115 protein-coding genes, 1 tRNA gene and 1 pseudogene (1 of these 117 running past the window's edge) are annotated in these 106,101 nt (G+C 70.1%); 37 read left to right on the forward strand and 80 right to left on the reverse strand.

Going from position 1 to position 106,101, the window contains the following annotated elements:
* Positions 1-255, reverse strand: the start of a protein-coding gene (locus FM051_RS19195; RefSeq protein ID WP_238412486.1) for an NAD(P)-dependent oxidoreductase. 678 nt of this gene lie to the left of the window's left edge; only the first 255 of its 933 coding nucleotides appear in the window; its start codon is at positions 253-255; the stop codon falls past the left edge of the window.
* Positions 256-304: 49 nt separating this feature from the next.
* The gene (locus tag FM051_RS19200; protein ID WP_158844986.1) at positions 305-1,153 is read right to left on the reverse strand and encodes a GntR family transcriptional regulator; all 849 of its coding nucleotides are present in this window, start codon (positions 1,151-1,153) and stop codon (positions 305-307) included.
* 188 nt (positions 1,154-1,341) lie between these two features.
* On the opposite strand from FM051_RS19200, the gene FM051_RS19205 reads away from it, so the two are divergent.
* From FM051_RS19205 to FM051_RS19260, 12 genes are all read left to right on the forward strand, one after another.
* On the forward strand, positions 1,342-1,587 hold the full coding sequence (locus FM051_RS19205) for a hypothetical protein (protein WP_158844988.1): 246 nt from the start codon (positions 1,342-1,344) through the stop codon (positions 1,585-1,587).
* Complete coding sequence (locus FM051_RS19210; RefSeq protein WP_158844991.1) at positions 1,587-2,063, forward strand: Pycsar system effector family protein; 477 nt, start codon at positions 1,587-1,589, stop codon at positions 2,061-2,063. The genes FM051_RS19205 and FM051_RS19210 overlap by 1 nt, the downstream gene beginning before the upstream one ends.
* The gene (locus FM051_RS19215) at positions 2,063-2,353 is read left to right on the forward strand and encodes a hypothetical protein (protein ID WP_158844994.1); all 291 of its coding nucleotides are present in this window, start codon (positions 2,063-2,065) and stop codon (positions 2,351-2,353) included. Before FM051_RS19210 ends, FM051_RS19215 begins: the two co-directional genes overlap by 1 nt.
* An 18-nt stretch (positions 2,354-2,371) precedes the next feature.
* Positions 2,372-2,539: a hypothetical protein gene (locus FM051_RS19220; protein ID WP_158844997.1), complete on the forward strand. Its 168-nt coding sequence runs from the start codon at positions 2,372-2,374 to the stop codon at positions 2,537-2,539.
* A gap of 95 nt (positions 2,540-2,634) precedes the next feature.
* Positions 2,635-2,814, forward strand: coding sequence for a hypothetical protein (locus FM051_RS19225; RefSeq protein ID WP_158845000.1), 180 nt, complete (start codon positions 2,635-2,637; stop codon positions 2,812-2,814).
* Entirely contained in the window at positions 2,807-3,097 is a 291-nt protein-coding gene (locus tag FM051_RS19230; RefSeq protein ID WP_158845003.1) for a hypothetical protein, read from the forward strand. Before FM051_RS19225 ends, FM051_RS19230 begins: the two co-directional genes overlap by 8 nt.
* Positions 3,098-3,265: 168 nt before the next feature.
* Positions 3,266-4,168 carry a DUF2637 domain-containing protein gene (locus tag FM051_RS19235; RefSeq protein ID WP_158845006.1) on the forward strand — a complete coding sequence of 301 codons (903 nt, stop codon included), beginning with the start codon at positions 3,266-3,268 and terminating at the stop codon, positions 4,166-4,168.
* The gene (locus FM051_RS19240; protein WP_158845009.1) at positions 4,165-6,333 is read left to right on the forward strand and encodes an FtsK/SpoIIIE domain-containing protein; all 2,169 of its coding nucleotides are present in this window, start codon (positions 4,165-4,167) and stop codon (positions 6,331-6,333) included. The genes FM051_RS19235 and FM051_RS19240 overlap by 4 nt, the downstream gene beginning before the upstream one ends.
* 282 nt (positions 6,334-6,615) lie before the next feature.
* A complete protein-coding gene (locus FM051_RS19245; protein WP_158845012.1) occupies positions 6,616-7,200 on the forward strand; it encodes a DUF2742 domain-containing protein in 585 nt (194 codons plus the stop codon).
* Positions 7,197-8,480 (forward strand): DUF3631 domain-containing protein, encoded by a 1,284-nt coding sequence (locus tag FM051_RS19250; protein ID WP_238412487.1) that lies wholly within the window; start codon positions 7,197-7,199, stop codon positions 8,478-8,480. Before FM051_RS19245 ends, FM051_RS19250 begins: the two co-directional genes overlap by 4 nt.
* A gap of 2 nt (positions 8,481-8,482) precedes the next feature.
* The gene (locus FM051_RS19255) at positions 8,483-8,668 is read left to right on the forward strand and encodes a helix-turn-helix transcriptional regulator (RefSeq protein ID WP_158845015.1); all 186 of its coding nucleotides are present in this window, start codon (positions 8,483-8,485) and stop codon (positions 8,666-8,668) included.
* Positions 8,665-10,068 carry a tyrosine-type recombinase/integrase gene (locus FM051_RS19260; protein ID WP_158845017.1) on the forward strand — a complete coding sequence of 468 codons (1,404 nt, stop codon included), beginning with the start codon at positions 8,665-8,667 and terminating at the stop codon, positions 10,066-10,068. The genes FM051_RS19255 and FM051_RS19260 overlap by 4 nt, the downstream gene beginning before the upstream one ends.
* 132 nt (positions 10,069-10,200) lie before the next feature.
* Here the strand turns inward: FM051_RS19260 and FM051_RS19265 are convergent.
* Positions 10,201-10,281 (reverse strand) — tRNA-Tyr (locus FM051_RS19265).
* 123 nt (positions 10,282-10,404) lie between these two features.
* On the opposite strand from FM051_RS19265, the gene FM051_RS19270 reads away from it, so the two are divergent.
* The gene (locus tag FM051_RS19270) at positions 10,405-10,896 is read left to right on the forward strand and encodes a YajQ family cyclic di-GMP-binding protein (protein ID WP_158845020.1); all 492 of its coding nucleotides are present in this window, start codon (positions 10,405-10,407) and stop codon (positions 10,894-10,896) included.
* Positions 10,893-11,765 (forward strand): glucose-1-phosphate thymidylyltransferase RfbA, encoded by an 873-nt coding sequence (rfbA, locus tag FM051_RS19275; protein WP_158845023.1) that lies wholly within the window; start codon positions 10,893-10,895, stop codon positions 11,763-11,765. Before FM051_RS19270 ends, rfbA begins: the two co-directional genes overlap by 4 nt.
* Before the next feature lie 13 nt (positions 11,766-11,778).
* Here rfbA and htpX read toward each other — a convergent pair whose 3' ends face one another.
* Genes htpX through FM051_RS19295 form a run of 4 tightly spaced genes read right to left on the reverse strand, consistent with a single transcriptional unit; the run spans position 11,779 to position 14,171 of the window.
* On the reverse strand, positions 11,779-12,639 hold the full coding sequence (gene htpX / locus FM051_RS19280) for a zinc metalloprotease HtpX (RefSeq protein ID WP_158845026.1): 861 nt from the start codon (positions 12,637-12,639) through the stop codon (positions 11,779-11,781).
* 20 nt (positions 12,640-12,659) lie between these two features.
* Positions 12,660-13,136 carry a 4Fe-4S binding protein gene (locus FM051_RS19285; RefSeq protein WP_158845029.1) on the reverse strand — a complete coding sequence of 159 codons (477 nt, stop codon included), beginning with the start codon at positions 13,134-13,136 and terminating at the stop codon, positions 12,660-12,662.
* Positions 13,129-13,755 (reverse strand): NADH-quinone oxidoreductase subunit C, encoded by a 627-nt coding sequence (locus tag FM051_RS19290; protein WP_158845033.1) that lies wholly within the window; start codon positions 13,753-13,755, stop codon positions 13,129-13,131. The genes FM051_RS19285 and FM051_RS19290 overlap by 8 nt, the downstream gene beginning before the upstream one ends.
* On the reverse strand, positions 13,752-14,171 hold the full coding sequence (locus FM051_RS19295) for an NADH-quinone oxidoreductase subunit B (RefSeq protein ID WP_158845035.1): 420 nt from the start codon (positions 14,169-14,171) through the stop codon (positions 13,752-13,754). Before FM051_RS19295 ends, FM051_RS19290 begins: the two co-directional genes overlap by 4 nt.
* 243 nt (positions 14,172-14,414) lie before the next feature.
* Here FM051_RS19295 and FM051_RS19300 point away from each other — a divergent pair, with 243 nt between their 5' ends.
* The gene (locus tag FM051_RS19300) at positions 14,415-15,452 is read left to right on the forward strand and encodes a LysR family transcriptional regulator (protein ID WP_158845038.1); all 1,038 of its coding nucleotides are present in this window, start codon (positions 14,415-14,417) and stop codon (positions 15,450-15,452) included.
* A gap of 12 nt (positions 15,453-15,464) precedes the next feature.
* Here the strand turns inward: FM051_RS19300 and FM051_RS19305 are convergent, their stop codons facing one another.
* Positions 15,465-15,635 (reverse strand): hypothetical protein, encoded by a 171-nt coding sequence (locus FM051_RS19305; RefSeq protein WP_158845041.1) that lies wholly within the window; start codon positions 15,633-15,635, stop codon positions 15,465-15,467.
* A 98-nt stretch (positions 15,636-15,733) separates the two neighbouring features.
* A complete protein-coding gene (locus tag FM051_RS19310) occupies positions 15,734-16,495 on the reverse strand; it encodes a helix-turn-helix domain-containing protein (protein ID WP_158845044.1) in 762 nt (253 codons plus the stop codon).
* Between the two features lie 65 nt (positions 16,496-16,560).
* Between FM051_RS19310 and FM051_RS19315 the strand changes: the two genes are divergently transcribed.
* Complete coding sequence (locus tag FM051_RS19315; RefSeq protein ID WP_158845046.1) at positions 16,561-17,130, forward strand: TIGR03086 family metal-binding protein; 570 nt, start codon at positions 16,561-16,563, stop codon at positions 17,128-17,130.
* A 43-nt stretch (positions 17,131-17,173) separates the two neighbouring features.
* Here the strand turns inward: FM051_RS19315 and ddaH are convergent, their stop codons facing one another.
* Positions 17,174-18,052 carry a dimethylargininase gene (ddaH, locus tag FM051_RS19320; protein ID WP_158845049.1) on the reverse strand — a complete coding sequence of 293 codons (879 nt, stop codon included), beginning with the start codon at positions 18,050-18,052 and terminating at the stop codon, positions 17,174-17,176.
* A gap of 75 nt (positions 18,053-18,127) precedes the next feature.
* Here ddaH and FM051_RS19325 point away from each other — a divergent pair, with 75 nt between their 5' ends.
* The 4 genes from FM051_RS19325 to FM051_RS19340 all read left to right on the forward strand — a co-directional run bounded on the left by FM051_RS19325 (position 18,128) and on the right by FM051_RS19340 (position 22,526).
* Entirely contained in the window at positions 18,128-18,568 is a 441-nt protein-coding gene (locus FM051_RS19325; protein WP_202918908.1) for an Lrp/AsnC family transcriptional regulator, read from the forward strand.
* A 10-nt stretch (positions 18,569-18,578) separates the two neighbouring features.
* Positions 18,579-19,340, forward strand: coding sequence for an enoyl-CoA hydratase (locus tag FM051_RS19330; RefSeq protein ID WP_158845054.1), 762 nt, complete (start codon positions 18,579-18,581; stop codon positions 19,338-19,340).
* 217 nt (positions 19,341-19,557) lie between these two features.
* On the forward strand, positions 19,558-21,474 hold the full coding sequence (locus FM051_RS19335; protein WP_158845057.1) for a 2-oxoacid:acceptor oxidoreductase subunit alpha: 1,917 nt from the start codon (positions 19,558-19,560) through the stop codon (positions 21,472-21,474).
* On the forward strand, positions 21,471-22,526 hold the full coding sequence (locus tag FM051_RS19340; protein ID WP_158845060.1) for a 2-oxoacid:ferredoxin oxidoreductase subunit beta: 1,056 nt from the start codon (positions 21,471-21,473) through the stop codon (positions 22,524-22,526). Before FM051_RS19335 ends, FM051_RS19340 begins: the two co-directional genes overlap by 4 nt.
* A gap of 126 nt (positions 22,527-22,652) precedes the next feature.
* Here FM051_RS19340 and FM051_RS54470 read toward each other — a convergent pair whose 3' ends face one another.
* Entirely contained in the window at positions 22,653-24,824 is a 2,172-nt protein-coding gene (locus tag FM051_RS54470) for a sunset domain-containing protein (RefSeq protein WP_158845063.1), read from the reverse strand.
* Between the two features lie 139 nt (positions 24,825-24,963).
* Between FM051_RS54470 and rarD the strand changes: the two genes are divergently transcribed.
* Positions 24,964-25,947: an EamA family transporter RarD gene (gene rarD, locus FM051_RS19350; RefSeq protein WP_158845066.1), complete on the forward strand. Its 984-nt coding sequence runs from the start codon at positions 24,964-24,966 to the stop codon at positions 25,945-25,947.
* Positions 25,948-26,096: 149 nt separating this feature from the next.
* Here rarD and FM051_RS19355 read toward each other — a convergent pair whose 3' ends face one another.
* The 19 genes from FM051_RS19355 to FM051_RS19445 form a co-directional block, all read right to left on the reverse strand.
* Positions 26,097-27,098, reverse strand: a complete 1,002-nt coding sequence (locus tag FM051_RS19355; RefSeq protein WP_158845068.1) for a polyprenyl synthetase family protein — start codon at positions 27,096-27,098, stop codon at positions 26,097-26,099.
* A 21-nt stretch (positions 27,099-27,119) separates the two neighbouring features.
* Positions 27,120-28,703, reverse strand: coding sequence for an NADH-quinone oxidoreductase subunit NuoN (nuoN, locus tag FM051_RS19360; RefSeq protein ID WP_158845071.1), 1,584 nt, complete (start codon positions 28,701-28,703; stop codon positions 27,120-27,122).
* A 1-nt stretch (position 28,704) separates the two neighbouring features.
* The gene (locus FM051_RS19365; protein ID WP_158845074.1) at positions 28,705-30,267 is read right to left on the reverse strand and encodes an NADH-quinone oxidoreductase subunit M; all 1,563 of its coding nucleotides are present in this window, start codon (positions 30,265-30,267) and stop codon (positions 28,705-28,707) included.
* A complete protein-coding gene (nuoL, locus tag FM051_RS19370; protein ID WP_420803609.1) occupies positions 30,264-32,219 on the reverse strand; it encodes an NADH-quinone oxidoreductase subunit L in 1,956 nt (651 codons plus the stop codon). Before nuoL ends, FM051_RS19365 begins: the two co-directional genes overlap by 4 nt.
* 25 nt (positions 32,220-32,244) lie before the next feature.
* Entirely contained in the window at positions 32,245-32,544 is a 300-nt protein-coding gene (gene nuoK, locus FM051_RS19375) for an NADH-quinone oxidoreductase subunit NuoK (protein ID WP_077010978.1), read from the reverse strand.
* A complete protein-coding gene (locus FM051_RS19380) occupies positions 32,541-33,383 on the reverse strand; it encodes an NADH-quinone oxidoreductase subunit J (protein ID WP_158845076.1) in 843 nt (280 codons plus the stop codon). The genes nuoK and FM051_RS19380 overlap by 4 nt, the downstream gene beginning before the upstream one ends.
* Entirely contained in the window at positions 33,380-33,934 is a 555-nt protein-coding gene (gene nuoI, locus FM051_RS19385; protein ID WP_158845079.1) for an NADH-quinone oxidoreductase subunit NuoI, read from the reverse strand. The genes FM051_RS19380 and nuoI overlap by 4 nt, the downstream gene beginning before the upstream one ends.
* Positions 33,921-35,252, reverse strand: coding sequence for an NADH-quinone oxidoreductase subunit NuoH (nuoH, locus tag FM051_RS19390; protein WP_158845082.1), 1,332 nt, complete (start codon positions 35,250-35,252; stop codon positions 33,921-33,923). The genes nuoI and nuoH overlap by 14 nt, the downstream gene beginning before the upstream one ends.
* A gap of 73 nt (positions 35,253-35,325) precedes the next feature.
* A complete protein-coding gene (locus FM051_RS19395) occupies positions 35,326-37,815 on the reverse strand; it encodes an NADH-quinone oxidoreductase subunit G (protein ID WP_158845085.1) in 2,490 nt (829 codons plus the stop codon).
* Entirely contained in the window at positions 37,812-39,092 is a 1,281-nt protein-coding gene (gene nuoF, locus FM051_RS19400) for an NADH-quinone oxidoreductase subunit NuoF (RefSeq protein ID WP_158845088.1), read from the reverse strand. Before nuoF ends, FM051_RS19395 begins: the two co-directional genes overlap by 4 nt.
* A gap of 15 nt (positions 39,093-39,107) precedes the next feature.
* Positions 39,108-39,935 carry an NADH-quinone oxidoreductase subunit NuoE gene (gene nuoE / locus FM051_RS19405; RefSeq protein WP_162470726.1) on the reverse strand — a complete coding sequence of 276 codons (828 nt, stop codon included), beginning with the start codon at positions 39,933-39,935 and terminating at the stop codon, positions 39,108-39,110.
* Positions 39,932-41,302 (reverse strand): NADH-quinone oxidoreductase subunit D, encoded by a 1,371-nt coding sequence (locus FM051_RS19410; protein ID WP_158845091.1) that lies wholly within the window; start codon positions 41,300-41,302, stop codon positions 39,932-39,934. Before FM051_RS19410 ends, nuoE begins: the two co-directional genes overlap by 4 nt.
* Entirely contained in the window at positions 41,299-41,997 is a 699-nt protein-coding gene (locus FM051_RS19415; protein WP_158845386.1) for an NADH-quinone oxidoreductase subunit C, read from the reverse strand. The genes FM051_RS19410 and FM051_RS19415 overlap by 4 nt, the downstream gene beginning before the upstream one ends.
* 126 nt (positions 41,998-42,123) lie before the next feature.
* On the reverse strand, positions 42,124-42,672 hold the full coding sequence (locus FM051_RS19420) for an NADH-quinone oxidoreductase subunit NuoB (protein ID WP_158845094.1): 549 nt from the start codon (positions 42,670-42,672) through the stop codon (positions 42,124-42,126).
* Positions 42,673-42,684: 12 nt separating this feature from the next.
* Entirely contained in the window at positions 42,685-43,050 is a 366-nt protein-coding gene (locus FM051_RS19425; RefSeq protein ID WP_033428518.1) for an NADH-quinone oxidoreductase subunit A, read from the reverse strand.
* A gap of 345 nt (positions 43,051-43,395) precedes the next feature.
* Positions 43,396-44,673 carry a geranylgeranyl reductase family protein gene (locus FM051_RS19430; protein ID WP_158845097.1) on the reverse strand — a complete coding sequence of 426 codons (1,278 nt, stop codon included), beginning with the start codon at positions 44,671-44,673 and terminating at the stop codon, positions 43,396-43,398.
* Between the two features lie 102 nt (positions 44,674-44,775).
* Positions 44,776-45,465, reverse strand: coding sequence for a demethylmenaquinone methyltransferase (locus FM051_RS19435; RefSeq protein ID WP_158845100.1), 690 nt, complete (start codon positions 45,463-45,465; stop codon positions 44,776-44,778).
* Between the two features lie 228 nt (positions 45,466-45,693).
* Positions 45,694-46,803 carry a glycosyltransferase gene (locus tag FM051_RS19440; protein ID WP_158845102.1) on the reverse strand — a complete coding sequence of 370 codons (1,110 nt, stop codon included), beginning with the start codon at positions 46,801-46,803 and terminating at the stop codon, positions 45,694-45,696.
* Between the two features lie 30 nt (positions 46,804-46,833).
* A complete protein-coding gene (locus FM051_RS19445) occupies positions 46,834-47,937 on the reverse strand; it encodes a glycosyltransferase family 4 protein (RefSeq protein ID WP_202918910.1) in 1,104 nt (367 codons plus the stop codon).
* A 144-nt stretch (positions 47,938-48,081) separates the two neighbouring features.
* Here FM051_RS19445 and FM051_RS19450 point away from each other — a divergent pair, with 144 nt between their 5' ends.
* On the forward strand, positions 48,082-48,906 hold the full coding sequence (locus FM051_RS19450) for an inositol monophosphatase family protein (RefSeq protein WP_158845105.1): 825 nt from the start codon (positions 48,082-48,084) through the stop codon (positions 48,904-48,906).
* A gap of 49 nt (positions 48,907-48,955) precedes the next feature.
* On the opposite strand, the gene FM051_RS19455 is transcribed toward FM051_RS19450, so the two are convergent.
* From FM051_RS19455 to FM051_RS19485, 7 genes are read right to left on the reverse strand one after another with little or no spacing between them, the layout of a single operon-like run.
* Positions 48,956-49,573 (reverse strand): hypothetical protein, encoded by a 618-nt coding sequence (locus FM051_RS19455; protein ID WP_158845108.1) that lies wholly within the window; start codon positions 49,571-49,573, stop codon positions 48,956-48,958.
* Between the two features lie 17 nt (positions 49,574-49,590).
* Positions 49,591-50,625 (reverse strand): 1,2-phenylacetyl-CoA epoxidase subunit PaaE, encoded by a 1,035-nt coding sequence (gene paaE / locus FM051_RS19460; RefSeq protein ID WP_158845111.1) that lies wholly within the window; start codon positions 50,623-50,625, stop codon positions 49,591-49,593.
* A complete protein-coding gene (gene paaD, locus FM051_RS19465; protein ID WP_420803605.1) occupies positions 50,625-51,134 on the reverse strand; it encodes a 1,2-phenylacetyl-CoA epoxidase subunit PaaD in 510 nt (169 codons plus the stop codon). The genes paaE and paaD overlap by 1 nt, the downstream gene beginning before the upstream one ends.
* The gene (gene paaC, locus FM051_RS19470) at positions 51,128-52,015 is read right to left on the reverse strand and encodes a 1,2-phenylacetyl-CoA epoxidase subunit PaaC (RefSeq protein ID WP_158845117.1); all 888 of its coding nucleotides are present in this window, start codon (positions 52,013-52,015) and stop codon (positions 51,128-51,130) included. The genes paaD and paaC overlap by 7 nt, the downstream gene beginning before the upstream one ends.
* Positions 52,012-52,296 (reverse strand): 1,2-phenylacetyl-CoA epoxidase subunit PaaB, encoded by a 285-nt coding sequence (gene paaB / locus FM051_RS19475; RefSeq protein WP_158845120.1) that lies wholly within the window; start codon positions 52,294-52,296, stop codon positions 52,012-52,014. Before paaB ends, paaC begins: the two co-directional genes overlap by 4 nt.
* Positions 52,293-53,225 (reverse strand): 1,2-phenylacetyl-CoA epoxidase subunit PaaA, encoded by a 933-nt coding sequence (gene paaA / locus FM051_RS19480; protein WP_158845123.1) that lies wholly within the window; start codon positions 53,223-53,225, stop codon positions 52,293-52,295. The genes paaB and paaA overlap by 4 nt, the downstream gene beginning before the upstream one ends.
* A gap of 41 nt (positions 53,226-53,266) precedes the next feature.
* Positions 53,267-53,701 carry a DUF3592 domain-containing protein gene (locus FM051_RS19485; protein WP_338019480.1) on the reverse strand — a complete coding sequence of 145 codons (435 nt, stop codon included), beginning with the start codon at positions 53,699-53,701 and terminating at the stop codon, positions 53,267-53,269.
* A 63-nt stretch (positions 53,702-53,764) separates the two neighbouring features.
* Here FM051_RS19485 and FM051_RS19490 point away from each other — a divergent pair, with 63 nt between their 5' ends.
* Positions 53,765-54,994 carry an isochorismate synthase gene (locus tag FM051_RS19490; protein ID WP_158845125.1) on the forward strand — a complete coding sequence of 410 codons (1,230 nt, stop codon included), beginning with the start codon at positions 53,765-53,767 and terminating at the stop codon, positions 54,992-54,994.
* Between the two features lie 59 nt (positions 54,995-55,053).
* On the opposite strand, the gene FM051_RS19495 is transcribed toward FM051_RS19490, so the two are convergent.
* On the reverse strand, positions 55,054-56,550 hold the full coding sequence (locus tag FM051_RS19495; protein WP_158845128.1) for a M1 family metallopeptidase: 1,497 nt from the start codon (positions 56,548-56,550) through the stop codon (positions 55,054-55,056).
* Between the two features lie 56 nt (positions 56,551-56,606).
* Positions 56,607-58,229 (reverse strand): 2-succinyl-5-enolpyruvyl-6-hydroxy-3-cyclohexene-1-carboxylic-acid synthase, encoded by a 1,623-nt coding sequence (gene menD, locus FM051_RS19500; RefSeq protein WP_158845131.1) that lies wholly within the window; start codon positions 58,227-58,229, stop codon positions 56,607-56,609.
* 162 nt (positions 58,230-58,391) lie between these two features.
* Here menD and FM051_RS19505 point away from each other — a divergent pair, with 162 nt between their 5' ends.
* The 4 genes from FM051_RS19505 to FM051_RS19520 all read left to right on the forward strand — a co-directional run bounded on the left by FM051_RS19505 (position 58,392) and on the right by FM051_RS19520 (position 62,735).
* A complete protein-coding gene (locus FM051_RS19505) occupies positions 58,392-59,303 on the forward strand; it encodes a 1,4-dihydroxy-2-naphthoyl-CoA synthase (protein ID WP_158845134.1) in 912 nt (303 codons plus the stop codon).
* 9 nt (positions 59,304-59,312) lie between these two features.
* Positions 59,313-60,482, forward strand: a complete 1,170-nt coding sequence (gene menE, locus FM051_RS19510; protein ID WP_238412489.1) for an o-succinylbenzoate--CoA ligase — start codon at positions 59,313-59,315, stop codon at positions 60,480-60,482.
* Between the two features lie 127 nt (positions 60,483-60,609).
* Positions 60,610-61,809, forward strand: a complete 1,200-nt coding sequence (locus FM051_RS19515; RefSeq protein WP_158845137.1) for a hypothetical protein — start codon at positions 60,610-60,612, stop codon at positions 61,807-61,809.
* A gap of 53 nt (positions 61,810-61,862) precedes the next feature.
* A complete protein-coding gene (locus FM051_RS19520; protein WP_158845140.1) occupies positions 61,863-62,735 on the forward strand; it encodes a 1,4-dihydroxy-2-naphthoate polyprenyltransferase in 873 nt (290 codons plus the stop codon).
* A gap of 121 nt (positions 62,736-62,856) precedes the next feature.
* On the opposite strand, the gene FM051_RS19525 is transcribed toward FM051_RS19520, so the two are convergent.
* On the reverse strand, positions 62,857-63,255 hold the full coding sequence (locus tag FM051_RS19525; protein ID WP_158845143.1) for a hypothetical protein: 399 nt from the start codon (positions 63,253-63,255) through the stop codon (positions 62,857-62,859).
* A gap of 83 nt (positions 63,256-63,338) precedes the next feature.
* Positions 63,339-64,388 (reverse strand): L-cysteine desulfhydrase Cds1, encoded by a 1,050-nt coding sequence (gene cds1, locus FM051_RS19530; RefSeq protein WP_238412490.1) that lies wholly within the window; start codon positions 64,386-64,388, stop codon positions 63,339-63,341.
* Between the two features lie 68 nt (positions 64,389-64,456).
* On the opposite strand from cds1, the gene FM051_RS19535 reads away from it, so the two are divergent.
* The 3 genes from FM051_RS19535 to FM051_RS19545 all read left to right on the forward strand — a co-directional run bounded on the left by FM051_RS19535 (position 64,457) and on the right by FM051_RS19545 (position 66,122).
* Entirely contained in the window at positions 64,457-65,449 is a 993-nt protein-coding gene (locus FM051_RS19535; RefSeq protein WP_158845149.1) for an ADP-ribosylglycohydrolase family protein, read from the forward strand.
* Between the two features lie 68 nt (positions 65,450-65,517).
* Positions 65,518-65,826, forward strand: a complete 309-nt coding sequence (locus FM051_RS19540) for a PadR family transcriptional regulator (protein ID WP_158845152.1) — start codon at positions 65,518-65,520, stop codon at positions 65,824-65,826.
* Positions 65,823-66,122, forward strand: coding sequence for a hypothetical protein (locus tag FM051_RS19545; protein ID WP_158845155.1), 300 nt, complete (start codon positions 65,823-65,825; stop codon positions 66,120-66,122). The genes FM051_RS19540 and FM051_RS19545 overlap by 4 nt, the downstream gene beginning before the upstream one ends.
* Positions 66,123-66,188: 66 nt before the next feature.
* Here FM051_RS19545 and FM051_RS19550 read toward each other — a convergent pair whose 3' ends face one another.
* A complete protein-coding gene (locus tag FM051_RS19550; protein ID WP_274383635.1) occupies positions 66,189-66,449 on the reverse strand; it encodes a DUF4229 domain-containing protein in 261 nt (86 codons plus the stop codon).
* 11 nt (positions 66,450-66,460) lie between these two features.
* Positions 66,461-66,928 carry an Lrp/AsnC family transcriptional regulator gene (locus FM051_RS19555; RefSeq protein ID WP_158845157.1) on the reverse strand — a complete coding sequence of 156 codons (468 nt, stop codon included), beginning with the start codon at positions 66,926-66,928 and terminating at the stop codon, positions 66,461-66,463.
* Between the two features lie 167 nt (positions 66,929-67,095).
* On the opposite strand from FM051_RS19555, the gene FM051_RS19560 reads away from it, so the two are divergent.
* Together FM051_RS19560 and FM051_RS19565 are read left to right on the forward strand one after the other, a co-directional pair.
* Entirely contained in the window at positions 67,096-67,314 is a 219-nt protein-coding gene (locus FM051_RS19560) for a BldC family transcriptional regulator (protein WP_238412491.1), read from the forward strand.
* Positions 67,315-67,366: 52 nt separating this feature from the next.
* Positions 67,367-67,546, forward strand: a complete 180-nt coding sequence (locus tag FM051_RS19565) for a hypothetical protein (protein ID WP_158845160.1) — start codon at positions 67,367-67,369, stop codon at positions 67,544-67,546.
* Positions 67,547-67,592: 46 nt separating this feature from the next.
* On the opposite strand, the gene FM051_RS19570 is transcribed toward FM051_RS19565, so the two are convergent.
* From FM051_RS19570 to FM051_RS19585, 4 genes are all read right to left on the reverse strand, one after another.
* On the reverse strand, positions 67,593-69,038 hold the full coding sequence (locus tag FM051_RS19570) for a MinD/ParA family ATP-binding protein (protein ID WP_158845162.1): 1,446 nt from the start codon (positions 69,036-69,038) through the stop codon (positions 67,593-67,595).
* Between the two features lie 155 nt (positions 69,039-69,193).
* A complete protein-coding gene (gene ccsB, locus FM051_RS19575; protein WP_158845165.1) occupies positions 69,194-70,132 on the reverse strand; it encodes a c-type cytochrome biogenesis protein CcsB in 939 nt (312 codons plus the stop codon).
* A complete protein-coding gene (gene resB, locus FM051_RS19580; protein WP_158845401.1) occupies positions 70,132-71,625 on the reverse strand; it encodes a cytochrome c biogenesis protein ResB in 1,494 nt (497 codons plus the stop codon). The genes ccsB and resB overlap by 1 nt, the downstream gene beginning before the upstream one ends.
* 50 nt (positions 71,626-71,675) lie before the next feature.
* Complete coding sequence (locus FM051_RS19585; protein ID WP_158845168.1) at positions 71,676-72,452, reverse strand: cytochrome c biogenesis CcdA family protein; 777 nt, start codon at positions 72,450-72,452, stop codon at positions 71,676-71,678.
* Positions 72,453-72,765: 313 nt separating this feature from the next.
* Here FM051_RS19585 and FM051_RS19590 point away from each other — a divergent pair, with 313 nt between their 5' ends.
* Complete coding sequence (locus FM051_RS19590) at positions 72,766-73,731, forward strand: M64 family metallopeptidase (RefSeq protein WP_158845171.1); 966 nt, start codon at positions 72,766-72,768, stop codon at positions 73,729-73,731.
* Positions 73,732-73,734: 3 nt separating this feature from the next.
* Here the strand turns inward: FM051_RS19590 and FM051_RS19595 are convergent, their stop codons facing one another.
* From FM051_RS19595 to FM051_RS19680, 18 genes are all read right to left on the reverse strand, one after another.
* Positions 73,735-74,313: a TlpA disulfide reductase family protein gene (locus FM051_RS19595; RefSeq protein ID WP_158845174.1), complete on the reverse strand. Its 579-nt coding sequence runs from the start codon at positions 74,311-74,313 to the stop codon at positions 73,735-73,737.
* A complete protein-coding gene (locus FM051_RS19600) occupies positions 74,310-74,918 on the reverse strand; it encodes a histidine phosphatase family protein (protein WP_158845404.1) in 609 nt (202 codons plus the stop codon). Before FM051_RS19600 ends, FM051_RS19595 begins: the two co-directional genes overlap by 4 nt.
* Before the next feature lie 17 nt (positions 74,919-74,935).
* Positions 74,936-76,225 carry a glutamate-1-semialdehyde 2,1-aminomutase gene (gene hemL / locus FM051_RS19605; protein ID WP_158845177.1) on the reverse strand — a complete coding sequence of 430 codons (1,290 nt, stop codon included), beginning with the start codon at positions 76,223-76,225 and terminating at the stop codon, positions 74,936-74,938.
* 11 nt (positions 76,226-76,236) lie between these two features.
* Positions 76,237-76,572, reverse strand: a complete 336-nt coding sequence (locus tag FM051_RS19610) for a hypothetical protein (protein WP_158845180.1) — start codon at positions 76,570-76,572, stop codon at positions 76,237-76,239.
* Between the two features lie 13 nt (positions 76,573-76,585).
* Complete coding sequence (locus FM051_RS19615; RefSeq protein WP_158845183.1) at positions 76,586-77,047, reverse strand: hypothetical protein; 462 nt, start codon at positions 77,045-77,047, stop codon at positions 76,586-76,588.
* Entirely contained in the window at positions 77,047-77,634 is a 588-nt protein-coding gene (locus FM051_RS19620) for a hypothetical protein (protein WP_158845185.1), read from the reverse strand. The genes FM051_RS19615 and FM051_RS19620 overlap by 1 nt, the downstream gene beginning before the upstream one ends.
* Positions 77,631-78,275, reverse strand: a complete 645-nt coding sequence (locus FM051_RS19625) for a hypothetical protein (RefSeq protein WP_158845188.1) — start codon at positions 78,273-78,275, stop codon at positions 77,631-77,633. The genes FM051_RS19620 and FM051_RS19625 overlap by 4 nt, the downstream gene beginning before the upstream one ends.
* A gap of 16 nt (positions 78,276-78,291) precedes the next feature.
* On the reverse strand, positions 78,292-78,693 hold the full coding sequence (locus FM051_RS19630; protein ID WP_158845191.1) for a hypothetical protein: 402 nt from the start codon (positions 78,691-78,693) through the stop codon (positions 78,292-78,294).
* Entirely contained in the window at positions 78,690-79,262 is a 573-nt protein-coding gene (locus FM051_RS19635; RefSeq protein WP_158845194.1) for a hypothetical protein, read from the reverse strand. Before FM051_RS19635 ends, FM051_RS19630 begins: the two co-directional genes overlap by 4 nt.
* Positions 79,263-79,370: 108 nt before the next feature.
* Positions 79,371-79,916, reverse strand: coding sequence for a hypothetical protein (locus FM051_RS19640; protein ID WP_158845196.1), 546 nt, complete (start codon positions 79,914-79,916; stop codon positions 79,371-79,373).
* Between the two features lie 11 nt (positions 79,917-79,927).
* The gene (hemB, locus tag FM051_RS19645; RefSeq protein WP_158845200.1) at positions 79,928-80,905 is read right to left on the reverse strand and encodes a porphobilinogen synthase; all 978 of its coding nucleotides are present in this window, start codon (positions 80,903-80,905) and stop codon (positions 79,928-79,930) included.
* 390 nt (positions 80,906-81,295) lie between these two features.
* Positions 81,296-82,828: a bifunctional uroporphyrinogen-III C-methyltransferase/uroporphyrinogen-III synthase gene (locus tag FM051_RS19650; protein WP_158845205.1), complete on the reverse strand. Its 1,533-nt coding sequence runs from the start codon at positions 82,826-82,828 to the stop codon at positions 81,296-81,298.
* Positions 82,829-82,842: 14 nt separating this feature from the next.
* Positions 82,843-83,799 (reverse strand): hydroxymethylbilane synthase, encoded by a 957-nt coding sequence (gene hemC / locus FM051_RS19655; protein WP_158845209.1) that lies wholly within the window; start codon positions 83,797-83,799, stop codon positions 82,843-82,845.
* Positions 83,796-85,118: a glutamyl-tRNA reductase gene (locus FM051_RS19660; protein ID WP_158845212.1), complete on the reverse strand. Its 1,323-nt coding sequence runs from the start codon at positions 85,116-85,118 to the stop codon at positions 83,796-83,798. Before FM051_RS19660 ends, hemC begins: the two co-directional genes overlap by 4 nt.
* A 114-nt stretch (positions 85,119-85,232) precedes the next feature.
* Positions 85,233-85,988: a redox-sensing transcriptional repressor Rex gene (locus tag FM051_RS19665; RefSeq protein ID WP_158845215.1), complete on the reverse strand. Its 756-nt coding sequence runs from the start codon at positions 85,986-85,988 to the stop codon at positions 85,233-85,235.
* Between the two features lie 267 nt (positions 85,989-86,255).
* Complete coding sequence (locus FM051_RS19670) at positions 86,256-87,776, reverse strand: molybdopterin-dependent oxidoreductase (RefSeq protein ID WP_158845218.1); 1,521 nt, start codon at positions 87,774-87,776, stop codon at positions 86,256-86,258.
* A 57-nt stretch (positions 87,777-87,833) separates the two neighbouring features.
* The gene (locus tag FM051_RS19675; protein ID WP_202918911.1) at positions 87,834-88,070 is read right to left on the reverse strand and encodes a glutaredoxin family protein; all 237 of its coding nucleotides are present in this window, start codon (positions 88,068-88,070) and stop codon (positions 87,834-87,836) included.
* Positions 88,071-88,075: 5 nt separating this feature from the next.
* On the reverse strand, positions 88,076-89,545 hold the full coding sequence (locus FM051_RS19680) for an AMP-binding protein (protein ID WP_158845221.1): 1,470 nt from the start codon (positions 89,543-89,545) through the stop codon (positions 88,076-88,078).
* A gap of 170 nt (positions 89,546-89,715) precedes the next feature.
* On the opposite strand from FM051_RS19680, the gene FM051_RS19685 reads away from it, so the two are divergent.
* The 3 genes from FM051_RS19685 (at position 89,716) to FM051_RS19695 (ending at position 92,532) form a co-directional block, all read left to right on the forward strand.
* Positions 89,716-90,369, forward strand: coding sequence for a sigma-70 family RNA polymerase sigma factor (locus tag FM051_RS19685; protein WP_158845224.1), 654 nt, complete (start codon positions 89,716-89,718; stop codon positions 90,367-90,369).
* Between the two features lie 99 nt (positions 90,370-90,468).
* A complete protein-coding gene (locus tag FM051_RS19690) occupies positions 90,469-91,602 on the forward strand; it encodes a DUF5667 domain-containing protein (RefSeq protein WP_158845227.1) in 1,134 nt (377 codons plus the stop codon).
* Positions 91,603-91,641: 39 nt separating this feature from the next.
* Entirely contained in the window at positions 91,642-92,532 is an 891-nt protein-coding gene (locus FM051_RS19695; protein ID WP_158845230.1) for an HAD family hydrolase, read from the forward strand.
* Between the two features lie 190 nt (positions 92,533-92,722).
* Here FM051_RS19695 and FM051_RS19700 read toward each other — a convergent pair whose 3' ends face one another.
* From FM051_RS19700 to FM051_RS53695, 13 genes are all read right to left on the reverse strand, one after another.
* Positions 92,723-93,757: a lysophospholipid acyltransferase family protein gene (locus FM051_RS19700; RefSeq protein WP_158845233.1), complete on the reverse strand. Its 1,035-nt coding sequence runs from the start codon at positions 93,755-93,757 to the stop codon at positions 92,723-92,725.
* Positions 93,758-93,786: 29 nt separating this feature from the next.
* On the reverse strand, positions 93,787-94,824 hold the full coding sequence (locus FM051_RS19705; protein ID WP_158845236.1) for an NAD-dependent epimerase/dehydratase family protein: 1,038 nt from the start codon (positions 94,822-94,824) through the stop codon (positions 93,787-93,789).
* Between the two features lie 248 nt (positions 94,825-95,072).
* Complete coding sequence (locus FM051_RS19710; protein ID WP_015105422.1) at positions 95,073-95,174, reverse strand: 30S ribosomal protein bS22; 102 nt, start codon at positions 95,172-95,174, stop codon at positions 95,073-95,075.
* Between the two features lie 122 nt (positions 95,175-95,296).
* A complete protein-coding gene (locus FM051_RS19715) occupies positions 95,297-95,500 on the reverse strand; it encodes a helix-turn-helix domain-containing protein (RefSeq protein WP_158845239.1) in 204 nt (67 codons plus the stop codon).
* 120 nt (positions 95,501-95,620) lie between these two features.
* Positions 95,621-96,433 (reverse strand): pyrroline-5-carboxylate reductase, encoded by an 813-nt coding sequence (proC, locus tag FM051_RS19720; RefSeq protein ID WP_158845242.1) that lies wholly within the window; start codon positions 96,431-96,433, stop codon positions 95,621-95,623.
* A 204-nt stretch (positions 96,434-96,637) separates the two neighbouring features.
* Positions 96,638-97,444 carry a thioesterase family protein gene (locus FM051_RS19725; RefSeq protein ID WP_158845245.1) on the reverse strand — a complete coding sequence of 269 codons (807 nt, stop codon included), beginning with the start codon at positions 97,442-97,444 and terminating at the stop codon, positions 96,638-96,640.
* A gap of 8 nt (positions 97,445-97,452) precedes the next feature.
* The gene (locus FM051_RS19730) at positions 97,453-98,373 is read right to left on the reverse strand and encodes a proline dehydrogenase family protein (protein ID WP_158845248.1); all 921 of its coding nucleotides are present in this window, start codon (positions 98,371-98,373) and stop codon (positions 97,453-97,455) included.
* A gap of 251 nt (positions 98,374-98,624) precedes the next feature.
* On the reverse strand, positions 98,625-99,410 hold the full coding sequence (locus FM051_RS19735) for a sugar phosphate isomerase/epimerase family protein (protein WP_158845251.1): 786 nt from the start codon (positions 99,408-99,410) through the stop codon (positions 98,625-98,627).
* The gene (locus FM051_RS50565) at positions 99,407-100,648 is read right to left on the reverse strand and encodes a hypothetical protein (RefSeq protein WP_202918912.1); all 1,242 of its coding nucleotides are present in this window, start codon (positions 100,646-100,648) and stop codon (positions 99,407-99,409) included. The genes FM051_RS19735 and FM051_RS50565 overlap by 4 nt, the downstream gene beginning before the upstream one ends.
* On the reverse strand, positions 100,648-101,658 hold the full coding sequence (locus FM051_RS19745) for a Ppx/GppA phosphatase family protein (RefSeq protein ID WP_158845253.1): 1,011 nt from the start codon (positions 101,656-101,658) through the stop codon (positions 100,648-100,650). The genes FM051_RS50565 and FM051_RS19745 overlap by 1 nt, the downstream gene beginning before the upstream one ends.
* A 27-nt stretch (positions 101,659-101,685) precedes the next feature.
* Positions 101,686-102,366, reverse strand: coding sequence for a response regulator transcription factor (locus FM051_RS19750; protein ID WP_158845256.1), 681 nt, complete (start codon positions 102,364-102,366; stop codon positions 101,686-101,688).
* Positions 102,363-103,562 carry a sensor histidine kinase gene (locus FM051_RS19755; RefSeq protein WP_158845260.1) on the reverse strand — a complete coding sequence of 400 codons (1,200 nt, stop codon included), beginning with the start codon at positions 103,560-103,562 and terminating at the stop codon, positions 102,363-102,365. The genes FM051_RS19750 and FM051_RS19755 overlap by 4 nt, the downstream gene beginning before the upstream one ends.
* A gap of 108 nt (positions 103,563-103,670) precedes the next feature.
* Positions 103,671-104,111 (reverse strand): aldo/keto reductase, encoded by a 441-nt coding sequence (locus FM051_RS53695; protein ID WP_338019481.1) that lies wholly within the window; start codon positions 104,109-104,111, stop codon positions 103,671-103,673.
* Here FM051_RS53695 and FM051_RS19765 point away from each other — a divergent pair.
* A pseudogene (locus tag FM051_RS19765) lies at positions 104,083-104,331 on the forward strand (DNA-binding response regulator); the annotation flags it as partial. The gene FM051_RS53695 and the pseudogene FM051_RS19765 sit on opposite strands and share 29 nt — an antisense overlap.
* A 23-nt stretch (positions 104,332-104,354) precedes the next feature.
* Here the strand turns inward: FM051_RS19765 and FM051_RS19770 are convergent.
* Complete coding sequence (locus FM051_RS19770) at positions 104,355-105,101, reverse strand: phosphoglyceromutase (RefSeq protein ID WP_158845263.1); 747 nt, start codon at positions 105,099-105,101, stop codon at positions 104,355-104,357.
* 112 nt (positions 105,102-105,213) lie between these two features.
* Positions 105,214-105,522 carry a hypothetical protein gene (locus FM051_RS19775; protein WP_158845266.1) on the reverse strand — a complete coding sequence of 103 codons (309 nt, stop codon included), beginning with the start codon at positions 105,520-105,522 and terminating at the stop codon, positions 105,214-105,216.
* Between the last annotated feature and the right edge of the window lie 579 nt (positions 105,523-106,101).

Here is a 106,101-nt window from a genome sequence, read left to right on the forward strand (position 1 = left end):
AGCGGGTATACGCCCTGCCCATTCGTCTACGCCTGCCGATAGAAGCTGAACCATGCGGAGGTGGGGCAACTGTTCAAGCAGTGGAATTGGACGGTGACTGCTCCGGTACGGCGGAATCAGGATCTCGGACTTGCCCTGCTCATCCGTCAACTCAGAGACGTTCGGGTCATAGGTGCATACCTCGATGCCGTTCAGGCTGGACAACTTCTCCGCGCCTACTTCGTCGTCAGGCTCGCTGCTGACGAGTACCTGCATCGCTCCTCCTGCAACAGCGGTCAGTTCGTTCGGACCAGCGGTTTCGGGGTCAGCCGTTACCGGCCACAGTCTTGACTAGCTCCCGCGCTTGGTCCTGCAAAGGTGCTCCAGACGCGCTGTTGTCGATGACGGAGTGTTCCACCGGCGGACGGAAGTCGACGTCAATCGCGGACAGGTAGTCAGTCCAATTGCTGAGCTTGGCTGCGTCGCGTGCTGCTCCACGGTGCCGAATATAGGTGTGCATGGTGTCCGCGTCGCAATAGACCCAGACAAGCGACACTTTCGCGCCCATGTCCTTGCAGGTCGCCTCAATTCGGTTCAGCCAGGCAAGGTCTTTGAACTCCTTGATGAACGGCGCTGTGACGATCGCGCTGTTGCCGCATTGGACGTTCTCTGTCAACGCGTTGATGAGCGCTTCGTACTCGCGCGGACGAATGCGTGACAGGTACTCCGGCGACTCTCGATCGTGAGGCGAGCACCCGAGAATCTCCAGAGCAGCTTCGACAACCGGACGCGTAAGGGTGTCCTTGTCGAGCATCGACCACCCGGTTTCGCGCGCCAGCACTCGACCAAGTTCGGTCTTGCCGCTGCCCGCGTACCCACCGACCAGCAGCACGCGCGGTGTGTGCACCCGCACGTCGGTGTGGGCGGCCTGGTCGGGTGCGTTGACGACGCGTCCCGCCCGCGGCTTGCTGATGATCACGTTCTCGCTCGCGAGAAGCTTCATGGCTTCGTTGATCGTGAAGACGCTGACGTCCCACTGCTGGGCCAGCTCGCGCGTAGACGGCAAGGACTGCCCGTCGCGGAGTAGACCGGCCGCTATCTGGTTCCTGATGTTCCGCGCTACCTGGTGGTGCAAGGACTCGCCACGCGAGACGCGTGGGTTCTGGCCAGTCATGCCGCCTCCGGATCGCTTGACTCAGACCAGCAGCATATCAGCTACCTAACAGTGAGAGGTCTGACGTTTGCGCAGGTAGAAGCCCTGTCATCAGGTAAATTCGGCCTAACAGTTGACCTGCTAACCATTCAACTGTTAGCTTCCTCTCTGTCGCCACTGTGGCGGCCACCACACAGGAGGAAGCTCCGATGGACTTCGACCAGTTCAGCCCGGACGGGCTGACGGAAGACGCGATCGACGCACTGATCAGGGACGTTGCCGACGAGTTGGCCGACGAGTCAACGGAGTTGGCCGCGGCCATGTTGGAACTGTTGGACGGCCCGGCACGCAACCGGATGGAGCGGCGGACCACGGAGCGCAAGCTCGGCGGCATCGTGCGAGTCCTCCGCGTCCACAACCCGCTTACGGACACGACCTTGGCGGAGGCTGCGTGATGGCCGAGGTTGCCGAGCGTGTAGCCAAGCGGGTGGAGTCGGCACAGTCCGAGGTGGCCGACCAGATGCGACGGGCGGACACCAAGGCCGCAACGCTGCTGCCGTTGTTCGGTGGGTTCCTGGCCGGTGTGGTGGCGCTGACCACGCGCCCGCTGCCCTGGGCCGCCGAGTTGCTGTTGTGGGTTGCCACGGCCCCGGCCCTGGTCAGCGTGGTCGTGCTGCTGACCGTGGTGCGCCCGTGGTTGAGCAAGGACGACGGCTACGGGTTCGGCTACCTGGCCGGGTTCGCCGAGAAGCCTTCAGATCTGCTGGGCGAGTTCGACCGCCAGACCGGGGTGACGGCTCAGGCCGTGGACGTGGTGCGGCTCTCGGTGCGGGTGAAGACCAAGTACCGGCGGGTCCGCGCGGCGGTGGACGCCCTTGTGTGCAGTGCGGTGCTGTTGGCGGCTGCGCTGGCCGTGGTGGCGGTGTCGTGATGGCGGTGACTCAGAACGACCTGGGCAGCCAGGCACACCGGTTTCTCGTCATGGACGGCCGCCAGGTCGGCGTGGACTTCGCCGCGCTGACCGCCGTGGTCCGCGACATCGTCACCCGCGAGGTGAGCGCCGCCGTCCCGTCGCCGAGCGACCTGACCGCCGCACTGGCCGCCTCCGATCTGGCGTGGAGCGCCGAGACCGGCGACGAACTCTCCACCCCGGACTACCTGCGCCACCTGGCCACGACCGCGTGCCGCGTCCTGGACACGACCAACCTGCACACCGCCTGACCAAGGAGAACGACAGCCATGAGCTTCATCCACGACAAGGTCAACCAGGCCCTCAACGCCAGCAAGAACGGCGACGCCCAGGGCGTGAAGCAGGCGTTCAACGAACTGCTCGCCGAGAACGACACCAGCCCGCGCGAGACCTTGCTCAAGGTCTACGACCTGGTCATGCCCGACGACGCCAAGTGAGTTCGCCCGGACCAGCGGCCCGGAACCGCCAAGAACCAACCCGCTGGTCCGGCCTACCCCAACACCGCCCAGAGGGCGGGTCAGGAGATCCCAGCATGTCGAGCACGACGACAACGCACAACCCGGCGTCCGGGGCATCGGTGGTCGAACCCGCCGCCCGCGCCGCGTTCGTCCAGAAGTACCCCGGTCGGTCGTGGGACAACGCCCCGGCCTACCTCAAGGACTCGTTCCGGCTCACCGAGCGGCAGCGCGCGGGGGTGGCCGACGATGAGTGAGCTGATCGCCACCGTTCCGGCCCCGTTGCTGCTGTTGGCTGCACTGCTGGCTCTCGTCGCAGTGATCGCGATGTGGAAGCTCGTCGCGACCGCCGGACTGATCGGCGTGGGTCAGTGGGTGCTGATCACCCAGACCGACGACCCGGCCGCCGCGGTTCTCGCCCTCGGTCTTCCCGCGCTGGTCACCGCTCTGGCTGTGTCTCGGCTGTTCAGCCGCTCCCGGCACGCCGAGATGCGTTCGCTCCGTCCGTCCCGTCAGCCGCACGTGGGGGTGTCCCGATGAGCACGTGGGCCGAGAACCGCCGCGCTGACAAGGTGGTGGCCGCTGAGCAGCGCCGTGCGGATCAGGCGCTGTTGTTCGAGCAGCGTCGCGCCGATCAGGAGGCCGAGGCCAAGCTCGCAGGCTCGGAAGGATGCCGCCCGCGCCCGCCGGACCGCCCAGTGGACGGCGTTGACCGGGTGGCTGCGTACCCACACCCTCGACCTGCTGTTCGTGCCGGTGATCGTGGTTCCGGCGGTGCTGGCGTGGACCGCGATGGCCGACTACGGCCGTGAGGTGTTCGGGCCGGTCGGGACGTTGTTGCCGCTGTTCTCCGAGGGTGCGATGTGGACGTTTGCGTTCGCCGTGCCGATGGCGCAGCGTGCGGGCCGGTCGACCGGGTGGCTGCACCTCGGTACGTGGGTGTTCGCCGCAGTGGCCGCTGTCCTGAACTACGTGCACGGCTCGACCGTGGCGCACGGTGTGGTCATGGCGCTGGTGTCAGTCGGTGGCGTCATCGTCCACCAGCTCGTCACCGCGTCCCCGGCCGGAAAGCGTCGTACCCGTGCCGAGCGTGACGCCCGTCGGCTCGACCGGCAGGCCGCTCGTCGGGTGCTGGCAGTGCGCCGTGCCGCGCTGGACCAGGCGGTGGCGGAGCTGTCCGCAGACGGCACGGCCACGCTCGTGCACCGGCCCGGCCTGGTCGCCTACCGGCGCCGGTGGGGACGTGCCCGCCTGGTGCCGACCACCGTTCCCGGTCTTCCCGTCGCCGACTTCGAAGACGATTGGACCGACGAGATCAGCGAGTACCTGACCGCGCTTCCCGCGCCACGCTCGGGTGACGAGCGGAACGGCCGGAACGGGTCCGGTAGTGCGGAAACGCTCCCGGCGGAGATCACGGACAAGGTTGCGACGTACGCGGCGAAGGTGCGTGCCGCGATCGACGCCAAGCAGCTTCCCGCGCGTCCGTCGCAAACCCAGGTCCGCACGTTCCTGCGTATCCGGGCCGCAGTGGCTGTCGAGGTTCACCGCGCGCTGTTCCCGACCGACACCGACCCCGGTGACGACGACCCCCGTCAGGCGGTGACCGCATGAGCACGCCCGAACCGATGGATGACGACATGGGCAACGTGGTGCCGCTGCGCCGTGCCGAGTCCACCCGTACCACCCCGCCCGGTGCGGAGGTGGAAGCGGACACGGCGGTGGCCGGGGAGCTGCTGACGGCCGACCGTGAGGCCGAGCTGGCTCGCCAGCGGGCTGCCGACACGGACGCCCGTACGCGGACCGAGGTCGCGCGGGACGTGGCGGCGACGTTCGGGAAGTCCGTGATGCGTACCGGGTACCGGGTGTACCGGGGACACGAGCAGTGGCTGACCCACGCGGTACAGGCCGCGACTTATGCCCACTACCGCGAGCGGATCGCGGCGGCACGGGCGCAGGGTGATGCGGCCGGTATCGCCGAATGGCAGGACCGGTTGCGGCAGGCCAAAGCCGACCGGCGGGACCGGATCTCCGGCGCTCCCCGGACGGTTCTGGCGCTGGTGCGCACGGTGCTGCTGGCCGTGATCGTGCTGTTCGCGGTGCTGCTGATGATGGGCGTGTCGGTGCACCTGTGGGAAGGCGGCTGGACGTGGTCGGAGTGGTGGGGCTTCGTCACCGCCACCGGCGACATCATCGGCACCGTGATCATGCTCGGCGTACAGGCCGCGATCATCGGCGTTCCGGCCGTGTGGCTGCTGGCCGCACACCGCGCCGGAGCGTCCGCCACCGACGTGCCCGCGTGGGCCATGTCCCCGACTCAGCGGGAGGAGACGCACCGCGTCGTCACCCCCGGCGGTATCGGCGAAGCCCTTGTGCACCTGGGCATTCCGGCGCTGAACAAGGCCATCAAGGCAGGCTGGACGGTGGAGTTCGCCACCCCGCCGGTGCGGGTCAACCAGCGCGGCTACCAGGCCACGTTCTCCCTGCCGCTCGGCGTGACCCCGGACATGATCAGCGACAAGCGGGACGTGTTGGCGCGCAACCTGCACCGCGATCCGATGGAGGTCTGGCCCAACGCGGCTGAGCGCGCGGGGTTCGTGGACCTGTGGGTTGCCGACCCCGGTCTGTCCACCAAGCCCGCACCCGCGTATCCGCTGCTCAACGCCGGTACTGCCGATGTGTTCATCGGCGTGCCGCTGGGTGTGTCCCAGCGTGGTGACGTCGTCGCGCCGCCGCTGGTCTCCTCGAACGTGGTGTTCGGCGGGATGATGGGTCAGGGCAAGTCCAACGCGGCCCGCGTGCTCATGCTCGGCGCGGCCCTGGACCCGTTGGCCGAACTGTGGGTGTTCGTGTTCGCGGGCAACGGTGACTTCGACGCCTACCAGCCCCGTCTGGCTCGCTACGAGCGCGGCACTAACGCGTCCGTTGTGGACTCGGCGGTGGAGTCGTTGCGGGAGCTGTACGACGAGGTCGGACGCCGTGAGGCGCGGCTTGCCGAGTTGGGTGCGAAGAAGGTCACGCGCGGACTCGCCGAGAAGTACCCGGACCTACGGCCGATCGTGGCGCTGTTCAGCGAGTGCCACGAGCTGTTCGGCAGCGCCCAGGGCGAGGAAGCCGCGGAACTGGCGGTGCAGACCCTGCGCCGTGCCCGCAAGACCGGCATCATCCTCGGCTTCGATACCCAGTCGTCACGAGCGGACGCCATCCCGCCGAAGATCGTGGAGTTGGTCCAGCTCAACGCCTGCTTCGCGGTGAAGTCGTGGCGCAGCAATGACGGCTTCCTCGGCGACGGGTCGTTCCAGGCCGGTATCCGGGCGACCGAGCTGCGCGCGGGCAAGGACCGGGGGACGTCGATCCTCACCGGCGCGACCGCCGAGCGGTTCGAGGTACTGAAGTGGTTCTTCATCCAGGTCAACGACGACACCGGGTGGGACGCGGCGACCGAGGTCATCGAGCGTGCCATGACCAAGGTCCACCCCGCCGTGGTCGTCGGCACCCCGGAGCGCGCCGCGCCGCCGGCTCCCCGCGACATGTTGGAGGACGTGTCCGAGGTACTGGGACACGACGTGGTACCGGTGGCCGACGTGCCCGCGCTGCTGGCCAAGCTCGCACCCGACTGGGCTCCGTACCGCAAGCTCAACGGCAAGCACCTGCGCGAGCTGCTGGCCGCCGAGGGCGTCAAGGTGCCCTCGACCGGCAACCGCTACCCCGTCGATCCGGTCACCGTGCGTGAAGCGCTGGCCAAGCGCGCCACCCGCGACCTGGACGACGAGGACTAGCCGTCACGGCACCGGGTTAGGTCCCGCGACTCAGTCCGCGGACCTCGAAACCGCCTCTGAACAGGGCTTCCACGGCGGGACCTAACCCGGCTCATCGGCTAACTAACTCCAGCTCACGCACATGATCACGCCAGTGGGCACGGCGAGTTAGGAACCTAACTCGATCACGGCGACCTAACTCCCCGCCACTGCCTCAGCAACTTCTCGGCGAACCACCTCACGCGTCGTTCGCCTCCCCTCGCACGTCCACCTGTCGTTACTGACAGTCACCAAAGAGGTGTCATGAGCAACGTCTCTCCCGCTCGTGCTCGACGTCCATTCTGCGACCCGGACGCCGTCCGCCCGTGGAACCGCGCGCCGAGGTTCGACCTCGACGCCGTCCGCCGGTGGGCCGAACCGCTGTTGCGCCGTGCCCATGCCGCCGCACCGCGCCGACCGCTCACCGGCCCGCACAGCCTCATCCCGTTGGCCGGTAGCCCGGAGTGGATCGCGCTGGCCGACTCCGACCCGCGCAAGCCCGCAGCCGTGGTGCTGGCTGCGCTAGCTCGCCTGGAGGAGTCCACGGCGCACGCCATCGCTCAACGTGTGGCCGCGGACTGGGCCGACGCCCAGGTCGGTCACCGCGAGCGTGCACGGGCTGTCGCCACCGCGCCGGATCAACTCCCGCACATCGTCGGACACCAGCCGTTCTGCCTGTCCGCCAAGCGAAAGCTCGTCAGCGACCTCCCGTGCGGACACCTCGGTTGCACCACGCTCGTGCGGTTCGTCCACCCGTTGGCCGACGAGTTGGCCGCTCGCCTTCCCGACACGTCGTGGGTGCGCTGTGTCCGTCACGACGGCACCACGTCGTTGGCGGTGGCCGCGTGAACGGCCACGTACCGCACTCCACCGACCCAGGTTCGCCGCTCGTCACCTGGGAGACCGTCGAGCACCAGGCCCGGAAGGAAGACGGCATGAGCACCACCACCGGCACCACGGCGACGCACCACAGCGAGGCTGAACGGCCGGGGCTGCGACTGCTGACCCCCGACACCACCACGGGCACCGCTCGACAGCTCGACGGCGCACAGGTGCTGGACGACGTGCGGGAGTTCCTGTCTCGGTTCTCGGCGTTCCCACATGAGCACTGCGCGCCGATGCTGGCGCTCTGGTACGCCCACACATGGGCTGTGGAGCAGTTCTACGTCACGCCGCGGCTGGTGCTGTCATCCGCTGAACCCGGATCAGGTAAGACCCGCGTTCTGGAAGTTGCCCAGTACCTGGTCAAGTCGCCGGAAATGACGTTCTCGGCAAGCCCGGCCGCGCTGTTCCGCATGGTCAGCAGCGCGCCGATCACGATCCTGTTTGATGAGTTCGACGCCATCTTCAGCAAGGCTGGCAACGGGAACGAAGACCTCCGCGCACTGCTCAACGCTGGGTACAAGCGGTCCGCCACCGTCGCCCGGTGCAAGGGCGACGCCAACAACATGGTCGTGGAGCGGTTCGCCGTCTACGCACCGGCGGCACTCGCCGGGATCGCCGGCGGAATGCCCGCCACCATCACCACACGCGCCATCACGATCAACCTGCGTCGCCGACGCCGTGAAGAGCGTGTGGACGCGTTCCGCGAACGCCTGGTGGCCATCGAGTCGGCACCAATCCGGGAAGCGCTCGCTGAGTGGATGACCAGCGTCGGTGAACAGGTCGGGACGGCCACGCCGGTGATGCCCGAGGGCGTCACCGACCGACCGGCGGAAATCTGGGAACCGCTGTTGGCGATTGCCGACGCGGCCGGTGGGCACTGGCCGGAAACCGCGCGTGCCGCGTGCCGGTACTTCGTCGCAGAGGCCACCACCGTGCCCGTGTCGGACGGCGTCCGGTTGCTCTCCGACCTCCGGACGTTGTTCGGCGATCGGCACGCCGACCGGCTGAGCACGGTGGAAATCCTGTTGGCGCTCCACGAGCTGGACGAATCGCCGTGGGCGGACTTCCACGGCAAGCCGCTCAACGCCCGCGCGCTATCCGCCGAGCTGAGGGCGTACGGGGTGAGCGCGAAGGCGTTCAAGCACAACGGCGGCACGGTCAAGGGCTACGTGGTCAACGGGGAGAACGGGCTCGCCGACGCCTGGTCGCGCTACCTGCCCGCCGAACACAAGGGGGAGAACTAGCCATGGCTCGACGTGAGCTGTTGACCGTCGCCGAGTTCTGCGCCGAGTTCAAGGTGGCGCGCTCGACCTTCTACGACTGGCTGGCCAAGGGCACCGCACCGCGGGTCCGGAAGTTGCCGAACGGGCAATTGCGGCTCGACCGCCGGGACATCGACATGTGGTTCGACGGACAGGAAGTGGCCGCGTGACCGACACGAGCTATGACGTGCGGATTTACGTGATCGACGTCTACAAGGGCAAGCAGAAGACGACGCACTGGGTTCAGTGGTCGGTGGCACGGAAGCGGTTCAAGGAGCCGTTCCGGACGTCGGCGTTGGCTAATAGCTTCCGCTCGGAGCTGCTGAGCGCGGCCAACAAAGGTGAGGCGTTCGACCGAGATAGCGGGCTCCCGGTGTCGATGGTGCGCAAGACGAACACCACGTCGTCGTGGTTCGCGTTCGCGTGCTCGTTCGTGGACATGAAGTGGCGGGACTCGTCACCGGGGCAGCGCCGGACGATTGCCGACGCCTTGACGCCCATCACTTCAGCGCTGCTCACGGGGACGCGCGGCAGGCCGGATGGGGACGTGCTCCGCAAGGCAATGCGGGTGGCGTTCAACGCCAGCCGCCGCGACGCCCGACAGCCGGCGGACGTAGCCGCGGCACTGGTGTGGCTGTCGCAGAACACCCGACCGGTGGCCGACTTGGCGAAACCGGATGTGCTGCGTGCGCTGCTGGCGGATGTCGAACAGAAGTTGGACGGCACGCGTGCCGCGCCGGACACGATTCGGCTGCGTCGGATCACGCTCGGCAGCGCGCTGAACTACGCGGTGGAGAAGGAGCTGCTGAGCGCGAACCCGCTGAAAGAGGTGACGACGAAGAAGCGGAAGAACGTCGCCCACCAGGTCGACCGGCGTTCGGTGGCCAACCCCGTCCAGGCCCGGACGCTGCTCCAGGCCGTACCCGGCAGCGGGCGGACCGGTCGGAAGCTCGTGGCGTTCTTCGGCCTGATGTACTTCGCCGCTCTGCGTCCCGAGGAAGCCTCCGTGTTGCGTCGCAGCGACCTGGTCATGCCACCGCGGGAGTGGGACCAGGAGGTGGGCCGGTGGCGGGTCACTCAGTGGGGTGACATCCACCTGGCTAAGGCCGCACCCGAGATCGGGGCTGAGTGGACCGACAGCGGCCGACGCAGCGAGGAACGAGGGCTGAAGCACCGAGAGGACGGTGAAGGCCGCACGGTGCCGCTCTCGCCCGATCTGGCGGTGCTGCTGTACGAGCACTTCGACACCTTCGGCACCGAACCGAGCGGCTTGCTGTTCGTCGCTGAACGCGGCGGCCGGATCGGCAGCTCGACCTACGGGCGAGTGTGGGCTCTGGCGCGCGAAGCGGCGTTCACGCCCGACGTGGTGGCGTCACCGCTCGCCAAGCGGCCTTATGACCTCCGTCACGCCTGCGTCTCGACGTGGCTCAATGCGGGTGTGGAGGCACCGCGAGTAGCCGAATGGGCCGGACACAGCCTGAACGTCCTTATGCGGGTCTACGCGAAGTGCCTCGACGGAGGGGAGGAACGAGCGCGCCAGCTCGTTCAGGCCGGACTGGGTGCCGCGTAGGGATGGCGGAAACTTCGGTACGTCCTCGGTACAGCCACCCGTAGAACGCCGGTTCCGGCCGGACACAGCTGGACAACACGAGAAAGGCCCTGCGACCAGTTCTCGCTGGTCACAGGGCCTTTCTCGCTGGTGTGGCGGGTAGAGGATTCGAACCTCTGTAGCTTTCGCGACGGATTTACAGTCCGCTCCCATTGGCCGCTCGGGCAACCCGCCCCGCCCCCGGTGGTGCCGGGTGCGGTGGAGACAATACATAAGCCCGTGGGGGCCTGCGCAACCGGGATACCCCGGTAGGCTTCCTGGCGGTTCCAGACCCACCGACGCGGAGGTACCGGGCACGTGGCAGATCCGTCGTTCGACGTGGTGAGCAAGGTCGACCGCCAGGAGGTCGACAACGCGCTCAACCAGGCCGCCAAGGAGCTGAGCACGCGGTTCGACTTCCGCGGCACGGGGACTTCGGTGTCCTGGGCGGGCGAGGAGGCGATCACGTTCCAGTCCGAGACCGAGGAGCGCTGTCGCGCCGCGATCGACGTCTTCCAGGAGAAGCTGGTCAAGCGCGGCATCTCGATGAAGGCGTTCGAGATCGGCGACCCGGCTCTCTCGGGCAAGGTGTTCAAGGTGACCGGCAACGTGGTCCAGGGCATCTCGAGCGAGAAGGCCAAGGAGATCGCGAAGAAGGTTCGCGAGGAGGGCCCCAAGGGCGTGCAGGCGCAGATCCAGGGCGACCAGCTGCGCATCACGGGCAAGAAGAAGGACCACCTGCAGGACGTGATCGCGCTGCTCAAGAACTCCGACTTCGGTATCGCCCTCCAGTTCACCAACTACCGGTGAAGGGCATCGTCCTCGCGGGCGGTAGTGGTACGCGCCTGCACCCGATCACCCAAGCGGTGTCGAAGCAGTTGCTGCCCGTGTACGACAAGCCGATGGTGTACTACCCGCTTTCGGTGTTGATGCTCGCGGGTGTGCGCGAGGTGCTGCTCATCTCGACGCCGGTCGACCTGCCGCTGTTCCGCCGGCTCCTCGGTGACGGCTCGCAGTTCGGCTTGAGCATCGAGTACGCCGAGCAGGCCGAGCCGAACGGGCTGGCCGAGGCGTTCATCATCGGCGCGGACTTCATCGGCGACGACGACGTGTCGCTGGTGCTCGGCGACAACATCTTCTACGGCCAGGGCTTCTCCAAGCTCCTCCAGCACAACGTCGCCGCGCTCGACGGCTGCGTGCTGTTCGGCTACCCGGTGAAGGACCCGGAGCGCTACGGCGTCGGCGAGATCGACTCGGACGGCAAGCTGATCAGCATCGAGGAGAAGCCCGCTCAGCCGAAGTCGAACAAGGCCATCACCGGCCTGTACTTCTACGACAACGGGGTCGTGGACATCTCCAGGTCGCTCAAGCCGTCGGCGCGCGGCGAGTTGGAGATCACCGACGTCAACCTGGCCTACCTGCGTGAGGGCCGGGCGAACCTGGTGGACCTGGGCCGCGGTTTCGCGTGGCTGGACACCGGGACGCACGACTCGATGCTGGAGGCGGGCCAGTTCGTGCAGGTGCTGGAGCACCGGCAGGGCGTGCGCATCGCGTGCCTGGAGGAGATCGCGCTGCGGATGGGCTTCATCAGCGCCGACGAGTGCTACGCGCTGGGCGAGAAGCTGGCGAAGTCGGGCTACGGCCAGTACGTGATGAACGTCGCACTGGAAGCCCGCTGAGGCCGCCGGGACCTCAGTACTTGCGGGCCAGCTCTTCCAGTCGGCGGACGCGGTCCGCGATCGGCGGGTGGGTGGAGAACAGCCTGGCCAGGTTCTCCCCCGCCCGGAACGGGCTGGCGATCATCAGGTGCGACTGCGCGACCACGGCCGGTTCGGGCGCCAGCGGTGCGGCACGCGTGCCGTAGTCGATCTTGCGCAGCGCCGAGGCCAGCGCCAGCGGGTCGCCGGTCAGCTCCGCGCCCGACTCGTCGGCCTGGTACTCCCGGGACCGGCTGACGGCCATCTGCACGATGCCCGCGGCGATCGGGCCGAGCACGGCGATGAGCAGCAGCGCGAACGGGTTGGGCCGGTCGTCGTCGCCCTCGCCGAAGACGCTGGCGAAGATCGCCAGGTTCGCCAGGGTGCTGACCGCGCTGGCCAACGCGCCCGCGACGCACGAGATCAGGATGTCGCGGTTGTACACGTGCGACAGCTCGTGCCCGAGCACGGCGCGCAGCTCGCGTTCGTCCAGCAGTTCGAGGATGCCGGTGGTGCAGCACACGGCGGCGTTGCGCGGGTTGCGGCCGGTGGCGAACGCGTTCGGGGCGATCGTGGGGCTGATGTAGAGGCGCGGCATGGGCTGGCGCGCGGTCATGGCCAGCTCGCGGACTATCCGGTACAGCGCGGGCTGCTCCACCTCGGACACCGGCCGGGCCCGCATGGCGCGCAGCGCGAGCTTGTCCGAGTTGAAGTACGCGTAGGCGTTCAGGCCCAGCGCCAGCAGCAGGCCGATGACCAGGGCGGTACGCCCGAACAGCGAGCTGATCGCCACGATCAGGCCGCCCATGGCACCGAGCAGCAACGCGGTCTTCAACGCGTTGTAGTGCTTGTGCACGTCGCTTCGCCTCCGCCGGTCTACGTCCTCTCCCTCAACGTCCCCGGCCGGCGCGGGGTTCCAGAACCAGGGCGTGCGGGGCGTGTGGCGGTGGTCTCCGGTGCGGGTTCGGCGCCCGCGTCGAGCGGCGGCGGTGGCGGCACGTGCGCGACCCACGTGCCCAGCACGTCACGTTCGTGGACGAGTTCGGCGACCGCGCCGTCGCCGTCCTGGCTGCCCGTGCCGGGGTAGGAGAAGTCCGGCGCCCAGTGCAGGGCGTCGAACGGGCACGCCTCGACGCAGATGCCGCAGTACAGGCACTGGCCGTAGTCGATGGCGAACCGGTCGAGCACGTTGCGCGCACGCGGTCGGGCCGAGCCGGGCTGTTCCTCGACCTCGGTGTGCGAGTCGATGTGGATGCACCAGTCGGGGCACTCACGGGCGCAGATCATGCACACCGTGCAGTTGGCTTCCAGCAGCGCGATCACGCCGCGCGTGCGTGGGGGCAGGTCAGCCACGGGTGTCCTCCGTCTGATCGTCGGCGCCACTGACGGCGCCACTGACGGCACCACCGACGGCCTCGTAACGCGGTCCCCACGAGGGGTCGGGCACGCCGGGCGGCGCGGCGCGCCTGCGGCTGGGTGCGGACGTGCCGTCCTCGCCCGGTTCGAGCCGGCCGGGCCACGGGCGCACCACGCGCGAGGCCAGCACGAAGTCCTTGCGCAGCGGGTGGCCGCTGAAGCTGTCCGGGAGCAGCAGGTGGGCCGGTTCGCCGTCGGCGAGGGTGATGCCGAACATCTCCACGGCCTCGCGTTCGTGCCACGCCGCGCCCGCCCAGAGCGCGGCGACGCTCGGCAGCACGTCGTCCGGGCCGAGTTCGGTGCGCAGCAGCACGCCGTTCTTGGTGTCCGGGTCGAGCACGTGCAGCAGCACGGCGTGCCGCTGTCCGACGGCGCCCGGACGGCCGGCGTCCTCGACGCCCAGCCAGTCGAACTGCGTGCAGCCCAGCTCGTCGTGGGCGTGGCGGGCGGCCTCGGACCACGCGTGCAGCGGCACGTGCGCGGTGGTCTGGCCGAACGCGGTCTTGGCCTGCGCGTCGGGGATGCGGGCCGCCAGGTCGGCCGAGGCGGCGCTCACGACACCAGCCGGTGGAGTGCGGCGAGGCCGTCGAGCAGGGCCTCGGGACGGGGTGGGCAGCCGGGGACGGCGATGTGCACGGGCAGCACCTGGTCGATGCCCTTGGTGACGCTGTAGGAGTCCCAGTACGGGCCGCCGGTGTTGCTGCACGCCCCGACGGAGATCACGTAACGGGGTTCCGGCATCTCTTCGTACGTCTTGATCACCGCGGGCAACATGACGTCGGTGACGGTGCCGGAGACGACGAGCACGTGCGCCTCGCCCGCCGAGTGCACCGGATCGACCCCCAGGGCTTCGAGGTGTTCCGGGCGGTGGCCTTCGAGCGCGGCCATGACCTCGACGCCGCAGCAGGCCAGCCCGAGGTCGAGCACGGTGACCCGGTACGTCGTGCCCCAGTCCAAGGTGGAAACCGTCACTCGGGTGAGGTTAATACGTGGGGGCCCGCCGGGCTGCTCGCCCGGCGGGCCCCCAACCCCCCAATACCCCCCACGATTGCACCCATGTGAACAAGCACCTGGTTGCGACAGAAGTCTCTTACGGATCGCGTATACCTGTCCAGGGAAATCCGTCAAGATCTTCGGATAATTTGAGCACGAACTGTGGTCAAGTTCAGTACAACTAATCGGTAGAACATCACGCCACGACCCGAGAGGCCCTGCATGTCAACCTCGGCCCGACTGCTCCTGCCCGCGGGCAACCAGCTCAGCCGGCTGCTGCACACCTCGCCCCTGCTGATGGACACCACGTTGGACCAGCTCAGGACCTTGATCGCGGTGTACGAGACGCGGTCGGCGCTGCGTGCGGCACGAGTGCTCGGCCGTGAGCAGTCCAGTGTGCAGAAGCAGATCGACACGCTCAACCGCAACTTCAAGTCGCTGTGCGGTGAGCCGTTGGTCGTCAAGCAAGGCCGGGGAAAAGACGTGCTGATCACACAGACCGGCGAGGCGTTGGTCGAATTGGCGCGCACCACGTTGACCGAGTGGCTGGATTCGATTCACGAGTGCCGGCGCAAGCTCGGCACCACGCTCACCGTGGGCACGACGCGGTTCATGCTCGACTCGCTGGCCAAGGCGTGGCACCACGTGGCGGACGACTTCCGCCGGCGTGACGTCGAGCTGAAGGTCGTGCACATCCGGACGAAGGACATCTGGACGAGCCTGGAGTCCAAGGAGGTCGACATCGTGTGCGGGAGCGTCGTCACGCACGCGGGTCGCAACAGCGGGTTCGAGGACTTCGACGTGATCGAGTGGCGTCGTGGCGGGCTGGCGCTGCTGACGAACATGCCCGAGAGCCGGCTGGGCGCCAGCGTCGGCACCGGGGAGCTGCCGAAGCTGCCGCTGGTCGTGCCGGGTGACGGGCTGATCGCGGAATTCCTGCGCGGGTGGTTCGGCTCGGACTACCGCAACGAGCTGGACATCGCGGCGGAGATCGACGAGATCCAGTACGGGATGTCGCTGCTGCGGTCCGGGCTGGTGGAGGGCTGCATGATCGTCACGTCGGGCCTGGGGGTGGTGGCCGCGAGCAACGAGCTGCGCGAGGGGTCGGGCCTGCGGGTGGTCGAGCTGAAGAACGACGGGAAGCCGCAGCTGGAGCGCTTGGTCGGGGTCTTCGCCCGCAAGGAGGAGCGGGCGAAGTTCCCGGCCGACCACCCGTTGAACCTGCTGTGGGCGGCGTTCCAGCGCGAGGTGTCGGACTAGCGCGGTGTCCGACTAGCGCGCGGTATCCGACGGGCGGTCCTCGCGCCGCCGCCGTTGGGCTTGGCGGACCAGCCACTCCAGGCCGGTGAGCTGCTTCGGCTCCTCGGGCTTCTGCCGTTCCATGGGCTCCTCCTGCTCCTGCTGCGGTTGGGGCGACGGACGCTGGGCGTCGAGGTCGTTCATGGCGTCTCCCTACCTTGGTCGACAGCGAGTGCCGTCGATCGGAGCACCGACGGGGGTCCGCCCGCTAGAGCGATCAGCCCTATGGGTGACAGGGGTCGCTAGGCGGCGTCCGGTGGCACGGGCGGGTACCGCTCGGCGTACCGGGTGGGTGTCTCACCGAACATGGCGGTGAAATCGCGAACGAAGTGCGGTTGGTCGGCGTAGCCGAGGTCGGCGGCGAGGGCGGCCCAGTCGATCCGGCCGCCCGCCTCCATCCGTTCGGTCACCTCGCGCAGGCGGTAGCGGCGGATCACCCACTTCGGGCCGACGCCCACGTGTTCGGCGAACAGGCGCTGCAACTGCCGGACGCTGCTGCCGACCTTGTCGGCCAGGACGTCCACCCTGGTCATCCGGGGGTCGTTGACGATCAGGTCCACGACGTCCGCCGCGTGCCGTGCCCTCGGGTCGGGCTCCGGGAGGTTCCGGCGGAGCACGTCCTCGACTTCCTGCACGTCGGGGTGAGTGGGCAGGCCGTCGAAGACGGTGGTCGCGGGGATGGACCGGTCGGTGATCGACTGGACCGGTCGGCCGAGGAACGGCCGGAAGGCGCCGGGGTGGAAGGCGACGCCGAACACGCGTCCCGTGCCGTCGAGGTCCTTGAACACGTGGCCGCTGGACACGCCGTGCACCTCGGCGGCGCGGTCGTCGAGGAAGCTCAGGTGGACGTTCGGGTAGGGCACGACCAGCTGGCGGTACGGCCGGTCGTACCGCCACTCCACCACCCAGTAGCGGGCCACGACTCCGGCCAGGTCGGGCGACGGTCGGTGGAACTCGTGGCGCTGGTGCCGTGGCCAGGCCAGCTCGCGCTCGTCCCGCGTCACGTCGGTGAGGGTATGTGTCGCCTTTGTTCAATACACGTGCGGCGGACGTTCCTACGGTTGACGGCATGTCCCGTGAGCAGTTGATCAACGAAGCCGTGGCGACCGCGCTGGAGGTCGTCGAGAACGTCAAGCCCGACCAGTTGGACGCGCCGACCCCGTGCACCGAGTTCGACGTGCGCAAGCTGGTGAACCACCTGCTGTTCTGGGGCCCGTCCCTGGCCGCCGCCGCCCGGAAGCAGCCCGTGCCCCCGCCCGCGGAGTCGGAAGCCGACGTCGACCTGACCGCCGGCGACTGGTCCGCCGACCTGGCCGCCCGACTCCGGGCCACCGCCACCGCGTGGAGCGCGCCGGAGGCGTGGACCGGCATGACGTCGGTCGGGAGCCCGCAGGAGATGCCCGCCGAGCTGATCGGCGCGATGGTGCTGGGCGAGACGGTCGTGCACATCTGGGACCTGGCCCGCGCCACCGGTCAGGCGCCGACCTGGGACGCCGAGCTGCTGGAGTTCGTCCACGCCGACCTCCTCCAGACCGCGTCGATGGGGCGCGAGATGGGCCTCTACGGGCCGGAGGTGCGGGTTCCGGCGGACGCCCCGTTGATCGACCGGATCGTCGCCCTCACCGGCCGGACCCCGTAGGCCCCGTTCTTGTCGGTGGTGCACGCCGGCGGAACGGGCCGGGTCAGTCGCGCAGCTCCATCGTGCAGCACTTCGGGCCGCCGCCGGATTTGCGGAGTTCCGAGATGTCCACGAAGACCGGTTCGAAGCCGCGGTGGGCCACTTGGTCGGCCAGGGTCGTCGCCTCTACCGGCAGGACTACGTGGCGGCCGTCCGAGACGGCGTTCAGGCCCAGGCAGGCGGCGTCCTCCGCGGTCGCGATCACGGCGTCCGGGAAGAGGCGGCGGAGGACTCGGCGGGAGCCCGGGGAGAAGGCGTCCGGGTAGTAGGCGACCAGGTCGTCGGCCAGGACGAAGAGGGCCACGTCCAGGTGGTAGTAGCGGGGGTCGGTCAGTTGCAGGGAGATGACCGGGACGCCCAGGACCTCTTGGGCCTCGGAGTGCGCCATGGGGTCCGTGCGGAAGCCCGTGCCGGCCAGGAGGTACTTGCCGGTCCACGTGAAGTCGCCCTCGGCCTCGTTGGTGCACGAGGGCATCACGACCGACCGGTACCCGTTGCCGAGGAACCAGCGGCGGAAGTGGTCGGCTTCGGCGGCGCGTTGGGGCGCACGGAAGCGTGAGCCGAGGACCCGGCCGTCGATGACGGTGCCGGAGTTGGCCGCGAAGACCATGTCCGGCAGGTCGGGCTGGGGTTCGATGAGCGAGACCTGGTGGCCCAGGCGCTCGTAGGTCTCCTTCAGCGCCGTCCACTGCTCCATCGCCAGCGACGTGCTGATCGGCTGCGTGGGGTCCATCCACGGGTTGATCGCGTACTCCACCGTGAAGTACGCGGGCGGGCACATGAGGTACCGACGGGTGGTCGGCACGCGCACCTGCGCCGCGGGCGTGGTGACGTCGAGCACGATCGGCTCGTCGCCGGGGCCCGCGAAGGAAACCGAGGTCATGGATCGAAATGTAGATTGCCATCTGACCCTCGAACAACGCCGCGATATTGCGTCTCCTAGGGCAGAATGTTGCGTGTGGACTCGATCGACCAGCGAATCATTTCGCGCCTCATGGCCAACGCCCGCTCCAGTTACGCCGACATCGGCAAGGAGGTGGGTCTGTCCGCGCCCGCGGTGAAGCGGCGGGTGGACAAACTGCTGGACACGGGCGTCCTGCGCGGCTTCACCGCCGTCGTCGACCCGGAGCAGTTGGGGTGGGGCACCGAGGCCTTCGTCGAAGTGCACTGCCGCGGCAACGTCGCACCGCACGACATCCAGCAACGCCTGGAGACGATGGCCGAGGTGAGAGCCGCCTACACGGTCTCGGGCGCGGCGGACGCGATCGTGCACCTGCGTGCGGCGAACATCCACCACCTGGAGACCGCGCTGGAACGTCTGCGCGCCGTCGAGATCATCGACCGCACCGTCTCCACCGTGGTGTTGTCCCGTCTCTTGGACCGGCCACCGGCCCCCTAGAGTCGCGCGCATGGCCGAAGTGCTCCTCGAACGCTCCGACCGCGTGGCGGTCATCACCGTGCACGACCCCGAACGCCGCAACGCGCTCACGCTCGACCTCTCCGACCAGCTCGTCCAGGCCGTCAGGACCTGCGAAGACGACGAGGACGTGCACGCGGTCGTGGTCACGGGCGCTCCGCCGGCGTTCTGCGCGGGCGCGGACCTGACGGCGCTCGGCGAGGCCCGCGAGGAGGGTCTGCGGCGCATCTACGCCGGGTTCCTGGCGGTGGCGGGCTGCACGCTGCCCACGATCGCGGCCGTCGGTGGTGCGGCCGTCGGCGCCGGGCTCAACCTGGCCCTCGCGTGCGACGTGCGCATCGTCAACGCCAAGGCGCGGTTCGACGCGCGGTTCCTCCAGCTGGGCATCCACCCCGGCGGCGGCATGACGTGGATGCTGCAACGGCTCGTCGGCCCCCAGACGGCGACCGCGATGACGCTGTTCGGCCAGGTTTTGGGCGCCGACGCGGCGGTATCCCACGGCCTGGCCTGGGAACGGGTCGACGGCGGGCACGACGAACTGGTCGCCTCCGCGATCGAGTTCGCGCGCCCTTCGGCCGAAGCTTCGCGCGAACTGGTCCGCACCACCAAGGCGTCCATGCGCACGACCGCCAAGCTGGCCGATCACGCCCAAGCCGTGGACACCGAACTGCCGCCCCAGGTGGCCTCGATCGGAACACCGGAGTTCCAGGCCAGGCTCGCGGCCATGAAGTCGCGGATCAGCAGCCGGGACTGACCTGGACATATGCCGCCAGTATCTGCAACTTCCGGTAACAGTTACTATTCGGTACCACATGATTACCGCCCGGAGAACGGTCTGCGCACCAGGTGGGACGAACCGTCCCGCACAGTGGTACAGCGGAAACCGGCACCTCGACGGGCACGACTACCCTCGCGAAGGGGGAGGGGCATCAGCCCCTTAGCGGGTGTGAGGAAAGGGATCGGCGTAGGACATGACTACCGACGTTGGTAACGGCGCCGCGCCAGCCGGCTCGCCGGACAAGGCCGGCACCGACAAGGCCGGCACCGTCCGCAAACTCGACCGGGTGGTGATCCGGTTCGCCGGCGACTCCGGCGACGGCATGCAGCTCACAGGTGACCGGTTCACCTCGGAGGCGGCCGCGTTCGGCAACGACCTCGCCACCCAGCCGAACTTCCCGGCCGAGATCCGGGCGCCTCAGGGCACCCTGCCGGGCGTGTCCAGCTTCCAGCTGCACTTCGCGGACTACGACATCCTCACCCCCGGCGACCGCCCCGACGTGCTCGTGGCGATGAACCCGGCGGCGCTCAAGGCGAACATCGACGACCTGCCCAAGGGCGGGATCCTGATCGTCAACACCGACGAGTTCACCAAGCGCAACCTGGTGAAGGTCGGCTACGCGGCCGACCCCCTGGAGGACAACTCCCTCACGGAGACCTACCAGGTGCACAAGGTCGCGATGGCCACGCTGACCATCGGCGCCCTGGAGAACACCGGCCTGGGCAAGAAGGACGCGGAACGGGCGAAGAACATGTTCGCCCTCGGCCTGCTGTCCTGGATGTACCACCGGCCGACCGAGGGCACGGAACGGTTCCTGCGCGAGAAGTTCGCCAAGAAGCCGGACATCGCCGAGGCCAACGTGCTGGCGTTCCGGGCGGGCTGGAACTACGGCGAGACCACCGAGTCCTTCGCGGTCACCTACGAGGTCGCGCCGGCCAAGCTCAACCAGGGCACGTACCGCCAGATCACCGGCAACACGGCGCTCGCCTACGGCATCGTCGCGGCCGGTCAGCAGTCCGGCCTGCCCGTGGTGCTCGGCACGTACCCGATCACCCCGGCGTCGGACATCCTGCACGAGCTGTCCAAGCACAAGAACTTCGGCATCACCACGCTGCAGGCCGAGGACGAGATCGCGGGCATCGGCGCGGCGCTGGGCGCCTCGTACGGCGGCGCGCTCGGTGTGACGTCCACCTCGGGCCCCGGTGTGGCGCTGAAGTCCGAGACCATCGGCCTGGCCGTGATGACCGAGCTGCCGCTCATCGTCATCGACGTGCAGCGCGGTGGCCCGTCCACCGGTCTGCCGACCAAGACCGAGCAGGCCGACCTGCTGCAGGCGATGTTCGGCCGCAACGGCGAGTCGCCGGTGGCGATCGTCGCGCCGCAGTCGCCCGCGGACTGCTTCGACGCCGCGCTGGAGGCCGCGCGCATCGCGCTGGTCTACCGCACGCCGGTGCTGCTGCTGTCCGACGGCGCGATCGCGAACGGCTCCGAGCCGTGGCTGATCCCGGACGTCGAGGACCTGCCCGACCTGTCTGTGACGTTCGCCACCGAGCCGAACGCGCCGGACGGCACGTTCTGGCCGTACCTGCGGGACCCGGAGACGCTGGCCCGGCCGTGGGCGGTGCCCGGCACGGCGGGGCTCCAGCACCGCATCGGCGGTCTGGAGAAGGCCGACGGCACCGGCAACATCTCCTACGACCCGGCCAACCACGACCACATGGTGCGGCTGCGGCAGCGCAAGATCGACGGCATCGAGGTGCCGGACGTCGAGGTGGACGACCCGTCCGGTGAGGCGCGCGTCCTGGTCATCGGCTGGGGCTCGTCCTACGGCCCGATCGGCGCCGCCGCGCGCCGGGTGCGCAAGCTGGGGATGCCGGTGGCGCACGCGCACCTGCGTCACCTCAACCCGTTCCCGAAGAACCTGGGTGACGTCATCAGCCGGTACGACCGGGTCATCGTGCCGGAGATGAACCTCGGCCAGTTGGCGCTGCTGCTGCGCGCCAAGTACCTGGTCGACGCGATCAGCTACACGAAGGTGCAGGGCCTGCCGTTCAAGGCCGAGGAGCTTCAGGACGTGCTCGCCGATGTGATCAAGGGAGTGTCCGAATGACGGCGACGGAACTGGGTCTGCCAGCCCTGGGGGGACTTGTCGGCGTGCCCACCGCGGACGAGCCGCAGAAGGCCAAGGACTACAAGTCGGACCAAGAGGTCCGCTGGTGCCCCGGCTGCGGTGACTACGTGGTGCTCAACGCCGTGCAGTCCTTCCTGCCGACGCTGGGCCTGAAGCGCGAGAACATCGTGTTCGTCTCGGGGATCGGCTGCTCGTCGCGGTTCCCGTACTACATGAACACCTACGGCATGCACTCCATCCACGGGCGGGCGCCGGCCATCGCGACCGGCCTGGCGGTGGCCCGGCCGGACCTGTCGGTGTGGGTGGTGACCGGTGACGGCGACGCGCTGTCCATCGGCGGCAACCACCTGATCCACACGCTGCGCCGCAACGTGAACCTCAAGATCCTGCTGTTCAACAACCGGATCTACGGCCTGACCAAGGGCCAGTACTCGCCGACCTCCGAGGAAGGCAAGGTCACCAAGTCGACGCCGCTCGGGTCGCTCGACCACCCGTTCAACCCGGTGTCGCTGGCGCTGGGCGCGGAGGCCACGTTCGTCGGCCGTGCGGTCGACTCGGACCGGGCGGGGCTGACCGAGGTGCTGCGGCAGGCCGCCGAGCACCGCGGGTCGGCGCTGGTGGAGATCTACCAGAACTGCCCGATCTTCAACGACGGCGCGTTCGACGTGCTCAAGGACGCCGAGGAGGCGTCCCGGCGGATCATCAACGTGGTGCACGGGCAGCCGATCACGTTCGGCGGCGGTGACTACGCGGTGGTGCGGGAGGGCTTCGGCCTGGCCGTGGCCAAGACCGCCGACGTCGCGCCGGAGGACGTCGTCGTGCACGACGCGGAGGACCTGAACCTCGCGTTCGCGCTGTCGCGGCTGTCCACGCAGGACCTCCAGCACACCGTGACCGGCGTGTTCCGCAACACCGCGCGCACGACGTACGACGACGCGGCGCGCGAGCAGGTGGAGCAGGCGAAGGCGGCCAAGCCCGCCGACCTCGGCGCGCTGCTGCACGGCAAGGACACCTGGACCGTGGCCGGCTGACCCACGTCCCAGCACAACGGAGGACCCCCTGTTCCGCCTCCCGGAACAGGGGGTCCTCTCGCTTTCCCTCCCCGGGGAAGCTGTGTTCAATTGCCGTTCAATTGCCGCTGCTCCGCAGACGGCGGGCTACGGCGCCTGGCGGAAACCCGCCTTCTCCGCATCCGCCGTGGTGCGGAACCACACGTCGGCGCGGGTCTCGCGGAAGTTCGCCGACTCGTTGGTGAAGTACCGGCGGCCGGTGAGGGTCGCCTTGACCTGGAACTCCGGCGCGGGCGCCAGGCCGTCGGACTTCGGCAGCACCGAGCCGGGGCCGAACGGCGAGCGCGGGTTGAAGCCCTCCTGCTGCCCCTGGTAGCGGGGGCTGTTGCTGGGTGCGGCGGTGGGCCTGCCGCCGGTGCTCGGGCTGAACCCGACCGGACGCGGGCGCACCGGGCGCGGTGGCGGCGGCGTGATCGGCTTCGGTGAGAGCGGTGCGGGCGGAGGGGTGCGCGGTGCGCCCGCCGGGCGGGTGGGGCGCTGCGGCAGGCCGTTCGCGGTCAGCGGGGTGGGGTTGCCGGCCAGCAGTTCGGGCGAGAGCGTGGGGACGAACGGCTGGTCGTTGCCCGACGACGGCGGCGGGGTCGGGCGGGTCTGCTCGGGCTCCGGCTCCTCGTCGGTGTCCAGCAGCGGCTCGAACAGGCTGCGGGGACGGGTGGGCTCGTCCTTCTTCGGCTCGACCTTGGGTTCGGCGGGCTTGGGCTCGACGGGCTTCGGTGGAACCGGCTGCGGCTGGGCCTGGACCGGCGGCGGCTGAACCGGCTGCGGCTGGACGGGCTGGGCCTGGGGCTGGACAGACGGCGGCGGAACGAACGTGGGCTCGAACGGCGAGGGCTCCACCGGCTCCGGAGCCTTCACCTCGGGCTCGGCCACCAGTTCGGGCTCGGCGGCGGCGGGTTCGGGCGCACGCGGCGGCTCAGGTGCACGCGGCATCTCGGGCGCGGCGATTGCGGGCTCGGCAGGCGTGTGCGGCTCGACGACCTCGGGCTTGGACTCGACCGGCGGGGAATCGACCACGGCACTGATGACCTCGGTCTGAGGCCCCTCGTTCCGGGACCCTTCGTTCCAGGACCCCTCGCTCCGGGCTCCCTCGCTCCACGACCCCTCGGCCCGAGGCGTCTCACTCCGGGACGCCTCGTTCCTGAATGCGTCGCTCCGGAAACCCTCGTTCCGGGGTGCGTCACTCCGGGAGGCCTCGGTCCGGGACGCTTCGGCCGCGGGCGCGGACAGCTCACCGCGCGTCGACTCGACGTCCACGGGCGAGAAGTGGCCGGTCAGGTCGTGCTCGGGCCACACCTGCGGCTCGGGCTCTGCCGGACGCTGCTGCTCACCGTCGACCTCGGCGATCGCCTGCGCCAGCGCGGTGGCCGGGATGAGGGCCGTCTCCTCGTTGGACGCGGGCCGGCGCTCCGGCTCGTCCTCCTCCTCGGGGCCGCCCGCGACCTCGTCCTCGTCGTAGACCTCCTGGACGGGCTCCTCGCGCCACACCTCGCGCGGCTGGAAGACCGCGACCTCCGGCGGGGCGGTCGGCTCCTCCTGCGGCGGCGCGACCTCGGCGACCGGCTCCGCCGGCACGGCGGGCATCAGCTGCGTCGCCTCGGCGGGCAGCTCCGGCTCGTCCTCGGGCTCGTACTGCCGCGGCCGGGGGTGCGGCACCGGCGCCGGCTGCGGCTGCGGCTGGGACCTGGGGTACGGCTGCGGCCGGGGCTTCGGCTCCAGCGTCTCCCGGGTGTCGTGGCCGCCCTCCGGGGCCAGCCGCTCGAACAGGCTGCGCGGGGGCTCGGCGTCGAACTCGGGGAAGTCGTGCTGCTCCTCGAAGTCCGACAACGGCCGGTGCTCGTCGTCCAACTCCTCCAGCAGCGAATCGCGCTCGTCGAGCTTCATGTTCGACACGTCGTAGCGCGGCGCCTCGACGGAGGACTCGTAGCGCGGCGCCTCGACAGCCTCGTACCGCGTGCGCTCGGCGGCTTCGTAGCGCGTGGGCTCCGGGGTCAGGACGTCGTCAGCCAACGAACGGGACGACTCCACGTGCCAGCTGTCGAACTCGTCGCGGGATTCGGATTTCGGCCCGACCGAGCTGCCGACGGACACCCCGCTGCCGACGGACACGGTGGGCGCGGGGCGCGGAGAGGTCAGGAGGCGTTGCTCCAGGTCTTCCAGCTCGCGCTTGGCCGGACGCACCAGGACCAGCCAGGTGAGCGCGACGCCTGCCACGAAGGACAGCAGGCTCCACAGCCACACCTGCCCGAAGAGCGAACTCACGGGAGACCCTCCCACTGCTGCTTGTCACACCCCGACACGCTCCGCTTCCGAGCCTTCACCCGGTTGGGGAAGCGGTGCAAAACTACCCTGACCGCCGGGTCCGGCGCGTGGGGCCGGCCGGACCTGTGACCAGGGTTCGATGATAGGCCACTCGGAGCAACTGACCAGCCAAAATGGCTCGCGTACAGTACCCCTTGTGCCGCCGTTCACTAACTCCTCCGCTGTTTCGACGGATGTTAACCGCACGAACCGGGGAATCGCTTTCGGCGTCGGGGCCTACTTCCTCTGGGGCATCGTGCCCGCTTACTGGCCCCTGCTCCAGCCGGCCGCGTCGGTGGAGATCCTGGCCCACCGGGTCGCGTGGTCCCTGGTCGTGATGGCCGTGATCACCGCGGCGCTCGGCCGGTGGGCGGGTATCCGGCGGCTGTCGAAGCGCGGTTGGGCGATGGTGGCGGCGGCGTCCGTGCTGATCGCGATCAACTGGGGCGTCTACATCCACTCGGTCAACACCGGGCACGTCGTGGAAGCCGCGCTCGGGTACTTCATCAACCCCCTGGTGAGCGTGCTGCTCGGGGTGTTCGTCCTGCGCGAACGTTTGCGCTTGCTGCAGTACGCCGCCCTCGCGATCGCCGTCACCGCCGTCGTGGTGCTGGCCGTGGACTACGGCAGGCTGCCGTGGATCTCGCTGGCGCTGGCCTGCTCGTTCGGCCTCTACGGGCTGCTGAAGAAGACGGTGCCGCTGGAGGCGACGACCAGCCTCACCGCGGAGAGCCTGGTGCTCGCCCCGATCGCGGTGGGCTACCTGATCTGGCTCGGCCCGGCGGGGACGTTCCACTCGCACGGCTGGGGTCACGCGCTGATCCTGGTCTCGACGGGTCTGGTCACCGCGATCCCGCTGATCCTGTTCGGCGCGGGCGCCCGGCTCGTGCCGCTGGTGACCATGGGGATGCTCCAGTACCTCGCGCCGGTGCTCCAGTTCGCCTGGGGCGTGTTCGTGATGCACGAGCCGATGCCCGCGTCCCGCTGGTTCGGCTTCGCCCTGGTCTGGGTCGCCCTGGTGATCTTCACCGTCGACGCCGTCCGCGCCCGCCGCCGCCTCCCAGTAGTCACCGACCTCACCTAACCCGCGAGAGTCGAACACCCAGGACCCGAGAGTCGAACGTTCAGGTACCCCGAGTTCTACGTTCGGAACACGGAACCCGAATCCTGAACGTAGAACTCACCCCACGCGAGCGTTCGACTCTCGTGGTCTGAGCGTTCGACTCTCGCGGGTTAGTGGGAGCGGGTCACTACGTACTCGCTGACCGATTCCAGGGCGTCGCGGGCGGTGCCGGAGGGGAGTACGTGCAGGGTGGCGCGGGCGCGGGCGGCGTAGTCGTCCAGGGTGCTGCGGGCCCGTGCCAAGCCGGTCGACGCACGGAGGAGTTCCAGCGCCTCGTGCACCTCGGCGTCGTCGGTGATCGGGGCCGCCAGCAGCTTCGCCAGCCGCGAGTCCGGCTCGTCCTCCAGCGCGTACAGCATGGGCAGCGTCTTCACGCCCTCGCGCAGGTCCGTGCCGGGCGTCTTGCCGGACTCCTCCGACGGTGACGCGATGTCGATGACGTCGTCGGAGATCTGGAACGCCGCCCCGATGACCTCGCCGTACACCCGCAGCGCCTCCACCTGCTCGACCGTCACGTCGGAGAACATCGCGCCGAACCGGGCGGCGGTGGCGATCAGCGAACCGGTCTTCTCCGCGATCGTGGTCAGGTAGTGCGCGACCGGGTCCTCGCCCTCGCGCGGGCCCATCGTCTCGCGCATCTGGCCGGTCACCAGCTCGGAGAACGTCTCCGCGATGATCCGCGCCGCACCCGTGCCCAGGTCCGCGACCAGCGCCGACGCGTGCGCGAACAGGTAGTCGCCGGTCAGGATCGCGATGCTGTTGTCCCACTTGGCGTTGGCCGACTCCGCACCGCGGCGCATGGTGGCCTCGTCCATCACGTCATCGTGGTAGAGCGTGGCGAGGTGGGTCAGCTCGACGACCGCGGCCGCCTTGATCACGCTCGTCCGGTCCCACTCGCTGCCGAACTGGGCGGACAGGATGGTGAACAGCGGGCGGATGCGCTTGCCGCCCGCGGACACCAGGTGCAAGGACGTCTCCATCACCGGGTGGAACTCGCTCTGCACGACCTTGTGCAGCAGCTCTTCCACCTCGGCCAGACCGCCCTGAACCACCTCCGCGAGCACGGGGTCCGCAAACCGGAACCCCGTCCCCGCCCGCTCGCTACTGGTCACGGCTACAGAGCCTACGTACCACTAGAAGATGAACACGCCTGCCCCCGCCCATTCGAGGGCGAACGACGGGTAGACGCCGAGCACGAGCGTGATCGCCGCGCCCAGCGTGATGGCCACCGTGGTGAACGCGCCGGGCACGCTCACCGTCGGACCGTCCACCGCGGGCTCGCTGAAGTACATCAGCACGATCACCCGCAGGTAGAAGAACGCCGCCACCGCGCTCGCCACCAGGGCGATCACCACGAGCGGCACCATCTGGGCCTCCACGGCCGCCGCGAACACCACGAACTTGCCGACGAAACCGCTGGTCAGCGGCAGACCGGCCAACGCGAGCAGCAGGAACGTGAACACCGCGGCCACCACCGGCGACCGCTTGGCCAGACCCGCCCACTGGGACAGGTGGGTGGCCTCGCCGTCACTGTTGCGCACCAGGGTGACCACGCCGAACGCGGCGATCGTGGTGAAGCCGTAGGCCAGCAGGTAGAACATCGTGCCGGACAGGCCCTGGTCGTTCAGCGAGATCGCGCCGATCAGCAGGAAGCCCGCGTGCGCCACCGACGAGTACGCGATCATCCGCTTCACGTCGGTCTGGGTGAGGCCGAGGACCGCGCCGATCACCATGGACGCGATGGCCACGCCCCACAGGACGCCGCTCCACTCCCAGCTCGACCGCTCGAACGCGCCGTAGAGCACGCGCAGGATGCCGCCGAACGCGGCGACCTTCGTGCACGCCGCCATGAACGCCGTCACCGGCGTGGGCGAGCCCTGGTAGACGTCGGGCGTCCAGGCGTGGAACGGGCCGACCGAGGCCTTGAACAGCAGGCCGACGATCAGCAGGCCGAAGCCCGCGTAGAGCAGCGTGTCGGAGCGGTCCGTGGCGGTGGTGGCGCTGGCGATGTCGGACAGCTTCACCGAGCCGGCGAAGCCGTACAGCAGGGCCACGCCGTACAGGAAGAACGCCGACGCGAACGCGCCGAGCAGGAAGTACTTCACCGCGGCCTCCTGCGACAGCAGGCGGCGACGGCGGGCCAGGCCGCACATCAGGTACAGCGGCAGCGACAGCACTTCCAGCGCGATGAACATGGTGAGCAGGTCGTTCGACGCGACGAAGACCATCATCCCGCCGAGCGCGAACAGCGTCAGCGGGAACACCTCGGTCTGCATCTCGCGCCGGGTCGCCAACTCGCGGGTCTGCATCTTCACGCCGGCCTTCGTGCCGGGCAGGATCGAGGCGTCGGCCACGAACGCGCCGCCGGGCTCGACGGACCGGTCCGCGATGAGCAGCACCGCGCCCAGGCCGAGCAGCAGCAGCGTGGCCCACAGGAAGATCACCGGGCGGTCGACCGCGATGGTGCCGGACAGGGTCAGCTTGCCCTGTTCGAGGGTGCTCTCCGCGGACGCGTACACCGCCAGACCGACACCTGCGGCGGCCAGCGTGAGCAGGGTCAGCACGACCTGGCTCGCCCACCGCTGGGCCTTGGGCAGGAACGCCTCGAAGAGCACGCTGATGCAGGCCGCGCCGAGCACGATCAGCAACGGCGCGACGGCCCCGTAGTCGATCTCCGGGGCTGGCAGCCGCTCCACTTGCGAGAGGAACGTCGTCACGTCACTTGCCTTCCTGCGCGACCGGGTCGGCCACCCCGACCTCGCTGAGCGTCGCCCCGACGGACGGGGTGATCACGTCCAACACCGGCTTCGGGTAGAAGCCGAGCACCAGGATCAGTGCCACCAGCGGCGCGAGCACGGCCAGTTCGCGCTTGTTCAGGTCCGGCACCGACGCCCGTTCCGGGTCGACCGCCGCGCCGGGTCCACCGACCGCGTCGATCAGCGCGGTGCCGCGCACCGGGCCCTGGAACACGCGCTGGTACAGCCACAGGACGTACAGCGCGGCCAGCACCATGCCGACGGCGGCCAGGATCGTGTAGACCGGTTCGTTCGGGTAGGAGCCGATGAGCACCAGGAACTCGCTCACGAACGAGTTGGTGCCCGGCAGCGCCAGCGACGACAGACCGGCCACGAAGAACAGGCCGCCCAGCACCGGGGTCAGCTTGGCCATGCCGCCGTAGTCCTCGATCAGGCGCGACCCGCCGCGGGCCATCACCATGCCGACGACCAGGAACAACATGCCGGTCGAGATGCCGTGGTTGACCATGTACAGCACCGCGCCGGTGCCCGCCTGCGAGCTGAACGCGAAGATGCCCAGCGCGATGAAGCCGAAGTGCGCGATCGACGTGTAGGCCACGAACCGCTTCATGTCGGACTGGCCGACCGCGAGCAGCGAGCCGTACAGGATGCCGACCACGGCGAGGATCAGCACCAGCGGCGCGAGCTCCTTGCTGGCCGCCGGGAACAGCGGCAGGCAGTAGCGCAGGAAGCCGAACGTGCCGATCTTGTCCAGGATGCCGACCAGCAGCACGCCCGCGCCGACCGGCGCTTCCGCACCGGCGTCCGGCAGCCAGGTGTGCAGCGGCACCAGCGGCGCCTTGATCGCGAACGCGATGAAGAAGCCGAGGAACAGCCAGATCTGGGTGGACAGCGGCAGGTCCCGCGTCACCGTGACCAGCGTGGCCCAGTCGAACGTGCCGCTACCGAGCTTGTCCGCGCTGACCACGTACAGGCCGATCACCGAGGCCAGCATGATCAGGCCGCCGAGCAGCGAGTACAGGAAGAACTTCATCGCCGCGTACTGCCGGTTCGGCCCGCCGAAGCGGCCGATCAGGAAGTACATCGGGACCAGCACGGCCTCGAAGAACACGTAGAACACGAACACGTCGGTGGCCGCGAAGACACCGACCATGCCGGTCTGCATGGCCAGCAGCAGCGCGAAGAACCCGCCCGCGCTGCGGCCCTCGGGCAGCTTGTCCGCCCACGAGCCGCCGATGACGACCGGCACCAGGAACGCGATCAGCGCGATCATCACCAGCGCGATGCCGTCCACGCCGAACGACAGGTGCACGCCGAAGGCGGGGATCCAGTCGGCCGAGCTGGTCAGCTGCAACCGGTCGCCGCCCGGGTCGAACGCGGTCCACGCCAGCACCGCCAGCGCCAGCTCCACCAGGGAGAACGCCAGCGCGACCGTCTTGGCCAACCGGTCGTTGCCCCGCAGGAACGCCACCACCAGGCTGCCGACCAGCGGCAGCAGGAGCAGCGCGATCAGCGTCCAGCTCACGAGAACCTCACCATCAGCAGCGCGCCCAGGACGAAGACCGCACCCAGGAGCATGGAGAGCGCGTACGAGCGCACGAACCCGGTCTGCAACCTGCGCAGCCGGCCCGAGCTACCGCCCAGCAGCGCCGCCGACCCGTTGACCAGGCCGTCGACGCCCTTGTTGTCCACGAACACCAGCGCGCGGGTGAGCCAGGTGCCCGGCCGCGCGAACAGCGCCTCGTTCAGCGCGTTGCCGTACAGGTCGGCGCGCGCGGCGCGGACCGGGAACGACACCCGCACCGGGCGTTCCACCGGCTGGGGCCGGCGGCCGAAGATCAGGTAGGCGATCAGCACACCGAGCGCCGACAGGCCGAGCACCAGGTAGTTGACCACGCTGTGGTCCAGCACCCCGTGCTGCTCCTGCAACTCGCCCAGCGACGGCGCCAGCCAACCCGAGAGGTTGTGGTTCGACTCCAGGAACCAACCCGCACCGACCGACCCGACCGCCAGCAGGATCATCGGCACCGTCATCGACAGGCCGGACTCGTGCGGGTGGTACTCGCGGCCGTCGGCGGACTTGAGGTCCGTCCAGCGCGGCTTGCCCAGGAACACCAGGAACAGCAGGCGCGTCATGTAGAACGCGGTGATGCCCGCACCGAGCGCGGCCACACCGCCGAACACCCAACCGCGCCAGCCCGGCTCGCTGAACGCCGCCGCGATGATGGCGTCCTTGGAGAAGTAGCCGGACAGGAACGGGAAGCCGATCAGGGCCAGGTAGCCCAGGCCCCAGGTGACGAAGGTGATCGGCATCTTGCGGGCCAGGCCGCCCATCCGCCGGATGTCGCCCTCGTCGTTCATGCCGTGCATGACCGAACCGGCGCCGAGGAACAGTCCGGCCTTGAAGAAGCCGTGCGTGAGCAGGTGCATGATGCCCAGCGCGTAGCCGACCGGACCGAGGCCGACGGCCAGGATCATGTAGCCGATCTGGCTGACCGTCGAGTAGGCCAGCACCTTCTTGAAGTCGTCGTAGGCGCAGCCGATGATGCAGCCGATCAGCAGCGTCAGCCCACCGATGATCATCACGACCAGTCGGCCGTCAGCGCTGAGGTTGTAGATCGGGTTCGACCGGGCGATCAGGTAGACGCCCGCGGTGACCATCGTGGCCGCGTGGATCAGGGCCGAGACGGGCGTCGGGCCGGCCATCGCGTCCGGCAACCACGCCTGCAGCGGGAACTGGCCGGACTTGCCGCACGCGCCGAGCAGCAGCAGCAACGTGATGGCCAGGACCTCGGCCGACGAGAACTCGTCGACGCGGGCGAACACCTCGGTGAACTGGGTGGTGCCCAGCGTGTTGAACATCATGAAGATGGCGATCGCCAGACCCAGGTCACCGACCCGGTTCATCAGGAACGCCTTCTTCGCGGCCGACGCCGCCTCCGGCTTGTACTGGTACCAGCCGATGAGCAGGTAGGACGCGAGACCGACGCCCTCCCAGCCGAAGTACAGCGTCACGAAGCCGTTGCCGAGCACCAGCAGCAGCATCGCGGCGACGAAGAGGTTCAGGTAGGCGAAGAACTTCCGCCGCCCGGCCTCGTGCGCCATGTAGCCGATCGAGTAGATGTGGATCAGCGACCCGACACCGGTGATCAGCAGCACGAACGTCAGCGACAGCGGGTCCAGGCGCAGCCCGAACTCCACGTCCAGCGCGGCCACCGGCACCCAGTCGAACAGGTGCACCTCGCTGGTCCGCTCCTCCGGGCTCATGCCCAGGGTGGAGAAGAACAGCGCGACCCCGTACGCGAACGCGGCGATCACGGTGGCGCAGCCCAGCAGGTGGCCCCACTTGTCGGTGCGCTTGCCACCCACGAGCAGCACGAGCGCGCCGAAGGCCGGCAGGGCTAGCAACAACCAGGCGAGACTCCCGATCCCGCTGGCGGCAACAACGCCCGAAGACCCGCTTGCGGGGTCGAGCATCAGCACAGTCGTCACCGGTGACCCCTCAGTACTTCAGCAGGTTGGAATCGTCGACCGAGGCCGAGCGACGCGTCTTGAAGATCGCCATGATGATCGTCAGACCGACCACGACCTCGGCCGCGGCGACGACCATCACGAAGAACGCCATCACCTGGCCGTCCAGCCCGCCGTTGATGCGGGCGAACGTGACCAGGGTGAGGTTCACCGCGTTGAGCATCAGCTCCACGCACATGAACACCACGATGGCGTTGCGCCGCACCAGAACGCCGACCGCACCGAGGCTGAACAGCAGCGCGGACAGCAGCAGGTAGTACGTAGGGGTCACGACGACTCTCCCTTGAGCGCGTGCGCGTCCGGCTGGTGCCCGGTGCCGGACACCTCCGCGACGTCGTCCTCGAGAGTTTCCCTGGCGGTCGTCTCGATCAGCTCGGACAGGGACTCGGAGGCGACCGAGCCGTCCGGCAGCAGGGCGGGCGTGGCCACCGAGTTGGCGGTGGCGAACACGCCGGGGCCGGGCAGCGAGCCGGGGCGGTTGCCGCGGAAGCGCTCCTCGACCAGCTGCTTCTGGGTCTTCTTGGCGTCCTGGCCGGTGCGCGAGGTGAACGCGAGCACCATCGCGCCGACCGCCGCGGTGATCAGCAGCGCGGACGTCAGCTCGAACGGGAACAGGTAGTCGGTGAACAGCGCCTCGCCGATGTTGGCGACGTTGCCGCCGTTCTGCGTGTTCTGCGCGGCCAGGCCGACCGGCTCCACGTCGGTCAGCGCGCGGGCGACCGAGCCGACCACGATGCCGGCGAAGCCGACGCCGATGACCGCCGCGGCCAGCCGCTGGCCCCGCAACACCTCGACCACCGAGTCCGAGCTGTCCCGGCCGACCAGCATCAGCACGAACAGGAACAGCATCATGATCGCGCCGGTGTAGACGATGATCTGCACGAAGCCGAGGAACGGCGCCTGCTGGACCATGTAGAGCACACCGATGCTGAGCATGGTGAGCACCAGCCACAACGCGGAGTGCACGGCGTTGCGCGCGAAGAGCATGCCCAGCGCGCCGGCGAGGGCGAGCGGGCCGAGGATCCAGAACGCGACCGCCTCGCCGGTGGTGACGGTGTCCACCACGCGTTCGACGGCGTCGGGCTGCTGTGCCAGGAGGGAAGCGATCATTGCCCCGCTCCCGGTGCCTGCTTCGCCTGTGCCTGATTCCCTTGGGCGGCCAGCTGCGGCCCGTTCACGTAGTAGTCCTGCTCGTTCTCGCCGAGCCGCATCGGGTGCGGCGGCTGCTCCATGCCGGCGAGCAGGGGCGCGAGCAGGTCTTCCTTGGTGAAGATCAGCTTCTGCCGGTCGTCGTCGGCCAGCTCGTACTCGTTGGTCATGGTGAGCGAGCGGGTCGGGCACGCCTCGATGCACAGGCCGCAGCCGATGCAGCGCAGGTAGTTGATCTGGTAGTCGGCGCCGTAGCGCTCACCGGGCGAGTAGCGCTCCTCGTCGGTGTTGTCGCCACCCTCGACGAAGATCGCGTCCGCCGGGCAGGCCCACGCGCACAGCTCGCAGCCCACGCACTTCTCCAGCCCGTCCGGGTGCCGGTTGAGCTGGTGGCGGCCGTGGAACCGCGGCGCGGTGACCTTCTTGACCTCGGGGTATTCCTCGGTGACGACCTTCTTGAACATCGTGCCGAAGGTGACGCCGAAGCCCTTGACGGGATCAAACACGCCCATCGCTGGCCTCCTTTTGTGAAGCTGCGGTTACCGCTGCCGGTTCCTGCGTCTGGTTGCCGGCGGTCGGCAGTTCTGCGACCTGCACCTGGCGGCGCGGCGGCGCCTTGGGGACCTTCAGGTCCAGCGGCGGCACCGGGTAGCCGCCACCGGTGATCGGCACGGCGTCGGGGTCGTGCGGCTCCCGCTTGTCCGGCAGCAGGAACGCGATCAGCAGGACCGCCACGAGGAACGCGCCGATCACGATCAGCGCGGTGCCGGTGTCCAGGCCGCTGCCCGACTCGAACTCCTGGCGCAGGTAGCGGGCGAACGCCACCGCGACGAACCAGACCAGCGCGATCGGGACCAGGAACTTCCAGCCCAGCCGCATGAACTGGTCGTAGCGCAGGCGGGGCAGCGTGCCGCGCAGCCAGATGAACAGGAACAGGAAGGCGAGCGTCTTGACCACGAACCAGAGCAGGCCGAACCAGCCGCTGTTGAGGATGTGGTCGTCCCCGACGAACGGGAACCGCCAGCCGCCCAGGAACAACGTGGTCGCCAGCGCCGAGACGGTCACCATGTTGACGTACTCGGCGAGGAAGAACAGCGCGAACTTCAGCGAGCTGTACTCGGTGTGGAAACCGCCGACCAGCTCCGACTCGGCCTCGGGGAGGTCGAACGGCGCCCGGTTGGTCTCGCCGACCATCGAGGTGACGTAGATGAGGAAGCTGACCGGCAGCAGGTAGAAGTACCAGCCGCTGCTCTGCGCGTCGACGATGTCGGCGGTGGACAGCGAGTGCGAGTGCATGACGACCGCGACGATCGACAGGCCCATCGCGATCTCGTACGAGATCACCTGCGCGGCCGAGCGCAGCGCGCCCAGCAGCGGGTACGGCGAGCCGGAAGCCCAGCCGGACAGCACGATGCCGTAGACGCCGAGCGAGGAGCAGGCCAGCACGACCAGCACGCCGACCGGCAGGTCGACCAGCTGGAGCGCGGTGCGCTCGCCGAAGATGGAGACCTCGCCGCCCAGCGGGATCACCGAGAAGGCGACGAACGCGGGGATGCAGGAGATCACCGGGGCCAGGAAGAACACCCACTTGTCCGCCAGGACGGGGCGGATGTCCTCCTTGAACGCGAGCTTCAGGCCGTCGGCGAGCGACTGGAGCCAGCCGTTCGGGCCGACCCGGTTGGGTCCGGGACGCTGCTGCATCCGGGCCACGACCTTGCGCTCCCAGTTGATCATGAACAGCGTCATGACCACGAGGAACGCGAAGATCCCGACGACCTTGACCAGGCTCAGCCAGAGCGGATCGTCGGCGAGGAGTTCAGCGGTGCTCATGCGCACACCTCGCTAGCGCTCGGCGTGGCAAGAGCACAAAGCACTGTGTTGGATGATTCGCTCGCAAGCTCGCTCATGCCTTGCCTCCGGACGTGATCTTCTCCGCAGTACCCGTGACCACGGGCGCGACGGCCACCACGGAGCCGTGGCCGGCGACCAGGTTGCGCCGCACGGTCACCGTGCCCGAGTTGCCGGGCAGCCACACGACGCCGTCGGGCAGGTCGGCCGCTTCGACCGGCAGCACCACCTCGCCACGGTCGGTGGCGACGGTGATCTCACCGCCCAGTTCGACGCCGAGGTGCCGTGCGGTGGCCGCGGAGAGCTTCGCCACCACCGGCCGCGCGGTGCCCGCCAGGTTCGGCTCGTCGTCCTGCATCGAGCCGTTGTCCAGCAGTCGCCGCCAGGTCGCGAGGACCGCCTGGCCGTCCTTGGGCTGCGAGAGCAGCGGAGCCTGCACGGTCGGAGCGGCAGCGGCAGCGGCAACGGTCGCGACGCCCAGTCGGGCCAGGTCCGCCGCGGCGGCGGCCGGGGTCTGGGTGAACAGGTCCGCGTCCATCTCCACGGCCAGCGTGTCGAGCACCCGGCCGTCCGGCAGCGCGCCGGTGCCCTCCAGCGTGGTGCCGAACGGGCGGGAGCGACCTTCCCAGTTCAGGTAGGTGCCCGTCTTCTCCACCGCCGGGGCGATCGGGAGCACCACGTCGGCGTGCGCGGTGACCGCGCTGTGCCGCAGCTCCAGGCTGACCACGAAACCGGTGAAGTCCAGCGCGCGCTCGACCAGCGCCGGGTCCGGCAGGTCGAACGGGTCGACACCGCCGACCACCAGCGCGTCCAGCCCACCGCTCGCGGCGGCGAGCAGGATGCCCGTGGTGTCGCGGCCGGCCTTCGCGGGCAGCGTGCCGGGCTCCAGGCCCCACGCCTGCTCGACCTCGGCGCGCGCCGCCGCGTCGCTGACCAGGCGACCGCCCGGCAGCAACGTCGGCAGCAGGCCGGTCTCCAGCGCACCGCGCTCACCGGCGCGGCGCGGGATCCAGGCGACCTTCGCGCCGGTCCGCTCGGCCAGCGCGGCGACCGCCGAGAACAGGCCCGGCACCTCGGCGGCACGCTCGCCGACCAGGATCACCGAACCCGGCTTGGCCAGGTCTTCCACCACGTCGGCGGCGTGCTCGGGCAGCGCGTTCAACGCGGCGGGCTCGCCGCCGGGCACGCACGCCAGCAGCACGCCGTTCGTCTTCTCCACCGCGGGCGTCGTGAACTGCCCCAGGTGGAACACCTTGGTCCGGTTCTTGCGGGCCGCCTTGCGCAGCCGCAGGAACACGATCGGCGACTCCTCCTCCGGCTCGAACGCGACCAGCAGCGCGGCGGGCGCGGTCTCGATGCCGGCGTAGGTGACGCCGCCGTTGTCCGGGTTCGTGCCGAGGATCGTGCTGGTCAGGAACTCCAGCTCCTCGGCCGAGTGGGCGCGGGCGCGGAAGTCGACGTCGTTCGTGCGCAACGCGATCCGGGCGAACTTCGAGTACGCGTAGGCGTCCTCGACGGTGAGCCGACCGCCGGCCAGCACACCGGCGCCCTTGCCGTCACGGGCCTTCGCCAGGCCCTCGGCGGCGTACTGCAGCGCCTCGGTCCACGACGACTCGCGCAGCTCGCCGGTGGCCTTGTCGCGCACCAGCGGGCGGCGGACGCGGTCCTCGGCGGTGGCGTAGGTGAACGCGAAGCGGCCCTTGTCGCAGGTCCACTCCTCGTTGACCTGCGCGTCGTCGCCCGCCAGCCGGCGCTGCACCTTGCCGCGCCGCCAGTCGGTGCGGGTCGCGCAACCCGACGAGCAGTGCTCGCACACACCGGGCGTGGACACCAGGTCGAACGGCCGGGCGCGGAACCGGTACGCGGCGCTGGTCAGCGCGCCGACCGGGCAGATCTGGATGGTGTTGCCGGAGAAGTACGACTGGAACGGCTTGTCCTGCGCGACACCGATCTGCTGCTGCGACCCGCGCTCCAGCAGCTCGATGAACGGGTCGCCGGCGATCTGCGCGGAGAACCGGGTGCAGCGCTGGCACAGCACGCACCGCTCGCGGTCCAGCAGCACCTCGGTGCTGATCGGGATCGGCTTCGGGAACGTCCGCTTGTGCTCGTGGAACCGGGAGTCCGACCGGCCGTGCGCCAGCGCCTGGTTCTGCAGCGGGCACTCGCCGCCCTTGTCGCAGATCGGGCAGTCCAGCGGGTGGTTGATGAGCAGCAGCTCCATCACGCCCTGCTGCGCCTTGTCCGCCACCGGCGAGGTCAGCTGGGTCTTGACCACCATGCCGTCGGCGACCGTCATGGTGCAGGAGGCCTGCGGCTTCGGCATCGGCCGGCCGCCCATCTCCACCTCGACCAGGCACTGCCGACACGCGCCCGCGGGCTCCAGCAGCGGGTGGTCGCAGAAGCGCGGCACGACGATGCCGAGCCGCTCCGCGGTGCGGATCAGCAGCTCGCCCTTGGGCGCGACGACCTCCATGCCGTCGATGAGGAGCTTGACGTGGCCCTCGGGGACCACGACCTCGGTGCTCTTCTCCGGTGCCATCGTCATGCGCTTGCTCCCGCCAGGACCTGGGAATTCTGGTCGCACAGAGCCAGGAACTCGTGCTTGAAGTACTTGATGCCGCTGGTGATGGGGCTGACCGCGCCGTCGCCGAGGGCGCAGAACGAGCGGCCCAGGATGTTGTCGCAGACGTCCAGCAGCGTGTCGATGTCACTGGCCGTGCCCTCGCCGCGCACCATCCGCTGGAGGATCTGGACGAGCCAGTAGGTGCCCTCGCGGCACGGCGTGCACTTGCCGCACGACTCGTGCTTGTAGAACTCGGTCCACTTCATGACCGCCCACGGCACGGACACCGTCTCGTTGAAGATCTGCAACGCGGTGGTGCCGAGCATCGAGCCCGCCTCGGCCGCGCCCTCGAAGTCCAGCGGCACGTCCAGGTGGTCGGCGGTGAACAGCGGGGTGGACGAGCCGCCCGGCGTCCAGAACTTCAGCGGGATGCCGTCCTTCATGCCGCCCGCCATGTCCAGCAGCGTGCGCAGCGTGGTGCCCATCGGGGCCTCGTACTGGCCGGGGCGCTCCACGTGGCCGGACAGCGAGAAGATCTTCGGACCGGGCGAGCGCTCGCGGCCCATGGTGCGGAACCAGTCCGCGCCGCCGTTGACGATGTACGGCACGCTGGCGATCGTCTCGACGTTGTTCACCACGGTCGGCGAGGCGTACAGGCCCGCGGTGGCCGGGAACGGCGGCTTGAGCCGGGGCTGGCCGCGCTTGCCCTCCAGCGAGTCCAGCAGCGCCGTCTCCTCGCCGCAGATGTACGCGCCGGCGCCGGCGTGCACGACCACGTCGAGGTCGAAGCCCGAGCCGAGGATGTCCTTGCCCAGGTAACCGGCCTCGTACGCCTCGCGGACGGCCGCGTGCAGCCGGCGGATCACGTGCAGCACCTCGCCGCGCACGTAGATCGCGGCGAAGTTCGCCCGGATCGCGTACGAGGTGATGATGATGCCCTCGATCAGCGAGTGCGGGTCCGCCATCATCAGCGGGATGTCCTTGCAGGTGCCCGGCTCGCCCTCGTCGGCGTTGATGACGAGGTAGTGCGGCTTGCCGTCGCCCTGCGGGATGAAGCCCCACTTCATGCCGGTGGGGAAGCCCGCGCCGCCGCGGCCGCGCAGCCCGGAGTCCTTGCACTGCTGGATCAGCTGGTCCGGGTGGGCGGTGAGCGCCTTGCGCAGCGCCGTGTACCCCTCCAACTGCTCGTAGGTCTTCAGCGTCCACGAGCGCGGCGACAGCCAGCGCTTCGTCAGGACGGGAGTCAGGTTGTCGACCACGTCAGCTCCCCCTACCTACTTCTTCTCCGGCAGCGGCGGGAACTCCGCGTGCTCCGGCATGGCCGGTGCGGTCCACCCGCGCTCCGCGGCGATCTTGGCCCCGCGCACCGTCTCGGGGGCGGCCGACGGGCCGTCCAGGTCCGCGTCCCGACCCTCGAAGAACCCGGCCAGCTGCAACTCGGCCTGGCGGAAGTCGGTCAGCGGCGCGCCGCGCGTCGGCTGGGGCTTCTCCCCCGCCTGCAAGGACTTGACCAGGTCCAGCGCGCCGTCCGGCGTCTGGTTGTCGAAGTACTCGTAGTTGACCTGGAGCACCGGGCCGAGGTCGCACGCCGCCAGGCACTCGGCGTGCTCCAGCGTGATCGAGCCCGGCGTGCCCGGCTCGCCCGAGGTCTCCTCGTGGCCGAGCGGCTTGCCGTCGGTGCCCAGGTGATCGCGCAGCTTGGCGTAGATCTCGTCGCCGCCCAGGGCCGCGCACAGCGTGTTCGTGCAGACGCTCACCAGGTGCTCGCCGCACGGACGGCGCTTGTACATGGTGTAGAACGTCGCGACCGCGCTGACCTCGGCGTTGGTCAGGTCGAGCTGGTCGGCGCAGAACGTGATGCCCGCCTGGCTGACGTAGCCCTCGACCGACTGCACCAGGTGCAGCATCGGCAGCAGCGCCGACCGCGACTGCGGGTAGCGCGCGATGATCGCCTGCGCCCTGTCCACGATCGACTGGTCGAACACGCTGGTGTCGATCGTCTGATCACCGGCTCCGCCGGCGGCTGGGTTCTCGGTCACCAGCCGGTGCGTCTCGACGGGGTCCAGCGGAGAGGCCGCGTAGACCTCTTCGGAAGTGCTCATCGGTCACAACCACCCATCACCGGGTCGATAGAGGCCACCGACGCGATGACGTCGGCGACCATGCCGCCCTCGCACATCGCGGGCATCGACTGGAGGTTCACGAAGCTGGGTTCGCGCACGTGCACGCGCATCGGCCGGGTGCCGCCGTCGGACACGACGTGGTAGCCCAGCTCGCCGCGCGGCGACTCGATCGGCACGTACACCTGGCCCGCCGGCACCGCGAAACCCTCGGTCACCAGCTTGAAGTGGTGGATCAAGGACTCCATGGACTGGCCCATGATCTTGCGGACGTGCTCCAGCGAGTTGCCCATGCCGTCCGAGCCGATGGTCAGCTGCGCGGGCCACGCGATCTTGGCGTCCTGCACCATGACCGGACCCGGCGTCAGGTTGTCCACCGCCTGCTTGACGATCCGCAGCGACTGGTGGATCTCCTCCACGCGCAGCAGGTAGCGGGCGAAGGCGTCGGCGGCGTTCGACGTCGGCACGTCGAACTCGTAGTTCTCGTAACCGCTGTAGGGCTCGACCTTGCGCAGGTCCCACGGCAGGCCCGCGCCACGCAGGATCGGACCGGTGATGCCCAGCGCGAGGCAGGCGTCCACCGGCAGGTAGCCGATGCCCGCGAGCCGGTTGCGCCAGATCGGCTGGCCGGTCAGCAGCTTGTCGTAGTCCGGCAGCCGGGAGTCCATCACCTTGATGAAGTCCTTGATCTTCTGCTCGGAGCCCTCGGGCAGGTCCTGCGCCAGGCCGCCGGGCCGGATGAACGCGTGGTTCATCCGCAGACCGGTCAGGAACTCCAGCAGGTGCAGGACCTCTTCGCGCTCGCGGAAGCCCGCGGTCATGCCGGTCAGCGCGCCCAGCTCCATGCCGCCGGTGGCCAGCGCCACCAGGTGCGAGCTGATCCGGTTCAGCTCCATGAGCAGCACGCGGATCGTCTGCGCCCGCTGCGGGACGGTGACGCCCAGCAGCTTCTCCACGGACATGCAGTACGCGGCCTCGTTGTGCAGCGGGGCCAGGTAGTCCATGCGCGTCACGAACGTGACGCCCTGGGTCCAGTTGCGGTACTCGACGTTCTTCTCGATGCCGGTGTGCAGGTAGCCGATGACGCTGCGGGCCTGGGTGACGGTCTCGCCCTCCAGCTCCAGCACCAGGCGCAGCACACCGTGCGTGGACGGGTGCTGCGGGCCCAGGTTCATGACGATGCGCTCGTCACCCGCGGCCTCGGCCAGCACCTCGTCCCAGTCGCCGCCGGTCACCGTGTAGACGGTGCCCTCGGTCGTCTGGCGCGAGCTCGCGTCGTACGGGTCGCTGTCCCTGCCGGGCGCACTGGTGTCGGTGCCCGTGGTCACGTCGGAAATTCGCTCGGTCATGAGTAGGACCGCCTCTGGTCTGGCGGGGGGATCTCCGCGCCCTTGTACTCCACCGGGATGCCGCCGAGCGGGTAGTCCTTGCGCTGCGGGTGGCCGTCCCAGTCGTCCGGCATGAGGATCCGGGTCAGCCCTGGGTGGCCGTCGTAGACGATGCCGAACATGTCCCAGGCCTCGCGCTCCTGCCAGTCCGCGGTCGGGTAGACCGAGACCACGCTGGGGATGTGCGCGTCGTCCACGTCGACCGCGACCTCCAGCCGGATGCGCCGGCGGTAGGTCATCGACGTCAGGTGGTAGACCGAGTGGAGCCGCTGCGGCGCGTCCGCACCGTAGTCCACGCCGGACACCGAGCTGCACAGCTCGAAGCGCAGCGCCGGGTCGTCGCGCAGGATGCGCGCCACCTCGACCAGGTTCTCCCGGCGCAGGTAGAAGGTGATCTCGCCGCGGTCGATGGTGATCTGCTGGACCGTGTCGGCGGGCAGGCCCTGCTCCCGGATCGCGGCCAGCAGCTCGTCGGCGACCTCGTCGAACCAGCCGCCGTAGGGCCGCTCGGACGGCGCGGCGACGTGGGCGGGCAGCCGCAGGCCGCCGAAGCCGGACGTGTCACCGGAGCCGGAGATGCCGAACATGCCCTGCCGGGCCTTGCCCGCGACCATGCCGCCGCGCGCCAGGTACTCCTCGTGCTGGGCCTCGTTCATGCCGGCCGAGCTGAGCGCTTCCGGCTTGTCACCGCCCTGCGGGGTGTCCGCACCGGGGGTCTTCTCGACTTCGCCCTTACCGGCTTCGTGCTTGTCGTCAGCGTTGCGCTCGTTTGGCATTGCCGCTCACTTCTTCGCAAAGCGCTCGGAGGACGGGATCAGGTCCGTCGTGTGGCCGGACTCGGCCAGCAGCGCGGCCCGGTTCGCCCCGAGCGGTTCGTCCATGATCTTCGCGTGGATCTTGAGGATCGCGTCGATCAGCATCTCCGGCCGCGGCGGGCAGCCCGGCAGGTACATGTCGACCGGCACGACGTGGTCCACGCCCTGCACGACCGCGTAGTTGTTGAACATGCCGCCGGAGGAGGCGCACACGCCCATGGCCAGCACCCAGCGCGGCTCCGGCATCTGGTCGTAGATCTGCCGCAGCACCGGCGCCATCTTGTTGGTCACCCGGCCCGCGACGATCATCAGGTCGGCCTGGCGCGGCGACGCGCGGAAGACCTCCATGCCGAACCGCGCCAGGTCGTAGCGCGGGCCGCCGGTGGTCATCATCTCGATCGCGCAGCAGGCCAGGCCGAAGGTGGCCGGCCAGAGCGAGGACTTGCGGGTCCAGTTGACCAACTTCTCCACGCTGGCGAGCAGGATGCCGTTCGGGAGCTTTTCCTCGAGACCCATGGGTCTTCCCCCTCAGTTCCAGTCGAGGCCGCCGCGACGCCACACGTAGGCGTACGCGAAGCCGACCGTCGCGACGAACAGTGCGATCTCCACCAGGCCGAAGAGGCCGAGCCGGTCCGCGGAGACCGCGAAGGGGTAGAGGAACACCATTTCGATGTCGAACAGGATGAACAGCATCGCCGTGAGGTAGTAGGCGACCGGCATGCGGCCACCGCCCACCACGGGTTGCGGCGAAGGCTCGATGCCGCACTCGTAGGCGTCGAGCTTCGCGCGGTTGTAGCGGCGCGGTCCGATGTACGGCGCGGCCGTCACCGAGAACAGCGCGAAGGCCGCGGCGAGGGCGAACATCAATACGAGGGGGAGGTAAGGGTCCAGCACTCTCCGTCGTCCTTTCCTCGCTGTCGCGGTGGTGGTGCACCGCCGACCGTTGCGCACCCTAAAGGGTGTTCTAGCGGCCTCCGGAGGTTAGGCGTGCCTAACAATCCGCAGGTCGCTTGTGAAACACTTCACAAGGCATCTCAGCCGGTTGTGAACTGATTCACAAGACCTGAGGGTCAGTGTAGAACGTCACACACAGGCGTGACGGGCACCCCCGTCATAGGCCCTGACCTGGTCTTATTCGGTGCAGATCAACAGTTGGAAGACGTCCGAGTGAACGGGGGCACACCGAAAACGAAACAGCGCCGACCCACGGGGCGGCGCTGCATCGGTTAGGGGAGCTGTTTAGGCCGTTGGGGCGAGTTTTGTCGCGGCCGTGATGATGCGGTCGAACGAGTCGCCGTCCTTGGGGTCGTAAAGGCCCGCGAGCAGCTTCAGGACCAGCTTCATCAGGGTCTTGCGCGGCAGGCCGTACTTGGTCGCGGTGCGCATGATCGTCGGGTGGCCGATGAGCTTGCTGAAGACGTTCCCGAGCCGGTAGTAGCTGCCCAGGGCCTGTTCGATGCGCACCGGGTAGCCGTGCAGCGCCCGTTCCCGGCTCGCGCCCTGGCGGGCCAGTGCCTGCACCGCGGTCTCGGCGGCGATCCGCGCCGACTCCATGGCGTAGCCGATGCCCTCGCCGTTGAACGGGTTCACCATGCCGCCCGCGTCACCCACCAGGAGCAGGCCGGCGCGGTAGTGCGGCTTGCGGTTCAGGCCCATCGGCAGGGCCGCGCCGCCGATCTTGCCGGTGGCGTTCTCCTCGCGGAAACCCCACTCCTCGGGGGTGCCGTCGAGCCAGCTCTTGAGCAGCGCGCGGTAGTCCGTGGTGCCGTAGGCCTTCGAGGTGCTGAGGATGCCGAGGCCGACGTTCACAGTTCCGTCGCCCATGCCGAAGATCCAGCCGTAGCCGGGCAGCAGCACGTCGTTCGCCCGGTCCCACAGCTCCAGGTGCGACTCCAGGTAGTCGTCCTTGGTGCGCGGGCTGGCGTAGTAGCGGCGGACCGCGACGCCCATCGGCTTGGCGTCGTCCTTCTGGATGCCGACGCTGAGGGCCAACCGCGCACTCACCCCGTCGCAGGCGAGCACGAGCGGGGCGCGGTAGGTGACCGGGGTCTTGTCCGGGCCCTGCTTGGCGGTGACGCCGACGACCCGGCCGTTCTCCACGACCGCGCCGGTGACGGTGGTGTGCTCGTGCAGCCGGGCGCCCGCTCGGACGGCGGTCTGCGCCAGCATCTCGTCGAAGTCCTGCCGGGGCCGGACCACGCCGTAGGGCGGGAACGTCGCCAGCTCGGGCCAGTCGAGCTCGAGCGTGACGCCGCCGCCGACCACCCGCAGGCCGCGGTTGTGCAGCCAGCCGGCTTCCTCGCGGGTGTCGATGCCCAGGTCGATCAGCTGCTTGACCCCGCGCGGGGTCAGGCCGTCACCGCAGACCTTCTCGCGCGGGAAGGTGCTCTTCTCCAGCAGCACCACGTCCAGGCCCGCGCGTGCCAGGTAGGTGGCCGCGGTCGAGCCCGCCGGGCCCGCACCGACCACGATCACCTCGGCGTCCTCGCCTGCCTTGCGGCGGCTGGGAGTCGTCATCCCCGCTCCTTGTGCCTGTGTTCACAAAGTCCAGGGCGAGTCTACTTGCGGGCTGCTGAGGATCATCCCGTGATCAGGCTCGGGAGCTCGGGCTACGCGCGCTTACGCGGGCTTGGTGCCGCGGTGCAGGGCGACCATGCCGCCGGTGAGGTTCATCCAGGCGACGTCCTCCCAGCCGGCGCGGGCCACGATCTCACCGAGCGCGCGCTGGTCGGGCCAGGTGCGCATGGATTCCGCGAGGTACTGGTAGGCCTCCGGGTTGGAGGACACGAACCGGCCGATGAACGGCAGGATCCGCACCAGGTAGCGCATGTAGACGAACCGGAACGGCCGGAACGTCGGCGTGGAGACCTCGCACACCACCAGCCGGCCGCCGGGCCTGACCACACGGGCCATCTCACGCAACGCGGCCTCGGTGTCGTTGAAGTTCCGCAGGCCGAAGGACACCGTGACGGCGTCGAAGGAGTCGTCCTTGAACGGCAGGCGCAGGGCGTCGGCGGCGACCTTCGGCACCGGCCGGTGCGCGCCGCCGAGGAGCATGCCGAGCGAGAAGTCGGCCGCCACGCACCACGCGCCCGAGGCCGCGTACTCGACCGTCGACACGGCCGTGCCCGCGGCGAGGTCGAGCACCTTCTCACCGGGCTTGGCGTCCAACACCCGCCGGCTCCACTCCCGCCAGCGCCGGTCGAACCCCAGGGTCATGACCGAGTTCGTCCGGTCGTAGCCCTTGGCCACGCCGTCGAACATCTCGGCGACCTCGCGGGGGTTCTTGTCCAGACCTGCACGCGCCATGCGCGAAGCCTAATCCCCGCTCGGCCCGCCCTCCCAAACCCCGTGTGTCCTACGTTCAGGCCGGGTGTGTCCTACCTCCAGGACGCGAGAGTCCTACGTTCAGGTTCGTCGGCCGGTGTTCTGAGCGTTGAATTCAGGTGTTCTGAACGTAGGACACACGTGACGCGAACGTAGGACACACCGGCTCTGAACGTAGGACACACGTGGCGCGAACGTAGGACACACGGGTTAGTGGGCGCGTAGGGCGGTGAGCATGCCGGTGACGGCCGTTTGCCAGGGGTACTCCTCGGCTCGGGCACGGGCGGCTGAGCGGCGGGTCGGTTCGGGGTCGTCCAGGAGGGCGTTCACCGCTCCCGCGAACGCCGGGGCGTGGTCGGCCACGGCGGCGCCGCAGCCCGGGCGGACGATTTCCTTCAGGGCCGAGGAAGCCGAGACGATCACAGGTGTGCCGGACGCCAGGGCTTCCAGCGCCGCCAGACCGAACGTCTCGTGCGGGCCGGGGGCCAGGGACACGTCAGCCGTCGCGAGGAGGTCGGCGACGTCCGTCCGGTGGCCGATGAAGCCCAGGAACGTCACCGGCAACCCGGCCGCACGGCGTTCCAACGCCTCACGACGCGGACCGTCACCCGCGATCACCAGCCGCACGTTGTGCCCGGCCGCGTGCAGTTCGGCCGCCGTGTCGACGCTGCGCTCGACGTGCTTCTCCGGTGACAGCCGCCCGCAGTGCACGAGCAGCGCATCCGCCCCACGCGCCAGATCAGCCTTGAGCGACCGGTCGTGCCGGGTCGGCGTGAACGTGCTCAGGTCCACCCCCAACGGCACGCGGGCGACGTTGCGCGCCCCGATCCGGTCGAACTCCTCCCGCGCGAACTCCGTCGTGCACACCACCGTGTCGTAGGAGGCGGCCATCCGGGCGTTCGCCCAGTCCGCACCCCGCCGCGCCATCGCCTTCGGCAGCAGGAACTGCTCCAGCAGCCGGTCCAGCCGCTCGTGCGAGATGACCACGCTCGGCACCCCGCGCGCCGCCGCCCACCGGCCCATCCCCCGCAACGTGAGCCGGTCCGACACCTCCAGCCGATGAGGTGAAAGGTGGTCCAACAGCGTCCGCACCCGCCACGGGTCGACCGCCCGGTACCCGCCGGTGCCGGGGATGCGCGGCGCGGGCAACGTGATGCGCCGGACACCCGGCGACAGCTCCTCGTCGGCGTGCGCGGCACCGGGGACGACGAGCGTGACCTCGTGGCCGTGAGCCGCGTAACCGCTGCCGAGGTGGTGCAGTGCCGTGCGCAGGCCACCGGAACGCGGCCCGTAGAAATTGGCCAGCTGGACGATTCTCATGCGTGCCCGATTCTCATGCGTGCCCGATTCTCATGCGGCACGGCGCTCCGACACGCCCAGCACGGCCGCGTAGTGGCCGAGCAGTTCGTCGCACACGGCCGACCACGTGCGTCCGCGCACCCACCGCCGGGCCGCCTGGCCGAACTGGCGACGTCGCAGCGGGTCGCTCAGCTCCACCACGGCCTGCCGGAGCTGATCGTCGGAGGCGAACAGGTACCCGGTGTTGGGTTGCACCAGGTCACGCGGCCCGCCCGCGTCCGGCGCGACCACCGGAACACCGCTGGCCAACGCCTCCTGCACCGCCTGGCAGAACGTCTCGTGCGGCCCGGTGTGCACGAACACGTCCAGGCTCGCGTACGCGGTGGCCAGGTCCTTGCCGGTCTTGAAGCCGAGGAACGCGGCGTCGGGCAGGTCCTGGCGCAACTGCGCCTCCTCCGGCCCTTCACCGACGACGACCACCCGCACGCCCGGCAGGTCACCGAGCACGCCGAGCCGCTCCACCCGCTTCTCCGGGGACAGCCTGCCGACGTACCCGACGAGCAGTTCACCGGCCGGCGCGAGCCGAGCGCGCAACGCGTCGTCCCGCCGACCGGGCTTGAACAGCTCGACGTCCACACCGCGCCCCCACCGGTGCACACGCGGCACACCGTGCTCCTGGAGCGCTTCCACGGCCCACGTCGACGGCGCGAGCGTCCGATCCGCCTGGGCGTGCAGCCGACGCGTCCACCGCCAGGCCGCACGGGCGCCGAGGCCGAGCCCGTAGTGACCGGCGAACCCGGCGATGTCGGTCTGGTAGACCGCGACCGTCGGGATGCCCAACCGCCGTGCCGCCGACAGACCGCGCGCGCCCATCACGAACGGGCTCGCCAGGTGCACCACGTCCGGCCGGAAGTCGGCCAACGCGGTCAGCACCTTCCGCGTGGGCACCCCGACCGGCAGCGAGCTGAACCTCGGCAGGTCGACAGCCGGCACGCGGACGACCGGCGTGCCGTGGTGGTGGTCCGCACCCGCGCCGGGCGCCACGACCAACGCCTGGTGACCGTGCGCTCTCAGGTGCTCCAGGACCCGGAGAACGGAGTTGGTGACCCCGTTGACCTGGGGCAAGAAGCTCTCGGTGACGATCGCTACGCGCACGCCGATCACCATGCGGTGCCAAGGACACGGCGGCGTGACACCTCAGCGAACGCCCGCCGAACTCCTCGCGTCGCGGTTGACGTTGGCCCCCGGTTCACCTGGAGTACGTGGCGCGGTCACTCTGTGCGGTGACACTAGGTCGGCATGACCGTCTTGTCGTCCCGTCCCGCGCAGCCCGTCGATCCCGGCCTGGTGTCGATCGCGCTGGAGATAGCGGGTCGACTCGCCAACGACGCGTCCGACGTGATCATGGCGACGGCGGGACGCGGTGCGCGGCCCGATGACGAGGCGTCCCCGTTCGACTGGGTGACGGACACGGACCGGACGTTGGAGCGGCACACGCGGCGGGTGCTGACGGCCGAGTTCCCGGACATCCCGGTGTTCTGCGAGAACGTGGACGAGGACATCGCGAGCGACGCCGAGTTCCGCTGGGTCGTCGACCCGGTCGACGGGACGGCGAACTACGTGGCCGGTGTGCCGTGGTGCGCGTACAGCCTCGCCCTGGTCGACCGCTGGGGGCCGGTCGTGGGCGTGGTCGCGGACCCGTACCGGGCCCAGATCTACGCCGCCGCTCGGGGGCGCGGGATGCGGGCGAACGGCACGCCGGTGAAGCTGGGCGACCAGGCCGTGAGTTCGATCGTGTGCACGGAGATGACGCGGACGGGTCCGTGGCCCGGCATGGGCGAGTTCATCTCCAGGGCCGCGGTGGCCGGCACCGGCGTCCGCGTCCTGGGCTCCAAGGCCCTGGCAGTCGCCCAAGTGGCCCTGGGCCACGCCGCGGCCGCCGTCCTGCACAGCTACCACGAGTGGGACGTCGCCGGCGCGGTCGCCCTGGCCGTCGAATCAGGCGCCGCGGTACTGGACCGCAGGGGCGAAGACGACCCGCTGCCGCTGGACGGCCTGCTCGTGGCCATGCCGGAGGTGGCCGAGGAAGTCCTCGGCTGGTGGCAGTCCTCGACCACCCGTTAGGCCGTTTGCCGGGTTTCGCGCTGTCCAGAGGCGCAGGGCACCGACACCACTAACCGTTGCCCAGGTTCGGCAGTTGTTGTTCGAGGACTTCCAGGTGTGCGCGGACCGCGTCCAGGGATGTCTGGTTGAGCAGTTGGAGTGCCACGCGGCCCACCTCGTCCTCGAACGACGTGAAGTCGCGAACGGCCGCCGCCATTCTTCGGGCCACCGGGTGGTTCTGGTCCGCGCCCAACGCGCGACCGAGGTCCGCGATCCGCCGCACGTTCGGCAGCTCGCCGTCGAACTGCGCCGCGATCCGCTCCAACCACTCCCGGGCCGGTGACGGCGGCACGGTGTCCACCGCCGCGCGCACCCGCCGCACGGCCAGCTCGCACCGACCCACCATCGCGGCCCAGCGGTCGTTCACCGGGGGCGCAGGCGGCGGAGGTGGCGGAGGCGGAAGAGGCGGGAGTACCGGGCGACGGCGGCGGACGGCTCCGACCACCAGGCCGACGAGGGTGCCGGGAACGCCGCCCATGACCACACCGAACATCCCGGCGGCGACGAACGTCACCACCAGCGGGACGTCGTTCTCGTCCGACGACGACGGCAGCGCGAGACCGAACATGACGAGGATCGTCATCAGCACCGTGCCGATGAGCAGTCCCCACAGCGCCGCTCGTCCCATGCGCCCAATGTGCCAGATCAGGCGTCGTAATCCACGGTAACCGCCGACGTCACCGGCACCGACTGGCACGTCAGCACGAACCCGGCCTCCACCTCACGAGGCTCCAACGCGTAGTTCCGCCGCATCTCGACCTCACCGGACACGACCAGCGCCCGGCACGTCCCGCACACACCGCCCTTGCACGCGAACGGCAGGTCGGCGCGCACCCGCTGGGCCGCGTCGAGGATCGGCACGTCCGCCGGCACCGGCACGACGGTGGTCCGCCCGTCCAGGATCACGGTCGCCTCAGCGGCAGCCACGACCGACGAAGACTCACGGCGCGGTGGAGGCGGCGGCTCGTCCACGTAGAACAACTCGTGGTGCACAGACGACTCGGGAACACCGAGGGACGCCAACACGTCCTCCGCGTCCCGCACCAACCCGTACGGCCCGCACAACCACCACTCGTCCACATCGGCCCACGGCACCACGGAAGCGAACAGCGCCCGCAGCTTCGCCGCGTCCAGCCGCCCGGTGAACAGCTCGACGTCCCGCGGCTCCCGCGACAGCACGTGCACCAGCTGGAACCGCGCCGGGTACCGGTCCTTCAGGTCCGCCAGTTCCTCGGCGAACATCACCGTGTCCGCCCGCCGGTTCCCGTACAGCATCGTCACCCGCGCCCCGTCGGCCAGCACCGACGCGGCGATCGACAACGCGGGCGTGATCCCGGACCCGGCGACCACCAGCGCGTGGTGATCGCCACCGGACGGAGTGAAGTTGCCCAACGGCGGCAGCACCTCCAGCACGTCACCGCGCTGCACCCGGTCCACCAGCAAGGTCGAGAACAACCCGCCGTCCACCCGCCGGACCCCGATCCGCAACGGACCGCCGGCGGGCGCGCAGATCGAGTACGACCGCCGCTCGTCGCCGTTGCGCAGGGTCAGGTACTGCCCGGGCCGAAACGCGAAGACGTCCGCCAGCTCGGAAGGTACCTCGAAGGTCACCGCGACGGCGTCCGAGCACAGCTGCTCGACCGACGCGACGGTCAGCTTGTGGAACACCGGCCGCGCCATCAGATCTCCTTCACGTGCTCGAACGGCTCGGCGCAGTCCGCGCACCGCCGCAGCGACTTGCACACGGTCGACCCGAACCGCGACAGCTCCGAAGTCCGGAACGACCCGCACCGGGGGCACGGCACCCGACGTGACGGCGGCACCAGGTTCAGCGGCACCGGACCGGCCTCCCGCGGCCCCAGCCGGGACGGCGGCGCGATGCCCGCCTCCCGCAGCTTGCGCAACCCGTCCTCGCTGATCCAGTCCGTGGTCCACGCGGGCGACAGCGACATCCGCACGTCCACCGACGAGAACCCGGCCTCCAGCAACGACCGCCGCAGGTCAGCGCCCATCTCGTCCAGCGCCGGACACCCCGAGTAGGTGGGCGTGATCGTCACCGACACCCGCCCGTCCTCCTCGGTCACGTCCCGCAGCACCCCGAGATCGGCCAGCGTCAGCACGGGCAGCTCCGGGTCCCGGACCTGCGCGGCGACCTCCAGCGCGGTGCGCGTCCCGGTCTTGGTCACCACTTCGCCCCCGGCAGCGACCGGTGCAGGTGCTGCATCTCGGCCAGCAGGTAGCCGAACGCCTCGGTGTGCACGCCGTCGCGCCCGGCCAGCCCGTTGACCCGCGCCGCGGGCACGTCGACCGGCCGCTCCAGCCCGGCCGCCGACAGCACCGCGTCCAGCACACCGTCCACTTCGGACCGCAGCTCGGCCGGGTCCACCGCGACCCCGGCCAACCGCAGCTCCACCGGGTGCGGGGTGAACAGCTCGTCCAGGAACGGCCACACCCGCTCCAGCCCGGCCCGCATCCGCCGGTGCGATTCGTCGGTCCCGTCACCCAGCCGCACGACCCACTGGGCCGCGTGATCGCGGTGGTAGGCCAGTTCCTTCAACCCCTTGGCCGCGACCGCCGCCAACACCGGGTCGGCACTCGAACGCAACCGCGAGTACTGCGCGATCTTCCACGCCGAGAACACCAGCAACCGCGCGTTGGTCGTGGCGAAGTCACCGCCGGCGAACGGGCCGCACTCGATCTCCGCCAGGTGCACGTTGCGGAAGTCGCGCTCGTCGCGCAGGAACGCCAACGCGTCCTCGTCCCGCCCCTCGCCCTCGACCTCGCCGGCGCGGGTCAGCAGCAGCCGGGACTGCCCGAGCAGGTCCAGCGCGATGTTGGCCAGCGCGACGTCCTCCTCCAGCTCCGGCGCGCGGGAACACCACTCGGCCAGCCGGTGGGACAGGATCAGCGCGTCGTCACCGAGCATCAGGCAGTACGCGGCCAGGTCGGCGCGGTCGACGTCCGGCACCTCGCGGTCGACCCCGGCCAACGCCTCCGAGAACCCGGTCCCGAACGCCCAGTGCGTGTCCTCGTGGTCGATCAGGGATTCGTACGCGTTGTCGAAGCTCATAGGTGCGGCACGTCCTCGGGGATCTCGTAGAACGTCGGGTGCCGGTAGACCTTGTCCCCGCTGGGCTCGAAGAACGGGTCCTTCTCGTCCGGCGACGACGCGGTGATCGCCGTCGCCGGCACCACCCAGATCGACACGCCCTCGTTGCGCCGGGTGTAGACGTCACGCGCGTTGCGGAGGGCCATCTCGGCGTCCGGCGCGTGCAGCGACCCGACGTGCACGTGGTTCAACCCGCGCTTGCCGCGCACGAACACTTCCCACAGCGGCCACGACGAACTCATGCCACGTCCTCCTGAACCCGTCGCTTCGCGGCGTGCGCGGCAGCCGCGGCACGCACCCACTCGCCGTCCTCGTGCGCCTTGCGCCGGTGCGCGATCCGCTGCGCGTTCGTGGGCCCGTTGCCGCCGACGACCTGCCAGAACTCGTCCCAGTCCGGCTGGCCGAAGTCGTGGTGCCCGCGCTCTTCGTTCCACTTCAACGCCGGGTCGGGCAGCGTCACGCCCAGCTTCTCCGCCTGCGGCACGGTCATGTCGACGAACTTCTGCCGCAGCTCGTCGTTGGTGTTGCGCTTGATCCGCCACGCCATGGACTGCTCGGTGTTGGCCGATTCCGCGTCCGGCGGGCCGAACATCATCAGCGACGGCCACCACCAGCGGTTCACCGACTCCTGCACCATGGCGCGCTGCGCGTCGGTGCCGCCCATCATCGTCAGCAGCAGCTCGTAGCCCTGCCGCTGGTGGAAGGACTCCTCCTTGCAGATGCGGATCATGGCCCGCGCGTACGGCCCGTAGGACGTGCGGCACAGCGGCACCTGGTTGCAGATCGCGGCGCCGTCCACGAGCCAGCCGATCACGCCGACGTCGGCGTAGGACAGCGTCGGGTAGTTGAAGATCGAGGAGTACTTCTGCTTGCCCGAGATCAGCTTCTCGGTCAGGTCGGCCCGGTCCGCGCCCAGCGTCTCGGTCGCGGCGTACAGGTACAGGCCGTGCCCGGCCTCGTCCTGGACCTTGGCCAGCAGGATCGCCTTGCGGCGCAGCGACGGCGCGCGGCTGATCCAGTTGCCTTCGGGCTGCATCCCGATGATCTCGGAGTGCGCGTGCTGGGCGATCTGCCGTACCAACGTCCTGCGGTAGCCGTCCGGCATCCAGTCACGCGGCTCGACGCGTTGCTCGGCGGCAACGGTGCGCTCGAACTGAGCCTCCAGGTCCATACCTCGATGTTACACCTGGAGGCTGATTTTGAGGAGAACTGTCACAAACGCCGGCGCAGCCACCAGACCAGCGGCAACAGCACCGCCCACACGGCGAGGAGGAACGTGCCGATCGGCAGCAGCGCCAGCACGGCGGTGCGCCCGGCGACCCGCGCCACCTCGGGATCGGCCGTGTCGTACTCGATGCGCACCAACTGCCCCGGCTCCAGCCCTTCCGGGTACAGCACGCCCTGCGACGGGCTGTGCACGGCGCCGTCCGGCGTGGCGAACCGCACCACGGTGCGCTGGAACGAGACGGACACCACCTCGGCGGTCGCCTTGCCCAGCCGCTTCTCGATCATCAGGTCATCCCGCCAGCACGCCGCGAGCAGGATCACGCCGATCAGCGTCACGACCGCGCCGAGCACCAGCAACGACCGGCTGACCAGGCGCCGAGCCTTCGGGCGGGCACCCGTTCGCACTGCGTCGTCCACCACAACTGAGGAGTCTAGGGCGGCCTACGCTCTGGATCTCAGCGATGAGTCCATACCCTCGACGCCGTGACCTCTGCTCCTGCCTCGCGGACCCGACACCGGCTGCGCGTGCACACCAGGCACGTCGCGGGCGACGACCTGCTGGGCAGGCTGCCGGCACCGACCGGCGCACTGAGCTGGGTGCGTGACGGAACAGGCCTGGTCGGGTGGGGTGAGGCGGCCCGGTTCGAGGCGTCCGGACCGGACCGGTTCGCGGCGGCCGACCGGTGGTGGCGCGCGTTCACCGACGCCCTCGACGTGGACGACGAGATCGGCGTGCCGGGCACGGGCCCGGTGGCGTTCGTCAGCATGGCGTTCTCCGACCGGCCGGGGCACTCCGTGCTGGTGGTGCCGGAGGTCGTCATGGGGCGCCGCAACGGGCACAGCTGGCTGACCACGATCGGCCCCGCCGGCGGGCGGGCGGTCGAGCCGGTGCGCAAACCGTCCGAGGTGCGTTACGCCGACGGGCAGGTGTCCGTCACCGGCTACCGCGCGGCGGTGCGCGCCGCGGTGGAGCGGATGCGTGCCGGTGAGCTGGACAAAGTCGTGCTGGCCCACGACCTGCTTGCCGTGGCGGACATCGAGATCGACCACCGGTTCGTGCTCGAAGGCCTGGCCCGCCGGTACCCCGAGTGCTGGGTCTACGCCGTGGACGGGCTTATCGGCGCCACGCCCGAACTGCTGCTGCGGCGCAGCGGGTCCGTGGTCGACTCACGCGTCCTCGCGGGCACGACGTGGCCGCACGACGGGATGTCCGACGACGAGCTGGCCGCCGCGCTGCTGTCGTCCGGCAAGAACCGCGACGAGCACGAGTACGCGGTGACGTCGCTGGTGGAGACGCTGCGGCCGTTCTGCTCGACCATGTCGGTGGACGGGCCCTCGGTGCTGCGGCTGCCGAACGTCTCGCACCTGTCCAGCGACGTGATCGGCACGCTCAGCGACACGCCGTCGTTGCTCGCGCTGGGCGAGGCGCTGCACCCCACGGCCGCCGTCGGCGGCACCCCGCGTGCGGACGCCATCGCGGTCATCGAGGAGCTGGAAAGCATGGACCGGGGCCGCTACTCCGGTCCGGTCGGCTGGATCGACGGCAACGGTGACGGCGAGTTGGGCATCGCGTTGCGCTGCGCGCAGGTGGACGGCCGCACGGCCCGCCTGTACGCCGGCTGCGGCCTGGTCGCCGAATCCGATCCCGACTCCGAGGTGCACGAGGCGCACGCCAAGATGCTGCCGTTTCGCGAGGCCCTCGAAGGCATGTGACGGACGCGGGGCCGCCCTCGATCCAGGACGGCCCCGCGTTCGACTTCAGCGCTGGCGACTCAGTGCTGGTGACCCGCGAGCAGTTCGCGCGTCTCGTGGATCTTCTTGAACGACTTCGGCTCGCTCACCGTGGCGGCGCGCGCCGAGAACCCGGCGGCACCCGGCGCCACGGCCGGCTTGCCCGGCGTGAACAGCCACGTCTGGAACAGCTCGTCCAACTGCTGCCCCGACAGCCGCTCGGCGAACGCGATGAACTCCTCCGTCGTCGCGTTGCCGTTGCGCCTCTCGCTCGGCCACTGCTTGAGCAGCTGGAAGAACGCCTCGTCACCGATCGCACCGCGCAACGCGTGCACGGTCAGCGCACCCCGGTCGTACACGGCGCTGTGGAACTGGTTCGGCGCGCCCGGGTCGCCGGGCAGGACCTGCCAGAACGGGCTGTCCTCCGGGTACGACGCGTAGACGAAGTCCGAGTTCTCCTGGACCGTGCCCTCGCCGACGTGCTCCGACCACAGCCACTCCGCGTAGCTCGCGAAGCCCTCGTTCAGCCAGATGTCCTTCCAGCCCTGCACCGACACCGAGTCGCCGAACCACTGGTGCGCGACCTCGTGGGCCACCACGTAGGTGTTCGAGCCGCGGCGGAAGAACGCGGCGTCGTAGGTCGAGCGGGTCTGGTTCTCCAGCGCGAAGCCGATGCCCGGCGTCGCCACACCGCCCTGCGCCTCGAACGGGTAGGTGCCGAACTGCGTCTCCAGGAACTCCGTCACCTCAGGCGTGCGCTCGATGCTCGCCACCGACGCGCCGTAGTCCGCGCCGAGCCGCTCCGAGTAGGCGTTGAGCACCGGCTGGCCGTTGGGCGCGGTCGACTGGCGGATCTCGAACTGGCCGATCGCGATGAACGCCAGGTAGGTGGCCTGCGGCTGCAGGCTGCGGTAACGCCACCTGGTCCAGCCGTTGATCTGCTGGGTGGTGCCGCCGAACAGGCCGTTGGAGATCACCTCGACCCCGCTCGGCACGGCCACCGACACGTCGAACTTGGCCTTGTCGGTCGGGTGGTTGTTGCTCGGGAACCACCACGGCGCGATGTCCGGCTGGTCGATCGCCAGCGCGCCGTCCGGGGTGCGCTTCCACGACGTGTAGCCGTCCACGGCGTAGGTGGAGGGCACGTCGGAGTAGGTGACCACGATGGTCAGGTCGGCGCCCTTGCGGAGCGTGCCGCGCGGGTCGACCACGAGTTCGCCGCCCGCCTGCGAGAACTGGGCGACCTTGTTGTCGACCCGGACCGAGCTGACCTTCAGCAGGAAGTCGAGGTTGAACTGGCTCAGGTCCTGGGTGGTTTTGGCCAGGATCGTCGTCGTGCCGGAAAGGTTGTCGTTCGCCGGCTGGTAGTTGAGCCTGATGTCGTAATGGGAAACGTCGTACCCGCCGTTGCCCGCATTCGGGTAGTACGGGTCTCCGATGCCCGGTGCTCCTGGTTCGGCCGCCGTCGCCGTGCCGGCCAGCAGGAGCAGGGACGCCGCGGTGGCGGTACCGAGGGTCAGCTTCGCTCTCAGGGACATGCGGCGAAGCTAGTCGCGCCCTCCGGCCCGCTGTACCCCCGTCGGTGGGATTCCGGCTACCGGAATGCGGTTGACACAGCGGCCTTCAACCGGGCGTGCAGATCGCGCAATTCATCTCGCTTTGTGCGGATTTCGACCACCCGGATTCCGGACGGCCGGTCGAGCGCTCGCCTCAACTGGTCCGGTGTCCGGGCTTCGGTGTGCGGCACTCCATGGGCTTTGCACAGCGCTTCGAGATCGACGCCGTGCGGGGTGCCGAAGACGCGTTCGAAGGTCGTCTCGTACTCCTTCGCGCCCTGTTCCAGCAACGCGAAGATGCCGCCGCCGTCGTCGTTGAGGACGACGACCGTCAGGTCCGGGCGGGGTTCGTGCGGGCCGATGAGCAGGCCGTTCGCGTCGTGCAGGAACGTCAGGTCGCCGATCAGGGCGTACGTCGGGCCTTGAGTGAGCGCGATGCCGGCGGCGGTGGAGACGCTGCCGTCGATGCCCGCGACGCCCCGGTTGGCGTAGGTGCGGACGTCGCGGCGCGGCGCGGCGACCAGGTCGACGTCGCGAACCGGGTTGGACGAGCCGAGGAACAGGTTCGCGCCCGCGGGCAGGGCGGCGACCAGGTCGCGGGCCACGTGCAGGCCGGTCGGCCACGGCTCCTGCGCGAGCAGGTCGTGCACCACGTCGGCTATCGCCTTGTCCGCGTGCTGCCAGGCGGTGAGCCAGTCGTCGTCCACCTCGTGCTCGCCGAGGACCAGGTCGGTGGAGGTGTGCGTGGCGGCGAACTGGGGGTCCGGCCAGTCCGGTTCGTCGGAGAGGACGTGCACGACCGGGGTTTGCGCGATGAGCTTGAGCACGCCCCTGGAGAGGGTGGCGCGGCCCACTACTACTACCGCCTGCGGCTTCAGGTGTTCGGGGAGTTCGCCGGCGTTGAGCAGGAGGGTGCCGTGCCGCAGGCCGTGGCCGGTCGGTTCGGCGACCACCGGCCAGCCGGCGCGTTCGGCCAGGTCGGCGAGGTCGTGGTCGGTGTCGCCGACGACCACCAGGGTGCGCGGGCCGAGGTGGTCGGCCGGGTGCAGCGAGGTGGTGGTGCGGCGGGCGTTGCGCGTCCAGGGCATGTCGAACGGGCGGCCGTCCAGGCTCTCCGGCCAGTCGCCGTTCTTCTCGGGCACCAGGGGTTCGCGGAACGGGACGTTGACGTGCACCGGGCCGTGGTCGCGGGCGGTGGCGACGGCGCGGCAGACCAGGGAGCGCCACAGGCCGTTCTGGTTCTCGCGGCGTTCGGCGATGGGGAACTGGAGGGTGTCCGTGCCGAAGATGCGCTGCTGGTCGACGGTCTGGCTGGCGCCCGTGCGGTAGAGCTCGACCGGGCGGTCGGCGGTGAGGGCGATGACCGGGATGCCCGCGTGCCGGGCCTCCAGCATCGCGGGGTGCAGGTTCGCCACCGCCGTGCCGGAGGTGCAGGTGACGGCGGTGACCTGGTTGCCGCCCTTGGCCAGGCCCAGGGCGAGGAAGCCCGCGGTGCGCTCGTCGATGCGGACGTGGAGGGTGAGGCGTCCGGCCGCGGCGGCCTCGTGCAGGGCGAAGGACAGGGGGGCGTTGCGCGATCCAGGGCTCAGCACGACGTGCCTGACGTCGTTGCGGATCAGCTCGTCGACAAGCACCTTGGCCTGCGCGGTGGACGGGTTCACCGGCACATTGTCGCTCAGTGCACGATCAGGTGATTCCCCTTGCCGAGCCGAACACCCGTTCGAACAATGGAATCATGATCCCCCACCAGCACCGACCCGTCACCCCGACCCGCCGGGAACCGGCGCCGCTCTCAGCTCCGCCGCAGGCATATTGTCCGTGCCGTGGCAGATCAGGACGTTTCCGAGCTGTTCGACCCCACCCGCTGGAAGCAGGTCGAGGGCTTCGACTTCACCGACATCACCTACCACCGCGCGGTCGACCAGGGCACGGTGCGCATCGCGTTCAACCGGCCCGAGGTGCGCAACGCGTTCCGCCCGCACACGGTCGACGAGCTGTACCGCGCGCTGGACCACGCCCGGATGAGCTCGGACGTCGGGTGCGTCCTGCTGACCGGCAACGGCCCGTCGCCGCGTGACGGCGGCTGGGCGTTCTGCTCTGGCGGCGACCAGCGCATCCGCGGCCGCAGCGGGTACCAGTACGCGGCGGGCGAGACGGCGGACACCATCGACCCGGCCAGGGCGGGCAGGCTGCACATCCTGGAGTGCCAACGCCTGATCCGCTTCATGCCGAAGGTCGTGATCGCGGTCGTTCCGGGCTGGGCGGCCGGCGGTGGCCACAGCCTGCACGTCGTGTGCGACCTGACGTTGGCGAGCGCGGAGCACGCCAGGTTCAAGCAGACCGATGCCGACGTCGGCAGCTTCGACGGCGGCTACGGCTCGGCGTACCTGGCGAGGCAGGTGGGCCAGAAGTTCGCCCGCGAGATCTTCTTCCTCGGCCGGGCTTACACGGCCGAGGACATGCAGAAGATGGGCGCCGTCAACGCGGTGGTGCCGCACGCCGAGCTGGAGTCGACCGCACTGGAATGGGCAAAGGAGATCAACGGCAAATCCCCGACCGCGCAGCGGATGCTGAAGTACGCGTTCAACCTGATCGACGACGGCCTGGTGGGGCAGCAGATCTTCGCCGGCGAAACCACCCGCCTCGCCTACATGACCGACGAGGCGGTGGAGGGCCGGGACGCCTTCCTGGAAAAGCGCCCGCCGAACTGGTCCGACTACCCCTACTACTACTAACCCGCCGCCATGATCACCCTCGACCGACTACGCGCAGCCCTGACCGAGCACCAGGCCCTCCCCACCCCGACAACGCCAATCGCAGCCACCTCTCCCACGCCCGCACCCGCCGCCTCCGCGACCGCAGGCCCGGCCCGCAGGCCATCCGTGTTGGTGGCCCAGGCGACCGACCCATCGCTCCCACCCCGCCCACCCCTCCGGGGCTGGGAGACCGAAGCCGTCCTCGCGGTCGGCACGTCGGGTTCCACCGGCGAGCCGAAAACCGTCCTCCTCAGCGCCGAAGCCCTCACCACCTCCGCCGAGCTGACCCACGCCCGCCTCGGCGGGCCCGGCACGTGGCTGCTCGCCCTCCCGACCACGCACATCGCGGGCATCCAGGTGCTCGTCCGCTCGATCGTGGCGGGCACCGAGCCCGGCGTCATGGACCTCACCACCGGTTTCCGCGCGTCCGGCTTCGCCACCGCCGCCCGCACCGTCCTGGCCAAGCCCGGCCGCCACTACACCGCCCTCGTGCCGACCCAGCTCGCCCGCCTGGTCGCCATCGAAGGCCCCGGTCTGGCCGCGATCCGGCAGTTCGACGCCGTCCTGATCGGCGGCGCCGCCACACCGCCCGCCCTCCTCGAACGGTCACGGCAGCTCGGCGTCCGGGTCGTCACCACGTACGGCATGAGCGAGACGTCCGGCGGCTGCGTCTACGACGGGCTGCCGCTCGACGGCGTCCGCGTCCGGCTGGTCGACGACCGCATCGAGATCGGCGGTCCCGTGCTGGCCCTCGGCTACCAGGGCGGCGAGCGGTTCGGGGAGTGGTTCCGGACCGGTGACCTGGGGCGGATCCGGTCCGACGGCACGTTGGAGGTCTTGGGACGCGCCGACGACGTGATCATCAGCGGCGGGGAGAACATCGCTCCCACGCAGGTCGAACGGGCCCTCGTCGCTCAAACGGGTGTACGCGAGGCCTGCGTCGTGGGGCTGGCCGATCCCGAATGGGGTCAAGTGGTGGCCGCGGCCGTGGTGCCGGCCGATCCTGGAGCTCCGCCCGACGTGGACGAACTGTGTGCGGCGGTCGGGGAGGCGGTCGGGCGGTTCGCCATGCCGAAGCGGGTCGTTTTCGTGTCCGAGCTGCCACAACGCGGGCCGGGCAAGGTCGATCGGAGGGCGGTCGCTAGCTCGTTTGGGTGAGTTTCTGTCTTGTTAGCATCATTGTTGGTTGACAGGTAACCACTCCGGGCGATTGGCTCGTCACGCCGTGACACGCGGCCCTGCCGCGGTCTTCTCCGCACCGCGTGTCCGGACGAGGAGTGCTGCGATGACCAGGCGCTACCTGTTACCGCTCGCCGTAGCCACCGTCCTGACCGCGGGACTGGCGGCACCCGCCGCAGCCGCGGGTGACGTCGAGTGGCAGGCCGACCTGTCCACCGTGAACGCCGACGACAACGGCGTCACCTCGGACAACGGCACCGTGCGGCTCGACCGCGCCGCACCGACGCCCGCCAGCGCGCGGGTCGCCGTGCGCACCGGGTTCCTGCAACTCGACCCGCACGTGCTCGACACCCCGGTCAACGCCGTCGCCGCGACCGTGAAGAGCAACGTCCCCGCCGGCGCCGAAGTCGCCGTGGACGTGCGCGGCGCGCTCGGCGACGACCAGTGGACCGAGTGGGTCGAGGCACGCCCCGAAGCCCCGGCCGTGCTGCCGACCGCCGTCACGACCGTGCAGGTCCGGCTGGCGCTGACGGCCGAGAAGACGACACCCGAGGTCAGCCAGGTCGACCTCAGGGCGTTCACGGCGGCGGCCAAGACCTCCGACGTCGTCGCGCAGGCCGCGGGCCTGTCGTACCGGATCTTCGCGACCCGCGAGGGCCTGGTCGGCGGCACCACCGCGAACGGGCACGTGATCACGAGCCGCGACCACTTCGTCGCCCTGCCGTCGCGCCGCGGCCTGTCGGCCAAGGCCACCGGCACGTACAGCGTGCGGGTGTGCGCCTCGAACGGCCGCTGCGAGTGGGCGCCGGTCTGGGACGTCGGCCCGTGGAACACCAAGGACGACTACTGGAACCCGTCGTCCACCCGTGAGATGTGGAAGAACCTGCCGCAGGGCAAGCCGGAGGCGCAGGCCGCGTACGAGGACGGCTACAACGGCGGCAAGGACCAGTTCGGCCGCACGGTCGCCAACCCGGCGGGCATCGACCTGGCCGACGGCACGTTCTGGGACGGCCTGAAGCTGACCAACAACGCGTGGGTCACCGTCACCTATTCGTGGACCGGTTCGGGCCCGGCCGGGTTCGTCCGGACCGCGGGCGACCCGCTGAACGTCCGCAGCGGCACCACGTCGACGGCCTCCCAGGTCGGCCTGGCCGCGAACTACGCGCAGGTGCGGGTCGAGTGCCAGCTCACCGGCCAGTCGGTGACCGGCTCGCAGGGCACGTCGAACATCTGGTTCCGGATCGCGCCGGGCAAGTACATCGCCCGTGCGTACGTGTCGGGCGTTTCGGGCGCCACTGCCTGCTGATCTCGAAGCACCCGGAAGCGGGTCCCCGTTCACCATGTCGGAGGATGTCCGACATGGCCACAGTCGCCCAGTGGGTATCGGGGACCCGCCCCCGCACGCTGCCGAACTCGATCGCGCCGGTGCTGGTCGGCGCGGGCGCCGCGCACCACATCGACGGGTTCAACCTGACCTGGTCGCTGCTGGCGCTCGCGGTGTCGGTCGCGCTCCAGATCGGCGTCAACTACGCCAACGACTACTCCGACGGCATCCGCGGCACCGACGCCAACCGCGTCGGCCCGTTCCGCCTGGTCGGCTCCGGTGCGGCGAACCCGAAGGCGGTGCGCGCGGCGGCGTTCGCCGCGCTGGGTGTGGCCGCGTTGGCGGGCTTGGTCCTGATCGTGCTGTCCGGCCGGTACTGGATGGTGCTGTTCGGCGCGGTCTGCATCGCGGCGGCGTGGTTCTACACCGGCGGCCGCAAGCCGTACGGGTACTCGGGGCTGGGCGAGCTGGCCGTGTTCGTGTTCTTCGGGCCTGCCGCCGTGCTCGGCACGCTGTACGTGCTGACCGGGGAGATCACCGGGATCGGCATCGGCGGCGCGATCGCCATGGGCTCGTTCTCCACCGGCGTGATGATCGCCAACAGCCTGCGCGACATCCCGACCGACGTCCAGGCGGGCAAGCGCACCCTGGCAACCACCTTGGGCGACAAGGACTCCCGCCGCCTCTACCTGGCCCTGGTAGCGATCCCGTTCCTGATCACCCTGGCGATCGGCCTGCGCGTCCCCCTGGCCCTGATCGGCTTCCTGGCCCTACCGCTGGCCATCCTCGGCGCCCGCCGCGTGGCGAAGGGCAGCAAGGGCCGCGACCTGATCCCAGTCCTCCGCGACACCGGCCTGGCCATGCTCATCTGGGGCATCACCGTCCCCGCCGCCCTGGTCCTGGGCTGACCAGCCGGCCGCTCAGGGCAGTTGTCCACAGGCAGCGCGCGAACACCGCGGATTGTCGGTCCCTTGTGGCAGGGTAAAAGCAGGGGTCCCCTTGGCGGGGACCCCTGCGGAGCAAGCTGGGTTACCAGGCGTCCTCGGTGAAGGTCATCGGCTCGTCGTCGTCGCGGGGCTTGGGTTTGGGGGTTTCCACGGGTCGTTCCTCGCCCCGGCAGAGCGCCGCCAGCGCTTCGCGGTCCGCCTCCAGCGCTGCCTTCACGCCGCGGTCGTCCGCGGCCTCGCCCATGAGCACTTGCCGCCAGCTCAGGTAGCCGCCCGCGATCCTCCGCTGCAACGCCCGCAGTTCCGGCGACGCCTCGTTCGACTTCGCGAACTGCATCACCCGCCGCACGTCCTCCGCCGAGGGCTCGCGCTGCGGGTACCGCAGCTTCGCCGCCTCGCGCATCGCCTTGTCGGCATCGGCGACCGACCTGGCCAGCACTTCCTCGGCTGTGAGCACCTCCGCCGTCCGCCACGCGCTCACCGCAGACCCCTTCCGACGCGCCGATCCACGCTGCGACGCACGGCACCCGCCGCGCGTTCCCAATCACGCAATCAAAGCAAGAATCAGCCGGTCCAAGTGCCGTTCGCGCGGAACCGGGCCAACGTCGCCAGGTGCGGCTCGAGGTCCATGCCCTGCGCGGCCACCCACTCGTCGTCGTAGTAGGTGTGCCCGTACCGCTCACCGCCGTCGCACAGCAACGTCACGACGCTCCCGCGCAGCCGTGACGCCCGCATCTCCGCGATCAACTGGAACGCACCCCACAGGTTCGTGCCGGTCGACCCACCCACACGCCGCCCCAGCACCTCCTCGACGTGCCGGATCGTCGCGATCGACGCCGCGTCCGGCACCTTGATCATCCGGTCGATGACGTCACCGATGAACGACGGCTCCACCCGCGGCCGGCCGATGCCCTCGATCCGCGAACCGCGGGTGCCGGTCAGGGCGGGGTTCCCGTCCCGCCACGCGTCGAAGAACACCGAGTGCTCCGGGTCCACGACGGCCAGCCGCGAATGCAGCTTCCGGTAGTGGATGTACCGGCCGATGGTCGCGCTCGTGCCGCCGGTTCCCGCACCGACCACGACCCACTCGGGCTCGGGCGCGGCCTCCAACGCCATCTGCTGGAACACCGATTCGGCGATGTTGTTGTTGCCACGCCAGTCGGTCGCCCGCTCGGCGTGCGTGAACTGGTCCATGAAGTGCCCGCCCAGCTCGCCCGCCAGCCGCCGCGACTCGTCGTAGATCGCGCCCGGCTCGTCCACGAAGTGGCACCGCCCGCCCTGGCGCTCGATCAACGCCACCTTCTCCTGGCTGGTCGACCGGGGCATCACCGCGATGAACGGCAACCCGAGCAGCCGCGCGAAGTACGCCTCCGACACCGCCGTGGACCCCGACGACGCCTCGATCACCGGCGTGCCGCCGACCACCCAGCCGTTGCATATCGCATACAAGAACAACGACCGGGCGAGGCGGTGCTTGAGCGAGCCGGTGGGGTGGGTCGACTCGTCCTTCAAGTACAAGTCGATGCCCCACTCGAGCGGGAGGGGGAAGTGCAGCAGGTGCGTGTCGGCGCTGCGGTTGGCGTCCGCTTCGATGATGCGGACGGCCTCGCACACCCATTCCCTGGTCCGGGTGCTACATCGATCTACCGAAGAGGTCACGCCGGCACGATAACTTCTGCGACGTGACCTCACTTCTGAGCGGCTCAATCCGCGGCAGCCTCCTCGCCGGCGCCGTCGGCGACGCGCTCGGCGGTTCGATCGAGTTCGACCGGATCGACCGCATCCGGGGCCGTTTCGGCCCGTCGGGTCTCACCGACTACGCACCGGCCTACGGCAGGCTCGGCGCGATCACCGACGACACCCAGATGACCCTGTTCACCCTGGAAGGCCTGCTGCTGGCCAAGAAACGCGGCAGCGACCCGGTGCACGAGGTGCGCGTGGCGTACGGGCGGTGGCTGCGCACGCAGGGCGGACCGGAGGTCAGCCCGGACGGCTGGCTGCTGGACGTGCCCGAACTGCACGAACGGCGCGCACCCGGCAACACGTGCCTGACCGCGCTGCGCTCCGGCGTGCTCGGCACGGTGGACACCCCGATCAACGACTCCAAGGGCTGCGGCGCGGTGATGCGGGCGGCGCCCGTGGCGTTGTGGTCGGACGACGTGCACGAGGTGTTCGACCTGGCCGCCGCCACCGGCGCGCTGACCCACGGCCACCCGAGCGGCTACCTGTCGGCGGGCGTGCTGGCGGTGCTGGTGCAGCAGGTGCTGGCGGGCGCACCGCTGCCGGCCGCGATCGACGTGGCCCGCGCCGAGCTGATCACGTGGGACGGTCACGAGGAGCAGTTGGGCCTGCTGGACCTGGCCGTGGAGCTGAGCGAACGCGGTGTCCGGCCGACGCCCGAGGTGATCGAGACGGCGTTGGGCGGCGGCTGGGTCGGCGAGGAGGCCTTGGCGATCGCGGTGCTCACCGCGTTGACCGCACGGGACCTCGCCGACGGGCTGCTGCTCGCGGTCAACCACTCGGGCGACAGCGATTCGACCGGCGCGCTGTGCGGGAACCTGCTCGGCGCGCGGGACGGTGTCGACGCCATCCCCGAGCACTGGCTGGCGGAGCTGGAACTGCGGGACGTGGTGGAACGCCTGGCCGACGACGCGGTGGAAGCGCTCACACGCTGACCGGGCCCCGACACAGGGTGGACGACAAAGGGTGGACGAACCTTAATCTACATAGGTAGGCTAGAACCGTGGAACCGCTCGGACGCATCGGAGGGGCCACGGTCGACGTGCTGGAAGTGCTGCTCAAGAGCGACCAGCCGCGCTGGGGCCTGGAGATCATCAAGCTGACCGGACGCCCGTCCGGCAGCGTCTACCCGCTGCTCGACCGCCTGGAACGGGCCGGGTGGGTCACGTCGTCCTGGGACGACGACAGCGAACGCCGCGGCCCGCGCCGCCGGATGTACGTGCTCACGCCCGGAGGTGCCCAGGAGGCCCTCAAGGTGTGCGCGAAGAAGGCCAGGCCCGTGCCCGTCACCCGACCGGAGGTCGCCCGATGACCAGACTCGTCCTGGCCGTGGTGCGAGCAGCCGCCGCGCTGCTCCCCCGCGGACAAAGAGACCGTTACCTGGAGCAGTGGCGTGCCGACGTGGAAGGCGCGCGCGAACTCGGCCTGAACCCGTTGGGCGTGGCGTTCGGCGCGATCCGCATCGCGAACCGGGAGCGCAAGCCGGTGCCGCTGGCCGTCGGCCCGTTGGCGCTGGCGCTGCGGCTGCGCGAGAGCACGAACATCGGCGCGGTGCTGGCCGTGATGGTGCTCGCGAACCTCGGCGGGGCGATCCTGCTGGTGATCTAGGCGGCCAGGTCTAAGCGCCCAGAACTAGGCGGCCAGAGCTAGGCGGCCAGAGCTAGGCGGCCAGAGCTAGGCGGCGCCGTCGCCGCGCAACTGGGCGCGCAGCTTCTCGCGTTCGGCGCGGCGCACGGCCTGCTTCTCCTCGAGCCCCTGCGCGACCCGCGTCCGCAGCCCGCGGAACACGAACAGCGACAGCGGCAACGCCACCACCACGCCGACGGCGAGGGCGACCAGCAGCGGCACGTTGACGAGCACGAGCAGCGCGGTGACCGCGGCGACCATGCCCAGGCGCGCGCAGATGTAGAGCGTCACATCACGACCCAGGTGCACGGTTGACCAGGTTACGCGTCCTCCGAGGGGCCCGCCGCCGCGGTGTTGGGACGGCCCTCGAACCGGGTGGACAGCACGACCGTGGTGCGCGTGCGCGCGACGCCCTGGATGCGCCGCAACCGGCCCAGCGAGCGCTCCAGGTCGTCCACCGTGGCGACCCGCACCTTCACGATGAACGACTCGTCGCCCGCCACCCGGTAGCACGACTCGACCTCGACCAGCTCGGCCAGCGAGACGGCCAGCTCGTCGTCGTCCGCGGTGTCCGTGGGGTGGATGCTGACCAGCGCGGTCACACCGAGGCCGACGGCGCTCGGGTCCACCACGGCGTGGTAGCCGACGATCACGCCGGTGGCTTCCAGCTTGCCGACCCGTTCGTGCACGGCGGAGGCGGAGAGGCCGACTTTGCGGCCCAGGTCGGCGTAAGTGGCCCGGCCGTTCTCCCGCAGGGCGGCGATGATCTGTCGATCAAGAGCGTCCACCGGTCACAGCGTAGGCCCACCGACCTGCCCGGGCGTCATGGCACTGATGTCCGAACCGCACGCTTCGTCCCTTACTACCTCTTTACCATCACCCAAGCGTTCGAGTACCCATAGGGTTCGATGCCACGATGCGTCCGGTACGTCTGTTCGCCATCGGGAGGAAGACCGTGACCATCACGCAGGAACACCAAGGGGAACGGCTGCTCACACCGGGTGAGGTCGCCAACCTGTTCCGGGTCGACCCGAAGACGGTCACCCGTTGGGCGACCGCGGGCCGCATCGGCTCGATCCGCACGCCCGGCGGCCACCGCAGGTTCCGCGAGTCCGAGGTCCAGCAGCTGTTGTCGCAGCTGACCACCGAGGCGACCGAACCCGTCAGGCACTGAGGACGTACACCTCCTAGACACGAGTAATCTCGTGGCAAAGGAGGTGGCGACCATGCTCTATCTGCTCGCGGTGATCGGTGCCCTCACCGTCGCCGTGCTGCTGTGGCGTGCGTTCGGACCGGACCGGGTCGATACCGCCCCCAGTCGTCGTTTCGTGGCACCGGACGACGACCCCGACTTCCTGCGCAAGCTCGGTGAGCAGCGCAAGAAGAAGCCGGACGACGAGGAGTGACGACGAAGGGGCCTCGGCGGTTGAGGCCCCCTCGTCACGACACGGGCTAGTTGTTCGGGAAGTCGTCCGCCACGGTGGCGGCGAGTTCCAGCAGCGCGAGCCGGGTGTCGGGACCGAGCTTGTCCAGCTCGATCTCCGCACCCTCTTCCAGGTGCGTGTCGAACGGGATGCGCACCACCGCGCGGCAGCGCTGCGCGAAGTGCGCGGCCAGCTTGTCCAGGTCGACCTTGCCCGAACCGGGCCGCACCGAGTTGATCACCGCGACGGACTTGGCGACCAGGTCGCGGTAGCCGTGCGCGTCGAGCCAGTCCAGCGTCGCCGCCGACGTCTGCGCGCCGTCCACCGAGCCGGACGACACCAGCACCAGCGAGTCGGCCTGGTCCAGCACGCCCTTCATGGCCGAGTGCATCAAGCCGGTGCCGCAGTCGGTGAGCACGATGTTGTAGAACAGCTCCAGCAACGCGACCGTGCGCAGGTAGTCCTGGTCGCTGAACGCCTCCGACACGGCCGGGTCCTGTTCGGACGCCAGCACTTCGAGGCGGCTGGGCGACTGCGAGGTGTACGCGCGCACGTCGCTGTACCGGGTGATCTTCGACGCGTCGCGCAGCAGGTGCCGCACGGTCGCCGTGGTCTCCCTCGGCACCTTCAGCGCCAACGTGCCGCGGTCGGGGTTGGCGTCCACCGCGATCACGCGGTCGCCGCGCAGCGAGGAGAACGTCGAGCCGAGCGTGGTCGTCGTCGTGGTCTTGCCGACACCGCCCTTGAGGCTCAGCATCGCGATCTTGTAGCAGCCGCGCAGGGGCTGGTTGATCCGGGCGATCAGCTCACGCCGGCGGATGTCCGCCGGGCTCTCGCCGAGGTTGACCAGACCACCGGTGACCGAGTGCACGGTCTTGCGCCAGCCGGACTGCGGCTTGCGCTTCGCGCGCTTGATCAGCTGCTGCGAGGACATGTCGCTGGCGTTGGCCCGCTGGGGCTGCTGCTGCTGCTGCTGCGGTGCCTGGGGCTGCACGGTCTGCGGGAAGTTGTTGGGGAACCCGCCCTGGTACTGGTGCGGTCCCGACTGTCCCGGCGAGGGGTACGGGCCGGACGGACCGCCCGAGACCTGGTACGCGCCGGACTGCTGACCGGAAACCTGGTACGCGCCCGACTGCTGGCCCGGCTGCTGGCCGGACACCTGGTAAGGACCGGACTGCTGGCCCGAGACCTGGTACGGCCCCGACTGCTGACCGGAAACCTGGTAGGGACCCGATTGCTGCCCCTGGACCTGGTACGCCCCGGACTGCGACGGGAACCCGCCGGACGGCGGACCGGTCACCGGGCCGGACGTCGACGGGTCGAGGTAGACGGTCTGGGGGTCGACGTAGTGGGCTCCCGATCCCGGATCGACCTGGTAGCCGCCCGACTGGTTCGGGTTGGGCTGTTGCTGCTGCCCTTCCCCTCCGGTCGACTGCTGCCACGACGGCTCAGGATTCTCGTAGCGACCGGTCACCGCTGGGGTCCTCCCTGAGCGAAGCGGATCGAGACCTCCCCGACCCCACGCGTCCGACGGTAGTCGGCGACCAGTGGTTCCTCGACACTGGGTGTTCGTCGGCACGAGCCCGTGACTCGGACCGACGACCACGGCGTACCTGGTGGTCTACGGGATCAGCTGACGCCCGCGTACGAGTGCAACCCAGTCGTTACGAGGTTGATGAAGAACAGGTTGAACACGGTCAGCGCGAAGGCGAACGAGTTGATCCAAGCGGCGGGACGGCCGCGCCAACCGGCCGTCGCCCGCGCGTGCAGGTACCCGGCGTAGACGACCCACGACACGAACGCCACCGTCTCCTTGGGGTCCCAGCCCCAGAACCGGCCCCACGCCGACTCGGCCCAGATCGCGCCGCAGATGATGCCGATGGTGAACAGCGGGAACGCGAACACCGTGCTGCGGTAGGCGAGCCGGTCCAGCACGTCGGCGTCGGGCAGCTTGCGGAACCGCGCGCGGCCCGAGGACTTCAGCAGGTACAGCACGCTGGCCACACCGGGCACCAGCAGCACGCCGCTGGAGATCGAGATCACCGACACGTGCACCACGAGCCAGTACGACTGCAGCGGAGGCGTCACGGGAGCGGCGTCGGCGTAGAGCACGGTGCCGCCGAGGAACATCAGGATCACGATCGGCACGAGCACGAACCCGCCGAGCCTGCGCACCGGGAACTTGCGGGCCAGCACCAGCCACGTCACCACGCCCGCGAGCGTCAGCAGCGAGCCGTACTCGTACATGTTGCCCCACGGCGCGCGCTCGGTCGCGAACCCGCGCAGCACCAGCGAAGCGAAGTGCAGCACCGCGCCCAGGACGTTCAGCGCCAAGCCCATCCGGCCCAGGCGTTCGGCGCGGGACCGTTCCGGCTTCGTCACCCGACCCGGTGTCCACGTGCCGTCGGCCTGCGTGCCACCGGCCGCGACCAGCTCACGTTCCTTGGCCTTCTCGGGCCGGGCGAACGCCGCCTCGCACAGGTACAGCACCGCGGCGAAGAAGTAGATCGCCACGGCGGCGCCGTAAGTCCAGTCGCTGTAGGTCGCCAGGGTCGCGTTGACCGGCATCAGCTCTCCTCCTTGTGGGCGAGCAGGTCCCTGGACAGGGCGGTGAACTCCTCGCCGTACCCGGCCTGATCAGTGCGCGCGAGGCCGCCGACCTCGACAACGGTACGCCCGTCCGACTGCGGGGTCGCCCGCACCCACACGCGGCGGCGTTTGATGCTCAGCGAGACGCCAAGACCCAGGATGACCAGCACCGAGAACACCAGCACCCAGATCTGCGTCGGGTCGTGCGACACCTGCAGCGACACCCAGTCGCGGACGCCGTCGAAGCGGATCACGGTGCCGTCGTCGAGCTTGAGTTCCTCGCCCTGCTTGAGGTTCTGCCGGGCAACCTTGGCGAGTTTGCCGTCCTGCACCATCTTCTGGTCGATGGAGAAGATCGACTGGCCGCGGCCGGAGTCGGTGCCGAGGTCGCCGCGGTAGACGTCGATCGCGACCGCCGGGTCGTTCGCGGCGGGGAACGCCGAGTCCAGCAGCTGCCCCTGGAAGACGGCGGTCGGCGCGAGCAGGCCGGTGATCGCGAGCTGGCTCTTGCGGCGCTGCTCGGCGTCCGGCACGTCCGGCGGGTCGAACTTCGTCGCGCCCTCGGACGCCAGCGTGACCTGGTTGACCGGCCGCCACTGGGTGGCGCCGGTGCGGGTCTGGCCGTTGGGGAAGGTGACCGTGAACAGCGGCGTGTAGCCGTGGCCGAGGAGGTAGAGCCGGTCGCCCGCGGTGCGCAGCGGGCTGTTGACCTCCAGCGGGTACGGCCGCCACGTGCCGGTCTCCAGGTCCGCGCCGGACTGGTACTGGATGTCCGCGTGGAAGCTCTCCGCCTGGCCGTTGTGCAGGAACTTGGCCTCGAAGTCGTCGACCTTGACGCAGAACTGGTTGAGCTGCGTGCCGTCGACCCGCAGGCCGGGCCGGAACGTGTCGTAGTTGTAGACGCCCGAGTTGCAGAACTGGCCGCCGTTGGCCTGCACGATGACCTGGCCCTCGTAGCCGAACATCTTGCCCAGCGCGAACGCGATCAGCAGGCCCAGCAGGGAGAAGTGGAACACCAGGTTGCCGGTCTCGCGCAGGAACCCGCGTTCGGCGCTGATCGTGCGGGCGCCGTCCTGCTCCTCGCGGGTGATCGTGCGCCAGCCCTTGAGCCGCCGTTCGGCGTGCTCGACGACGTCCTGCGGGCTCGCCGTCGTGTCGGCCGTCGCGTGGTGCGGCATGCGGGCCAGGTTGCGCGGGGTGAGCACCGGCTTGACCCGCATCTGCTTGAAGTACTCCCAGGTGCGCGGCAGCAGGCAGCCGACCAGGGAGACGAACAGCAGCACGTAGATCGCGGAGAACCAGAAGCTGGCGTAGACGTCGTAGAACTGGAGCTCGTCGAGGAGCCGGCCCCACCAGCCGTTGTCCGCGATGTACTCGTCGACCTTCTGCGCGTTGAGCGACCGCTGCGGGAGCAGCGCGCCCGGCATCGCGCCGAGGGCGAGCAGGAACAGCAGGGTCAACGCGGTGCGCATGGCCGTGAGACCGCGCCACGTGTTGCGCAGGAAGGCGAGGAGAGCGCTCACTACAACGGCAGTTCTAGGTCGTTGACGACGGAGTCGCGCAGCCAGTTGACGAACTCGCCCCACAGGCCGGTGACCAGGGCGACGCCGACCGCGATCAGCAGCACGCCGCCGAACACCTGGACTTGGCGGACGTGCGTGCGCAGCCAGCCGGTCATCCGGACCGCCCAGCGCGCGCCGACCGCGATGAGGATGAACGGCAGGCCGAGGCCGAGGCAGTAGGCGAGCACCAGCACGGCGCCGCGGGCGGTGGTCGAGCCGACCTCGGTGGCGCGGGTCAACGCCAGCACACCCATCAACGTCGGGCCGAGGCACGGGGTCCAGCCGAGCGCGAACACGCCGCCCAGCAGCGGTGCGCCGATCAGACCGACGCTCGGCGTGCGGTGCACGCGGACGTCGCGTTGGAGGGCGGGGACGAGGCCGATGAACACCAGGCCCATGGCGATCGTGATGACGCCGCCGATGCGCTGGAGCAGGTCACCCTGGGTCCAGAAGAGGTCGGTCAGGCCGAGCACCACGAACGACGTCAGGGAGAACACGATCGTGAAGCCGAGCACGAAGAGCAACGCCGCGCCGGCAACCCGCCAACGCCCGGCCTTCCGCTGTTCGTCGTCCTCGACCGCCGGCGCTTCCGCACCGACCAGACCAGCGAGGTACGCGAGGTAGCCGGGGACCAACGGGACCACGCACGGCGAGGCGAACGAGATCGCCCCCGCCAGCACCGCTACCCCGGTCGCGAGCAGGATCGGGCCGGAGGTGGCCAGATCGGTCGGGTTCACGCGTTCAGGGTAGGTAGGCACCACTTGACGTCGTGCACCGGCATCCCTTATGGGCGACCCACGTCACAGTGTTGAATTGCCGCTGCTCCGCAGACGGCGGGCTCGGTCGCCCCGGGCTGTAGTCGATCCGCCGCTCCGCGGGGGCAGACCGCTCGCGCCTGATTTCCCGACGATCGAAAAGCGTGATCGCCGGGAAATGAGTCGCGAACGATCGACGGCGACCTCGCGGCGGTTGGCATTACCCGATTGGGTGAAGGTTTAAACCCGACTTTCAACCCTTGTAGGTGAGTGACCCACTTCATAGCGTGACGTCATGCGTGCACACCGGCTCACCCTGCCCGTGCTGGCCGTGGCCTTCGCAGTCGTCGCCGCTCCCCTGCCCGGCGGCGCCGCGGAGTCCACGGCGGCCGAGGTGGAGTTGGTGGAGGTGTTCTCCCCGGATGGCACGATCACGCGGACCCCCGTCCCGCGCGCCGTCGAGACCCGAGCCGCGCCGTCCGAAGTTGCCGCCGACGTGGTGCCCATCCAGGAGACCGGCGCACCCGACCAGCGGTTCGACCTGGTGTTCGTCGGCGACGGCTACACAGCCGCCGAAATCGAGCTCTTCCACACCCACGTGGTGAGCAAGTGGAGCGAGCTGTCCGCCGTGGAGCCGTTCAAGTCCTACCGCCAGTACTTCAACGTCTGGCAGGTCAGCGTCGTGTCGACCGAGTCCGGAGTGGACAACGACCCGACCCTCGGCACCGCCCGCGACACCGCCCTCGACATGGGTTTCTGGTGCCAGGGCCGGGACACCCAGACCGAACGCCTGCTGTGCGTGAACCAGACCAAGGCCACCCAGTTCGGCGCGCTCGCACCGCAGGCCGACCAGGTCATCGCGCTCGGCAACACCGCCAAGTACGGCGGCGCGGGCGGTGGCGTGGCGACCGCGGCGGGCGCGAACGACCAGGCCGGGCAGATCGCGGTGCACGAGTTGGGGCACTCGATCGGCAAGCTGGCCGACGAGTACGACTACCCGTACGACCGGTACACCGGCGCCGAGCCGACCGAGGTCAACGTGACCGCGGACGCCACCGGCTCGAAGTGGTCGGCCTACCTCGGCCAGGCGTCACCGGACGGCGGTGTGGTCGGCGCGTTCGAGGGCGCCCGGTACTACACGTCCGGCCTGTACCGGCCCACCGAGAACTCGATCATGCGCACGCTCGGCCGCGAGTTCAACCTCATCGGCCGGGACGCGATGATCAACGCGTTCAAGGCGAAGGTGCCCGAGCTGCGGTAGTCCCTACGATTCGGCGGCCAGGTCCTTCACCAGCGGCACCAGGTCCGAGGCGATCACGCCGCCCAGGAACGCCGCCGCCACCCGGTGCTGCTTGTCCAGCACGAACGTGGACGGCACGGTGTTCGGCGGCAGCCCGCGGAACGACAGCATCGCCCGCCCGGACTCGTCGTAGATCGACGGGTAGCTCAGCCCGCGGTTGGTGATGAAGTCCCGTGGCGACTCGGTCGAGTTCTCCTTGACGTCGATGCCCAGCACCTGCACGCCCAGCGGCCCCGTCTCGTCCTGCACCTTCTGCAGCTCGGGCGCCTCGGTGCGGCACGGCGGGCACCACGCGCCCCAGATGTTGACGACCACGACCTTGCCCGCGTAGTCGTCCAGGGAGATCGTCTTGCCGTCCTCCATCAGGCTCGGCCCGGTCAGGCCCTTGACGGTCTTGCGCTCGTCGCCCTCATAGCGGAGCTTGGTCTCGCCGTTGGGCGCGACCAGCTGGAACTCGGAGCCGGCCACCACCGCGTCGTCCCCGGTCGAACAGCCCGTGACCAGCAGCAACGCCGCGACCAGGACGGATGTCAACGCCCTCATGCCCCGGTCACCCTCGGGTTCGTCGCGCCGACCGGTTCGGTGTAGACCACCCGCACCAACTGCTCCCCCTCGAACACCAGGCTGGTCAACGACGCCAGCGAGCACTCGCGGCGACGCGGGTCGTGCCACATCCGCTTGCCCTCCAGGAACCGCCGCAGCGTCCAGATCGGCAGCTGGTGCGACACGCACACCGCCTCGTGGCCCTCGGCCGCCGACCGGGCCCGCTGCACCGCGCCGAGCATCCGGTGCGCGATCTCCAGGTACGGCTCGCCCCACGACGGGCGGAACGGGTTGACCAGCTTCGGCCAGTGCTTCGGCGAGCGCAGCGCGCCGTCGCCGACGGCCACCTTCAGGCCCTCGAACTGGTTGTCCGCCTCGATCAGCCGCGCGTCGGTGGCCAGTTCCAGCCGGTGCGAGTCGGCGATCGGCGACGCGGTCTGCTGCGCCCGGTCCAGCGGCGACGCCACGACGTGCGCGATGTCGTGGTCGGCCAGGTGCTCGGCCACGGTCAACGCCTGCCGCTGGCCGCGTTCGGACAGCTTGAACCCCGGCAGGCGGCCGTAGAGGATGCCCGTCGGGTTGTGCACCTCGCCGTGCCGGAGCATGTGGACGACTGTTCTGCTCACTTCGTCGCCTCCGCGGCGGCACGTGCGGCGTGCGGCAGGGCGTCCGCGATGACCTCGAAGTCCTCGTCGGTCATGGCGGCGTTGACGAACCACGCCTCGTAGGCGCTCGGCGGCGCGTACACGCCGCGTTCCAGCAGGGCGTGGAAGAACGGCGGGAAGCGCCACGTCTCGGCGGCCTGCGCGCCCGCGTAGTCGGTGACCTCTTCGTCGGCGAAGAACACGCTGACAAGGTTGCCGGCGAACTGCACCCGGTGCTTGACGTCCGCCTCGGTGAGCGCGGCGGTGAACAGCGCGCCCAGGCGCGTGGCGTTGGCGTCGAGGGTGCGGTAGACGTCGTCCGTCGCGGCGCGCAGCGTGGCCAGGCCCGCCGCCACCGCGACCGGGTTACCGGACAGCGTGCCCGCCTGGTAGACGGGGCCGGACGGGGCGAGCCTCGACATCACGTCGGTCCGGCCGCCGAACGCCGCCGCGGGCAGGCCGCCGGACATGACCTTGCCGAACGTGTAGAGGTCGCCTCCGACGTTCTCCAGGCCGTACCAGCCGGCGCGGGACACCCGGAAGCCGGTCATGACCTCGTCCATGATCAGCAGCGCGCCGTCGGCCTGGCAGAGCTGCTTGAGCTCGGCGTTGTACCGGGGTGCGATCGCGCCCATGTTGCCCGCCGCGGCCTCGGTGATCACGCAGGCGATCTCGCCCTCGTTCTCGGCGAACGCCCGCCGGACCGCCTCGATGTCGTTGTACGGCAGCACCAGCGTGTCCGCGGCCTGCGCGCCGGTGACGCCCGGTGACGTCGGCAGGCCCAGCGTGGCCACCCCGGAGCCCGCCTGGGCGAGCAGCGCGTCCACGTGGCCGTGGTAGCAGCCCGCGAACTTGACGATCTTGCGCCGGCCGGTGAAACCGCGGGCGAGGCGGATCGCACTCATCGTGGCCTCGGTGCCGGAGTTGACCAGGCGGACCTGGTGCACCGGCGCGACCCGGTCGATGATCTCCTCGGCGAGTTCGATCTCGCCCTCGGTGGGCGTGCCGAAGGACAGGCCGTGCACGGCCGCCTCCTGGACCGCTCGGACGACGTCCGGGTGGGCGTGCCCGAGGATCATCGGCCCCCACGACGACACCAGGTCGACGTACCGGTTGCCGTCGGCGTCCCACAGGTGCGGACCCTCGCCGCGGACCATGAACCTGGGCGTGCCGCCGACCGAGTGAAAGGCCCGGACCGGGGAGTTCACGCCACCGGGGGTCACCGCCGCCGCGCGCTCGAACAGTTCCTGGGATCGCGTCGCTGTCACGGGGTCCAGTCTCACACGTCGGGTTCTTCGACCTGCTTCCGACCACGGGTGCGCACCGCGAGCAGGGTCTGGCGCACCGCGTCGAGCAGCAGCACCCCGGCGACGGTGACCAGGCCGACGGACGCGCCGATCCAGTTGCCCTTGAACCGGGTCGACTCCAGCGGCGGGTGGTCGGGCACTGGGTAGCTGTAGTGGATGACACCCCGGTTCCAGCACCAGACGGCGGCCGGCACGAGCAGCGCCACGAGCACCACTTCGCCTGCTGCGATGAGCGCGCGTTTCGGCTGGTGCAGCGTGGGCTCCCCGGGTTCCGGCTCGGTCTCGGTCTCGACGGTGGCCGCAGTCACGTAGGTCAGCTTCTCACGCCTCGGTCGCACCCTGCTCGCCACCACGGGTGATCAGCAGCTTCGCCATCTCGGTGCGCAACGCGTCCGCGTCCCGTGCCCAGCCCATCACCACCGTGCCGTCGGTGAGCCTGATCGGCACCGCCTCCGTGCCGCGCGGCAGGGTCCAGCCGCCGCCCAGCACCTTGGCGCCGGACCGCGGCTCCACGCCCTCGACCGACTCGACGTCCCGGATCGACAGCTCCTCCCGGCCCTGGTGCAGGGCGACCGGCGTGAGGCGCACCGCGTAGATGCGGCGTCTGCCCTGCACCCACAACGTGGTGGGCAGGAACAGGAGGAGAGCGACGAAGAACCACAGCAGCGGCCGGGTCGAGCCGGTCAACGCCTCGACGCCCAACCCGAGCGCGGCGAACACCGGGCCCCAAAGCAGGGGCCACCAGGACGTGCCGGGTTCGGCGTACAACGTGGGCTGCTCCACTACCCCATGTTCCCCGCGAAGTAGTGCCGCGTGCCGGGCAGGAAGCTGAACACCGCCGCCACCACCGGCAGCGCCAGCCTCAGCAGGATCACCACCCACGACACCGGCTCGGTGTCGCCGTCCCGTGCCGCGACGATCGCGGCGGCCAGCGCGAGGACGCCGATCACCATCCACCCGCCGCACAGGCCGAGCCGCGCCTGGTAGTTGCCGCCCAGGAACAGCACCGCGCCCCACACTCCGGCGACGCCGAGGCACCCGGTGGCGAACAGCGTCATCACCGGCCCGATCCCGGCGATCGCCACGTCGTCCTCCACCAGCGTCCGCACCACCGTGCCCAGCGGCCACGACAGTGCCGCCAGCAGCCAGAACACGAACGCCACCACGACCGCGCCGGGCCGGACGAGCGCGGTGGTGAGCTGGTCGATGTTGCGCATCTGCCCGGGGTACGGGGGCTGCGGGCCGGCCTGCGGGTAGTTCACCGGCCGCATGGATTGGCCGTACGGGTCGAACGGCTGCTGCCCGAACGGTGGCTGGTGTTCGGGCGGCTGGTGTTCGGGCGGCTGGTGCCCGGACGGCGGCTGCGTCATCTCCTCACCGACCTCATGTAGGCGTTGGACGCGGGCAGGAACATCGCCACGACACCCAACGCGCAGACCGCGAGGAACACCAGCGACCACGCCGTGCCCAGACCCCAGTGCAGGAAGGGCATCTCACCGGACATGAACCCGAGCAGCATCCCCAGCGCGAACAGCCCGCCGAGCACACCGAGCACGGTCAACAGGATTCGCGCCCAGTCCCGCCCGGATCGCAGCTTGAACGCGGCGATCACGTACGGCACGGACAGCACCGCGAACGCCGCCATGAACATGATCGGCATGAGCCGCGCCGTGATCTCGGCTTCGCCGGTGCTCAGCGAGTCGCTCCGCAGGTCGCCGACCATGGCGTCCAGCCCGGTGTAGTACAGCCCCGGCAGCACCAGCACGACCAGGATCGCGCCGCCGATCCAGCACCAGAACGCGGTCGTCACGGTGACCGGTCGGGGCGGCGGCAGCTCGCGCGCGTCGACCGACGGCATCGGCATCGGCACGCCGTAGGCGGCCGGCCGGCCGTAGGCGGCCGGCCGGCCGTAGCCGGGCGGCACGCCGTAGCCGGGAGGCAGGGGTGTGTTCGGCTGACCGGGGAGGTTGACCTGGTGGTAGGGCGAGGCGAACGGATCCGGTTCGGACATGGGCTCTCCGCAGGGGTTAGTGCTGCTTCACCCACTGTGCCGTACCGCGGAGCCACGTGAGTGCCAAACCGACGGCGATCAACAGCAACGTCACCAGGTTCACCGCACTGGCCCCCGGCAGCACGATCCACAGCACGTGCACCACGGCCACCGCCGTGAGCACACCGCGCGCCCACCGCCTGCCCAGCCGCAGCAGCCAGCCGAACAGTCCGTAGCCGAGCGCGAACCCCACCGCGACGACGGTCAGCTGCGTCAACAACCCGGTGACGGTCGCCGGGTCGTGGCCGGCGCGGATCGCGGACTCCTCCAGCGCGCCGCGCCGCAACCACAGGTAGACGTTGGTGAGCAGCACGAACGCCCCGAGGGCGAACCACACACCGACCGCGCCGCGCACCACCGCGGGCGGCTGCTCGGTCACCCGACCCGCTTGGCCGCGTCGAAGTAGGCCTTCGAGGCGGGCAGGTACAGGGTCACCACCGCCGCGCCGACGACCAGCACGATGAGCAGACCCACCAGCGAGAACCCGAGCAGGTGGTACAGGAACACCACCACGCCCAGCACGGTCAACGCGACCCGAGCCCACCCGCGGCCGGCCTTCGCCTTGAACGCGAAGAACGCCATCAGAGCGCCCAGGATCAAGCCCACGACCAGCACGAACACCAGCGAGACGGTCACCGCGGCCTGGAACTGCTCCTCGGTGAGCCCCTGGGTGCCGGCCCGGCGGGCGGCTTCGACCGCCTCGTCGCGCTGGACCAGCACCAGCGCGGAGGACAGCACGAGCAGCACGGCGCCGGCGATCCACAGCCAGAACGACAGCCGGACTTCCCGGGGCTGGACCGTCTCGGGACGCGCGAACGAGGGGGCGCCGCTCAGGTCGGATTCGCTCAACGGGGGCGGTGGCGGGAGGTACGGCTGCTGCGGCTGTTGCGGCGGCTCCTGCCGAGGTTGCTGCTGAGGCCTGTTCTCGGGGTCCTCTGGGGTTGTCACGTTTGAAAACGCTAGGGCCGGTCGATGTCTGCTGTCCACCATGACAGGCAGTGGACAGCAGATCTGTGACCTCGGGGGCTGGGGTGCGGCCGGCCGTTGACCCGAGGGTCAGAAGCCGTTGGCGGGCTGCGGCGGGTGCACGCCGACCGGACGTGCCGATCTGAAGTACCCGGAAACCGACGGCAGGTACATCAGCACCACGGCCACCCCGTCGATGATCATCGTGATCCCGCCGAAGACCAGGTCGACCGGGCTGACCACGAGTCCGAACGCCTCGGTGAACCCCGAGCCGACGGCGATCAGCCGCAGCAAGCCGAAGAAGATCCCGGCGCCGGCGAGCACGGTCAGCACTATCCGCGCCCAGTTCCGGGCGGACGCCATCCGGTTCGCCAGCAACGTGTAGACCAGCAGCAATGCGACCGCCATCAGCAACCCGAACACGATGCCGCCGGTCGCGGCGGCGTCCAGTTCGTCCTGCCCCAGGGTGGGCTGCTGGGCGCGCAGTTCGCCGATCAGCATCTCGCGGTCGGACAGCTGCACCATGAACCGGCCCATGCCGACCACGGCGCTGAGGATGAACAGCCACCGGGCGAGGTCGATCAGCTTGGGCGGGGTGGGCTTGGGCGGGGTCTGCTTGGCTCGGGGTCCCGGCATTCCTGGTCCGGTCATTCCCGGTCCAGCCAGCCGGCGGCTTCCACCGCCCAGTAGGTGAGCACGATGTCCGCGCCGGCCCGGCGGATCGACGTCAGCATCTCCAGCACGGTCCGATCGCGGTCGATCCAGCCGTTGCGGGAGGCGGCCTCGACCATCGCGTACTCGCCGGAGATCTGGTACGCGGCCACCGGCACGTCGGAGATCTCGGCGACGGCCTTGACGATGTCGAGGTACGGGAGGGCGGGCTTGACCATCACCATGTCCGCGCCCTCGGCGAGGTCCAGGGTCACCTCGCGCAGCGCTTCGCGGGCGTTCGCCGGGTCCTGCTGGTAGGTCTTGCGGTCGCCCTGGAGCTGCGACTCGACCGCCTCGCGGAACGGGCCGTAGAGCGCGGACGCGTACTTGGCGCTGTAGGCGAGGATGCCGGTGTCGGTGAGACCGGCCTCGTCCAGCGCGTTGCGGATGAACCCGATCTGGCCGTCCATCATGCCGCTGGGACCGACGACGTGGGCGCCTGCTTCGGCCTGGGCCACGGCCATCTCGCCGTAGACCTCGAGGGTGGCGTCGTTGTCCACGGCGCCGTCCGGGGTCAGCACGCCGCAGTGCCCGTGGTCGGTGAACTCGTCCAGGCAGCAGTCGGACATGAGCACGGTGGCGTCGCCGAGTTCGGAGCGCAGGTCGCGCAGCGCGGCGTTGAGGATGCCGTCCGGGTCGGTCGCACCGGAGCCGACCGCGTCCCGCTCGGCGGGCACGCCGAACACCATGATCCCGCCGACGCCCGCCTGGACCGCTTCGACGGCGGCTTTGCGCAGCGACTCGCGGGTGTGCTGGTAGACGCCCGGCATGCTCTTGATCTCGACCGGCGCGTCGGCGCCTTCCTTGACGAACATCGGCAGCACGAGCTGGCGCGGGCGCACGGTGGTCTCGCCGACCAGGCGGCGCATGGCCGGCGTGGTGCGCAGGCGGCGGGGGCGGTGGGCTGGGAACACGGCGGCACTCCCTGGTCTTGTCCGGTGTGGTCCGGGTTCGTCCGGTGTGGTCCGGGTTTTGTCCGGCCTGGTCTTGTCGGTGCCCTGTGGTTTGGTGTGCGTCGGGGGTGCTTCGCGCGGGGGGTACGCCTGTTCTGGGCTTCGTGAAGTCTGTGGTTGAGGCCGGCTCGATTTGACATGGGGCCCTTACGAGCACCGGAGGCAGGCCGCAACCGGCAGGCATGGCGGGGAAAAGCGTCCCGCCAAGCCTGCCGGCTACGACCAGCCTATGGCACTCGAACCCATGTCAAATCGGGCCTCGTCGGCCGCCGGCGGTTTGGCCGGGGGCCTGTTTCTCGCGTTACGAGTGGTGTTGCGGTTACTGCCGGTGTTGCGGTGCGACTTCGGGTGTCAGGAGCGTCGGAGTCGCTTGGTCTTGCGCGGGGGCGGGAGGGCGCCTTCCGCGCGGAGTCGTGCTGCGTGTTGGGCCAGGGCGTCCACCAGGGCGGGGACGTTGGCGTCCTCCGGCTGCACGTCGACCCTGAGGCCGAACTCGCGTGCCGTCTCCGCCGTCTGCGGGCCGATGCAGGCGACCAGCGTTCGGGCGTGTGGCTTGCCCGCGATGCCGACCAGGTTCCGGACCGTGGACGACGAGGTGAAGCACACCGCGTCGAAACCGCCGGACTTGATCATCTCGCGGGTGTCCGCGGGCGGCGGGGCGGCGCGGACCGTGCGGTACGCCGTGACGTCGTCGATCTCCCAGCCGCGTTCACGCAGGCCGGCCGCCAGGGTTTCGGTGGCGATGTCCGCTCGCGGGAGCAGGACACGATCCACCGGGTCCAGTATGTCGTCGTACGGCGGGAAGTCCGCGAGGAGACCCTCGGAGGACTGCTCGCCGCTCGGGACCAGTTCGGGGATGATGCCGAAGCTGCGGACCTTGGCGGCCGTGCTCTCGCCGACGCAGGCGATCTTCACGCCGGAGAACGCGCGGGCGTCCAGGCCGAACTCGCGGAACTTCTCCCAGACGGCGCGGACGGCGTTGGTCGAGGTGAACACGACCCACTGGTAGCGGCCGTCCACCAGGCCCTTCACCGAGCGCTCCATCTGCGCCGGGCTGCGCGGCGGTTCGACCGAGATGGTCGGGACCTCCACCGGGATCGCACCGTGGGAGTGCAGCCGGTCGCTCATCGCGCCCGCCTGCTCCTTGGTGCGGGGTACGAGGACTCGCCAGCCGTAGAGGGCTCGCGATTCCCACCAGGAGAGCCTGGTGCGGCCTGCGACGGCTGGGCCGACCGTGACGACCAGGGGGCCGCCCAGGTCACCGGCGTCGGCGGCCAGCGAGGCCAGGGTGGTGTCGACGGTGCGTTGGCCGAAGCCGGTGCCGTCGCAGGTCACCGCTACCGGTGTCTGCGGGGCGACGCCGTTCTCGACGAGCGAGGACGCGGCTTCGGCCAGGTGGCCGCCGGTGGCGTGGAGCACGAGGGTTCCGGGTGCGGCGGCGAGGCCGTTCCAGTCCACGACGCCGCGGACGTCGGCCTCGGTGTGCACGGCGCCCAGTGCGACGCCTGCGTAGGCGGGCACGGCGGTGCCGGCGGGGACGCCTGGCACCACGTCGAAGGCGATCGTGGTCCGGGAGACGGCTTGCGCCTCCTTCACCACCGAGTCCTGCGTGAGCGGGTCTCCGGCCACCAGGCGGACCACGGCGTGGCCGTTCTTCGCCTCGGTGACCAGGTCCTTCGCGACGTCGGCGGGGTCGCCCACGGCGGGTCGGACCTCGACGCCGTCGGGTACCAGCGCCACCACCTCGGCCGGTACGTCCGGGTCCGTGACCACGAGCTCCGCCTTGTGGAGCAGGTCGCGGGCCCGGACCGTGAGCAGCCCGGTGTCGCCCGGACCGGAGCCGACGAACGCGACTCGGCCGGGGGTCTTGCGTGCGCGGGTCATCAGGGCACTCCCCATCAACTACGCCCCGCCGGCGACGCGGTGGCGTGGCCGGAGAGGTCGAGCAACTCGGCGGCCAGCGCGCGGCCGAGTTCCTCTGCTGCGGTCAAGTCACCGGTGGCGGACGCACGGAGGAGGTCGCCGTCCTCCGTCGCCATGACCCCGCGCAAGGACAGGCGGAGCACGACTCGCGTCGACCCGTCGGCTGCGTCTTCGGCGAGGTCTTCCACCACATCGGCCAGTGCGCCGACCGGCGCGCTGCAACCCGCCTCGAGCGCGGCCAACATGGCGCGCTCGGCGGCGACAGCGGCCCTGCTGGCCGAATCGTCCAAAGTGGACTGGAGGAGGTGTTCGGTGTCGACGTCGTCGACCCGGCACTCCACTGCGAGGGCGCCCTGTGCGGGCGCGGGGAGCATTTGGATGGGCTCCAAGGTTTCGGTGATCTCGGCGGTGCGGCCGAGGCGGGCGATGCCGGCGCGGGCCAGCACGACGGCGTCCAGCTCACCGTCGGCGACCTTGCGGATGCGGGTGTCGACGTTGCCGCGCAACGCGACCACCTCGATACCCAGGCCGAGCGCGTTGAGCTGCGCGGCGCGGCGCGGCGAGCCGGTGCCCACCTTCGCGCCGGTGGGCAGTTCGCCCAGGGTCAGGCCGTCACGGGCGACCAGCGCGTCGCGCGGGTCCTCGCGCGGCGGGACGGCGGCCAGCGACAGGCGTGGGTCGCGGGCCGTTGGCAGGTCCTTGTAGGAGTGCACGGCGATGTCGATCTCACCGTTGGCGAGCGCGTCGCGCAGCGCCGAGGTGAACACCCCGATGCCGATCTCGGCGATGGGGGCGGACGAGCGGTCTCCGGGTGTGGAGATCGTGACGATCTCCACGTCCGCGCCGGCCTCGCGCAGCGCATCGGCCACGTGGCCGGTCTGCGCGAGCGCGAGGGCGCTGCCGCGGGTGCCGATCCTCAGGGTGCGGTTCACCGCTTCTCACCTTTGGGTTGCGTCGAATGGGGAGTGCTGACGGCGGACGGCGCCTGCGGGTCGAGCCCGAACAGCTCGCGCAGCGCCTCGGCGTAACCGGCGCCACCGGGTGCCGCGGCCAGCTCCTTCACCCGCACGGTCGGGGTGTGCAGGAGCTTGTCCACCACCCGGCGCACGGTCTTGGCCAACTCGTCGCGCACCGCGCCGTCGAGTTCGGGCAGCCGCGAGTCGAGCCGCAGCAACTCGGCGTCCACGACCTCGGCGGCGCGCTTGCGCAGTGCCGTCACAGTGGGCGTGACCCCGGCCGAGCGCTGCCCGGCCAGGTAGGCGCGGACCTCCTCGGCCACGATCTCCGCCGCGCGCAGCGTGCCCTGCCCGGTCGGGGCGTCGGACAGCCTGCGCTGAAGGGTCTCCAGGTCGACCACGCGGACGCCGCTGAGCAGCGTCGCGGCCTGGTCGACGTCTTTGGGCAGGCCGAGGTCGCACACGACCAGCGGCCGGTCCGGCTCGCGTTCGCCGATGAGCTCCGCGCCGATGACCGTGCCGACCGAGCCGGTGCAGGCGAACAGCACGTCGGCCTCGGCGATCGCGTCGGCCAGGTTGTCCAGGCCGGTCGAGGTGGCGGGCACGCCGTCCGCGCGCAGCGCCGTGGCCAGGCGCGCGCCGTTGGCGGCGGTCCGGTTGGCGATGACGACCTCGCCGATGCCCGCGCGGCGCAGGTGGGCGGCGGCCAGGCCGCCCATCGAGCCCGCGCCGACGATCAGGGCCTTGCGGCCTTCGAGACCATCCAGGGCTTCGGCCGCGTCGGCCAGCGCTTCGGAGACGACGGACGCGCCGGCGTGGTCGATGTCGGTCTCGGTGTGCACGCGCTTGCCGACCCGCAGGGCCTGCTGGATCAGCTCGTGCAGCGTGCGGCCGACCACGCCCGCCTCGTCGGCGGCGTTGTACGAGTTGCGCAGCTGGCCCAGGATCTGGGCCTCGCCGACGACCATCGAGTCGAGGCCGCCGGCCACGGAGAACAGGTGTTCGACCGCGGCGGCGGAGTAGTGCACGTAGAAGTGCTCGAACAGCTCGCTCGGCTCCACGCCCGCCTGGCGGGCCAGCACCTCGACGACCTCGTTCATGCCGCCGTGGAAGGTCTCGACGACCGCGTACACCTCGACCCGGTTGCAGGTCGACAGCAGCACGGCCTCGGACACGCTCGGGGCCTTCAGCAGCTGGTCGAGGACCTTGCCGCGGTCGGCGTCGGCCACCGCGACGCGCTCGAGCACGGGAACCGGGGTGGTCCGGTGGGACAGCCCGACGACCAGCACGCTCATGCACACACCTCGCCGGCGCTCGGCGTGACAAGACCGTGGCACGCTGCGTTGAATGACTCGCTCGCAAGCTCGCTCATGCTGCCGCCACCACCGATCGGCTCACTACCCGCACGATCACGGGCGAATCACCACCCCGTCCACACCGATGCCGTTGACCACGTCACTGGCGGCCTCGTCAGCCCGCCGCGCCACGTGGAACGACAGGATCTGCATTTCGACCGCCAGGTCGACCTTGCGCACTTCGACGTAGTCCGGCACTTGGAGCACGACGGGTGCGAAGTTCAGGATGCACTGGACTCCGGCGGATACCAAACGGTCGCAGACGGCCTGAGCTGCCTGCGGCGGCGTCGCGATGACCCCGATCGACACTTCGCGTTCCGAGCAGACCGACGTGATGTCGTCGATGTGGTTGACAGGTATGCCACCTACCGGCACTCCCGTCAGGTCGGGATCGATGTCGAACAGGGCGGCGACCGGGAAACCGCGGCTGGGAAAGCCGCCGTAATTCGCCAGCGCGTGACCAAGATTACCGATCCCGACGACCGCCACCGAGTGCTTGCGGGTGAGGCCGAGGATCCGCTCGATGTGGCTCACCAGCACCTCGACGTCGTACCCGACGCCGCGCGTGCCGTAGGAGCCGATGTAGGAGAGGTCCTTGCGGAGCTTCGCCGAGTTGACGCCCGCCGCACCCGCCAGTTCCTCGCTGGAGATGGTCGTCACGCCCTGCTCGACCATGCCGGAGAGCACCCGGAGGTACACCGCGAGCCGCGCCACCGCCGCCTCGGGGATCGCGCGTGCCCGCTCCCGGACGTCGGCGGGCGCTTCCGGGCTGGTCACGACACCGTCACCCTCGCCCCGCTGAGCCGCCACGCTGGTACTCCTCGACATCCGTCGCACTGACCCGCCGGGCACCGTCACCAGCGGAGTGATGGACCCACCGTACCGCTTGTGAACGCATGCACAAAGTTGATGGACCGGAGCCGGTTCGGCTCCGTCAGCTCTGGGAACAGCGCGGTACTCCCTCATGAACATCCCCCCAACGACAAGGTGAGCCGCGCCCGCCCGCGGATACGGGGTGCCGCTCACCATGGGGTGAATCCGCCGCGACTGCCGATGGATTCACACCTTTTCGGGTGATCATCCGACGGTGAAGGAGATCGAGTGCCAGCCCGTGGCGCCGTCCGGGACCGGGGCGACGCGCTCCTGCGGCTGGGTGTTGCCGGACTTGTCCGTCGCCCGTGACTCGATGGTGTGACCTCCCGGCGCGAGGTCCAGTTCGACCCGCCACATGCGCCACGCCGAGTCGTCGACGTCGGCGGACAGCGTCGCGGTCTGCCACGGCCCGTTGTCGACCCGCACCTCGACCTCGGCCACACCGGTGGGCTGGGCCCAGGCCACACCGGTGGCCACGACCCGGCCGGGCACCGTCGACCGGTGCTCGGGGCGGTCGATCCGGGACATCAGCTTGACCGGCGCCTTCGCCGCCCAGCCGCGCTCGAGCCAGTACGCCCGCCGGTCGGCGAACGTGGTCACCTCCAGGTCGACGACCCACTTGGTGGCCGAGACGTAGCCGTACAGGCCCGGGACGACCAAGCGGGCCGGGAACCCGTGCTCCAGCGGCAGCGGCTCGCCGTTCATGGCCAGGGCGATCAGCGCGCCCCGGTCCTCCTCCAGCACCACGTCCAGCGGCGTGCCGGCGGTCCAGCCGTCCACGCTCCTGGAGAACAGCTGGTCCGCGCCTTCGCGGACACCCGCCTCCACCAGCACGTCGCGCAGCGGCACGCCGACGAAGTTCGCGGTGGAGATGTACGGCCCGCCGACCTCGTTGGACACGCACACCAGGGTGATCGTGCGTTCCACCAGCTCACGGCCCCGCAGGTCGTCATAGCCGAGGTTCAGCTCGCGGTCGACCATGCCGTGCACGCGGAGCGCCCACTCCTGGGCGCGGATGCGCGGCACGCTGAGCGCGGTGTCGATCCGGTAGAAGTCCTTGTTGGGTGTGATGAAGGTGGGTGAGCCCTCGGCGGCGAAATCCGCGCCCGCCGGGATGGCCGGTGCGGGCGAGGTGGGCTTGAGGTCGCCGACCGCCTGCCGTGACGCCTCCACGTCCACCCTGGTGCCCGCGAACTGCCCGATCAGACCCGCGAGGCCCGCACCGGCCGCCGTGGCGGCCGAAGCCCTGAGGAAACTGCGGCGGCCCTCGTAGTCGAAGGTGGGCGACTCGGTCGGCTCGGCGGCTGACGCCTTGGCGTGCAGCAGGCGGAAGACCACGACGCCCGCGACCAGGCTCGCCGTCGGGGCGAGGATGCCGAGTTGACCCAGGTCCGGCCGGTACAGCACGGCACCGACGCCGAGCAGCCCGAGCACGACGGCCAGCACCGTGCCGGGCATCGGCGAACGGCGGGACAGCAGCCCGGCGACCGCCGCCACGGCCAGCAGCACCACCGCCATGCCGAGCAGCAGCACGAGCTTGTCGTAGGTGCCGAACGCCCGGACCGCGAAATCCTTCACCGGGCTCGGCGTGAAGTCGATCGCGGTGTTGCCCACCGCGAGGAACGGGGACGCCGAGGGCTCGACCACGCCCGCGACCAGGTGTCCGGCGGCGAGTGCGGCGGCCACGCCGAGGAGTCCGACGAGGGCGGCGGTCCAACGGTTCATGCCTTCAATTCGACACCCGCCGGACGCCGGTTCACCGAATTCGTAAGCGCCCGGTAATCAGGCGAGGGCGGCCCTCAACCGGTCCTCCTCGACCGACCAGTAGCCGTGCTCCTCGCCGTCGACGAGGATCACCGGCACCCGGTCGCCGTACTCGGCGCGCAGCTCGCGGTCGGCGTCGACGTCCTGGACGTCCCACGGCACGCCCAGCTCGCCGCAGATCCGCTCCAGATCGGCTTTGGCCTGCTCGCAGGCGTGGCAGTCGACCCGGCTCATCAAGGTGACGTGGTGGCTCACGCCGTTCAGGCTAGGGGCAGCCGCAGGCGGGCTCGCGCGAGCTTCCCGGTCGGCGAGTGCGGCAGCGTGGCGGCGAACTCGACCACGGTCGGCACCTTGAACTTCGCCAGCCGTCCGGCGCAGTGGTCCTTCACCGCGTCCTCGGTCAACTCGGCGCCCTCGACCGGCACCACGACGGCCTTCACCGACTCGCCGGTCCGCTCGTCCGGCACGCCGACCGCCGCCGCCTCGGCCACGCCGTCCAGCTCGCACAGCACCTGCTCGACCTCGTGCGGGTAGACGTTGAAGCCGTTGACGATGATCAGGTCGCCCGCCCGGTCGACCAGGTGCAGGTCGCCGTCCTCGTCGAGGTAGCCGACGTCACCGGTGCGGAACCAGCCCTCGGCGTCCGGGCCGTGCGCGCCGTCCGGCCAGTACCCGCTGAACAGGTTGTCGCCCTTGGCCGCGACCAGGCCGGTGCCGGGCTCGTCCTCGTCCTGGTCGAGCGGTCGGCCGTCGGTGTCGACCAGCCGCACCTGCACACCGGGCAGCGCGCGCCCGACGGAACCCGCCTTGGGCACGCCGCCGGCCAGCGTCGTGGTCAGCACCGGGCCCGTCTCGGTCAGGCCGTAGCCCTCGTAGACGGGCAGGCCGACGGCCTCGCGCATGGTGTCCAGCAGGCCGGGGGCCAGCGGTGCGGCGCCCGACGTGAAGAGGCGGACCGTGGCGAGGTCCTCGCGGAGCCGTTCGACCGGCTGGGCCAGGATCGCCGAGTACATCGGCGGCACCCCGACCAGCGTGGTCACCCGGTGCTCGCGGATCGCGGTCAACGCCTGGTCCGGGTCGAACCGCTCCAGCAGCACGGCCGTCGCGCCCGCGCCCGCCACCTGCAGCAGACCGGGGCCGAGCCCGTAGACGTGGAACAGCGGCAACGCCAGCAGCACCCGGTCGCCCGCGGTCACCGGGGCGGGCCGCAGGGACGCGCACTGCTCGACGTTGGCCAGCAGCGCCCGGTGCGACAGCATCGCGCCGCGCGGCGAGCCGGACGTGCCGGAGGTGTAGCCGAGCACGGCCAGGTCCTCGCCGCCGCCGATCGCGGTGAACTCCTCGCCCGGCTCCATGGTCGGTGCGGGCAGCGCCTCGACGTCCGCGCCCCCGCCGTCGCCGATGAGCAGCTTCGCGCCGCTGTCCGCGACCAGCCGCTGCAGCTCGCGGGTCGGCTGGCCCGGTCCGGCGGGCACCAGGACACCGCCGGCGCGCAGCACGCCGAACACCGCGACGCAGAACGCCGGGCCGGTGGGCAGCCGCACGACCACCCGGTCGCCCGGTTCCACACCCGCTTGGACCAACCTGTGCGCCTCACCGTCCACGGCGGCGTCGAACTCGGCCCAGGTGTAGCTGTTCGCAGTCGTGACATCGACCACCGCGACGTGCTTGGGTCCACGGTGCGCGGAGGCGCGAACCAGGTCGGCGATGTTGCTTGCTGAAGCGGTCAACGTGACCTCCTGGTAACCACAGCGGACCTCAGCGCAGTCTGTCACGTGGACGAGGAGTCACGAAGTGCCTCCGTCCGCGTCGCGGATTCGAGACCACTTGCCGCTACCTACTACGGAGTAACAACACGTATGCTGCCGGCACGTCGACTCTGTGGAGGTGCCGCGAGCCGATGACCGCAAGGGCACGCGAAAACTCCGTCCGAACTATCCGGACGCTCCGCTCCAGGTGGAGTGCGGGAGGGCAGTCCAGCACGATCGAGAGCGTGGAGAGCGACGCGGCCGACGAGCCGTGGAACCTGGTCCGCGCCGCTCAGAGCGGCGACACGGACGCGTTCGGCGCGCTCTACGACCGGTACGTCGACGTGGTGTACCGCTACGTGCTCTTCCGGGTCGGCGACCGCACGCTGGCTGAGGACGTCACCAGCGAGACGTTCCTCCGCGCGCTGCGCAGCATCGGTTCGATCAGCTACCAGGGCCGCGACGTCGGCGCTTGGTTTGTCACGATCGCGCGAAACATCGTTTTCGACTACGTGAAGTCCAGCCGGTACCGGTTGGAGATCACGACCGCCGAACTGGCGGACAACCGCGAGGTCACGGACGGTCCCGAGCAGGAAGTGCTGACCGACGCGACCAACGCCGAACTGCTCCGCTGTGTCGCCCAATTGGGTGAAGACCAGCGTGAATGCATCACCCTCCGTTTCATCCAGGGCTTGTCCGTGGCCGAGACGGCAGCGAGGATGGGGCGCAACGAGGGCGCCATCAAGGCCCTGCAGCACCGAGCGGTACGCCGGCTGGCCCAACTGCTGCCCACCTGGCTGCGGTGATCACCGTCGCACCGCTCGTGCTCGCGTAACCCCGGGACCTCCCGGTTCGTTACTCGGGGCAGGATCGCTCGAGACGGTTCGGGATGGTTGGCCTGCGGGATGGTACGAAGAGGGATCACGCCACTGTGGCGTCACAGACAGCGCGAGCAGTTCGCCCGCGCGGTCGACGCCCGTCCCGGTTCGACACCGCCCGGACCGGTGCCACCCGACTCGGCTGACTCACCTGACTCGCCCGACTCGGCCGTCGGGGATTTCGCCGACGAGCTGGCCGTCGTGGCGCTGCTGCGGAAAGCCGCCGTCACCAGCGGTCCGGACGAGGACGCCAAGGCGCGGATGCGGGCCAGGGTGCTGGGTGCCACCGCGCCGCCGCCCACCAAGCTCGACCTGCTCGAACAGGAGCGCCACAGACGGCGCGGCGGAGCCAGGGGTCGGTTGGCGGTAGCCCTCGCCGCGGCGCTGTGCCTGCTGTTCTCGCTGGCCGGGATGAGCCTGCTGCTGAGCCAGGACGCGCTGCCCGGTGACGCGCTGTACGGCGTCAAGCGCACCGCCGAGTCGGCCTCGCTCGGCCTCACCTTCGGCGAGGAGTCGAAGGGCTACAAGCGCCTGGAGTTCGCCGCCGCGCGCGTCGACGAGTTGGAAACGCTGGTCGACCGGTACCGCGAGTCCGGCGACGGACCGCTCGGCGGCTACCTGACCGCGCTGACCGATTTCGACGCCGACGCCGCGGCCGGTTCCCGCGTGCTGGCCGCGTTCGGGTCGAACTCGGATCAGCGCACCCTCGAGGAGCTGCGCGACTGGGCCACCGCGCAGGCGACCCGGTTGGCGGAGCTGCGGATGTCGCTGCCCACCGACGCCGCCGACCGGGCCGGGACGTCGCTGGACCTGCTCGACCGGATCGCGCAGCGCGCGTCGGCGCTGCACGCCCGGACGAACTGCGTGTCCGTGACGTCGGGGCAGGTCGACCAGGTCGGACCGGTGCCGGACGAGGGCGAGTGCGTGACGCAGCCGGTCGACCCGGGCACGTCGCCGAACGGCCAACCGTCCGCGGTGGAGACCACCACGCCCGCCGTCGCGCCCACGACGTCCGGCCCCGGCGCCACCAGCGCGTCGGACGGCGTACCCGATGTGGTGTCGTCGACGCCGCCGGTGCCGACGACCACGCCGGGCGGACCGCTGCTCCCGCTGCCCACGTTGACGCTCCCGTCGCTACCCCTGCCCGGCCTCGGCGGCTGATCGCTACCCTGTCCCCATCGGACCGCGGGAGGCGCTGACGTGGTGAAAAGGCGTGTGGTGGAGGGCTCGGCGGAGCGGGAGAGACTTGCCGCGCTGGCCGGTGAGGCTTCGGCCGAGGCCGCGCTGGCGGTGGTCGGGCCACCTGGGAGCGCGGCCACGGACCTCACCGCCGCCGCCTTCTTCGACGTCGACAACACCATGATGATGGGTGCGTCGATCTTCCACTTCGCGCGTGGGCTGGCGGCGCGCAAGTACTTCAAGAACTCGGACCTGGCCGGGTTCGCGTGGCAGCAGATCAAGTTCCGGGTCGGCGGGCGGGAGGATCCGCAGAGCGTCGCGGCGTCCCGTGAGCAGGCGCTGTCGTTCGTAGCAGGTCGGTCGGTGGCGGAGTTGGTCTCGCTCGGCGAGGAGATCTACGACGAGCTGATGGCGGACCGGATCTGGACCGGTACCCAGGCTCTGGCGCAGATGCACCTGGACGCCGGGCAGCGGGTCTGGTTGGTCACGGCGACGCCGGTGGAGCTGGCGCAGATCATCGCCCGGCGGCTGGGCCTGACGGGCGCGCTGGGCACGGTGTCGGAGAACACCGACGGCATCTACACGGGCCGGTTGGTCGGTGACCTGCTGCACGGCCGGGCGAAGGCACACGCGGTCCGCGCGCTGGCCGCGAAGGAAGGCCTGGACCTGCGGCGGTGCACCGCGTACTCGGACTCGGTGAACGACGTCCCGATGCTCTCGGTGGTCGGCACGGCGGTGGCCGTGAACCCGGACTCGGGCCTCCGCGAAACCGCCCGCAAACGAGGCTGGGAGATCCGCGACTTCCGCACCGGCCGCAAGGCGGCGAAGATCGGCGTCCCGTCCGTCCTGGGCGCCGGCGCCCTGGCAGGCGCCGTAGCCGCCACCCTGGCCTACCGCCGCCGCGACCGCTGACGCCCGACCCCTGCGCGGTTGTCCCGACCGCTGACGCCCGCCTCCCTGCGCGGTTGTCCACAGTCCGCCGTCGACCGACCAGAGCTGTCGGGCCCTTGTGGCAGGGTTAAAGCAGGGGTCCCCTTGGGCGGGGGACGCCTGCGAAGCCGTTGTGGCCGTCGCGTCGGCCCGAGCCTCAGCCGAGCCGGCCTCAGCCGAGGAAGACGTTCCGGCGCTGCGTCAGCAGCCGGTACAGGGTCTGCTGGATGGTCTCGCGCACCTGGTCCGTCAGGTTGAACACGAGCATCGGGTCGTCCGCCGCGTGCTCGCCGTAGACATCGGTCCGGATCGGTTCGCCGAACTCGATGTACCACTTCGACGGCAACGGGATCGCGCCCAGCGGGCCGAGGAACGGGAAGAACGGCGTCACCGGGAAGTACGGGAACCCGAAAAGCCTGGCCAGCGCCTTGAGATCGCCGATCATCGGGTAGATCTCCTCCGCACCGACGATCGAGCACGGGATGATCGGCACACCGGTGTTCAACGCCGCCGACACGAACCCGCCGCGCCCGAACCGCTGGAGCTTGTACCGGTCCTTGAACGGCTTGCCGATGCCCTTGAACCCCTCCGGCCACACGCCGACCAGCTCGCCCGACCTGAGCAGCCGCTCCGCGTCCGGGTTGCACGCCAGCGTCTGCCCCGACTTCCGCGCCAACGCACCCAGCACCGGCGTCTTGAACACCAGGTCCGCGCCCAGCATCCGCAGGTGCCGACGCTTCGGGTGGTCCGCCCGCACCGCGAACGCGGTCATCGTCGCGTCCAACGGCAGCGTGCCGGAGTGGTTGGCGACGATCAGCGCACCGCCCTCACCCGGCACGTTGTGCATCCCGATCGTCTCGACCCGGAACCACTTCTCGTACAGCGGCCTGAGCGGCGGCATCAGGATGTGGTCGGTCAGGTCCGGGTCGAAGCCGAACTCGTCCACCTCGTAGTCGCCCTGGATGCGCCTGCGGGCGAAGCTCAGCAGGTCCGCCAGGTGCCGCTCCCAAGCCGCCGGCTCCGACGACGTGGGCTCGGGCTCGGGCGCCGATTCGTGCGCGGACTCCCGCGACGGCGACAGCGACGACGGCGGCGGGGGCTCAGGAAGCTGCCCCAAAGCCTGGGTTCTCGCCTGAGCCGCGCCGCGCCGTCGTCGGGAAGCCTCCCGGTCCGCACCGTGCAACGGGATCACCCGTGCCTCTGCCACGTGTCCACCTCCTCGCGTCTGCCGGCGGTCTAGCGGAGCCGGGCGGCGACGTCGAGGACGCCCCGCTCGACCGACGCCACCAACTCCGGGTCGATGATCGGACGCAGGGCGCGCCCGCTCACGTAGTCGTCGAACGCCTGCTGGGTGGTCCACCTCGGGGTGAAGCCGAACTCCTGCTTCAGCAGCGTCGTGTCCACCACCCGTCCCCAGTTGAGGAACCTCATCTGGTCCGGGGAGAAGTCCACCAGCCGCGCACTGCGGAACAACCTGCCCATCATGGGCACCGCCCCGCTCGGCACGGGCAGGTTGATCCGGCCCGCACGGCGGATGGCCTGCGACAGCAGCAGCACACCGTCACCGCCCACGTTGTACACGCCGGGCAGGTCGTGCAACGTCGCCCGCTCCAGCACCGCCAGCGCGTCCTCGGAGTGCAGCAACTGCACCCTGGCGTCGTACCCCAGCACCGTCGGCACGACCGGCAGGGCGAAGTACCTCGTCAGGACGGTGTCGATGCGCGGGCCGATGAAGTTGGTGAACCGCAGCGCGGTGACGTCGACGTCCGGCCTGCGCCGGGCGAAACCGCGCACGTACCCCTCGACCTCGACCGCGTCCTTGGCGTACCCGCTGGACGGCAGGTCCTTCGGGCCCATGTCCTCGGTGAACACCGCCGGGTCGCGTGAACTCGACCCGTAGACCGCGCTGGTGGACTTCACCACCAGCTTGCGCACGTGCGGCGACTTCTGGCACGCGGCCAGCAGCTGCATCGTGCCGATGACGTTCATCTCCTTCATCGCGGTCCGACCCGCCGGACCGGCCGGGTTCGCCGTCACCGACGCGTGCACGACCGTGTCGACGTGCGCGGTGGCGATGACCTTCGCGATGAGGGGGTTGCGGATGTCGGCGCGCACGAACTCGGCGCGGCCCATGCGGCGCAGCAGGTCACGGGACGGCGGCTCGGTGTCCACGCCGAGCACGCGTTCGACGTCCGGGTTCGCCGCGAAGCGCGCGGCGAGGTGGCCGCCGAGGAAACGGCTGCATCCGGTGACGAGAACGACCTTGGGCGCCATGCGACTCCCTGTGCGGTGGTGCGACTCGTCGATGCTATCCGGGTACCGGGATCGCGCTCGGCGACGGAGCGGCGTCTTGACGCAGGTCACCACTGCTTTACCGGTCAATCACCCGGATGGCGGGATGGCGCCCGGTGATCCAGTGGCGACCGCGACCACCACGGGTTCTCGCGCAGTCGCCGCAGAACGACGACACCGCCAGCCCACGGCTGTTCACCGTGGACTGGCGGTGCGAGAACCCGCAGGGGTTACTTGCCGCGCTTCCTGCGCTGCACCCGCGTCTTGCGCAGCAGCTTGCGGTGCTTCTTCTTCGACATGCGCTTGCGGCGCTTCTTGATGACCGAGCCCATGCGGGTTCCTTCACTACTAGACGTTGGTGGTCTCCACGCGCCGGTGGAGACACCCGTCAAGTGGGCGCGCCGACACCAGGCACGAACGGCCTATCACTTTACCTGCCTGTCCGTACCCGCCCTCACCCGGCGTCGAAGTACGCGTTCCGCAGGTACTCGTGCACCGCCTTCTCCGGCACTCTGAACGACTTCCCGACGCGCACCGCCGTCAGCTCACCGGAGTGAACCAGCCGGTACACCGTCATCTTCGACACGCGCATAACCAGCGCGACCTCGGCGACCGTCAGGAATCTGACTTGGCCGAGTGACTTCTCCTCCGCAGGCATAGATCACCGCGTCCTTCGACACGCGTCGTGCCGTCGGCTTCCCCACCGACGGTTCGACACGCACGTGCTCCCTTGAGGGTAACGGGACACGTGGGACTGGTGCGACGGCCAATGGCGGTATCAGTCCGCCTGGTGGTCCCGTCCCAGTTCCACCGAACGGTCGCGGGCCGCCTCGATGGCCGCCAGCATGGCCGCGCGCACGCCGTGCTTCTCCAGCTCGCGGATGGCCATGATGGTCGTGCCGGCGGGGGACGTGACGGCCTCGCGGAGGATGACCGGGTGCTGGTCGCCCTCGTTCAGCATGGTGGCCGCGCCGACCGCCGACTGGATGATCAGCTGACCGGCCAGGTCGCGCGGGATGCCGAGCAGGATGCCCGCGTCGATCATGGCCTCGACCAGGTAGAAGAAGTAGGCCGGGCCGGAGCCGGAGAGGGCGGTGACGGCGTCCTGCTGGCTCTCCGGGACGCGGGCCACCTTGCCGACGGTGCGCAGCAGCTCTTCGACCAGGTTCAGGTGGTCGTCGGTGGCGTAGCGGCCCGCTGAGATGGCGCTCATCGCCTCACCGACGAGCATCGGGGTGTTCGGCATGACCCGCACCACGGGGGTGCTGTCGGGCAGCCTGCGCTCGTACAGGGACGTCGGAAGGCCCGCGCAGAGGGACACGACGAGCGTGCCCGGCTTGAGCACGGGTGCCAACTCGTCCAGCAGCGGTTCGATGTCCTGCGGCTTGACCGCGACCACGAGCACGTCGGCTCGCTGCGCGGCGCCGGGCACGTCCAGGGCCTCGATGCCGTAGCGGGCGGTCAGGGCGGCGGCCCGGTCCGGGTGCTTCTCGGTGAACAGCAACTCGTCGGCCTTGCGCCCCCCGTGCAACAGCCCCGACAGCAGCGCTTCACCGATCTTGCCAGCCCCCAGCACGGCGATGGTCGTCATGCGCCAAGCGTGCCACGCCCCCACAACCCCAAATCCCCAGGTCCCACCTCCACCCCCACCGCAAGCCACCCCCAGCCCGCGTGTGTCCTACGTTCAGGACAGGTGTGTCCTACGTTCGGAACGCGAGAGAGTCCTACGTTCGGAACGGGTGTGTCCTACGTTCAGGTGCCCCGAGTTCAACGCTCAGGGCAGCGAGCGGCCGGGTCAGCTCGCCGGCGTCAACGCCAACTGCCGCGCCTGGCACACCAGCCGCCCGGCGGAGTCGATCACCACGGCGTCCTCGTCGAACCACTGCCCGTGCACCGCGCTGCACGACGCCCGCACGCGCAGCCACCCCGGCGCCGGGTTCGCCCGCAGCAACGCCGTCAGCTGCACGGTCGGCGACCACCCGAACCGGCCCAGGTTGAACGTCACCGGCATCGAGATGTCCCCGGCGATCAGCGCGAAGTACGGATCCGGCCGCTCACCCAGCGGACGCACCCACAGCCGCAGCACCAACGGGTCGCCCACACGTCCCTTCAGGAACCCGGCACCCTCCTGGTCCAGCCGCACGTCGCACACCGACCCGAGCTTGTACACCCCGCCGGATCCCATCGACGCCAGGTCGATCGCGTCCACGGGCGGCGCGGCGGGCATGTCGGGCAGGTCGACGTAGTCCGGCACGCCCGTCGGCATCCGCCCGACCGTCACCACAGCCTCCACGCAACTGCGCCCGCGCTGCTCGAGCGACGACGTCACCACGGTCGCCGTCCGCCCCGCCTTGCGCACCTCGGTCCGCAGCAGCACCGGCCCCACCTCCGGCGCGCGCAGGAACTGCGTGCTCACCGCCAACGGCGCCAGGTCGTCGGCACCGGGCACGGCCGCCCGCGCGCTGTCCACCGCCGCCCGTGCCACCAGGGCCAGCAGGAACCCGCCGTGCGGCTTGGGGCCGACGGTCCACTCGGCGGGCAGGGACGCGGTGTACGTGCCGTCGCCCAAAGGGCGGACCGCACTGGCTACCGAGAAGGACACAGGGCTCCTCACGAACGGCTTACCAGCGAGCGCAGGAAGAACGCGACGTTGGCCGGCCGCTCGGCGAGCCGGCGCATCAGGTACCCGTACCACTGCTCGCCGAACGGCACGTAGACGCGCACGACGTGCCCCTCCGCGGCGAGGTGCAGCTGCTCGCCGGTCCGGACGCCGTACAGCATCTGGAACTCGAAGTCCTCGACCGACTTGTCGTACCAGCGGGCGCGTTCCCCGATGATCTCGATCAGGCGCGGGTCGTGGGTGGCGAACATCGGGTAACCGGAGCCGGCCAGCAGGACGTTGGCGCAGCGCACGTAGTTGAGGTCGACCTCGTGCTGGTCGACGTAGGCCACCGACGCCGGTTCGGCGTACGCGCCCTTGCACAGCCGGACGCGGGTGTCCGCGAGCTCGCGGCAGTCGTCCAGGGTGCGGCGCAGGTACGCCTGGAGCACCGCGCCCACCGACGGCCAGTGGCGGCGCAGTTCGGTGAGCACGCGGAGGGTGGCGTCGGTGGTGGTGTGGTCTTCCATGTCGATGGTGACCGTGGTGTCCGACTGCTCGGCCGCCGCGCAGACGCGGGAGGCGTTGTCCAGCGCCAACGTCTCGTCCAGGGCCAGGCCGACGGCGGTCAGCTTCACGCTCACCTCGGCGTCTGCGGCCAGTCCGACGTCGTGCAGCTGGTCGAGCAGCTCCAGGTACGCGCGCACGGTGCGTTCGGCTGTCGTGCGGTCGGTCGTGTCCTCGCCCAGGTAGTCCAGGGTGACGCGCAGGCCGCGGCCGACCAGGTCGCCGGTCGTGTCGATCGCGTCGGTGGTGGTCTCACCGGCCACGAACCGGCGCACCACGTCACGGCTGACGGGGGCGGTCGCGACGACCCGGCGCACCGTGTCGTTGCCCGCGGCGGCGAGGATCAACGTGCGCAACGGGTTCACGATCAAGACCCTAGCCGCTGAGTCGCGTGGGAGCGGCTGCGAGTCGGCGTGCGGATGCGGTTGGCGACCCCTGTATTTCGCGTTCACAGTGCCTGAACGTTGAACTCGGAGGTCCTGAACGTAGGACACACCTGTTCCGAACGTAGGACTCTCGCGCTCCGAACGTAGGACACACGCGGCCTGAACGTAGGACACACGCGACTTGGAGGTTCGACTCTCGGCACCTGGAGGTTCGACTCGCGGGGGTGGGGTTAGAGGTGCAGGCGGGCGAAGAGGAGGGATTCGGCCAGGAGTTCGGCGCGTTCGGCGGCGGTGCGGGCGCGGCGGGTGTTGACCTCCAGCACGACCTGGCCGGTGAAGCCGGTGCGGGTCAGGTGGGTCAGCAGTTCGGCGCACGGTTGGGTGCCGCGGCCCGGGACCAGGTGCTCGTCCTTCGGCAGGCCCGAACCGTCGGCCAGGTGCACGTGCGTGAGCCCGTCGCCCATGCGCTTGGCCAGCTCCATCACGTCCACGTGCGCGGCCGACGCGTGCGACAGGTCCAACGTGTAGTTCCGGTGCCCCACGTCGGTCGGGTCGATCGACGGCCGGAACGCCGTCACCTGCACCGAGCGGCCACGCCCCAACGGACGCTTCACCGGGAACATGTTCTCCACCGCGATGGCGACACCGCTGGTGTCCTCCAACGACGCGACCAGGTCCGCGAACCCGTCCGCGTACTTCCGCTGCCACAGGAACGGCGGGTGCAGCACCACGGTCCGCGCACCCAGGTCACCGGCGGCCTGAACGCTGCGCCGCAGCCGTTCGGCCGGGTCCGGCGACCACACCCGCTGGCTGATCAGCAGGCACGGCGCGTGCACGGCGAGCACCGGCACCCCGCTGCGCTTGGCGAGCCGGTCCAGCGCCCGCACGTCCTGGCTCACCGGGTCCGCCCACACCATGACCTCGACGCCGTCGTAGCCGAGTTCGGCGGCGGCCTCGAACGCGGCACCGGCGGGTTGCGGCCACACGGCCGCGGTGGACAGGCCGACCGGGATCAAGACTTCACCAGGAGCATCGCCGCCGGCGACACCGTCACGATCAACCCCACCAGAACGGCCAGCACGGTGGTCTGGAGATCGTCGGCACGGCGGATCTTGCGGACCAACATCACCAGACCGACGGTCACCGCCAGCGCCACGACCAGCGCCGCGGGCGCGGCCGTGCGCCACAGGAAGTTGAAGCCGAGCCACAGCGCCGCGCCGCCGATCACGCCGACCGCGAGCTGGCCGATCATGACCAGCCACTCCTTGCCGGCCGAACGGTCGGCGGGGCGGTCGGAGTCCTCGTCCTCGTCCACGTCGGCCAGCCCGGCGGGCTCGTCGTCGAAGTCGCGTCTCTTGAAGTCACGACGGCTGTAGTCGTCGTCCTCGTCTTCCTCGTCGAGGTCGACGTACGGGTGGAACTGGGTGCTCTCCGGCTCCGCGCCGCCCTCTTCCGGCTCGTCGTCGTCGCCGAACCAGTCCTCGGGGTTCTGGCCGGGCAGCGGCTCGGGCAGCTTTGGCGGCGCGGGCGGCACGATCAGCACCGACTCGGTCGGCAGCGACTCCAGCGGCACGTTCGGCGTGAGCTTGTCCACGATGCGCGGCAGCACCTCGGTCACCGGCTCGCGCGGCGGCGGCTTGCCGACCGGTGGTGCGCCGGGCGGTCCGGGGCGCACCAGGTTCGACCGCGACTGCTGCTCGGGCTTGACCGGCGGGTTCGGCATGTTGGGCCGGGACGGTTCGCCCTGGTAGTCGGCCAGGATCGGCGGGACGACCCTGGTCTCCTCGGCCGGATCGATGTCGGGCGCGCGCCGACGGCCGGACTCGGCCTTCTTCGGCGGTTCGAGCCGCGAGGCAGGCGGTTCCATCCGGGACACCGGCGGTTCCGGCCGTGAGATGTCGGACCGCGAGACGTCGGACCGCGACAACGGCGGCTCGGGCCGGGACAGGGGCGGCGGAGGCGGGGGCGGCGCGACCGGCGGCTGGTACGTGGTGCGCTCGGTGTCGACACCGCGCTGGCGCTGCGGCAACGGCGGTGCCGGCGCGGCGGGCGGCTCGGGTTCGTCGCGGACCGGCAGCAGCCGTCCGCTGTCGGAGTTGACCCGGTCGATGATGGCCTGCGGAGCGGTGTCCGAGGTCTCTTCGGCACGGCGGCGTCGCCGACGCGGCGTCACCTCGCCGGAGCCCCCGCCGTACTGGGCGAGCAACTCCGCGACGGTGCGCTGGGTCTGCTCCGACTCGCTCTCTCGACTCATCAACTCCACCGTGCCCCGTGGCGGCCAGTCCGTCCAGTGTCACCCGTCCGGCGGGTGCCGTCCGTCGGGGTGTCCTGGTCCGAGCCATTAGTGTGGTCCAGCCGACGCAGGATGACACCTTCCCGCAGAGCCCAGGGGCAAATCTCCAGCTCGCCGAGTGACAGGGCTCGCATCGTGGCCTCCGCCACCAGAGCGCCCGCCACCAGCTGGTGAGACCGGCTCGGGCTCACGCCTTCGAGTTCCGCCAGATCGGACGCGGACATCCGGGAGATGAACGCGATGACCTGCCGCAGGCCCGAGTCGGTGAGCACGCGCCGTGCGCGCGGACCGGCCGACGACGGCGCGGCGCCCGTCAGCCGGGCCAGCGTCCGGAACGTCTTCGACGTCGCGACCACCCGATCGGGGGCACCCACTCGGCGGACCTTCTTCGCCACCGACGACAGCTGGTCCGCCAGCCACTCGGTCGTGTCACGCACCTCGGCCCGGGTCGGCGGGTCGTTGCGGAACCGCGTGCGGGTCAGCCTGCCCGCGCCGAGCGGCACCGAGAACGCCTCCTCCGGCTCCTCGTCCACGCCGATCGCCAGCTCCAGCGACCCGCCGCCGATGTCCAGGCACAGCAGCCGGCCCGCCGACCACCCGTACCAGCGGCGCACGGCGAGGAACGTGTACCGCGCCTCCTCCTCGCCGGTCAGCACCTGCAGGTCGACGCCGGTCTCGGCGCGCACCCGGTCCAGCACCTCGGCCGAGTTGCCCGCCTCGCGCACCGCGGAGGTCGCGAACGCCATCAGGTCCTCGCAGCCCAGCCGCTCCGCCGCCACCTTGGACGCGGCGACGGCGCGCACGAGCTGGTCGGCGCCGGCGCGGCCGAGCATGCCGGAGGAGTCCAACTGCTCCGCGAGGCGCAGCACGGACTTCTCCGAACTCATCGGCGTCGGGTGGGCACCACGATGAGCGTCCACCACCAAGAGGTGGACGGTGTTGGACCCGACATCAAGCACCCCGAGGCGCACGCGGTGCACCGTACCTGGTCTTGATTATCAGGATTCGAACTTGTAGCCCAGTCCGCGCACGGTCACCAGGTGACGCGGGGTCGACGGGTCCGGCTCGATCTTCGAACGCAGCCGCTTGACGTGCACGTCCAGGGTTTTCGTGTCGCCGACGTAGTCCGCGCCCCACACCCGGTCGATCAGTTGGCCGCGGGTCAACACCCGGCCGACGTTGCGCAGCAGGTACTCCAGGAGGTCGAACTCCTTGAGCGGGAGGCTCACCTCGTCGCCGTCCACGGTCACCACGTGCCGCTCGACGTCCATCCGCACCGGCCCCGCCTCCAGGACCTGCGGCAACAGCTCCTCGGACTCGCCGCCGCGGCGGAGCACCGCGCGGATGCGGGCGATCAGCTCACGTGCCGAGTACGGCTTGGTGACGTAGTCGTCCGCGCCCAGTTCCAGGCCGACGACCTTGTCGATCTCGCTGTCCCGCGCGGTCACCATGATCACCGGCACGGCGGACCGGGCGCGCAACTGCTTGCACACGTCGGTACCGCTCATACCGGGCAGCATGAGGTCGAGCAGCACGATGTCGGCGCCGTTGCGGTCGAACTCCTCCAGCGCCTCCTGGCCGGTGGCCGCGAGCGCCGCGGTGAAGCCCTCCTTGCGGAGCATGAAGGCGAGCGGATCGGCGAAGGACTCCTCGTCCTCCACGATGAGCACCCTGGTCACAGCTCTCCTCCGTGGTTGCTGCCCGCGCCGCTGGGGACGGGGGTGGCCGGTTCCTGCTTGAGCAGGTCCCTGGTCGGCTCGTCCTGGTCGGGATGAGCCGGGATGCGCAAGGTGAACGTGGAACCGGTGCCGGGCAGGCTCCACAGCTTCACCTCGCCGCCGTGGTTGTTGGCGACGTGTTTGACGATGGCCAGGCCGAGGCCGGTGCCGCCGGTGGCGCGGGAGCGGGCCTTGTCGACCCGGTAGAACCGCTCGAACACGCGGGTCTGCTGGTCCTCGGCGATGCCGATGCCGCGGTCGGTGACGGCGATCTCGACGAACCCGTCCACGAGCTTGCGGCTGACCGACACCGGGCTGCCCGGCGGCGAGTACGCGACCGCGTTGTCGAGCAGGTTGCTCAACGCGGTGACCAGCAACGTCCGGTCGCCCTCGACCTCGAGGCCGCTGGGTTCGTCGGTGGCGATCTCGATGCTCGCGGACTCTGCGGCCAGCTTGGACCGGCTCAGCGCCTCGTTGACGACCACGTCGACCTCGACCCGGCTGAGCTCCGGCAGCTTCTCCGCGCCCTGCAACCGCGACAGCGCGATCAGCTCGGTGACCAGCGTGCCCAGCCGGGTGGCCTCCTGCATGATCTTGGCGCTGAACCGGCGGACCTCCTCCTGGTCGTCCGCCGCGTCCAGCACCGCTTCGGCCAGCAGCGCGAGCGCGCCGACCGGGGTCTTCAGCTCGTGGCTGACGTTGGCCACGAAATCGCGCCTGGTCGCCTCCAGCCGGACCGACTCGGACTCGTCCGAGGCGTCGACGACCACGAAGTTCTCGGTGAGCACCTTGACCGAGGCGTGCACCGCCTCCGGCTGGCGGCCCTTGTTGACCTCCAGCGACGACAGGTCGACCGCGACCACGCCGCCGTTGCGGCGGGCGAGGTCGGCGGCCTGTCTGGCCCGGTCGTCCACCCGGTTGTTCCGCACCACGCCGAGCTCCTCGGCTCTGGCGTTGTGCAGCACGACGTCACCGAAGCCGTTGAGCACGGCGATGCCGTCGGGCGAGGAGTGGACGACCATGGCCATCAGGTCGGCGACGGTCAGGCCTTTGGGGCGTGCCTCGCGGGGACGTGCGGTAGCCCGTCCGGCGAGAAACGCCGCGCCGCCGATCAGCAGAGCGCCGATCGACAGGACGAGGTAACCCGTTGCGGTCACGAACGCATGGTAAGCAGGTCAGGGCGGGTATGGCCTAGTACGCAGGTGTGGTTCGTGACTCCTACGACACCGTCTGGGTCCGATGTTCTCCCAGCGGACGACGGCAGTTCACTCAATCGTGTCCAACAGGGTCAGGTCTTGTTCGGACAGGTGCAGATCGGCGGAAGCCAGGTTCTCCTCCAGGTGACGGGTGGAGGACGTGCCGGGGATCAGGAGCACGTTCGGCGCCCGGTGCAGCAGCCACGCCAGGACCACTTGGCGCTCGGTCGCGCCGTGCCGGCCGCCGACCTCCTCCAAGGCCTGGTGCTGCACCGGCGAGAAGCCGCCGAGCGGGAAGAACAGCACGTAGGCGGTGGTGCGGTCGAGCATCTTCTCGTCGCCGCGCTCGGCGACGTTGAACATGTTCTGCACGCACACCACCGGCGCGATCGCCAGCGCCTGGTCGAGGTGGTGTTCCCGGACGTTGCTCAGGCCGAGGTCGCAGATCAGGCCCTGCTCGCGCAGCTCGGCGAGGACGGTGCTGTTCGAGGCGGCGTGGCGGGCGGGCACCGCGCTGGCCGTGCACGAGGCGGAGATGGCCGAGCTGCGCGCCTTCGCGCCCGGTGTGCTGGACGCGTTGAACGAGGGCTGGACGGACGAGACGGCGGCACGCGCGCTGGGTGTGTCCCTGCGCACGTACCGCCGTCGCGTGGCGGAGCTGATGACCGCTCTGGGCGCGTCGTCCCGGTTCCAGGCCGGGGCGCGAGCCCGTGAGCTGGGCCTCGTCTGAGTTCTGGCGCTGAGTTCTGGGTTCTAGCGGCCCTGGTTGGCCACGGCCTTGATCGCGTCGGCGGCCGCGTCCGGGTCCAGGTACTCGCCGCCCGGCTTGAGCGGCTGGAGGTCGTCGTCCAGGTCGTAGCGCAGCGGGATGCCGGTGGGGATGTTCAGGCCCGCGATCGCCTCGTCGGAGATGCCGTCGAGGTGCTTGACCAGGGCGCGCAGCGAGTTGCCGTGCGCGGCGACGAGAACCGTCTTGCCGGTCCGCAGGTCGGGCACGATCGCGGACTCCCAGTACGGGATCATCCGCTTGACCACGTCCAGCAGGCACTCGGTGAGCGGCAGGTCGGGGCCGAGGTCCGCGTAGCGCGGGTCGGCGTCCTGGCTGAACTCGGTGCCGGGCTCGATCGGCGGCGGCGGGGTGTCGTACGAGCGGCGCCAGAGCATGAACTGCTCCTCGCCGAACTCGTCCAGGGTCTGCTTCTTGTTCTTGCCCTGGAGCGCGCCGTAGTGGCGCTCGTTGAGCCGCCAGTCCCGGCGGACCGGGATCCAGTGCCGGTCGGCCGCGTCCAGGGCGAGGTTCGCGGTGCCGATGGCGCGCCGCAGCAGCGACGTGTGCACCACCTCGGGCAGCACGCCCGCTTCGCGCAGCAGCACGCCGCCGCGCTTCGCCTCGTTCACCCCCTTCTCCGAGAGGGGGACGTCCACCCAGCCGGTGAACAGGTTCTCCGCGTTCCAGACGCTCTCGCCGTGGCGGAGCAGCACCAGGGTTCCGACAGCCATGGACGTCAGCCTGCCAGATGCCCCGTCCCTGTTCACGAGGGTGGTCGCGGTGATCTTGATCGGTGCAGCGGCGGAGCCGGGCCGGGCCCTCGTGACCCGGCCCGGACCAAGGTCAACTGCCCGAGCCGCCCGAGCCGCCGGGCGCGGACACAACGGGCACGCCGCTGACCTGCACCAGTTGGCTGAGCAGGCCGCCCGCCGCGCCACCCGTCAGGCCACCCGCCGCGCCACCCGTCAGGCCACCCGCCGCGCCACCCGCCACGCCACCCGTCAGGGCACCCGTCACCTTGTCCAAGGCCTCGTTGAGCGAGCCAACTCCGAGCCCGTCGGTGTTGCCCGGGGCGGCGTTCGCGACCGGGGCGGCGAGCAGGATGACGGCGGTGGCGCCGGCCGCGACGGCCAGCTTTCCGAGGATGCGCATGCGCGATTTCTCCGATGTCTGTGAGGGATTTGCACCCGACATGATTGTGGCGAGCCACCAATCCGGCACGACGACCAGCCGAAACCAACACCATCGGGTGGTAACCAGACCCCATCCGGGAACAACGCGAGCGGGCTGTCGTCAGTAGTTCACCCCACCGAACTGGCCTCGCGGGCGCGGAGGTCCTTGCGGAGGATCTGACGGGATCACCTCAACAGCTCTCTGACCTGCGGTTCCCCTGCCGCTCCGCCTAGAACGCCGCGTTTTGTTCCGTACAGGTTCCGTGGGTGCTACTTGACCTCTTCGTCCCGAACTACAGGCAGGACAGCCATCCTGGGACTTTGCCGTCGTCGGAAGGCCTATGGCGATCGGTCAGGGCCGCTCGTAGCTGTACTGGTTGCTGTACTTCGCTGCTGTACAGCAGTGCTCTGGACAGGCGTGATCCACTTGAGCTAGTGCCGCATCAGGCAACGTTCGCCCTGACGTGACACGCCGCGCGGGTCCTGTTCCGGGCGGTGCGTGTCCGTCAGGCTGGGTGAGTGGCAGATCGGGTACGTGTCCGTGGGATCGATGACGACG

It is taken from the genome of Saccharothrix deserti (genome assembly GCF_009769385.1).
In the GTDB taxonomy this organism is placed as follows: Bacteria; Actinomycetota; Actinomycetes; order Mycobacteriales; family Pseudonocardiaceae; genus Actinosynnema; species Actinosynnema deserti.

Bases quoted from the DNA above. Each gene is read 5' to 3' on its own strand.
- FM051_RS19200 (WP_158844986.1), bottom strand. From the start codon at position 1,153: ATGACTGGCCAGAACCCACGCGTCTCGCGTGGCGAGTCCTTGCACCAC.
- FM051_RS19205 (WP_158844988.1), top strand. From the start codon at position 1,342: ATGGACTTCGACCAGTTCAGCCCGGACGGGCTGACGGAAGACGCGATC.
- FM051_RS19210 (WP_158844991.1), top strand. From the start codon at position 1,587: ATGGCCGAGGTTGCCGAGCGTGTAGCCAAGCGGGTGGAGTCGGCACAG.
- FM051_RS19215 (WP_158844994.1), top strand. From the start codon at position 2,063: ATGGCGGTGACTCAGAACGACCTGGGCAGCCAGGCACACCGGTTTCTC.
- FM051_RS19220 (WP_158844997.1), top strand. From the start codon at position 2,372: ATGAGCTTCATCCACGACAAGGTCAACCAGGCCCTCAACGCCAGCAAG.
- FM051_RS19225 (WP_158845000.1), top strand. From the start codon at position 2,635: ATGTCGAGCACGACGACAACGCACAACCCGGCGTCCGGGGCATCGGTG.
- FM051_RS19230 (WP_158845003.1), top strand. From the start codon at position 2,807: ATGAGTGAGCTGATCGCCACCGTTCCGGCCCCGTTGCTGCTGTTGGCT.
- FM051_RS19240 (WP_158845009.1), top strand. From the start codon at position 4,165: ATGAGCACGCCCGAACCGATGGATGACGACATGGGCAACGTGGTGCCG.
- FM051_RS19245 (WP_158845012.1), top strand. From the start codon at position 6,616: ATGAGCAACGTCTCTCCCGCTCGTGCTCGACGTCCATTCTGCGACCCG.
- FM051_RS19255 (WP_158845015.1), top strand. From the start codon at position 8,483: ATGGCTCGACGTGAGCTGTTGACCGTCGCCGAGTTCTGCGCCGAGTTC.
- FM051_RS19300 (WP_158845038.1), top strand. From the start codon at position 14,415: ATGTCAACCTCGGCCCGACTGCTCCTGCCCGCGGGCAACCAGCTCAGC.
- FM051_RS19305 (WP_158845041.1), bottom strand. From the start codon at position 15,635: ATGAACGACCTCGACGCCCAGCGTCCGTCGCCCCAACCGCAGCAGGAG.
- FM051_RS19315 (WP_158845046.1), top strand. From the start codon at position 16,561: ATGTCCCGTGAGCAGTTGATCAACGAAGCCGTGGCGACCGCGCTGGAG.
- ddaH (WP_158845049.1), bottom strand. From the start codon at position 18,052: ATGACCTCGGTTTCCTTCGCGGGCCCCGGCGACGAGCCGATCGTGCTC.
- FM051_RS19330 (WP_158845054.1), top strand. From the start codon at position 18,579: ATGGCCGAAGTGCTCCTCGAACGCTCCGACCGCGTGGCGGTCATCACC.
- FM051_RS19335 (WP_158845057.1), top strand. From the start codon at position 19,558: ATGACTACCGACGTTGGTAACGGCGCCGCGCCAGCCGGCTCGCCGGAC.
- FM051_RS19340 (WP_158845060.1), top strand. From the start codon at position 21,471: ATGACGGCGACGGAACTGGGTCTGCCAGCCCTGGGGGGACTTGTCGGC.
- rarD (WP_158845066.1), top strand. From the start codon at position 24,964: ATGATAGGCCACTCGGAGCAACTGACCAGCCAAAATGGCTCGCGTACA.
- nuoL (WP_420803609.1), bottom strand. From the start codon at position 32,219: ATGCTCGACCCCGCAAGCGGGTCTTCGGGCGTTGTTGCCGCCAGCGGG.
- FM051_RS19380 (WP_158845076.1), bottom strand. From the start codon at position 33,383: ATGATCGCTTCCCTCCTGGCACAGCAGCCCGACGCCGTCGAACGCGTG.
- nuoI (WP_158845079.1), bottom strand. From the start codon at position 33,934: ATGGGCGTGTTTGATCCCGTCAAGGGCTTCGGCGTCACCTTCGGCACG.
- nuoH (WP_158845082.1), bottom strand. From the start codon at position 35,252: ATGAGCACCGCTGAACTCCTCGCCGACGATCCGCTCTGGCTGAGCCTG.
- FM051_RS19395 (WP_158845085.1), bottom strand. From the start codon at position 37,815: ATGACGATGGCACCGGAGAAGAGCACCGAGGTCGTGGTCCCCGAGGGC.
- nuoE (WP_162470726.1), bottom strand. From the start codon at position 39,935: ATGAGCACTTCCGAAGAGGTCTACGCGGCCTCTCCGCTGGACCCCGTC.
- FM051_RS19410 (WP_158845091.1), bottom strand. From the start codon at position 41,302: ATGACCGAGCGAATTTCCGACGTGACCACGGGCACCGACACCAGTGCG.
- FM051_RS19415 (WP_158845386.1), bottom strand. From the start codon at position 41,997: ATGAACGAGGCCCAGCACGAGGAGTACCTGGCGCGCGGCGGCATGGTC.
- FM051_RS19420 (WP_158845094.1), bottom strand. From the start codon at position 42,672: ATGGGTCTCGAGGAAAAGCTCCCGAACGGCATCCTGCTCGCCAGCGTG.
- FM051_RS19430 (WP_158845097.1), bottom strand. From the start codon at position 44,673: ATGACGACTCCCAGCCGCCGCAAGGCAGGCGAGGACGCCGAGGTGATC.
- FM051_RS19435 (WP_158845100.1), bottom strand. From the start codon at position 45,465: ATGGCGCGTGCAGGTCTGGACAAGAACCCCCGCGAGGTCGCCGAGATG.
- FM051_RS19440 (WP_158845102.1), bottom strand. From the start codon at position 46,803: ATGAGAATCGTCCAGCTGGCCAATTTCTACGGGCCGCGTTCCGGTGGC.
- FM051_RS19450 (WP_158845105.1), top strand. From the start codon at position 48,082: ATGACCGTCTTGTCGTCCCGTCCCGCGCAGCCCGTCGATCCCGGCCTG.
- FM051_RS19455 (WP_158845108.1), bottom strand. From the start codon at position 49,573: ATGGGACGAGCGGCGCTGTGGGGACTGCTCATCGGCACGGTGCTGATG.
- paaE (WP_158845111.1), bottom strand. From the start codon at position 50,625: ATGGCGCGGCCGGTGTTCCACAAGCTGACCGTCGCGTCGGTCGAGCAG.
- paaC (WP_158845117.1), bottom strand. From the start codon at position 52,015: ATGAGCTTCGACAACGCGTACGAATCCCTGATCGACCACGAGGACACG.
- paaB (WP_158845120.1), bottom strand. From the start codon at position 52,296: ATGAGTTCGTCGTGGCCGCTGTGGGAAGTGTTCGTGCGCGGCAAGCGC.
- paaA (WP_158845123.1), bottom strand. From the start codon at position 53,225: ATGGACCTGGAGGCTCAGTTCGAGCGCACCGTTGCCGCCGAGCAACGC.
- FM051_RS19495 (WP_158845128.1), bottom strand. From the start codon at position 56,550: ATGTCCCTGAGAGCGAAGCTGACCCTCGGTACCGCCACCGCGGCGTCC.
- menE (WP_238412489.1), top strand. From the start codon at position 59,313: ATGATCACCCTCGACCGACTACGCGCAGCCCTGACCGAGCACCAGGCC.
- FM051_RS19515 (WP_158845137.1), top strand. From the start codon at position 60,610: ATGACCAGGCGCTACCTGTTACCGCTCGCCGTAGCCACCGTCCTGACC.
- FM051_RS19520 (WP_158845140.1), top strand. From the start codon at position 61,863: ATGGCCACAGTCGCCCAGTGGGTATCGGGGACCCGCCCCCGCACGCTG.
- FM051_RS19545 (WP_158845155.1), top strand. From the start codon at position 65,823: ATGACCAGACTCGTCCTGGCCGTGGTGCGAGCAGCCGCCGCGCTGCTC.
- FM051_RS19565 (WP_158845160.1), top strand. From the start codon at position 67,367: ATGCTCTATCTGCTCGCGGTGATCGGTGCCCTCACCGTCGCCGTGCTG.
- ccsB (WP_158845165.1), bottom strand. From the start codon at position 70,132: ATGCCGGTCAACGCGACCCTGGCGACCTACAGCGACTGGACTTACGGC.
- resB (WP_158845401.1), bottom strand. From the start codon at position 71,625: ATGCGCACCGCGTTGACCCTGCTGTTCCTGCTCGCCCTCGGCGCGATG.
- FM051_RS19590 (WP_158845171.1), top strand. From the start codon at position 72,766: ATGCGTGCACACCGGCTCACCCTGCCCGTGCTGGCCGTGGCCTTCGCA.
- FM051_RS19595 (WP_158845174.1), bottom strand. From the start codon at position 74,313: ATGAGGGCGTTGACATCCGTCCTGGTCGCGGCGTTGCTGCTGGTCACG.
- FM051_RS19600 (WP_158845404.1), bottom strand. From the start codon at position 74,918: ATGCTCCGGCACGGCGAGGTGCACAACCCGACGGGCATCCTCTACGGC.
- FM051_RS19620 (WP_158845185.1), bottom strand. From the start codon at position 77,634: ATGACGCAGCCGCCGTCCGGGCACCAGCCGCCCGAACACCAGCCGCCC.
- FM051_RS19625 (WP_158845188.1), bottom strand. From the start codon at position 78,275: ATGTCCGAACCGGATCCGTTCGCCTCGCCCTACCACCAGGTCAACCTC.
- FM051_RS19640 (WP_158845196.1), bottom strand. From the start codon at position 79,916: ATGCCGGGACCCCGAGCCAAGCAGACCCCGCCCAAGCCCACCCCGCCC.
- FM051_RS19650 (WP_158845205.1), bottom strand. From the start codon at position 82,828: ATGACCCGCGCACGCAAGACCCCCGGCCGAGTCGCGTTCGTCGGCTCC.
- FM051_RS19660 (WP_158845212.1), bottom strand. From the start codon at position 85,118: ATGAGCGTGCTGGTCGTCGGGCTGTCCCACCGGACCACCCCGGTTCCC.
- FM051_RS19670 (WP_158845218.1), bottom strand. From the start codon at position 87,776: ATGAACCGTTGGACCGCCGCCCTCGTCGGACTCCTCGGCGTGGCCGCC.
- FM051_RS19685 (WP_158845224.1), top strand. From the start codon at position 89,716: ATGACCGCAAGGGCACGCGAAAACTCCGTCCGAACTATCCGGACGCTC.
- FM051_RS19690 (WP_158845227.1), top strand. From the start codon at position 90,469: ATGGTACGAAGAGGGATCACGCCACTGTGGCGTCACAGACAGCGCGAG.
- FM051_RS19705 (WP_158845236.1), bottom strand. From the start codon at position 94,824: ATGGCGCCCAAGGTCGTTCTCGTCACCGGATGCAGCCGTTTCCTCGGC.
- FM051_RS19710 (WP_015105422.1), bottom strand. From the start codon at position 95,174: ATGGGCTCGGTCATCAAGAAGCGCCGCAAGCGCATGTCGAAGAAGAAG.
- FM051_RS19715 (WP_158845239.1), bottom strand. From the start codon at position 95,500: ATGCCTGCGGAGGAGAAGTCACTCGGCCAAGTCAGATTCCTGACGGTC.
- proC (WP_158845242.1), bottom strand. From the start codon at position 96,433: ATGACGACCATCGCCGTGCTGGGGGCTGGCAAGATCGGTGAAGCGCTG.
- FM051_RS50565 (WP_202918912.1), bottom strand. From the start codon at position 100,648: ATGAGTCGAGAGAGCGAGTCGGAGCAGACCCAGCGCACCGTCGCGGAG.
- FM051_RS19770 (WP_158845263.1), bottom strand. From the start codon at position 105,101: ATGGCTGTCGGAACCCTGGTGCTGCTCCGCCACGGCGAGAGCGTCTGG.
- FM051_RS19775 (WP_158845266.1), bottom strand. From the start codon at position 105,522: ATGCGCATCCTCGGAAAGCTGGCCGTCGCGGCCGGCGCCACCGCCGTC.